The organism is Pseudomonas sp. GD03903 (assembly GCF_029840045.1).
Classification (GTDB): domain Bacteria; phylum Pseudomonadota; class Gammaproteobacteria; order Pseudomonadales; family Pseudomonadaceae; genus Pseudomonas; species Pseudomonas pseudonitroreducens.
In genome coordinates this window covers 56719-170147 of sequence record NZ_JAOCBT010000007.1, presented here as the reverse complement: position 1 = coordinate 170147, position 113429 = coordinate 56719, and the positions used below count along the sequence as shown (strand labels likewise).

The window sequence follows — 113429 nt, the reverse complement described above, 5'->3', positions numbered from 1 at the left end:
ACTGAATCGGTTGGCACCGCCTCTTTCGTGTTTCAGGCTGTGCTCGGCAAGCGGGGCGCATGTTATCGATGAGGCCATACCCCGTCAACAACTTTTTTAAAAAAAATTCAAAGAGATAAAGGAGTTACGGCAAATCGGGGGCGCCCGCCTTTGCCTTATGAAGGCAGCGTGCGAAAATGCGCGCCTTCTTTTCACCCGCCTTAATGGTTATCCCCCCGACATGACTGCAAAACTGATCGACGGCAAAGCGATCGCCGCCAGCCTCCGCCAGCAGATTGCCCAACGCGTCAACGAACGCCGCCAGCAAGGACTGCGCATCCCCGGCCTGGCTGTGATCCTGGTCGGCAGCGACCCCGCCTCTCAGGTCTATGTCGCGCACAAGCGCAAGGACTGTGAAGAGGTCGGTTTTATCTCCCAGGCCTACGACCTCCCCGCCAGCACCACCCAGGAAGAGCTGCTGGCATTGATCGACCGCCTGAATGCCGATCCGGCCATCGACGGCATTCTGGTCCAGCTACCCCTCCCCGCCCATCTCGATGCTTCCCAACTGCTGGAGCGCATCAACCCGGACAAGGACGTGGACGGCTTCCACCCCTTCAACGTTGGCCGACTGGCCCAGCGCATCCCGCTGCTGCGCCCGTGCACGCCGAAGGGCATCATGGCCCTGCTGCAAAGCACCGGTGTCGACCTGTACGGCCTGGACGCCGTCGTCGTAGGCGCTTCCAACATCGTCGGCCGCCCCATGGCACTGGAACTGCTGCTGGCTGGCTGCACCGTGACCGTCACTCACCGCTTCACCCGCGACCTGGCCGATCACGTCGGCCGCGCCGATCTGGTGGTAGTTGCCGCCGGCAAACCCGGCCTGGTAAAGGGCGAGTGGATCAAGGAAGGCGCCATCGTCATCGACGTGGGCATCAACCGCCAGGAAGACGGCAAGCTGGTCGGCGACGTGGAATATGACGTGGCTGCCGAGCGCGCCAGCTGGATCACCCCGGTTCCAGGCGGCGTCGGCCCCATGACCCGCGCCTGCCTGCTGGAAAACACCCTGTACGCTGCCGAACACCTGCATCCCTGACAGGTTCGACACGCACAAGAAAAAGGCCGCTGATTCAGCGGCCTTTTTCATTTCCGGGCGGTGATTACTCGGCGAGACGCCAGGTGGTACCACCCTTGCCGTCTTCCAGCACCACGCCCAGAGCGGTCAGCTCGTCGCGAATGCGGTCGGATTCGGCCCAGTTCTTCGCCGCGCGGGCATCCAGGCGCGCCTGGATCAGCGCGTCCACCTGCGCCGCATCGACCTTGCCGGCCGCGCCGGCCTGGAGGAACTCGTCGGCATCCATCTGCAGCACGCCGAGCAGAGCTCCCAGCTCACGCACACGAGCCGCCAGCGTGGCAGCCGCCGCCAGATCACTGTCGCGCAGGCGGTTGACCTCGCGGACCATCTCGAACAGCACGGCAACCGCTTCCGGCGTACCGAAATCGTCGTCCATCGCTGCGCCGAAACGCTCGACGAACTCCTCACCACCCTGAGCAGCCACCTGCGGAAGGCCACGCAACGCGGTGTAGAAACGTTCCAGCGCGCCCTTGGCTTCCTTCAGGTTGTCCTCGGAATAGTTGATCGGGCTGCGGTAGTGGCTGGAGACCAGCAGGAAGCGCACGACTTCCGGGTGGTACTTCTCCAGCACTTCGCGGATGGTGAAGAAGTTGCCCAGAGACTTGGACATTTTCTCGCCGTCCACGCGCACTGCACCCGCGTGCATCCAACTGGCCGCGTAGAGCTTGCCAGTGGCAGCCTCGCTCTGGGCGATCTCGTTCTCGTGGTGCGGGAACACCAGGTCCGGGCCGCCGCCATGGATGTCGAAGGTCTCACCCAGGCAGCAGGTGGACATCACCGAGCACTCGATGTGCCAGCCCGGACGACCAGCGCCCCAGGGCGACTCCCAGCTCGGCTCGCCCGGCTTGGCGCCTTTCCAGAGCACGAAGTCCAGCGGGTCTTCCTTGGATTCGTCGACCTCGATGCGCGCACCGATGCGCAGGTCTTCGATCTTCTTGCGCGACAGCTTGCCGTAGCCGGCGAACTTGCCGACCCGGTAGTAGACGTCACCGTTGCCCGGCGCGTAGGCGTAGCCCTTGTCGATCAGGGTCTGGATCATCTCGTGCATGCCGGCGATGTGGCCGGTGGCGCGCGGCTCGATGTCCGGACGCAGCACCGACAGGCGCGCCTCGTCCTCGTGCATCGCGGCGATCATGCGGGCGGTCAGGTCCTCGAACGATTCGCCGTTCTCCTGGGCGCGACGGATGATCTTGTCGTCGATGTCGGTGATGTTGCGCACGTAAGTCAGGTCATAGCCGCGATGACGCAGCCAGCGGGCGATGACGTCGAACGCGACCATCACGCGGGCATGGCCGATGTGGCAGAAGTCGTAGACGGTCATGCCGCACACGTACATGCGTACCTGGTTGCCGACCAGCGGCTTGAAAGCGTCCTTGGTTTTGGACAGCGTGCTGTAGATCTGCAGTTCAGCCATCGCTCACTGCCCCCAGGAATCGCGCAGGGTCACAGTGCGGTTGAACACCAGAGCGCCAGCCTTGGAATCCTTGGCGTCGGCGCAGAAGTAGCCCTCGCGCTCGAACTGGAAGCGGTCGTCGGCGGTGGCGCTGGCCAGCGACGGCTCGGCACGGCAGCCCTTGAGCACCACCAGGGATTCCGGATTGATGTTGTCGAGGAAGCTGCCGCCCTCTTCCGACTTCTCCGGGTTGGCGGAGCGGAACAGGCGGTCGTACAGGCGCACTTCGCACTCGACGCTCTCGGCGGCCGGCACCCAGTGGATCACGCCCTTGACCTTGCGACCTTCGGGGTTCTTGCCCAGGGTGTTCTCGTCGTAGCTGCAGCGCAGTTCGACGATGTTGCCGATGGCATCCTTGATGGCTTCGTCGGCGCGAATCACGTAGCTGCCGCGCAGGCGCACTTCGCCGCCCGGGATCAGGCGCTTGTAGCCGGCCGGCGGGACTTCCTCGAAATCGCTGGCGTCGATGTAGATCTCGCGGCTGAACGGCAGCACGCGCGCACCCATGTCCTGCTTCGGATGGCGCGGCAGTTCGAGGTTCTCGACCTGGCCTTCCGGGTAGTTGGTGATGACCACCTTCAACGGCTTGAGCACGCACATGGCGCGGCCGGCATTGGCGTCGAGGTCGTCACGGATGGCGAACTCCAGCATGCCGATGTCCACCAGGCCGCCGGCGCGGTTCACGCCGATCATGTCGCAGAAGGCGCGGATCGACGCCGGGGTATAGCCGCGGCGGCGGTAGCCGGAGAGGGTCGACATGCGCGGGTCGTCCCAGCCATTCACGTGATTCTCATCCACCAACTGCTTGAGCTTGCGCTTGCTGGTGATGGTGTAGTTCAGGTTCAGGCGCGCGAATTCGTACTGGCGCGGCTGGGCCGGGACCGGCAGGTTGGCCAGGAACCACTCGTACAGCGGGCGGTGATCCTCGAACTCCAGGGTGCAGATGGAGTGGGTGATGCCCTCGATGGCGTCCGACTGACCATGGGTGAAGTCGTAGCTGGGGTAGATGCACCACTTGTCGCCCGTCTGGTGGTGATGGGCGTGGCGGATACGGTAGAGGATCGGGTCGCGCAGGTTGATGTTCGGCGAAGCCATGTCGATCTTCGCGCGCAGCGAACGGGCACCGTCCGGGAACTCGCCGGCCTTCATGCGAGCGAACAGGTCCAGGTTCTCTTCCACCGAGCGCTCACGGAACGGGCTGTTCTTGCCCGGCTCGGTCAGCGAGCCACGGTAGGCGCGCATTTCCTCGGCGTTGAGGTCACAGACGAAGGCCTTGCCGGCCTTGATCAGGTCGACTGCCCAGTCGTGCAGCTGGTCGAAATAGTTGGACGCGTAGCGCACCTGGCCGGCCCACTCGAAGCCCAGCCACTTCACGTCAGCCTCGATGGCGTCGATGTATTCCTGGTCTTCCTTCGCCGGGTTGGTGTCGTCGAAGCGCAGGTGGCAGTCACCGCCGAACTCCTTGGCCAGGCCGAAGTTCAGACAGATGGACTTGGCATGACCGATATGCAGGTAGCCGTTGGGCTCCGGCGGGAAGCGGGTGACGATCTTCTGGTGCTTGCCACTGTCCAGGTCGGCCTGGACGATGGGGCGCAGGAAGTTGGCGGCAACGGTGGCTTCTTTCGTATCGGCGGTAGGCTTGCTCATGGTGTCCTTGATCATTCTGTCGTTCAGCCAGGGTAGGCCGGCCAAACCAAAGCGCTTATCATAGCCGAAGCTGTCAACCCCCTGACAGGCCTTCGATTTTTCCAAAGAGCGGATTTCCCTGATGACTACCACCGTCAAACTGCAGACCAACTTCGGCGATATCACCCTTGAACTGTTCGACGACAAGGCGCCGGAAACCGTGGCCAACTTCAAGGAGTACGTTAAGGCCGGCCACTACGACAACACCGTGTTCCACCGCGTGATCAACAACTTCATGATCCAGGGCGGCGGCTTCGAACCGGGCATGAAGCAGAAGAGCACCCGCAAGTCGATCAAGAACGAAGCCAACAATGGCGTCGGCAACAAGATCGGCACCGTTGCCATGGCCCGCACCATGGAGCCGCACTCGGCCAGCGCGCAGTTCTTCATCAACGTCGCCGACAACGATTTCCTCAACCACAGCGCACCGACCGTGCAGGGCTGGGGCTACTGCGTGTTCGGTGAAGTGAAGGACGGCATGGACGTGGTCAACAAGATCAAGACCGTCGCCACCACCATGCGCTCCGGCCACCAGGACGTCCCGGCCGACGACGTGATCATCGAGAAAGCCGAAATCATCGGCGAGTGAGTCGATGAGCGTCCTGTTCATCTCGGACCTGCATCTTGAAGCGGAACGCCCGGACATTACCCGGGCGTTCTTGCATTTCCTTTCCACTCGCGCCCGCACGGCGCAGGCGCTGTATATCCTCGGCGACTTCTTCGAAGCCTGGATCGGCGACGATGGTATGGACGAGTTCCAGCACTCCATCGCCCGTGCCCTGCGCGAACTGTCCGACCATGGCACGCGTATCTACCTGATGCATGGCAATCGCGACTTCCTGATCGGCCAGGCGTTCTGCCGGGAGGCCGGATGCACCCTGCTGCGCGACCCGAGCCTGATCGATCTGGGCGGCGAGAAAATCCTGCTGATGCACGGCGACAGCCTGTGCACCCTCGACGCGGCCTATATGAAGCTGCGCCGCTGGCTGCGCAACCCGCTGACGCTGTTCATCCTGCGCAACCTGCCGCTGGCAAGCCGCCACAAGCTGGCGCGCAAGCTGCGCAAGGAAAGCCGCGCGCAGACGCGCATGAAGGCCAGCGAGATCGTCGACGTTACCCCGGCGGAAGTGGAGAAGATCATGCGCGGCAAGGGCGTGCGCATCCTGATCCACGGCCATACCCATCGCCCCGCCGTCCACGAACTGGAGATCGACGGCCGCCCTGCGCGGCGCATCGTCCTCGGCGACTGGGACCGCCAGGGCTGGGCGCTGGAGGCCGACGAACACGGCATGCAGCAGGCGCCTTTCCCGCTCTGATCGGCAAGGCCACGCCAATGGTGGCCTTTCGATGCCGACCCCGCCGCACTATCAGACGTTTCCACTTGACCGACACCCGCGATCTTACGCAGCATCGCCGGCTCGCTCACTCAAGGAAGAAACATGCTGATCTCCAAGGGAAATCTCATCAAATTCGGCGCCGCCCCGGTGGCGCTGGTCGCTGCGGGCTTCATCCTGTTCAACGGGGTCTTCTTCTATAACGAAGCCGGCTTCATGACCCACGTACGGACCATCTTCGGCGACGAGAAGATCGTTGACGACGTGGGCTACGCCACCAAGTGGTTCGGCCGCGCCACCACCTGGAAGAAAGCCATCAGCGTGCAGTCCGTGCTGGTCATGGACGACAACGACAACAACCCCGAGAACGACGGGCTTGGCGCCACCATCGAAGCCTTCCCGATCGTCTTCCTCGGCAATGTCGACGCCAAGGTCGAGTCCTCTGCACGCTTCCGCCTGCCTGGCGGCGAACAGTTCCTGAAGATGGCCCAGGAATACCGCAACCCGGACAACTTCATCCGCACTGCACTGGTCCCAGCGATCAAGGAAACCCTGCAGGCCACGGCCTCGCTGATGACCGCCGACGATTACTACGCTGGCGCGCGCAGCGAATTCGCCGCGGAGTTCGAGAACCAGCTCAACGACGGCCTCTACCTGATCAAGCGCAAGGAAGTCCGCGGGCCGCGCGGCGCCGTACCGCACCAGACCGCGATCCTGCAGGCTGGCACCGAACAGGGCAGCTTCGGCGACAACAACGCCAGCCAGTTCGTCACCGAGAAGGTCACCGACGGCAAGGGCATCCCGGTACGCAAGCAGCAGCAGTTCCGCAAGTTCGGCGTTGAAGTGGTGGAGGCGCGCATCACCAACGTTGATCCGAACCCGCAATACAAGCAGCGCATGGTCAAGGTGCAGCAAGCACTGGCCGAGCTGGCCGTGGCTCGTCAGAACCGCCTGAAGGAAGAAGAAGAGAAACTGCTGGTCACTGCCCGCGGCGAGAAGGAAGTGGAAGCCAAACGCCAGGAAACCCTGCGCGACCAGATCGAGCGCACCACCCAGGCTGAAACCGAGAAGCAACTGGCGGTGATCAACGCCGAGCGCGAGAAACAGCGCGCCGAGATCGAAAAGCAGACCGCCGAACTGCTGCGCGACAAGGCCACCGTCACCGCGCAGGCCACCAAGGTCACCGCCGATGCCGAGGCCTACGCCCGTGAAGCGGTGATCAAGGCGGACGGCGCACTGCAGCCCAAGCTCGATGCGCTGATCGCCATCAACAAGGTCTGGGCCGAAGCCGCCGCCCAGGCGCCGGTGCCCAGTGTGATGATGGCCGGCGGGCAGACCAGCGCCAGCAGCCGCCAGGACGAGATCGGTCAGTTGATGGGCGTTCTGGCGACCAAGGCCGCGCGCGACCTGGCGCTGGACCTGAAGGTAAAAGACTGACGCCGCATCTGTAGGAGCGAGCTTGCTCGCGAACCAGCCCAGCGCCGGAGCTGCCGGAAAATTTGTTCGCGAGCAAGAACTAGGCGTCCCCCTCGCTCCTACGAAGAACCAAGAAAAAAGCGCCCGGCTGGGCGCTTTGTTCATTCCGGCGAATGGCTCAGGCCGCCAGCTCCGCCGGCACGCCGCTGTGAAAACGGAATTCGCTGTCCGGCGACTGAATCAGGCTGGCCTCCACCTCACGAATCTCCGCCACCCGACGCTCGATATCGGCGTCATCGCCGTAACGCCGCGCCAGGCTCAGGTAGCCCTGGAAATGCCGCGCCTCGGATTTCAGCAGTGAGCCGTAGAACTTCGCCAGGTCGGCATCCAGGTGGTCCACCAGCGCAGCGAAGCGTTCACAGCTGCGGCATTCGATGAAGGCGCCGACGATCAGCGTATCCACCAGCTTCTGCGGCTCGTGGTTGCGCACCACCGCGCGCAGGCCGGAAGCATAGCGCCCGGCGGAAATCGGCCGCAGCGGGATGCCGCGCTTCTTCAGGATCGCCAGCACCTGCTCATGGTGGCGCAGCTCCTCGCGAGCCAGGCGCGACATGAAGTTCACCAGTTCCTCGTGGGCGCTGTACTTGGCGATCAGGGCCAGGGCCGTGCTGGCGGCCTTGAACTCGTTGTTCTTGTGGTCGATCAGCATCACTGCCTGATCCCGCAGCGCGGCTTCCACCCACGCATCCGGCGTGGCACAACCGAGGAATTCCCTGATTTCGGACAGCATCTTCTTGCTCCAGACGACTCAGCGCACCGGCGCCTGGCTGGCCGGTGCAATAAAGGCGGAGCATTATACGGGGGCCGCCGCGCGGAACCAGCTTCCGGCGTTGATATGCCTCAACGTCATGACGGCAATATCCCGACTACAGTGGTTCCACATAAACAACGCGCACGAAGGGAGACGATCATGCAAGCCATCCGTAGCATCCTCGTAGTCGTGGACCCGGACCAGCCGGAAGGTCTCGCGCTGAAACGGGCCCGCCTGATCGCCAGCGTGACCCAGTCGCACCTGCACCTGCTGGCCTGCGAGCGGCGCGCCGATTACAGCGCCAAGCTCGAGGAAGTTGCCGAGGTGCTGCGCCAGGAAGGCTTCAGCGCTTCCAGCCGCCAGGCCTGGAAGGACAACCTGCACCAGACCATCATCGCCGAGCAGCAGGCCGAGGGCTGTGGGCTGGTGATCAAGCAGCACAGCCCGGACAACCCGCTGAAAAAGGCCCTGCTTACCCCGGACGACTGGAAGCTGCTGCGCTTCTGCCCTGCCCCGGTGCTGCTGGTGAAAACCAGCCTGCCCTGGGCCGGACGCAACATCCTCGCCGCCGTGGACGTGGGCAACAACGACATCGAGCACCGCACCCTGCATGCCGGGATTGTCAGCCACGCCTACGATATCGCCGGGCTTGCCCACGGCCAGTTGCACGTGATCAGCGCCCACCCGTCGCCGATGCTCTCGGCCGCCGACCCGACCTTCCAGCTCAGCGAGACCATCGAGGCCAAGTACCGCGAGGCGTGCAAGGCGTTCCAGGCCGAATACGGCGTGGACGACCAGCACCTGCACATCGAGGAGGGCCCGGCGGACGTGCTGATCCCTCGCGCGGCGCACAACCTCGACGCAGCAGTGACGGTGATCGGCAGCGTGGCGCGCACCGGGCTGTCCGGCGCGCTCATCGGCAACACCGCCGAAGTGGTGCTCGACTCCCTGGAAAGCGACATCCTGGTGCTCAAGCCGGACGACATCATCGCCCACCTGGAAGAAATCGCCGCCAAGCCCTGACGGATGTGAGGAACAGGGTCCTACAGAAAGCAAAAGCGCCCATCCGGGCGCTTTTTTATTAGCCAGAAGAGATCAGACCCGCGACTCCAGCCCCTCAGCCAGGAAGCTCGGCGCGATATAGCGCTCGTAATGCGCCTCGGAGAGGATGAAGAATTCCTTGTCGATGGCGTCGCGCAAGTCCGGCAGTGCCCAGCCGCGGAACTCCGGCAGCAGTGCCAGGCCATAGGCTTCCACCTGGTTGATCATCCGCGAGCCGCGGGCGATCAGCTGGTAGGCCCAGCAATAGGGCGACTGCTCGGGCACGAAGCGTATCTGCCGCTGCTCCAGCTGGCTGCGCAGCAGCGACGCATCGAAGACTTCCAGCTTGGCCATCATCACCTGCGCCAGCAGGACTTCCAGACGGCTCAGGACCGCCCGCTTCTCCTCGTCGCCGTAGCGGTTCCAGTTCACCACTTCGTGGTGGAAACGCTTGCAGCCACGGCAGACCAGGTCGCCATAGACCGTCGAGCAGAGCCCGACGCAGGGAGTTTTGATGCGTTGCGAAGACATGGTTGAACAGGTTGCCGGCAAAGCGGGCATGTTAGCCCTTTGTCTAGGCAAGTTCACCCTCGGGCGCCACGCAAATCGGCTTACCAAGGCCCATTAATTCCATTAGAATGGCTGCGCCTTTTTGGCGTCATTGTCCGAAAGAAGCTGTTTTCAAAGCGTCACGAAGCACAGATTCCGGCAGCCGCGCGGTCTGGGCGCCTCCCTCAAGCGCCCAGTCCCTCACGTCCCAGGCCCCACCGGCGTAAAACTTTGAAAACAGCTTCTGCCCGGAGATCGCCGGTGCCGTCGTAGGTCAGTGGATTACCGTCCACCATGCCTGACGAATGGATCGGAGGGGTCTCCTGGATACGCGTCCTCCGGGACCACTGATGAGGGAAATACTGTGCTTGAAGCCTATCGCAAACACGTAGAAGAGCGTGCCGCCCAGGGCGTCGTGCCCCAGCCGCTGAACGCCGAACAGACCGCTGGTCTGGTCGAACTCCTGAAGAACCCGCCGGCCGGCGAAGAAGAATTTCTCCTCGACCTGATCACCAACCGCGTACCGCCGGGCGTGGACGAAGCCGCCTACGTCAAGGCCGGTTTCCTGTCCGCCGTAGCCAAGGGTGAAGCCACTTCCCCGCTGCTGTCCAAGACCCGCGCCCTCGAGCTGCTGGGCACCATGCAGGGCGGCTACAACATCGCCACCATGGTCGAACTGCTGGACAACGCCGAGCTGGCCGAAGTCGCCGCCGCGCAACTGAAGCACACCCTGCTGATGTTCGACGCCTTCCATGACGTCGCCGAGCGCGCCAAGAAAGGCAACGCCGCCGCCAAGGCCGTGCTGCAGTCCTGGGCCGATGGCGAGTGGTTCAAGGCCCGTCCGGCCGTCGCCGAGAAGCTGACCCTGACCGTGTTCAAGGTCCCCGGCGAAACCAACACCGACGACCTGTCCCCCGCTCCGGACGCCTGGTCGCGCCCTGACATTCCGCTGCACGCCCTGGCCATGCTGAAAATGGCCCGCGACGGCATCGAGCCGGTCCAGCCGGGCTCCGTCGGTCCGCTGAAGCAGATCGAAGCCGTCAAGGCCAAGGGCTTCCCGGTTGCCTACGTCGGCGACGTGGTCGGCACCGGTTCGTCCCGCAAGTCCGCCACCAACTCGGTGCTGTGGTTCTTCGGCGACGACATCCCCTACGTTCCGAACAAGCGTGCTGGCGGCTTCTGCTTCGGCACCAAGATCGCCCCGATCTTCTACAACACCATGGAAGACGCCGGCGCCCTGCCGATCGAATTCGACTGCACCAACCTGGCCATGGGCGACGTCATCGACGTGTACCCGTATGAAGGCAAGGTCGTGCGTCATGACAGCGGCGAAGTGGTCACCACCTTCGAGCTGAAGACCCCGGTTCTGTTGGACGAAGTCCGCGCCGGCGGCCGTATCCCGCTGATCGTTGGCCGTGGCCTGACCGAGAAGGCCCGCGCCGAGCTGGGCCTGGGTGCCTCCGACCTGTTCAAGAAGCCGGAAGCGCCGGCCGACAGCGGCAAGGGCTTCACCCTCGCGCAGAAGATGGTTGGCCGCGCCTGCGGTCTGGCCGAAGGCCAGGGCGTACGTCCGGGCACCTACTGCGAACCGAAGATGACCACCGTCGGTTCCCAGGACACCACCGGCCCGATGACCCGCGACGAGCTGAAAGACCTGGCTTGCCTGGGCTTCTCCGCCGACCTGGTAATGCAGTCCTTCTGCCACACCGCCGCTTATCCGAAGCCGATCGACGTCAAGACCCACCACACCCTGCCGGACTTCATCATGACCCGCGGCGGTGTCTCCCTGCGTCCGGGCGACGGCATCATCCACAGCTGGCTGAACCGCATGCTGCTGCCTGACACCGTCGGCACCGGCGGCGACTCGCACACCCGCTTCCCGATCGGCATCAGCTTCCCGGCCGGTTCCGGCCTGGTGGCCTTCGCCGCTGCCACCGGCGTCATGCCGCTGGACATGCCGGAATCGGTTCTGGTGCGTTTCAAGGGCAAGCTGCAACCGGGCATCACCCTGCGTGACCTGGTCCATGCAATCCCCTACTACGCGATCCAGGCTGGCCTGCTGACCGTCGAGAAGAAAGGCAAGAAGAACATCTTCTCCGGCCGCATCCTCGAGATCGAAGGTCTGAACGACCTGACCGTCGAGCAAGCCTTCGAGCTGTCCGACGCCTCCGCCGAGCGTTCGGCTGCCGGTTGCACCATCAAGCTGCCGGAAGAGGCCATCGCCGAGTACCTGAAGTCCAACATCACCCTGCTGCGCTGGATGATCGGCGAAGGCTACGGCGACGCCCGTACCCTGGAGCGTCGCGCGCAAGCGATGGAAGCCTGGCTGGCCAACCCGCAACTGCTGGAAGCCGACAAGGACGCCGAGTACGCCGCGGTCATCGAGATCGACCTGGCCGACGTCAAGGAGCCGGTACTCTGCGCTCCGAACGACCCGGACGACGCTCGCCTGCTGTCCAGCGTACAAGGCCGCAAGATCGATGAAGTCTTCATCGGTTCCTGCATGACCAACATCGGTCACTTCCGCGCTGCCGGCAAACTGCTGGACAAGGTCAAGGGTGGCATTCCGACCCGTCTGTGGCTGGCTCCGCCGACCAAGATGGACGCCCACCAGCTGACCGAGGAAGGCTACTACGGCATCTACGGCAAGGCTGGCGCGCGCATGGAAATGCCAGGCTGCTCGCTGTGCATGGGTAACCAGGCTCGCGTACAGACCGGTTCGACCGTGGTCTCCACTTCGACCCGTAACTTCCCGAACCGTCTGGGCGACGCCACCGACGTGTTCCTGGCATCCGCCGAGCTGGCCGCCGTTTCCTCGATCATCGGCAAGCTGCCGACCGTCGAGGAGTACATGGCCTATGCGAAGGACATCGACAGCATGTCTGCCGATATCTACCGCTACCTGAGCTTCGACCAGATCGCCGAGTTCCGCGAAGCTGCAGCCAACGCGAAGATCCCGGCCGTCCAGGTCTGAGACTCCTAGCGTGATGAAAGCCCCGCCCAGTGCGGGGCTTTTCTTTTGCGCAGGCCCGAAATAGAAGCTTCCAGCCCCACCCTAACAATGGGCCTAATACTTATTGAACGGTTGCGCCCTCGCCTCCCGGGTCTAAGGTGGACTTCAGGCTCCTGCCGATATCCATGCCCAGGTGCCCTTGTGGAACCCTCCAGAGGTGCGCTCCCTTCCTCTGCGCCCCGCCCTCCATGGCGGGGCTTCTTTTTTCCTGTCGCCCTGGCACAACCCTTGCTCCGCTCCTGATACCTGCGATCCAACGGCGGATCGCACCCGACAATGGCGTCGCGGCTACTTTCCTTCGATGGCAGGTGGCGCGGCGCTTTTTTGTATTGAGAGGGTGTTCAGAGGTGGAGATGATCGACAGCACCAGCGCAGCTCCGGATAGCCTGGCCTGGGTTGCCGGGTCCGATGCCCCGGAGAAGACCGCGCTCAACCTGGGCTTCATGGCCCTCACCGACTCCGCGTCGCTGGTGGTGGCCGCCACCCAGGGCTTCGGGCAGCCCTACGGCCTGACCCTCAACCTGCAGCGCCAAAGCTCCTGGGCCGGGCTACGCGAGCGCCTGCTCAGCGGTGAACTGGACGCGGCCCAGGGTCTGTACGGGCTGATCTACGACGTGCAACTGGGCCTGGGCGGCGCCCCGGCGACCGACATGGCCGTGCTCATGGGCCTGTGCCAGAACGGCCAGTCGATCAACCTTTCCGCTCCGCTGATGCGCGACGGCGTGACCTCTGCCGAAGCACTGCAAAGCCATGTGCGCCAGAACGGTGCACAGCTGACGCTGGCCCATACCTTCCCCACCGGCACCCACGCCATGTGGCTGTTCTATTGGCTCGCCGCGCACGGTATCCACCCCCTGCAGGACGTCCGCAGCCTGGTGGTGCCGCCAGCGCAGATGGTCGAGCACCTCAGGGCCGGGCGCATCGACGGTTTCTGCGCTGGCGGCCCCTGGGGCGCGCTGGCGGTGGACCAAGGCATGGGCTTCACCCTCGCCACCAGCCAGCAGATCTGGCCGGACCACCCGGAAAAAGTGCTCGCCACTACTCGCGCGTTCGTCGAGCAATACCCCAACACCGCTCGCGCGCTGGTCATGAGCCTCCTCGATGCCAGCCGCTTCATCGAAGCCAGCACAGACAATCTGCGCAGTGCAGCGCAACTGATCAGCAACGAGGACTATGTCGACGCCCCGCTGGCCAGCATCGAGCCGCGCCTGCTCGGCCGCTATCAGGACGGCCTCGGCCACGCCTGGCAGGACGCGCACCCGCTGCGCTTCTTCAATGACGGCCAGGCCACCTATCCCTGGCTCTCCGACGGCATCTGGTTCATGACCCAGTTCCGCCGCTGGGGCCTGTTGCGCGAAGACCTCGACTACCTCGCTATCGCCCGCCAGGTCCAGCAGCTGGATCTCTACCGCGAAGCCGCCGGCGCGGTGGGTGTCAGCGTGCCGCAGGTCGAGATGCGCGCCTCGACCTTGATCGACGGCCGCCTCTGGGACGGTAGCGACCCAGCCAGTTATGCCCGCAGCTTCGAGCTGAATGCCCTGGCGGAGCGAGGTTGAGCATGCTGCGCGTCCTGCTGATCAACGACACCCCGAAGAAGGTCGGCCGTCTCAAGGCGGCCCTGGTGGAATGTGGCTTCGAGGTCATCGACGAGTCCGGCCTCACGGTCGACCTGGCGCAACGGGTGGAGGCCCTGCACCCCGATGTGATCCTCATCGACACCGAATCCCCCGGCCGCGACGTGCTGGAGCAAGTGGTGCTGGTCAGCCGCGACCAGCCGCGTCCGATCGTCATGTTCACCGACGAGCACGACCCGCAGGTGATGCGCCAGGCCATCCGCTCCGGAGTCAGCGCCTACATAGTCGAGGGCATCCAGGCACAACGCCTGCAGCCTATCCTCGATGTCGCGATGGCTCGTTTCGAGAGCGACCAGGCCCTGCGTGCGCAACTGCAGGCGCGCGAGCAGCAACTGGCCGAGCGCAAGCGCATCGAACTGGCCAAGGGGCTGCTGATGAAGATGAAAGGCTGCGCCGAGGAAGACGCCTACACCCTGATGCGGCGCCAGGCCATGGGGCGCCAGCAGAAGCTGGTGCAGGTCGCCGAACAGATCATTGCGATGCACGAGATGCTGGGGCACTGAGCGCCGACGGCCATCTGCCAGCGGCGGCCACTCGCGATCAGAACGCCAGCCTCAAGGCTGGCCCCCGCCAGGCAGATCCTTCCCTATGCTGCGCACGCCCGGCAGATGCCGGGCCACTCGTGCCCTCCGGGGCATCGCAGTGGACACTTGCGGCTAGGCGCCCCGGTGTCCACCCGACCACGCCGCGCATGCGGCCCAGCCAGGGCATCCCCATGATCGACCTCACCACCTGGAATCTCAGCGTTCCCACCGATCCGAGACCCACCGAAGTCACTACCCAGCAAATCGCCAAAGGCTATGAAAGCCGCTTTTTCCGGCGTGACGGCGGCCAGGTGGTGTTCTGGGTCCCGGTCACCGGCTCGCACACCTCCGACAGCGTATTCCCACGCAGCGAACTGCGCGAGACGACGACAGACGGAGAGGTTTCCAACTGGTACTACAACCAGGGCGACAACGAACTGCGCGTAACCATGAGCGTCCAGCAGGTGCCGTCGAAGAACAAGATCATCATCGGCCAGATCCACAGCCGCTCGCCCTATACCGGCGACGGCGAGCCCCTGGTCAAGCTGCAGTACCACTATCTGCCAACACTGCAGAGCGGGCGCCTGGAAGCCCTGGTACGCAATCACCCGGACGACAGCGCCAGTATCAATGTCCCCTTGATCGACAACATTGCCCTGGACCAGCGCTTCAACTACAGCCTGCGCGTCACCTCGGTGGGCAACCTGGCCATCCGCGTGGAGACCTCCGATGGCCGCGCCAACTACTACCGCAAGATTCTCAGCACCACCTGGTCCAAGCAGTTGCTGTACTTCAAGGCCGGCGCCTATATCAACGACAACTACGGCGACAGCAGCGAAGGCGCGCGCGTGACCGTGTACCACCTGAACATGGCGCATCGCTGAAACGCCATTCGCCGGCCCGATCAGGCGCGAGGCGGGCGCAGTGCGCGTAGAATGCACGACACGCCCGCATCACCCGCCGCATTGTCATCGAGAGCGCCCATGGCCCGCCTGAAACTGGAATTCCCCGAAGAACTCTTCATCTACACCACCAAGCTCACCGTTCGCGTCACCGATATCAACGGCGCCAACCACCTGGGCAACGACTCGATGATCTCGATGATCTCCGAGGCCCGCGCACGCTTCCTGTTCGACTACGGCATTCGCGAGACCGGCATCATCGTCACCGACCTCGCCACCACCTACCGCGCCGAAGCCCACGCCCGCGACCAGTTGCTGTTCGAGGTAGGCGTCATGGACTTCAACCAGTACGGCGGCGACATCATCTTCCGCATCACCCGCCCGGCCGACGCCACCCTGGTAGCGATGGCCAAGTCGGGCTTCGTATTCTTCGACTACCAGGTCGGCAAGGTCATGCCGATCCCCGAGGCCTTCCGCGACACCTTCCCCAACGTCAACTGGGTCGCCTGACGCTCCAGTTCGGCGCGCGCCCTCCACGGGTGCGCCCCAGGATGGCCCATCACTGATCGCAGCTCATCCGGCAACACCTTGATCTGCTGAGGTTTTACCACCTTGGCCCGCACCTTGCTCAGCAACGGGCAGTGGTAGTCAACGGCGATTACCCAACCTACGACAAAGGCGTCGCATCCAACCCCGCAACTTGCGGTGGGTGGAGCGACGCCTTTTTCGTTTGCCCCGGCGCAGGGGCCCAGCAGGACCTTTCCCGAGCCCGGCGGCTGCCAATTGAGCGCCTGACCGGAGCCCTCAACCGTTGCTGATGAGGTGTTCGATGAACACGAGTTTCTGGAAAGCCGGCCATGCGCCGACCCTCTTCGCCGCCTTCCTGTATTTCGACCTGAGCTTCATGGTCTGGTATGTCCTCGGCCCGCTGGCCGTGCAGATCGCCACCGACCTGCAACTGAGCACCCAGCAGCGCGCGCTGATGGTCGCCACGCCGATTCTCTCCGGCGCCATCCTGCGCTTCATGATGGGCCTGCTGGCCGATCGCTGGTCACCCAAGGCCGCGGGCATCCTCGGCCAGGTGATAGTCATCTGTGCGCTGTTCGGCGCCTGGCAGCTGGGTATCCACAGCCTGGAGCAGGCGCTGATCCTCGGCGTACTGCTGGGCATGGCCGGCGCCTCGTTCGCCGTGGCACTGCCGCTGGCCTCGCAATGGTATCCGCCGCAGCACCAGGGCAAGGCCATGGGCATCGCCGGCGCGGGCAACTCCGGCACGGTGCTGACCGCCCTGTTCGCTCCCGCGATTGCCGCCGCCTTTGGCTGGCAGAATGTCTTCGGCTTCGCCCTGATCCCGCTGCTGGCGACTCTTGCGGTGTTCGCCCTGCTCGCCCGCAACGCCCCACAGCGCCCACCGGCCAAGTCCCTGGCTGACTATCTGAAAGCCCTGGGCGACCGCGACAGCTGGTGGTTCATGTTCTTCTACAGCGTGACCTTCGGCGGCTTCCTCGGCCTGGCGAGCACCCTGCCCGGCTACTTCCACGATCAGTACGGGCTGGACCCGGTGCAAGCCGGCTACTACACCGCCGCCTGCGTCTTCGCCGGCAGCCTGATGCGCCCGCTGGGCGGTGCCCTGGCCGACCGCATCGGTGGCATCCGCAGCTTGCTGGTGATGTACACCGTCGCCGCGATCTGCATCGCCGCGGTGGGCTTCCACCTGCCCAGTGCAATGGCCGCGCTCAGCCTCTTCGTGGTGGCCATGCTCAGCCTGGGCGCAGGTAACGGCGCGGTGTTCCAGCTGGTGCCACAGCGCTTCCGCCAGACCATCGGCGTGATGACCGGCCTGATCGGCATGGCCGGCGGCATCGGCGGTTTCTGCCTGACGGCGGGCCTGGGCGCGATCAAGCAGGCCACCGGCGACTACCAGATTGGCCTTTGGCTGTTCGCCAGCCTCGGCGTGCTGGCCTGGTTCGGCCTGCACGCGGTGAAAGCGCGCTGGCGCACCACCTGGGGCAGCGCCGCCGTTACCGCGGCACGGGTCTGAACCATGCGCCCTTGTAGGAGCGAGCTTGCTCGCGAACCGCTTAACGCCGGAGTCGCCGGGAAATCCGTTCGCGAGGCCGATTTTGTTCCCGACAACATTCGGCATTCCCCACATCCCTGTGGGTCACAAGCTCGCTCCTACCGGTGTCGGCGATGACTTTGCGGATTTCCTTCGCCCAGGCCAGCGCCACCGGCCCGCGCGCCGAGAACCAGGACGCTCTGCGGGTCGTCACCCCGCCCGCCGGGCTGGCCGCCAGCAAGGGGCACCTGTTCGCCATCGCCGACGGCGTCAGCCACTGCGCCGACGGCGGCCTGGCCGCGCGCCTGAGCCTGCAGGCGCTGGCCGCCGACTACTACGCCACACCCGAGACCTGGGCCGTCGCCCAGGCTCTCGACCGCCTGCTGATCTCGCAGAATCGCTGGCTGCAGGCCAACGGTGGCGGCCAGCCGCTGCTCACCACCCTTACCGCACTGGTCCTGCGCGGCCGGCGCTTCACCCTCGCGCATGTCGGTGATTGCCGCCTGTACCGCTGGCATACGGGCGTTCTGGAATGCCTCACCCGGGATCATGTCTGGGAACAGCCCGGCATGCAGCACGTGCTCAAGCGCGCCCTGGGCCTGGACCAGCATCTGGTGGTGGATTATTGCGATGGCGAACTGGCAGCCGGACAGAGCTTCCTGCTGGTCAGCGACGGCATCTGGGCCGCCCTGGGTGACAGTGCCATCCGGCGCCTGCTGGAGGATGCGCAGTCCCTGCAGAGTTGTGCCGACGCCCTGGTCAGCGCCGCCCACCTGGCCGGCAGCCAGGACAACGCCAGCGCCCTGTTGCTGCGGGTGGACGAGCTACCACCGGCGAGCCTCGGCGACGCCCTCGCCCAGCTCGACCACTGGCCCGTACCATCGGCGCTACGGGACGAACAGGAGTTCGAGGGCTGGCGGGTCGCAGGCAAACTGGCCCAATCCCGCCAGTCGCTGGTCTACCGCGTGCACGACCGGCAGAATCGCCCCTGGCTGCTGAAGACCCTGCCCCCGGCGCTGCGCGATTCTCCGGAAGCCGCCCAGGCGCTGCTGCTGGAAGAATGGTTCCTGCGCCGCGTGCAGGGCCGTTACTTCCCTGAACTACACAGCCTGCCGCAGCGCCAGCACCTCTATTACGTGATGCGCGAATACCAAGGGCTGGCACTGGACGAGCAGCTGAAGCACAACGGCCCGCTGAACCTGCCCGACTGGCAGGACGTCGCCCAACGCCTGCTGCGCGGCCTGGGCCAGTTGCACCGGCGCAACATCCTGCACCGCGACATCAAGCCGGAAAACCTGCACTGGGCCGACGACGGCGAACTGCGCCTGCTGGACTTCGGCCTGGCCTACTGCCCCGGACTGTCACAGGAAGACCCGCACGACCTGCCCGGCACCCCGAGCTACCTGGCGCCGGAATCCTTCCAGGGCGCAGCGCCGGACGCCCGCCAGGACCTCTACGCGGCCGGCGTCACGCTGTACCGCCTGCTCTGCGGGCACTACCCCTACGGCGAAATCGAAGCCTTCCAGCATCCGCGCTTTGGTACAGCCGCACCGGCCAGCCGCTACCGTCCGGAGGTGCCAGCCTGGCTCGACGACTGGCTGGCAAAACTGACGGCGGCCCAGCCGCAACAACGCTTCGAGACTGCGGAGGAATGCCTGCTCGCCCTGGAACAAGGCGAGCGGCAGGCCCCGGCGCGCCCACGTCCCCTGCTGGAGCGTGAGCCGCTGCGGGTCTGGCGTGGCGTTGCCCTGGCATCCCTGACCATCAACCTCGGCCTGCTGTTCTGGCTCCTGCACCACGGCTGAGGCCGCACCAGATCGGTTCGAGGCGCCTCACCACAGTGCACGCGCCCGCGCGGAAAGCTCCGCCGGTTAGGCCGCAAGCCCGGTAAATCCGAGCTACCGACAAGTTGGCACAGCCCCTGCAACAACCCGTTCAACAATCTACAAAAGCGCGTCCCTCAACGAAGAGGTTCGCACTTCCCGATCGATCGGGACTTGGACAAAGGCGTCCTCGCTGGGTAACCGGCGGGACGCCTTTTTTGTTTTCCGTGTTTCAGCTTTGCGTGACGGAGCCCTGACATGAAAAAGCTCAAGCTCGTACTGATCGGCAACGGCATGGCCGGCGTGCGCACCCTCGAAGAACTGCTGAAGATCGCGCCCGACCTCTACGACATCACCGTATTCGGCGCCGAGCCCCATCCCAACTACAACCGCATCCTGCTCTCTCCCGTGCTGGCCGGCGAACAGGCCTTCGAAGACATCATCCTCAACGACCTCAACTGGTACAGCGAGAACGGCATCCGCCTGCTGCTCAATCGCAAGGTCACCCGCATCGACCGTCACCGCCGCAAGGTCTACGCCGAAGATGGCAGCGAAGCCGAATACGACCGCCTGCTGATCGCCACCGGCTCCAACCCCTTCATCCTGCCGGTGCCGGGCAGCCGCCTGCAGGGCGTGATCGGCTATCGCGACATCGCCGACACCCAGACCATGATCGACACCGCCGGCAACCACAGCCACGCCGTGGTCATCGGCGGCGGCCTGCTCGGCCTGGAAGCGGCGAACGGCCTCAAGCAGCGCGGCATGGACGTTACCGTGGTGCACCTCTCCGACTGGCTGCTGGAGCGCCAACTGGACCGCACCGCCGGCAAATTGCTGCAGGAAGCGCTGGAGTCGCGCGGCATCCACTTCCGCCTGAACACCCACACCGAAGAGCTGATCGACGACGGCAGCGGCCGCGTCTGCGCCATCCGCTTCAAGGACGGCGAAGTGATCGCCGCCGACCTGGTGGTGATGGCCGCTGGCATCCGCCCCAACACCGAACTGGCGGAGAAGACCGGCCTGCCCTGCAACCGCGGCATCCTGGTCAACGACACCCTGCAGACCTATGACCCGCGCATCTATGCCCTGGGCGAATGCGCCAGCCACCGCGGCATCGCCTACGGCCTGGTGGCGCCGCTGTTCGAGCAGGCCAAGGTCTGCGCCAATCACCTGGCCATGCTCGGCTTCGCCCGCTACCAGGGCTCGGTGACCTCCACCAAGCTCAAGGTCACCGGCATCGACCTGTTCTCCGCCGGCCAGTTCATGGGCGGCGAAGGCACCGAGACCATCACCCTCTCCGACCCCATCGGCGGCGTGTACAAGAAGCTGGTGATCAAGGACGACGTGCTGGTCGGCGCCTGTCTTTACGGCGATACCGCCGACGGTGGCTGGTACTTCCGGCAGATCCGCGAGAACCACAACGTCTCCGAAATCCGCGATCACCTGATGTTCGGCGAGAGCAGCATTGGCGACGTCGGCCACCAGGGCCAGAGCAGCGCGGCAAACATGCCCGACAGCGCCGAAGTCTGCGGCTGCAACGGCGTGTGCAAGGGCACCATCGTCAAGGCGATCCAGGAGAACGGCCTGTTCAGCGTCGACGAGGTGAAGAAGCACACCAAGGCCGCCAGTTCCTGCGGCTCCTGCGCCGGCCTGGTGGAGCAGATCCTGATCAGCACCGTGGGCGGCGCAGCGGACGTGAAGCCCAAGAGCGAGAAAGCCATCTGCGGCTGCAGCGATCTCAACCACGGCCAGGTGCGCCAGGCGATTCGCGACCATCACCTGGTCACCCTGGGCAGTGCCATGCGCTTCATGGACTGGCGCACCGCGGACGGCTGCGCCACCTGCCGCCCGGCGCTGAACTACTACCTGATCTCCACCTGGCCGGGCGAAGCCAAGGACGACCCACAGTCGCGCCTGATCAACGAACGCGCCCACGCCAACATCCAGAAGGACGGCACTTACTCGGTAGTCCCGCGCATGTGGGGCGGCGTCACCAACGCCGCCGAACTGCGGCGTATCGCCGACGTTGCCGACAAGTACCAGGTGCCCATGGTCAAGGTCACCGGCGGCCAGCGCATCGACCTGCTGGGCGTGAAAAAGGACGATCTTCCGGCCATCTGGAAGGAGCTGGACATGCCCTCCGGCCACGCCTACGGCAAGTCCATCCGCACCGTGAAAACCTGCGTCGGCAGCGAGTTCTGCCGCTTCGGCACGCAGAACTCGACGCAGTTGGGTATCGACCTCGAGCACGACCTGTTCAACATGTGGTCGCCACACAAGGTCAAGCTGGCCGTCTCCGGCTGCCCGCGCAACTGCGCCGAGGCCGGCATCAAGGACATCGGCATCATCGGCGTGGATTCGGGCTGGGAGCTGTACATCGGCGGCAACGGCGGGATCAAGACCGAAGTGGCGGAGTTCTTCGTCAAGCTCAAGACCTCCGATGAAGTCCGCGAGTACAGCGGAGCCTTCCTCCAGCTCTACCGCGAGGAAGCCTTCTACCTCGAACGCACCGTGCACTACCTGCAACGGGTCGGCATGGAGCGCATCAGGAAAGCCGTGCTGGAAGATGCGGAGAACCGCCAGGCACTCAACGCGCGACTGCAGTTCTCCCTGTCGCTGGAACAGGACCCATGGCAGGAGCGCATCGCCCAGCAGCCGCTGAAGAAGGAATTCGAACGGATTCCCCTCAAGCAGCTGGAACCCGCCTGAGCGCCCGCCGGGCCCCGCCATCGGGGCCCTTACTACCCGATTGCCGGAGACACCCCATGAACTGGTTCGACATCTGCGCCCTGGACGACATCAACCCGCTGGGCTCGCGAATCATCGCCGGCCCCAAGGGCGACATCGCGATCTTCCGCACCTCAGAGGACGAGGTCTTTGCCCTCGACGACCGCTGTCCACACAAGGGCGGCCCGCTGTCCCAGGGGCTGATCTACGGCAAGCGCGTGGCCTGCCCGCTGCATAACTGGCAGATCGAACTGGCCAGCGGCGAAGCCGTGGCCCCCGACCAGGGCTGCGCCCATCGCCACGAGGTGAAGGTTGCGGATGGCCGGGTGCTGCTGGCCCTGCGCGACAACCTCGCCCGCTGCGTTTGATTCCCCCTGCTTCCGATTCAGAGCGAGGCTGCGCCATGCCCCACAACCGTCGCACCACCGCCTCCACCTGCTGCTACTGCGGCGTCGGCTGCGGTGTACTGATCGAGCACGACGACGAGCGCATCCTGGGTGTGCAGGGCGACCCGCAGCATCCGGCCAACTTCGGTCGCCTGTGCAGCAAGGGTTCGACCCTGCACCTCACGGGCGATGAAGATGCCCGCGCGCAGTTCCCGGAGCTGCGCCTGGGTAAGGGTCTGGCGCGTAGCCGTACAGACTGGGATACCGCACTGGAGCATGCCGCCAGCGTCTTCGCCGAGACCATTCGCGAGCACGGCCCGGACAGCGTGGTCTTCTATGTCTCCGGTCAGTTGCTGACCGAGGACTACTACGCCTTCAACAAGCTGGCCCGCGCCCTGGTCGGCACCAACAACATCGACAGCAATTCGCGCCTGTGCATGTCCTCGGCGGTGGTCGGCTACAAGCGCAGCCTCGGCGCCGACGCCCCGCCCTGCAGCTATGAAGACATCGAGCTGGCCGACTGCGTGATGATCGCCGGCAGCAACATGGCCTACGCCCATCCGGTGCTCTTCCGCCGGCTGGAAGAGGCCCGCGCGCGGTGCCCGGAGAAGAAGTTGATCGTCATCGACCCGCGCGTAACCGACACCGCGGAACAAGCCGACCTGCACCTGGCGATCCTGCCTGGAACCGACGTCGCGCTGTTCCACGGCATCCTGCACATCCTGCTCTGGGAAGGCTGGATCGACCGCGCCTTCATCGATGCCCACACCGAAGGGCTGGACGAGCTCAAGGCGATGGTGCGCGACTACGGCCCGCTGGCCGTGGCGGAAGTCTGCGGTATCAGCGTCGATGACCTGCAACGCGCCGCTCAATGGATCGGCCAGGCGCCATCCTTCCTGTCGCTCTGGTGCATGGGCCTCAACCAGTCCACTGCCGGCAGCGCGAAGAACAGCGCGCTGATCAACCTGCACCTGGCCACCGGGCAGATCGGCCGGCCTGGCGCCGGCCCCTTCTCCCTCACTGGCCAGCCCAACGCCATGGGCGGCCGTGAGACCGGCAGCCTGTCCAACCTGCTGCCCGGCCACCGCGACGCCTCGAACGCCGAGCACCGCGCCCAGGTCGCTGAATACTGGGGTGTCGAGCAACTGCCGGAGAGCACCGGCCTGAGCGCCATCGAACTCTTCGACGCGGTCCGTGATGGGCACATCAAGGCCCTGTGGATCGCCTGCACCAACCCGGCACAATCGCTGCCGGACCAGACCCGCGTGCGCGAAGCGCTGGCCGCCTGCCCCTTCGTCATCGTCCAGGAAGCCTTCACCACCAGCGAGACCTGCCAGTACGCCGACCTGCTGCTGCCGGCCGCCAGTTGGGGCGAAAAGGAAGGCACGGTGACCAACTCCGAGCGCCGCATCAGCCACGTGCGCCAAGCCATTCCTGCCATCGGCGAAGCACGGTCGGACTGGAGCATCGTCTGCGACTTCGCCCGCCGCCTGGAGCAACGCCTGCGCCCCGGCCAACCCAGCCTGTTCGACTTTGATTCGCCGGCCGAGCTGTTCGATGAATACAAGCTGCTGACCCGTGGGCGCGACCTCGACCTCTCCGGTATCGGCTACGCACTGCTGGACACCCGCGGTCCGCAGCAATGGCCATTTCGCTGCGGCGCGGTAGAGGGCACCGAGCGCCTGTATGGCGACGGACAATTCCCCACCGCCAATGGCCGCGCCCGACTGATCGCCGAGCCCTACCGCGCAGCGAAGGAAAAGCGCGATGCACGCTATCCGCTGATCCTCAACACTGGCCGCCTGCGCGATCAGTGGCACGGCATGACTCGTACCGGTACCGCGCCGCAACTGTTCGGCCATGTCGAAGAAGCTGTTCTCAGCCTGCATCCGAATGAACTGCGCCGTCGGCGCATCAGCGACGGCCAACTGGTACGCCTGCACAGCCGCCGTGGCGAATTGGTGCTGCCGGTACAAGCCGACGACCGACTGCGTCCCGGCCAGGCCTTCCTGCCGATGCACTGGGGCGACCGGTTCCTCAAGGGGCTGGGGATCAACGTGCTGACGCTGCCTGCCGTAGACCCACTGTCACGCCAACCCGAACTGAAGCACGCCACCGTGGAAGTCAGCCGCATCGAATTGCCCTGGCAGTTCTTCGCCCTGGTGGAAGGCGACGTGCAGAAGCGCTTCGACACACTGCGCCCGTTGTTCGAGGAGCTGCGTTACGCCAGCTTCAGTCCGACCGGTCGCGACCGCCCCGCATTGGTGATCAGGGCAGCCCACAGCGAGGCACCGAGTGCTGAGTGGTTGAATCGCATCGATTCCCTGCTCGATCTCGGCGAAGGGCCGGTCATGGCCTACGACGACCCGCGTCGTACCGTCGGCAAGCGCGTGCGTATCGAACAATCGCGAATCGTCTCGCTGCGCCTGGCCGGCGAAACCTCCGCCCGCGCCTGGCTCCGCGAGCTATGGAAGGAAGGCCGCGCTGACCAGGAGCTGCGCCGCTGGCTGCTCGCCCCGCTCAGCGCCGCCCCTGGCAAGGCCGGCGCGGCGGCGGACAAGACCCTCTGCAACTGCCTGAACGTCAGCCAGAGCCGCGTACAAGCCGGCATCGACCAGGGTCTGGACCTGGAAGGACTCAAATGCGAACTCAAGTGCGGGACTGCCTGCGGTTCCTGCGTACCGGAAATCAAGCGCCTGCTGGCCTGCAAGCCGCTCGCGGCGAGCGCCTGAACCAAGCCGCGAAGACGGCAGCCTGAGGAGAACAACATGAGTGGAAAAGTCTGGCTGATCGGCGCCGGTCCGGGCGACCCGGAAATGCTGACCCTGAAGGCCGTGCGCGCCATGGCACAGGCCGATGTGGTGCTGATAGACGACCTGGTGAATCCCGCCGTGCTGGAGCACTGCCCAACTGCACGGGTGATTTCCGTCGGCAAGCGCGGCGGCTGCCGCTCCACGCCACAGGACTTCATCCATCGCCTGATGCTGCGCTACGCAAGCCAGGGGCGCCGCGTGGCACGCCTGAAAGGCGGCGACCCGTGCATCTTCGGTCGCGGCGGCGAAGAGGCCGACTGGCTCGCCGCGCAGGGCATCGAATGCGAGCTGGTCAACGGCATCACCGCCGGGCTGGCAGCCGCCACCCAGTGCGGTATCTCCGTAACCCTGCGTGGCGTCAGCCGAGGCGTGACCCTGGTAACCGCGCACACTCAGGACGACAGCCCGCTGAACTGGCGCGGCCTGGTGGAAGGCGGAACGACCCTGGTGGTGTACATGGGGGTGGCAAAACTGGCGGATGTCCACAAGGGCCTGCTTGACGGCGGCATGGCGGCTTGTACGCCAGTGGCGATGATCGAGAACGCCTCCCTGCCCGCCCAGCGCGAGTACCGAAGCCGGTTGGCCGACATGCTTGACGATGCCCGGCGCATCGCCCTGAAGAGCCCGGCAATCCTGGTGATCGGCGAAGTCGTAGGCGCTGCACAGCAAGCGATGCTGGCCCGCACTGCCTGAATCTGACTTTTCTGCAGGCAAAGAAAAACCCGGCCTAGGCCGGGTTTTTCTCGTCAGCTCAGACCAATTACTTGGCTTGGGCTTCCACTTCGGCTTCTACGCGGCGGTTAACAGCGCGGCCTTCGGCGGTTGCGTTGTCAGCAACCGGACGGGACTCACCGTAACCAACAGCGTTTACGCGACCGCCTTCAACACCGTACTCGTTGACCAGTACGTCACGAACGGCGTTGGCACGACGCTCGGACAGCTTCTGGTTGTAGGCGTCGGTGCCGACGGAGTCGGTGTGGCCTTCAACGGTGGTGGAGGTGGACGGGTACTGCTTCATGAAGTCAGCCAGGTTTTTGATGTCAGCGTAGCTGTTCTCTTTAACCTTGGACTTGTCGAAGTCGAACTTCACGTCCAGCTGTACGCGAACGACTTCGGCAACAGCCGGGCAGCCGTTGGCATCAACGGTGACGTTGGCCGGGGTGTTCGGGCACTTGTCGACGTTGTCGCAGACGCCGTCGTTGTCGGAGTCGGAGCAGACTTCAGCAACCGGCTCGGGAGCCGGGGCCGGCTTGGCGCCGCCGCCGAAGTTCATGCCGACGCCCAGGCCAGCCATCCACTCGCCCTGGTGACCGTTGTCACGCTTCTCCAGGCCGTACTGGCCATCGAGGCTGGCTTTGGCGTAGAAGTTCTCGGTGAAGTAGTACTTCAGACCGGTACCGACCATGGCCATGGTCAGGTTCTGACGACCACCGTTGTCGGAGTTGATGTTGGTCAGGCTCTGGTGGCCGATACCTGCGGAAACGTACGGACGCAGGTTGCCAGCACCCGGAGTGCCGAAGTGGTAGATGGCGTCCAGAGTGCTCAGGTTGCCATGGACCTTCTTGTTGCCGGTCTCGTAGGTGCCACGTACGTCGTGGTACTCACCGTAGGACAGAGCCAGCTCGACGTCGTCGGTCAGGAAGTAACCAACCGAGCCGCCGTACAGGTCCGCGTTCTTCATGTTGCGGGTGCTGTCGGTGAAGTAGCGCTTGCCGAATGCTTCGACTTCGACGGCGCCCTGGCCTTGAGCGAACGCATTGACAGCGGCAGTGGCGATCAGCGAGCCAACTACAACGCCTAAGGTGTTCTTCAGTTTCATCCGTTAAATCCCCATCTTGGTGGTCAATAAGTTGTCCTAACCATAGGCCGTACAACTTGGGTGGCAAGTTTATCAGAACTTGCCAAACAGAGAGACAATATTTCCCGGACTAAGATTCCGTCACATTCGAAAACTTTTCTCTCATTCGATCGAGTGCACGTTTGTAGCGCATCTTCGTGGCGCTAAGCCCCATGTGCATGATGTCGGCGATTTCCTGGAACTCCAGTTCCGCAACAAATCGAAGCACGAGGATTTCCCGATCAATGGGATTGACATGAACTAGCCAGCGGTCTAGTCCACCTCGCTCTTCGACTTTCGGGGCCTTCTCTTCAGAAGCTTCCTCGACTGGATCCAGACTCAGCGCATCGAGCAATCTGCGTTTGCGCCGCTCCTTCCGATACTGGGTAATGCACTCGTTGTAAGTGATGCTGTACAGCCAGGTCTTGAACTTCGACTTCCCCTCGAAGTTCTTCAGACCATACAGCACCTTGAGCATGACCTCTTGACACACATCATCGGCGTCCCGGTCGTTGCCCAGGTAGCGCGCACAGACGTTGAACAGCGTGCGCTGGTAACGGCGCATCAGCTCTTCGTAGGCCCGTGTCACGTGGTAAAGCTCCTCGTGAGAACGCTCCACCAGCTCCTCGTCGGTGAGTTGGCGCGGGTCATAGCGCAAGGACAGTGATTGCGGCGTGTTCAAGTCGGGTCGGGCCAGGTCAAGTCAGCGTCCGGCACGGCTTTCGGGAAGCCGTACCGGCAATCGGTCATCATCTTCAGCGACTGGTTACACGCTGATCGAGCAGGATGCGGTTGGCGATCGACACCAGCTCACCCTCGTCTGTCAGCAGGATAGTCTTGATGGTACCAATTTCCTCGATGATGCCTTCGACATCCGCGACTTTCACCTGTTGTCCGACCTGATACAGCTCTCGCACGTAAATGCCTGCAATGATCTGCCCCGCCACTTCGCGGCTACCCAGGCCCAGGGCAAGCGCCGCGGCCAGGCCGATCGTGATCAGCACGATGGCAATGATGTAGTTCAGCAGGTCGGTCTTGATTTCGAGCTGGCCGATGGCCACGGAAATGCTGACGATGATCACCAGCCACTGGGCAACACGCCCCAGGCCGCTGGCATAGTCGAGACCGAAACCGTCGGCGGCGCCGCGCACCAGGCTGTTGGCCAACTGGGCCAGCAGTACGCCGACAATCAGCACCAGGGCCGCGCCAAAGACCTTCGGCAGGTAGAGCGCCAACGCATCGAGGGAGGTCGAGACCCGCGGCAGGCCCAGGGTATCCACGGCGGACACGAGGAATACCAGGAGCACGAACCAGTACATGATCTTGCCGATCAGGGTCGAAACCGGAACCTGGATGCCTGCCCGCGACAGCAGCTTGGTCAGCCCGGTGCCACCCATCAGGCGGTCGAGGCCGAGCTTGGCAAGCAGCTTGGACAGCAGCGCATCCAGCAGCTTGGCGACGACAAAGCCGAGCAGCACGATCACCAGGGCGGCAAGCAGGTTCGGAATGAACGCGGCCAGCTTGCCCCACAGGGTGTTCATGGCGGTCAGCAGGCTCTGCGTCCAGATGTCGATTTGCATGTTCAGTCGGCCTTGTCAGCGGAAGGGGCGGAATTCTGCGCGCGGCGCGAAACCGGTGCAAGATGCAGGGCTCCACGGCTCACGCCAATGGTCAGCGCTTCGAACCAGTGCCCGACCAGGCTGAACAGATCGCCCGCACCCACCTGCCGGTTGGCGGTTTTCAGGACGCGATCCAGACGCGAGTCATCACCCGGCTGTTCCGGGGGCATGCGCAGCAGGTCGCGCAGGGATTCTTCAAATGGATCGTGCATACGCACCTCGCCTGTGTGAGGTGCTTGACGCCCCCACCACCTCAAAAGTCACACCTAGAGCCAACGCAGGCGGCGGAAGACCCACCACTGGAAAGCCACTATTGCGAGGATCACCACGCATGCCACGGCGAAGCCGTAAGGTGCGCTGGAGCCCGGAATACCGCCGACATTGATGCCCAGAAGACCAGTCACGAAGCTCATGGGCAGGAAAAAGCCGGTGATGATACCAAGCAGGTACATGGTGCGGTTCATCCGCTCGGTAATTCGACGATGTTCGGCTTCCTGGATCAGGCTGATGCGCTCGCGCACCAGTTCCAGCTCTTCCAGGTTGCGAGTCAGGCGGTTGTACAACTCGTTCCAGTAATCGGCATCGTCGGCAACCGTCCAGGCGGCCTTGAACCTGACCATCTGCGAGTAGATTTCCCGCTGCGGTGCCAGATAGCGGCGCAGGCCTGCGGCACGTCGCCGCAAGGTCCGCAACTGGTGCTGGTCGGGAATGCTGCGCTCGTCCTCCTCGATAGCCTCCTCCATGGCGTCAAGCTGGTCGGCGAGCCCACCAATCAGGGTATCGACGCGGTCGGTGAGGTAATGGGCAAGGTACAGCACGACTTCCGAGGCGGTCTTCGGACCACGTCCGGCGTCGAGGTCGGCCCGCAGGTCCGCCACAGCCTTGAGCGGGCGCAGGCGCAGCGAGATGACCCGCTGCGATTCGGCATAGACGCGCAGGGAAACCATGTCCTCGGGCACCGCCCCGGGGTTCAGGTTGACCCCGCGCAGGAACAGCAGCAGGCGCTCGCCACCCAGATCCACCAGGCGCGGGCGGGTCGCCTCCTCCAGCAACAGGTCACAGGCAAATTCGTTCAAGCCGCTCAATTCGCGCAACCAGGCCTGGGCTTCGGGCACACCACGATCCCAGTGCACCCAGAGGCTCTCCTCGGGCTTGAGATCCAGCAACGGCAGTTCGCTACGGGTGATCCGCCGGCCACCGCCGTGACCATCCAGTACGAAACCGTCGATCAGTCCGCGTTCCGTGCCGCTTTCGTACTGCTGCATGCCCTTTTTTCCTTCGCTCCAGATCGCTATCGCGAGGCCTCATGAAAAATGCCGGAAGCTTTCGCTTCCGGCATTGACTCGAACTCTTGCTGAAAGGTTCGAATTATTCCGGCATTTTCAACGCTTTAGGAGAAACGATGATGCCGTTGTTATCGGCATAGACGAACTCGCCCGGGCGGAAGGTGATACCGCCGAAGGTCACGGCCACGTTGAGATCGCCGATGCCGCGCTTGTCGGTCTTCATCGGATGGCTGGCCAGCGCCTGCACGCCCAGATCGGTCTGCGCGATCACATCGACGTCACGGATGCAGCCGTACACCACGATGCCTTCCCAGCCGCTCCTGGCAGCCTTCTCGGCCAGCATGTCGCCCAGCAGCGCGCGGCGCAGCGAGCCGCCGCCATCCACCACCAGCACCTTGCCCTTGCCGTCCTTCTCGACCTGCTCCTTGACCAGCGAGTTGTCCTCGAAGCACTTGATGGTGACGATCTCGCCACCGAAGGAGTCCCGTCCGCCGAAGTTGCTGAACATCGGCTCGACGACCTGGACCAGCTCCGGGTAGGCATCGCACAGATCGGGGGTGACGTAATGCATGGAAAACGCTCCTCTTGATGAAATCCGGCCGGCTTCAGGCCTGGATGTGACCGAAAGCCGCAATGGCGTCACAGTCTACTCCCTGCCACGCCAAGCTCAAGCCTGGGCCAGAGCGCCCTGCTCCGCTGGCAACCCACCGTGCTCCAGCCAGTGTTGCAGGCTTGGCCAGACTTCGCGCTGGGCGCCCTTGCTGATGAGCATCTCGACGTGGCCGAAATCCTCGGAGAAGCCCTGCCGCCGCCCCAGGTGCAGGTACTCGCGGACCTCGGAACCGAACTGCTCCAGCAGCATGCGACAGGCCCAGGCCGGATCCTGGATATCGCCATCGGACGCCACCGCCAGCACCGGTACGCGGACATTCTGCAGACCACCCCACCAGTCATTGCCCTTTTCGCCGAAGCGGCCGAACAGGCTGTACCAGCGCAGGGTTTCCAGGGCGAGCCCCAGCGGCTCATCCTCAGGCCCACGCTTGAGCCGCGAACCCGACAGGCCGCCCATGCGCTTGAGCAGGAAGCGCCCGCCCCAGGCAACCGGCGGCAACTTCAGCGGCCAGTAGGTGCGACTGATCTGACTGCCACATAGGGCAACGCTGGCCACCTCGGCTTCTTCGAGATAGCCGCCGCCAAGTGCCGCCGCAAGGGTGATGCCACCCAGGGAATGACCGATCCAGTGTGGTGCCTGACCACTCTGCTCGACCACGAAGCGTGCGAGGGCCGGCAGGTCGAAGCGAGCGTAGTCGGCGACACGATTGCGGTCGTAGTCCTGGTTGCGCAACGACAGTCCGTGGCCGCGCATTTCTGGAATCCACACGTCGAAACCGGCGCGCGCCAGATAGGCGCCCAGGCCGATGCCCTTCGGCGAATACCAGAAGCGACGATTGGAGAAACTGCCGTGCAACAGGATCACCGGCACGCCACGCCGGCCTTCGGAGCGGCCAAGGCGGGTCACTGCCAGCTCGACGCTGGTGTCCGGGCTGTTGTTCGGCTTGAGGCGGTAAACATCCTCGGTGAGGTCACCGCGCAATTCGGCGCTCACGAGCGCGACAGGAAAGAGTTGACTGCTGCTTTGCATGGAATCGCTTGCACAAAAAAGGGCGGGTGAAATCACCCGCCCTTCTCAGGATGGTAAAGGAAACGTCAGGACTGACCTTCAGCGAGGAAGAACCAGGTATCGAGGACCGAGTCGGGGTTCAGCGATACGCTCTCGATGCCCTGTTCCATCAGCCACTTGGCGAGGTCCGGATGATCCGACGGGCCCTGGCCGCAGATGCCGATGTACTTGCCGGCACGGTTGCACGCCTGGATGGCGTTGGACAGCAGCTTCTTCACGGCCGGGTTACGCTCGTCGAACAGGTGCGCAACGATGCCCGAGTCACGGTCCAGCCCCAGGGTCAGCTGGGTCAGGTCGTTGGAGCCGATGGAGAAGCCGTCGAAGAACTCGAGGAACTCATCCGCCAACAAGGCGTTGGACGGCAACTCGCACATCATGATGACGCGCAGGCCGTTCTCGCCACGCTTGAGACCGTTGGTGGCCAGCAGGTCGACGACCTGGGAGGCTTCGCCCAGGGTACGGACGAACGGCACCATCAGCTCGACGTTGGTCAGGCCCATTTCGTTGCGGACCTTCTTCATCGCGCGGCATTCGAGCTCGAAGCAGTCACGGAAGGATTCGCTGATGTAGCGCGAGGCGCCACGGAAGCCGAGCATCGGGTTCTCTTCTTCCGGCTCGTAGAGCTTGCCGCCGATCAGGTTGGCGTATTCGTTGGACTTGAAGTCCGACAGGCGCACGATGACCTTCTTCGGCCAGAAGGCAGCGGCCAGGGTGCTGACGCCCTCGACCAGCTTCTCGACGTAGAAGCCGACCGGATCGTCGTAACCGGCGATACGCTTCTCGACGCTTTCCTTGATGTCCGCCGGCAGGCTGGCGAAGTTCAGCAGGGCCTTGGGATGCACGCCGATCATGCGGTTGATGATGAATTCGAGGCGGGCCAGGCCCACGCCTTCGTTCGGCAGCTGCGCGAAGTCGAAGGCACGGTCGGGGTTGCCGACGTTCATCATGATCTTGAACGGCAGCTCGGGCATGGCGTCGACCGAGTTCTGGCGGACGTCGAAGCCCAGTTCGCCTTCGTAGATCAGACCGGTGTCGCCTTCGGCGCAGGACACGGTCACACGCTGGCCATCTTTCAGCGCCTGGGTGGCGTTGCCACAGCCGACGACAGCCGGGATACCCAGTTCACGGGCGATGATCGCAGCGTGGCAGGTACGGCCGCCACGGTTGGTGACGATGGCGCTGGCGCGCTTCATCACTGGTTCCCAGTCCGGATCGGTCATGTCGGAGACCAGTACGTCGCCCGGCTGGACCTTGTCCATCTCGGAAACGTCGTGGATCACCTTCACCGGACCTGCGCCAATGCGCTGGCCGATGGCTCGGCCCTCGACCAGGACCTTGCCTTTTTCCTTGAGCAGGTAGCGCTCCATCACGTTGGCGCTGGAACGGCTCTTCACGGTTTCCGGGCGGGCCTGCACGATGTACAGCTTGCCGTCGTCACCGTCCTTGGCCCATTCGATGTCCATCGGACGCTGGTAGTGTTTCTCGATGATCAGAGCCTGCTTGGCCAGTTCGATCACCTCGGCGTCGGACAGGGCGAAGCGAGCGCGATCGGCCTTCTCCACATCGACCACCTTGACCGATTTGCCGGCCTTGGCTTCGTCGCCGTAGATCATCTTGATGGCCTTGCTGCCCAGGTTGCGACGCAGGATGGCCGGACGGCCGGCTTCCAGGGTCGGCTTGTGGACGTAGAACTCGTCGGGGTTCACCGCGCCCTGCACCACGGTCTCGCCGAGGCCGTAGGCACCGGTGATGAACACCACGTCACGGAAACCGGATTCGGTATCCAGGGTGAACATTACCCCGGCAGTACCGGTTTCCGAGCGAACCATGCGCTGCACACCGGCGGACAGGGCGACCAGTTTGTGGTCGAAGCCCTGGTGCACGCGGTAGGCAATGGCACGGTCGTTGAAGAGGGAGGCGAAGACTTCCTTGGCCGCGCGGATCACGTTGTCCACGCCGCGGATGTTCAGGAAGGTCTCCTGCTGGCCGGCGAAGGAAGCATCCGGCAGGTCTTCGGCGGTGGCGGAGGAACGCACGGCCACGGCCATGTTGTCGTTGCTGCCGGCCATCTCGGCAAAGGCCTTGCGAATCTCGGCGTCGAGACGCTCGGGGAACTCGGCGTCCATCACCCACTGGCGGATCTGTGCGCCGGTCTTGGCCAGGGCATTGACGTCGTCCACGTCGAGGGCATCGAGGGCCGCGTGGATGCGATCGTTCAGGCCGCTCTGCTCGAGGAAGTCACGGTAGGCCTGGGCGGTAGTGGCGAAGCCACCCGGTACGGAAACGCCGGCACCGGCGAGGTTGCTGATCATTTCGCCCAGGGATGCGTTCTTGCCCCCCACATGTTCGACATCGTGGACGCCGAGCTTATCGAGGGAAACTACGTACTCTACCAAGGTGATCTCTCCACTAAGTGTTGGAAAAGGTCATACAAGTCGGTGCGGCCCCACCCTGTCTGGCCGGAGCCGGAAAAATGGGTGAGAATGCCCCGGCAAAGGGCCTTGCAAACGCGGGGCCTATCATAACCAGGATTCGATCCTACCTATAAGGCCCGCAGCGCACATGAAACGAACTGCATTCTTCATTTCCGACGGCACCGGCATCACTGCCGAAACCCTCGGCCAGAGCCTTCTGGCGCAGTTCGAGAACATCAATTTCACCAAACTGACACGACCTTACATCGATACCGAAGAAAAGGCGCGCGTCATGGTACAGCAAATCAACCGGGCTGCGGAGGCGGACGGGGCAAGGCCAATCATCTTCGATACCATCGTCAATCGTGAGATCCGTTCGGTCCTTGCGCAATCCAACGGTTTCATGATTGACATCTTCTCGACCTTTTTGTCCCCGCTCGAGCAAGAATTATCCTCAGACTCGTCGTATTCCGTCGGAAAATCCCACAGCATCGGCCATAACCCGCACTACATGGAGCGGATCGATGCGGTGAACTTCGCCCTCGACAACGACGACGGCGCCCGCACCCACTACTACGACAAGGCCGACCTGATCCTGGTCGGCGTCTCGCGCTGCGGCAAGACGCCCACCTGCCTCTATATGGCCCTGCAATACGGCATTCGCGCGGCCAACTACCCGCTGACCGAAGAGGACATGGAGCGCCTGCAGCTGCCCAATGCGCTCAAGCCCTACAAGCACAAGCTGTTCGGCCTGACCATCGACCCGGACCGGCTCACCGCGATCCGCCACGAACGCAAGCCCAACAGCCGCTACGCCAGCTTCGCCCAGTGCGAGTTCGAAGTTCGCGAGGTGGAAAACCTGTTCCGCCGCGAGAACATCGCCTACATCAATTCCACGCATTTCTCGGTGGAGGAGATCTCCGCGAAGATCCTCGTGGAAAAAGGCGTCGAGCGCCGCCTGAAGTAACTGTCCGGGCTTTCCCCTACCTTCCTGCAGCGGCCGGTCCTCCCGGCCGTTGATCTTTCGGCAGCTTCTCGCCGCTGCGCCTATCATTCTCCAGACCCACGATTTGCCCATGACCCAGGTCATGGGGCGGGCATTCCACTGCAACGGCACAGGAGAGCGCCATGCGAGGATGTCAGTATCTGGTTCTGGCCTTATTGCTGGCGCTGTCGGGTTGTGATTCGGACGAACCGCCCAACGCCCAAAAGGCCACCCCAAGCCCACCAGCCGCCCCCCAGCCCGCCGCTGTGCCAGCGCCGCCACCGGCCCCGGCCCCGACGGCCGCGCCCGCACAACCGGCGACGCCAGCACCGGCTGCGCCCGAGCAACAGTCCCAGGCGGTGTTCAGCAACGAGCAACTGGACCAGATGCTCGCGCCTCTGGCTCTGTATCCCGATTCCCTGCTGGCGCAGGTGCTGATGGCGACCACCTATCCCGGCAATGTCGCCGACGCGGCAGCATGGTCGAAGGCGCACCCTAAAGTCAGTGGCGATGACGCCGTCACGCAGGTGGCAGATCAGCCATGGGACCCGAGCGTGCAATCGCTGGTCGCCTTCCCGTTGGTACTGGCCACGCTGGGCCAGGATCCCGCTTGGGTCCAGCGGGTCGGCGATGCTTTCCTGGCCCAGCCGGACGCCGTGATGGATTCCATCCAGCGCCTGCGCCGCCAGGCCCAGGCCGCCGGCAACCTGAGCTCCAACGAACAGCAGACCGTTACGCTGAAGCCGGCCGCAGCGGCGCCCGCACAGCCTTCCTCAGGCAGCACCGTGGTCACTCAGCAACCTGCACCGGCGCAGACGATCGTCATCGAGCCGGCCAATCCGCAGGTGGTCTACGTGCCCAGCTACAACCCCACGCAGGTTTATGGCACCTGGGCCTACCCGTCCAGTCCGCCGGTCTACTACCCGCCGCCGCCGGAATACCCCGTCGCTACCGCACTGGCCAGCGGCCTGGCATTCGGCGCGGGCGTCGCCATCGTCGGCTCGCTCTGGGGCGACTGCGACTGGGACGACCACGAGATCGACGTGGACGTGGAGCACTACAACAACTTCAACAGCAACCGGAACGTCAACCGCAACGTGAATCGCGAGTTCAGCCAGAACATCAATGGCAACCGTGCGGCCTGGCGCCATGACCCGACCTACCGCAACGGCGTGCCCTACCGCGACGCTCGCAGCCGTGAGCAGTACAACCGACGGCTGGCGGGCGGCGAACAACGCGAAGCGATGCGCGGCTTCGACTCGGCCAAGGCGCAGGAGCGCTCCCGCGCCCGGGAAAGCCTGGCACAGCGCGGCATCGCCCCGGCAGCGAACAACCAGCAGGCGCGCGAGCGCGCCCAGGCGGCGACCCGCGACCTGCGCGACAACCCGCAAGCGCTCCAGCGCGCACAACAGGCCAACCGCGAACCACGCGACGCCAATCAGGCCCGCGAGCGCGCGCAGAACGCCACTCGTGAGCTGAAGAGCAATCCTGAAAACCGGCAGCGGGCGCAGAACGCCATGCAGAACCGCAGCAACCCGGCACAGCAACGACCCCGGGCGCAGAACAACCAGCAGATCCGCGAACAGGCCCGTCAACAGCACGCCAGGAGCCAGGCGCCACGCAACAATGCCTTTGCCGGCGCCAGCAACCCGAGGCAAACCCGCGAGATCGCCAACCGCGGGCAAGCCAGTCGCGCCGCTGCCAGCCGCCCGCAGGCCGCCCGCGCCGGCCATACCGTACAACGCCCTGCCCGCGCGCCTCGTGGCGGCGGACGCCGATAGGAGACGAGCCATGCCCATCGCCTCGCGCCTGCTGGCGCTCGCCCTCCTCGCCGCCCTGCCCGCCAGCCTGCTGGCCCAGGAAAGCTTCCCCACCCCCGACGCAGCCGCCGACGCCTTCATCGCCGCGCTTGGCAGCGAAAAGGCCGACCCCGAACGCCTCGCTGCGCTGCTGGGCAAGGACTGGCAGAGTTACATTCCGACTGCTGGCATCGATCGGGACGAAGTGGATGCCTTCCTCGCCCACTACAAGGACAAACACCAGATCGAGAAGGACAACCCCCACCTCGCCCATCTGGTCGTCGGCAACGACCCGTGGACCCTGCCCCTGCCGATCGTCCACGAGAAGAACGGCTGGGCCTTCAATGCCAAGGCCGGCGGCGAGGAAATCCGCATTCGCCGCATCGGCCGCAACGAAGAGTCGACCCTGGAAGCCGTGCAGGCGTACCACGATGCGCAGATGGATTACGCCGAAGTGGATCGCAACGGCGACGGCGTCCTGGAATACGCGCAGAAGTTCGTCAGCAGCGACGGGCAGCATGACGGGCTGTACTGGCCGGAGGAGGAAGGCGGAGAGGAAAGTCCGCTCGGTCCGCTGTTCGGCGACGAACTGCCCGGCGACGGCTGGCACGGCTACCACTACCGCATCCTTACCGCCCAGGGCCCCTCGGCGCCCGGCGGCGCCTACGACTACCGGATCGGCGGCAGGATGACCCGTGGTTTCGCGCTGGTCGCCTGGCCGGTGAAGTACGGCGACAGCGGCGTCATGAGCTTCATGATCAGCCACGATGGCGAGATCTTCTCCAAGAACCTCGGCCCGGAGAGCGACAGGATCGCCAAGAAGATGACCCGCTTCGACCCGGACAGCAGCTGGACCGAGGTCTCCGCGGAGCAGGAAAAACCCTGAGTGACTGAACCCGTCCGACCGCCCCGCGGTCGGACGGGTTCAGGAACAGCCGCCGCTCGCACCGGGTCCGGCGGGTGCGCCCAGGCCTGTCATGCGCCTGAAACAAATAGCCTGCCAACGCGCCAACCGACTGTCGCCAGCGAAAAACCACATGATAGAATTCGGCGCGCTATTGCCTGGCGTCACCAGGCCTCGCCGGTCGGCATGCCGGCCACAGCCATCTGGGGTGACGACCGCGGCGTTTCTTTTCAAGGCTTTGCGGCCACTCACTCATCAAGGCCCATGAGACTCAAGCCCACTGCCCTGCTCCTCTTCCTGAGCATCCTCCTGCTTCCTGGCATCAGCGCCGCTGCCGGCAAGACCGTCTATGGCCTGAACGAATACGCCCGGATCAACGACCCGGACATCGAACTGGCCGCCAAGCTCGACACCGGCGCCAAGACCGCCTCTCTAAGCGCCCGCGACATCAAGCGTTTCAAGCGCGATGGCGAGACCTGGGTGCGCTTCTATCTGGCCACCGACACCGCCGACAGCCAGCCGATCGAAAAACCCCTGGCGCGCATCAGCAAGATCAAGCGCCGCCACGGCGACTACGACCCCGACGAAGGCAAGGCCTATACCGCGCGCCCGGTGATCGAACTGGAGCTGTGCATGGGCAAGGCCCTGCGCACCATCGAAGTGAACCTTACCGACCGCAGCGCCTTCCAATACCCGCTTCTGATCGGCTCCGACGCGCTCAAGCGTTTCGGCGCCCTGGTCGACCCGAGCCTGAAATACGCTGCCGGCAAGCCCGGCTGCCAACCCGTAGCGAAACCTGCCGAGTAATCCCATGCGCTCTCTTACCCTGCATCTGAAGGTCCTGATCGCCATCCTGCTGACGCTGGGCGTCGCGATCACTGCCTACCAGATCTTCGTCCTCGGCATTCCCATGACCGAGGCCGAGACCGACGACCTGTGGAACATCGACGCCAAGGTCGAGTTCGTGGCCACGCCGAAGACCCCGGTGAAGGTGCAGATGTTCGTGCCACCGCTGACCCAGGACTACGTCAGCCTCAACGAGAGTTTCGTCTCCAACAACTACGGCGTGGGTATCAACCGCTCCGACGGCAACCGCAAGGTCACCTGGTCCTCGCGTCGCGCCACCGGCCAGCAGACGCTCTACTACCGCCTGGTGCTGACCAAGCGCTACGCCGGCGCCAGTGAAAAGGCCAAGGAAAAGGGCCCGATCTTCCGCGACAGCCTGCCCCTGGAAGGCCCGGACAAGATCGCCGCCGAAGCCCTGATCGCGCCCATCCGCCAGCACTCGGCGGACGTCGAGACCTTCGTCAGCGAAGCCATCAAGCGCGCCAACAACCTCAATGACGACAACGTGAAGCTGCTACTGGCCGGCGATACCAGCCTGGACAAGCGCTCCCACGTGGTCGAGACCCTGCTCGCGGTGGCCCATGTGCCGCTGGAGCGCGTGCACACCATCCGCCTGGTGGCCAACCAGCCGCAGCAGCCCGAACTCTGGCTGCGTAGTTACAACGGCAAGGAGTGGCTGTACTTCAACCCGGAAACCGGCGAACGCGGCCTGCCCAACGACCGCCTGATCTGGTGGCTGGGTGACGAGAGCCTGCTGTCCATCGAGGGCGGCAAGAAAGCCACGGTCAACTTCAGCCTCAACAGCAGCGAGATGAACGCCATCCGCCTGGCCAAGCTGTCGGACGAGAACACCGACGCGGCCTTCCTCGAGTACTCGCTGTACGGCCTGCCGCTGTCCACCCAGCAGACCTTCCAGATCATGATCATGATCCCGTTTGGCGTGCTGGTGATCCTGATCCTGCGCAACCTGATCGGCCTGCAGACCCTGGGTACCTTCACCCCGGTGCTGATCGCCCTGGCCTTCCGCGAGACCGGCCTGCAGTGGGGTATCGGCCTGTTCACGGTGATCACCGCGCTGGGCCTGTCGCTACGCTCCTACCTGGAACACCTGAAGTTGCAGATGCTGCCGCGCCTGTCGGTGGTACTGACCTTCGTGGTGGTGATGATCGCCGCCATCAGCCTGCTCAGCCACAAGCTCGGTTTCGAGAGTGGCCTGTCGGTCGCCCTGTTCCCGATGGTGATCCTGACCATGAGCATCGAACGCCTGTCGATCACCTGGGAAGAGCGCGGCGCCGCCCACGCCATGAAGGCCGCCATCGGCACCCTGTTCGCTGCCGCCCTGGCGCACATCCTGATGCGCGTCCCGGAACTGGTGTATTTCGTGTTCACCTTCCCGGCCGTGCTGCTGATTCTGGTGTCGTTCATGCTGGCGATGGGTCGCTACCGCGGGTACCGCCTGACCGAACTGTTCCGCTTCAAAGCCTTCCTCAAGGACTAAGCCATGTTCGGCCTGATCAAGCGATGGAAAGCCCTGGAAGCCAAAGGCATCATGGGCATCAACCGACGCAACGCGGACTACGTGCTCAAGTACAACCAGCGGCACCTGTACCCGATCGTCGATGACAAGATCATCACCAAGCAGCGCGCCATCGAAGCGGGCATCCACGTACCGGAAATGTACGGGATCATCTCCACCGAGAAGGAGATCGAACGCCTGCCGGAAATCATCGGCGAGCGCAGCGACTTCGTCATCAAGCCGGCGCAGGGCGCCGGCGGCGACGGCATCCTGGTGATCGCCGACCGCTTCGAGGAACGCTACAAGACGGTCTCCGGGCGGATCATCAGCCATGAGGAAATCGAGCACCAGCTGTCGAGCATCCTTACCGGCCTGTACTCCCTGGGCGGCCACCGCGACCGCGCACTGATCGAGTACCGGGTGACCCCGGACCAGATCTTCAAGAGCATCAGCTACGAAGGCGTGCCGGACATCCGCATCATCGTGCTGATGGGCTACCCGGTGATGGCGATGCTGCGCCTGCCGACTCGGCAGTCCAACGGCAAGGCCAACCTGCACCAGGGCGCCATCGGCGTGGGTGTGGACCTGGCCACCGGCCTCACGCTGCGCGGCACCTGGCTGAACAACAAGATCAGCAAGCACCCGGACACCACCAATGCGGTGGATGGCGTGCAACTGCCCAACTGGGACGGCTTCATGAAGCTCGCCGCCGGCTGCTATGAACTCTGCGGCCTGGGCTACATCGGCGTGGACATGGTGCTGGACCAGGACAAGGGCCCGCTGATCCTCGAACTCAACGCCCGCCCCGGCCTGAACATCCAGATCGCCAACGACTGCGGCCTGACCCTGCGCACCCATGCCGTCGAGGCGCACCTCGCCGAGCTGGAGGCCAAGGGCGTGAAGGAGACGGTGGAAGAGCGCGTGCGCTTCTCCCAGCAGCTCTTCGGCCACGTGCATCCGAAGGAAGTCTGAGGCGCCCTGACCCATGAAAAAGCCCGGCGAATGCCGGGCTTTTTCATGGGCAGCCGCTGCGCTGCAATCCCGTAGGGCGCATAACCTGGAACAGGTTATCCGCCGGATACTCTATGGCGGATAACGCTGACGCGTTATGCGCCCTACGCAACTGGGCGGTTCGCGAGCAAGAACTAGGCGTCCCCCTCGGTCCTACGAAAAGCGGGCAGAGCAGGCGAAACTCAGCGCACCACGGCCAGCTCGAAGCCGCCCTGGTCGCCGTGCTCGCGCACCTTCATCCCCGCCTCGTTCACCGCCAGGTCTTCCAGCGGGCGCTTGTAGGGCTTGTTGTCGAGGGTCTGCAGGCTGCGGTCCTCGTCGGTGGTGAGCAGCAACACGTAGCGCTCACCCTGGTTGGCGCGCACCGGTACCGTGCCCTCGATGAAGGCGTAGCGGTACCAGGTTTCCGGATTGAGCTTGTACACCGCGTCGCTCACCAGCCGGGTCGGGCGCTTCTGTTCATCCAGGAACAGCAGCGATGGGTAGACCACCTGGTGATTAGCGAAGCTGCGCACGCGCAAGCCGTAGACGCGCTGGGAGCTGGGCAGCTTCATCGCGACGAAATAGCTCTTGCCCATGGGGAAGTCGAAGCTCGGCGAGAACTTGTTCAGCTCTTCATAGCGCGGCTCCTCCGCCGACAGCTCGGTAAAATCGCCATCCCCCATCTGGTCGCAGCAACGCCGCTGCAGATCGACGTAGAGGTCATCCAGGGTCTTGCCGCTGCCCTTGAGCAACGCCTTCATGGCGTCGGTCTGTTCGCCCGCGCCATCGAGCCCCGGCAGGTTGTTCGGACGCGCCTTCAGGTCGATCTGGCGGCCTTCGGTGAAGGCGATATTGCTGCCGCCCTGCTCGCCCCGACGGAAGGTTTCGCCGCGCTGCTCCGCGGTGATCGGCGAGTTGCGCACCTGTCCCTTGTCATCGACCCAGGTGAAGTACGGGCTGCCGTTCTCGCTGCGCACGAAGCCGCGGTCCTCGTAGGATTCCGCATCGATGTACTCGGAGGAATGGTCGCCATTGGGCAGCACATAGTCGGCGCGACCGGGCGCTACCTGGCCGGCGGCGTAGAAGCTGTTCTGCAGGTTGCCCTGGGCGTCGACCCAGGTGAAGTAGCGCCGCTTGCTTTCCCCCGCCGGCCGGCTGCCCGGCCATTGCGTGGCGCTGAGGTCGATCAGCCGCGCACGATCGCTCTGGTCGATGCGCTTGTCCGCCTGGCGCTGCTGCTGGGCGTAATTGGCGTCGACGAAGGTGTTGTGCACCTGGCCGCTGTCGTCGATCCACGACAGGTAACGGCCGCTGGCAGCCTGCGCCGAGGCACTCAGGCCGATGGCGGCGCAGCAGGAAATCAGGAGGGTCAGCCTGCTCATGTTCTCGCCCTCAGAAGGTGGTGCGGTAAGTCATGGCGAAGACGTATGCCTTCACCGTGGTGCTGACGTCTAGGCCGGCATAAGGGTTGTAGACCAGGTTGTCGATGCCGGTGCAGTTGATGTTGCAGCTGCTGCCCGCCTTGATGCTCTGCTTGGAGACGAAATAGTTGAAGCCCAGGTCGATCACCGTGTCCTTGTCCCACTGATAGCCCAGGCCCAGACCATAGAGGTCGGCGTCGCCAATCGGCACCAGGGCGTCGGCCTTGTCCTTGGGAATCGCCGAGGGACGGTACTCGTAGCCCGCACGCAGTTGCAGGCGGTCGTTGACGTCGTACTGCACGCCCATGGCGTAGCTCCAGGTGTCCTGGTAACCGCGGTCGAGGATGATGCTGTGGTCGGTGGCGCCGTTGGGCGCGAAGTTCTTGGCGATGCGCAGCAGGTCGAGCTCCTTGTCGAACTCGATTTCCAGTTTGTTCCAGTCGCTGTAGTCGGTCCACTTCAGGTCGAAGTTGAACTGCCACTTGTCGAACGGGCGCACCTTGATGCCAGTGGAGAAGCTGTCCGGGTTGACCATGTTCAGCGTCGCCACGCCGTGTTCTTCCTCGGCGTTGCCATAGGGGAACAGCGGGCTGAGGAAGGCGCCGAACACCGAACTCTGCATGCCCGACCAGAAGCCCTGCCAGTCCTTGGTGTAGTCGACGCGGTACTTGCCCTTGAGGTGCATGCGCGACTCGCTCTGGTAGGTCGCGCCCCAGGCGAGCCAGTCATAGGGTTCCCAGAGCACGCCCAGGTTGAAACTCGGCGAGAGGGTCTGCTGCATGTCCAGCTTGAGGTTGGCCAGCGAATCATAGGGGCCGATGCGCCCGCCGCAGACGTTGAACACCAGCTCGACGATTTCCTGGGCGCCGGGCACGCAGGTGGTGTCGTGCAGGGTCTGCAGCAGCCCCGTGAGCAGGCCCGGGTTGCGGAAGTCGGTATCCAGCGCCATGGCCTGGTGCGAGAAGCCGACGCTCAGCCCCACCGACAGGTCGTCGTTGACCTCGTAGCCCACCGATGGCGAGAAGTAGGTGATGCGTTGCAGCGAGACGCGGCGGCCTTCATAGCGCGCCGGGTCACTGTCGGAATCACGCGAATAGCCCAGCGCCTGGGGTGCGTAGACGTTGGTGGCGAAGGTGAATTTGGAGCCCGGCGGGTTGATCGACAGGCCCGCCAGCGGCGCCACCAGCAGCGGCATGTCGGTCATGCCGCCGAGGCCCGGCAGGTACATGGTCGGCGTCAGGGTACGGCTGTTCTCGCCGGCCACCGGATCGTCGTCCAGGCCGAATGCCGAGGAGCCGTAGTCCGGCGGCGCCTTGAAGCCCGCGCGGATATCCATGACCCCGGTGATCAGCTTGATCTGGGTCTGGCGGCCCTTGAGCTTGGTCAGGGCAGCGGGGTTGTAGTGCACCGCATCGATACCGGTGGAGTCGGCCGTGACCGCGTTGGCCATGGCCATGGCCTTGGGGTTGCCGATGGTCAGGTCGTTGGCCAACTGGGCCTGGGCGAGCGTCGCCCAGCCAAACCCTACCCCTGCCATCGCCACCGCGAGGGGCGAAATGCGCATAGTCATGTGGTGATCGCTCGTCGGTTACTGGGCTTTGAGGCCTTGGATATCCAGGGGCAGGGAAACCCCCAGCAGTACATCCGGCGAGTCTTCGGTCAGACCGAAACCGGCGTTCACGTTGACGATGTAGTCCGGCGATGTTCGCAGGCCGAGCGAGAAGTTCATGATCGCGCTGGTCTGCTCGGGCGCCTCGACCGTGCGGTCATTGAAGTAGTACTTGTTCTTGAACGAGTAGGCCATCTGGTACGAGGTGGCCAAGGAAACGTCGTAGGACAGCGCGTACGCCATGCCCATGGCGAAGTTGAGGGTATCGCCCGGCACCACCTTCTCCAGCTCTTCGCCGAACTGGTTCTGGTGGATGTCGTCGACCTTCATGTTGTAGGTGTAACCGAGCGAGCCGTAGAGCACGACCGGGTCGATCACGTAGGACATGTTGGCCCCGGCGCCGAGACTGTAGTAACCAGCGCCGGTGGAGACATCGTCCTGCACGTTGCCCTTGTACGGGCTGTCGCCGGTGGGCAGGCCGAGCGTCGCATAGAGCGTGGTGACCGGCCGGCCACGACTCGCGGCCCAGGGCTGCCAGCGCAGCGTCGCGGAAATGTCACCGAGGCTGTAGGCATGGATGTCGCGCTCGGTGTCGTACTTGGCCACGAACGGCAGACGCATGCTGAAGGTCAGGTTGTCCCAGATGCCGTAGTCGAAGGTGAAGGAGTTGGTGAAGGTGTGCTGCGCCTCGCTCTGGGCCAGTACGCTGTAGACGTTCTCGCCACTGCGCACGGCCTGCAGGCGCGTGTCGCGCATCAGGGTGTAGTCAAAGCCGTAGGTCAGCTGGCGCTCACCCTTCTTGAGCAGGGTGTAGCTCTTCTCGGCGGCCTGGAATACCTGCTCCAGCGCCTTGGCGCTGTCGGCGTCGGTGTCCTTCTTGGCCAGCGCATCACGCGCGTCTTCGGTTGTCGCTTCTTCGGCGATGGCGCTGGTACTTGCCAGCAGGGCCAGAGCGGCAACGCACGCAAACCCCTTGAAATCCATGTTGCTATCCCCTGGTCTTGTTCTTATTCGTATGGGCCGATCGGGCGGTCACTTGCGCCGGATGTACTGGACATCTCCATTGGTGGCGGCTTCGCCAATCTGGTTCTGGGTGATCTTGCTCATCTCCGGAAACTCACGGAACGCCAGCAGGCTGACGGTGCGGTCATCCACCAGGCGCAGGTCGGCCTCGCGCAGCTCCAGGGCGTTCTTGGGCTCCTGGCCGCTGGGGTAGATGACGAAGAGCACGTTCTGGTCCCAGATCTCTTCGAAACGGGCGCGGGTGAAACTGATGTTGCCCAAGGCAGGATCGGCAACGAAAACGTGGTCGTTGTAGACGTCGCGGACCACGACGAAATGCTTGAAACCGGCATAGTGGATCGGCACCAGCGCCGGGTGTTCGAGCGAGTCCAGGTCGGAGAACTCGGCACGGAAGCCGCCACTCTTGTAGCCGAGTGCGGCGGCGTAGCGCTTCATGTCCAGAAGCGAGAAGCCACGGCGCTGGACGATCTTGTCGGCCTCGCCGTACTTGATCAGGCCTTCCATGACCTGACGCTCCTCCAGGTTGCGGCCCAGGTAGTAGTCCAGCAGCGTGGTCAACGCCGCCGAGCCACAGCTGTAGTCGTAGGCCTGGCGGATGACGTTGCGGAACTGCACCTGGCTCATCGGTTCGAGCTGGACCGATTCGCGGAAGGGACCGTTGGGCGTGAGCGGCTGCGAGATGTTCACTGTGCCTTGCTGTTGCGGCTTGGTATCCACGGCCTGGGTAAAACCGAACAGGCCCAGCAGGCTTCCCAGCAGAATCTCGAACATCCAGCCCCCTCTCTTCAATCCTGGAAGAACCTTGCCGGCAGGTGCCGGCAAGGGTTACCGCGCGTACAACCTCGGGATCAGTGACCCCAGACCTTCACGGTCGAACCGGCCAGGTTCAGGTTGGAAACGGTCAGCGAGCCAATGCTGGCTCCAGTGGTGCCAACCTTGACGGCGTCGATGGTGACGTCGCCGGTCACGGTGGGCAGGCCGATGGCCAGCTGCTGGGTTGCAACAGCGGTGCCGCCACCGGACGGGGTGATGCTGGTGGTGACCACGTCAACGGTCATCGGGGCGTTGTCGGCGATGGTTACGCTCGGCAGGTGGATACCCTGCAGGACCAGGGAGCCGCCGCCGGTGTCGGCGTCCTTGTAGGTGACAGCGCCGATGGAGGCGTTGAAGGTACCGGAAATGCTGATGCCATCCTGGCCGGTGATACCGGACAGTGCAGCGTCATCCATGGATTTCATGTCGGCATGTGCCAGGAACGGAGCGGCCAGAACTGCGCTTGCAAGAACCAGTTGCTTGATTTTCATTGTTATAACTCTCCAGTGTTCAGGTGGGGTTGCCCCAGGCACTGCAAGGGGCGTCCTACCCCGCTGCAGGTTGACCGGCTGCTGCCGATCTTCCAGACCCACGACTTCTTCCTTAGGCGCCGCGGGTATGGATTCGTGAAGCACGAAGCTTCGCGTCCTGATCTCCAAGCTACTGACCCGCCGTGAACCTGCCAGCCCATCCAAGGGATGGCGCAAAACCAACCGTCTGACTCAAGCTTCGCTGAGCAGTCCCAGACTCTTCCCCTTGAGTACCGCCTGGGTCCGGCTACGCACCCCCAGCTTGGCGAACAGGTTGTGCAGATGCCACTTGATGGTGGCCTCCGACAGATGCACCGCCTGGGCGATGTCGCGGTTCGACAAACCCGCCGCCACGAGCCGCAGAATCTCTCGTTCCCGGTGGCTAACATCCTGATTTTCATCGAAACTTTCCGGATCGACGGAAAGCCTGCGGCACTGTTCGCGGAGCATTTCCGCCACCCCCTGCCAGGCCGAGGCGCGCTTGGGTTCGGCGGCCTTCCAGGCCTCCCACAGCGGCAGCAGCCACAAGGCGTCATCCTGGAACAGTCGGCGGTAGCCCAGATTCCAGGCTTCTTCCAGGGTGGGAGCGAACAAAGCGAAGGCTTTTTCGCTGTTACCTTTCTGCCAATACGCCACAGAAAGTAACAGCGAAAGACGCAGCCGCCGGTCGCGCTGATAGGGCGAGGTAAAGCCCGCCAGGCAGGCTTCCAGACGCTGCTGCGCGCGCTCGGCGCGCCGCTCCGAAAGCGCCAGGCGCGCCTCGGCCAGAACCAGCGCGGTATGCGCGTCGGCGTAACGCTCGGCATTGAGCCCGGAGAGGTGCCGCTCCAGTTGCAGGCAGACCCGCTCGGCCTCGTTGGGGCGGCGCATCCACAGCAGCAATTGCACCTTGCAGCTCATCGCCAGCGCATGCACCCGCTCATAGCCCGGCGACTGCAGGCCAACCAGCCATTCGTCGAGCTGGGCCAACCCTTGCTCGGCCTCACCGGCGAAGAATCGCGCCTTGGCCATCACCAGCTTGCCGCGGCTGATCAGCTCCACAGGCGTTGCGACATCACGCCAGGTGGTAGCCAGCGGCAGTTCGGCGAGGATCGCCGCGTGGCGATCCTGCTCGTACAGCAGATCGGCATAGGCCAGCGACAGCGGCCCGCCGACCCGGCTGCGCCGGCCGAAGACCCGCTCCACGCGGCTGCGCGCGCTCTCGGCGATGGTCCGGCCGCGCTCCAGTTCGCCGCGCTCCTTGCAGATCAGCGCCTCGATCATACTGACCACCACCTGCAGGTATTCGCTATCGGCCATGCGCAGGCAATCGCGCGCGACCCCGATGGCGGTTGCCGCCTCGGCGTAGTCGCCCAGCAGCGCATAGGCCGCCGCCTGGATGCACGAGAGGCTGGCACGGAACACCGGCTGGTTGCCCGGCACCAGCGCCAGCCACTGGCGAGCGACCTTCAGGCACGCCTCCAGCTTGTCCTGGTAGAGCAGCACCAACGCCTTCAGCACCTGGGCCACGGCGAGCAACTCGGCCATGCCGAAGTGGCGCACCTTGCCCTGGCCTTGCAGCAACCGGGCGCTGAGCTCTTCGATCAGCGCCTCGGCCTCGGCGAACTTCTGCTCGAAGGCCAGTTGCCAGGCGTAGAAGATCTGGAACACCGGATGCTCGCGGATCACCTCGGCGGGAATACTGCCGAGCATCCCGAGGATGCCGTAGACGCGGTTGCCGGCGATCAGCTTGGCGCCCTGGCGCTCCAGCAGATCGGCGGCAAAGGCATAGTCACGCGCACGCAGCGCGTACTTGATCGCGCGGTCGGCCATATCGCGCCCCTCGCACCAGCGTGCAGCGGCGTGCAGCAGCGGCGTCGGGTCAGAGTTGCGCGCCAGTCGGCCCTGGAGGAATTCGGCGAACAGGTGGTGATAGCGGAACCACTCGCGCTGGTCATCCAGCGGAATGATGAACAGTTGCTCGTTCTGCAGCCGCATCAGCATGTCCAGGCCATCGCGGCGGCCGGTCAGGGCGTTGCACAGTTCAGCGCAGAACTCATCGAGCACCGAGGTCTGGTCGAGGAACTGCTGCAGCGGTTCGGGCAGGCTGCGCAGCACGTCCTCGGCCAGGTAATCGGCAAGATCGCGTTCGGTGCCGGTGAGGCCCTTGAGCAGCGCGGCCCGATCCGGGTTGCGCGCCAGTGCCAGCGCCGCCAGATGCAGCGCGGTGATCCAGCCCTCGGTGCGTTTGTGCAGCAACTTGAGCTCGCTGTCGCTCAGGGTCAGGCCCTTGAGTTCGGTGAGGAAGGTGTCGGTTTCCTCGCGGGTCAGGCGCAGGTCGTCGCCGCTGAGGCAGAAGGCCAGTGGCGCCAGCCCCGGCTCATCCACCAGGAACCGCGGGCGGTAGCGGGTGCTGGTCACCAGGCGAATGTTGTCCGGCAGGTGCTCGATCAGGTACCGCGCGCCATGGGCCAGCGCCGGGTGGCGGATCTGGTGGAAATCGTCGAGCAACAGGTAGAGCGGCCCGTCCAGACGCCGCAGGTCGGAAAGGAAGGCATCGATGATGCCCTCCAGCGGCAGGGTCATGTCCGACTGCAGCAGGTTCGAGGTGTTGGTGCCGAAGTCTGCCTCGACGCTGCGAATGCTTGCCACCAGGTACTGCACCAGGCGCTGCGGTTCGCTGTCGCCCTCGTCGCAGGACATCCAGGCGACCCGTGCACCGCCCTCCAGCAAGCGCTGGCGGAACAGGCTGAGGATGGTGCTTTTGCCGAAGCCGGCCGGCGCGCTGAGGATCAGCACGCGCTGCAGGCGGTTGGCATACAAGCGATCAATCAGCGCGCGGCGCGGCAGCAGCGAATCGCTGTCGGTGCGCGGCGGGAACAGTTTGGTGCGCAGCAGCGGCATGGGCTGCTGCGGCAGTGTGGTCAGGGTCGTCATGTCAGAGCAGACTCAGCTCGCGGGCACGGCGTATCGCTTGGGTCCGATTGCGCACCTTGAGCTTCTCGTAGATGTTGTGCAGGTGCCATTTGACGGTGCCCAGGGCCAGCGACAACTGCTGGCCGATCTCCTCGTTGGAGAGTCCCTGGGCCGCCAGGCATACCACCTCGCGCTCGCGGTCGGTCAGACCTTCTTCGAGCACCTCGGGCGACCTGCGTGCTTCCTGCCCCGGCCAGACAGTCAACATTCCGCGAATGAAGACCTGCAGCGCCGGTTGTCGCTCGGTGGACTCCAGTTGCTGCAGCAACTGGCGAATCCCCTCGCCTTCCTCGATGAAAATGCTCCGCACCCCTTCCCGCTCGGCACCGACCAGGCATTGGCCGAGCAGGCTGTGGGAACGCTCCTGGTATCCCAGGCGCTGGTAGCTCAGGGCCGCCAGCAGGTCCAGGCGCAGCCGTTGCAGGCCGTGCCAGCCCGGCTGGAGCATGCCGCGCAGCTGGGTGATTTCGTGCAACGCCTCGCTGAAATGCCCACGCGCCTGGAGCAGGCGCACGCGGCTGATGCCCTGTACCCAGAGCACCGGGTTGAACGGCATCTGCTTGTAGTGGCTGGCGAGCTTGGCCCAGTCGATTGCCTTGAGTCGCTGTTCGGCGCGCTTGCAGCGATCGGTGGCGGTTTCCTGGAGGATCAGGTTGATCTCCTCGCCCACCGCCATGGCGAAGAAGCGCCAGGACTGGTTGCGCGAGGCCAGGGTCTGCATCAGCCCGAGGGTGGCCAACGCCTCCTTGCCGCGCCCCTGCAAGCGCTGGATGCGTGCCAGGCATTGCATGCCCTGGGCGTACAGGTCGATGGGGTTGACCACATCGACACGCCCCAGCGCCCAGCGCAGGCGTTCTTCCAGGCCGTCCAGCTCGGTACGGTAGTAGGCGGTCAGCGCTTCGGCGATGGCCGGCAGCGCCAGGGCCTGGGAGCGCTTGTCGAACAGCGGCATGGCCTGTTCGCGCACCCGTTCGATGAGCATCTGCGCCTGCTTGACCTGGCCCTGCTCCAGCGCCAGCACGACCTCGATCGTGCACTGCTGCATGTGCAGGTAGCGGCCATCGAGAAAGTGGTTGCGCTGTTGCGCCAGCCCCATCAATCGACGCGCCTGCTCCGCCTGGCCGCGCACGACCTGGGCGAAGGCCCCGATCAGCAGGATCGCACCTTCGAGAAACGCCGAGTTCTGCCCCAGTTGGCTCTCCACCTTGCGTGCCAGGGTGATGCACTGCTCGAGGTCATCCTTCTGCAAGGCCAGCACGGCTTTCACCGCCAGCGCCGACAGGTACTGGTTGCCCATCGGGCCGTTGCCGCGCGAGTCGCCCCAGCGCGCCAGCAACTCATCGATCATGCGGTTGGCTTCAGGCAGGCTGAGCTCGGTGGCACGGGTCCAGACGTCGCTGAGCACCAGGATCGGGTAGCGTTCGGCGATCTCGTTAGGCACGTGCTTGCGCCAGCGCGAGATCAGGTAGAGCTGGCCGCGGTTGATCAGTTCCAGGCCGCAGCCATCGACCAGCGCGGCGAGCATCTCCGGGTCCTCGGCGAGGCAGGCGTGCTCGATGGCCAGGGTCGGCATGTGGTGGTTGGTGAACCACAGGCTGGCGTTGAAATGCAGTTGCTTGAAGCGCTCCGGGTCGCGCTCGCGCAGGCGGGCGCGGAGGAAGTCGGCGAACAGCTGGTGGAAGCGGTACCACTGGCGGTCACGATCCAGCGGCAGGAGGAACAGCTGCATGCTGTCCAGGTGCTCCAGCAGCGCCTGGCCGTCCTGGCGACCGGTCAGGGTATTGGCCAGGTCGCCATTCAGCCGATTGGCAATCCCCAGGGACAGCAATGCGTCCTGCACGTCTGCCGGCAGGCGCTCGAACACCGCACGCAGCAGGTAGTCACCCACCGCCGCCTTGTCGCTGCTGAGCAGCTTGAGGTCTTCGGGCGCGCCGGGCTGCTGGCGCAACCACAGGCTGACCAGGTGGACCCCTGCCATCCAACCTTCGGTCTGGTTGTGCAGCGACTGCAGGCAGCTATCTTCGAGTTGCAGGCCATCACGGGCCAGGTATTCGCGGGTTTCGTCGCGGGACAGGCGCAGCTCGTCCTGGCCGATTTCCAGCAGCAGCCCCTTGGCGCGCCAGGTGGCGAGGTTCAGCGGTGGCTGGGAACGGCTGCCGATGGCCAGGGTGAGGCCGGGCGGCGCGTACTGCACCAGGCGATTGAGGCCGGCGAAGACGTCGGAATGGGTGATCTCATGCAGGTCGTCGAGTACCAGCAGGACCTTGCGCTCGTCGCGGGAGAGGTCCATCAGCAGGCTTTCCATGACCGCGACCACAGGCACGCGCATGGTGTTGCGCACGTAGCCCAGCGCATCCTCGCCGGTGCCGGGCACGGCAGTGGCCAGGGCCTGGATGAGCTTCAGGCAGAAACGGCCGGGGTCGTCGTCGTCGCTCTCCAGGGAGAGCCAGGCGACCTGGTGGCCTTCGCTCGCACGCTTGCCGGCCAGCGCCGCCAGTGCAGTGGTCTTGCCGAAACCGGCGGGCGCCGAGAACGACAGTATCGAGGCATAGGGATGACGGTCCAGGGCATTCTGGACCTCAGGACGAATCAAATAATCAGCAGGCACCCGAGGGGGTGTTAATCTGGAGCGCAGAAGGCTGCCGGCTGCGGGTTCGAGCACTACATCCACGGCCTGTATCCCTGTGTCATTATCGTTGTTGGTACGGAGCACTGTCCGCGTGGGATTCGTCACTTCTTATCAGAATGCTTTTCCGACGTAAACTGAAGAAATAGCTCTAGGATCGATACTTCAGCCGACCTGATCACCTCATTTGCCTGCACGCTGTTACCCATGCCTGACTGTTTCCTGCACCCGCTTCCCTACCGGGAAGACCCGGGTGAACGCTTCGCCCTGATCCATCGGGCGCCCGGCGCCGTACTCCTCGACGCCGGTCGACCCATTGCCACACGTGGACGCTATGACCTTCTGAGCGCCTGGCCATTGGCAGAACTGGCACCAACCGCCGACGAATCGGCCAAGAGCTTTTTTGCCCGCGCAAGAACCGCCTTGCAGAGCCTGGGCGAGGCGAATGTCCCCGACGATTGCAAACTGCCATTCGTCGGCGGAATGATCGGTTATCTCGGTTATGACTTTGGCCGGCGCGTCGAGCACCTGCCCGAGCCGAACCTCGATGACCTTGCCTTGCCCGACGCACGCCTGGGGCTGTACGCCTGGGCGCTTGTCAGCGATCACGAGGAGCGCAGCAGCCAGCTGGTGTTCCATCCCGCGCTGGCGGCGAATGAGCGCAAGCGCCTGATCGCGCTGTTCGAAGGCCCCCGCGACGACCAGGCCCTGGCGCCTTTCCGCCTCGGCGCGCCATTCCGTCCGGACCAGAGTCGCGAGCAGTACCGCGAGGCGCTGGAGCGCGTGCACGGCTACATCCTCGCGGGCGACTGCTACCAGGTGAACTACACCCAGCGCTTCCGCGCGCCCTGCAGTGGCTCACCCTGGCTGGCCTACCGTGCGCTGCGCGAGGCCTGTCCTACGCCGTTTGCCGGTTACCTGGCATTGCCTGAAGGCGCCGTCCTCAGCCTGTCGCCGGAGCGTTTCATCCAGCTCCACGGCAAGCAGGTGGAAACCCGCCCGATCAAGGGCACCCGTCCGCGCGGTGAGACGCCCGAAGCCGACCGGCAGAACGCCGAAGCCCTGCTCGCCAGCGAGAAGGACCGCGCCGAGAACCTGATGATCGTCGACCTGCTGCGCAACGATCTGGGCCGCAGCTGCCGCCCCGGCAGCGTGCGCGTACCCGAGCTGTTCGCCGTGGAGACCTATCCCAACGTTCATCACCTGGTGAGCAGCGTGCGCGGCGAACTGGCAGACGACAAGGACGCGCTGGACCTGCTCGAAGGCAGCTTCCCCGGCGGCTCCATCACCGGCGCGCCGAAGGTCCGCGCCATGCAGATCATCGACGAACTGGAGCCGACCCGGCGCAGCATCTACTGCGGCAGCCTGCTCTACCTCGACGTGCGCGGCGAGATGGACAGCTCCATCGCCATCCGCACCGTACTGGTGAAGGACGGCCAGGCCAGTTGCTGGGCGGGCGGCGGTATCGTGGCCGACTCCAGCTGGGAGGAAGAATACGAGGAGTCGCTGACCAAGGTGGGCGTGCTGCTGCGCACCCTGGAAAGCCTGTGAGGCTCGCTCGGATCGCCAGTTACCTGTAGGAGCGAGCTTGCTCGCGAACAGGAGGTATTGCCTACAGCACCGGCATCAAGTGGTTCGCGAGCAAGCTCGCTCCTACGAAGATCAAGAGCTCCTCACCCTGGCCCTGGCTGCGCGCCCCGCTCCGCAGCGGGAAACGGGACCGTCCGGTGCCGGAGAAAGCTGTGGCGTCAGCCAGCACGGTCTGCCCCCCTCTCCCTGCGGCAGAGGGCTGGAGTGAGGGGGAAACACGGGCACGGACTTTTCCAGGAAAAGACAGTTGCTCCTACCAAAAGCCGGAAAGAAAAAGCCCCGCATCAGCGGGGCTTTTTCGTCACAGCCAGCGTTACAGGCTGAGCGGGCGATTCGACGCCTTGAGGAATTCCTTCTTCAGGTCCTCATAGGTGTGCACCGCCGGGAACTGCGGGAACTCGCGAATCACGTTGTCCGGCGCGTGGAACAGGATACCGGCGTGGGCTTCGGCAAGCATGGTGGTGTCGTTGTAGGAATCGCCAGCGGCGATCACACGGTAGTACAGGCTCTTGAAGGCGATGACCGACTGGCGTTTCGGGTCCTTCTGGCGCAGCTGGTAGCTGACGACACGATCGGTCTCGTCAGTGATCAGCTTGTGGCACAGCAGGGTCGGGAAACCGAGCTGGCGCATCAGCGGCTGGGAGAACTCGTAGAAGGTGTCGGAGAGGATCACCACCTGGAAGCGCTCGCGCAGCCAGTCGACGAACTCCACCGCGCCTTCCAGCGGCTTCAGGGTAGCGATCACTTCCTGGATGTCGGACAGCTTCAGGCCGTGCTCGTCGAGGATGCGCAGACGCTGCTTCATCAGCACGTCGTAATCCGGGATATCGCGAGTCGTCGCCTTGAGCGCTTCGATACCGGTTTTTTCAGCGAAGGCGATCCAGATTTCCGGAACCAGGACCCCTTCCAGGTCGAGACAGGCGATTTCCACGAACGATTTCCCCGCAGGATTGACTTGAGAGGCGGCACTCTAGCCGCTCGCTCCAAGCGGCGCAACGCGGCACTTATACCCAAACACCACAGTCGACCTTCCTGATGGTTATTTAGGGGCATATCCGCCTCTTTGCTACCATCGCGCCCACAGAGCGCCTTGCGCCATTAAAACTAGGAATACCGCCTGATGAGCCTCCCGTTCGATATCGCGGAAATCGCCGCGAGCTATGCCAGCAAAGCCCCACAGGACATCCTGAAGCTTGCCTTCGAGCACTTCGGCGATGAGCTGTGGATTTCCTTCAGCGGTGCCGAGGATGTGGTGCTGGTGGACATGGCCTGGAAGCTCAACAAGAACGTCAAGGTGTTCAGCCTGGACACCGGTCGCCTGCACCCGGAAACCTACCGCTTCATCGAGCAGGTCCGCGAGCACTACGGCATCGCCATCGAAGTGATGACCCCGGATCCGCGCCTGCTGGAGCCGTTCGTCAAGGAAAAGGGCCTGTACAGTTTCTTCAAGGACGGCCACGGCGAATGCTGCGGCATCCGCAAGATCGAGCCGCTCAAGCGCAAGCTGTCCACCGTCACCGCCTGGGCCACCGGCCAGCGCAAGGACCAGAGCCCCGGCACCCGCAGCCAGGTCGCCGTGGTCGAACTGGACGGTGCCTTCTCCACCCCGGAGAGACCGCTGGTCAAGTTCAACCCGCTGGCCAACATGAGCAGCGAAGAGGTCTGGGCCTACATCCGCATGCTGGAAATCCCCTACAACAGCCTGCATGAGCGCGGCTTCATCAGCATCGGCTGCGAACCCTGCACCCGCCCCGTGCTGCCGAACCAGCATGAGCGCGAAGGCCGCTGGTGGTGGGAAGAAGCCACGCAGAAAGAATGTGGCCTGCACGCCGGCAATTTGATCAGCAAGGCCTGAGGCCTTACGCTCGTCTGACGGAAATTTCCCCTGTCAGCCCGCAGCCCAGGATTGGATGCCTGTATGCCTGCGATGGAGCCGATCCCATGCGCATCACCCTGGTGAAGAAGGTCCTGGCCGACGGCCAGGACTGCCGCAAATGCCGCGAAGTCCACGAACGCCTGGTCAAGGGCGGCTACCTGAGCCGCATCGACCGCACCCTGGTCGCCGACGAGCGCAACCCCGCCAGCACCGGCTGGCTGGTCGCCGCGCAGTACGGCGTGGACACCGCGCCCTTCTTCGTCGTGCGCCATGATGACGGCCGTGAGGTCGTCTACACGGTGTTCATGAGCTTCCTCCACGAGGTGCTCGAAGGCCGTGGCGAACTTCCGCTGGACTCCCGCGAAGCACTGGCCGAACTGGCCCAGCGCGACGACCTGGATCGTCTGTAGGCGTCGCCCTTGACGCATTCTGGATGAGTGCTCGGCAAGGCTGTTCTGCCCTCCCCTGACGCACCCGGAAGCTTCGGCTGGGATCGCCCGCGCCCGCGCATTTGCGGTACTGCGCCAGCGCATCCGCCGACATGAAAAAGCCCGGCATCTGCCGGGCTTTTTCATGTTGCGTGGCGCCATCAGTAGACCGGCAACTCGATACCGTCGAACAGCTCGTCCAGCTCGGTCTTGTTGTGGCACTGCACGGCCTTGGCCAGCAGGTCACGGGTCAGGTGCGGAGCGAACTTCTCGATGAAGTCGCACATGAAGCCACGCAGGAAGGTGCCGCGGCGGAAACCGATCTTGGTCACGCTGGACTCGAACAGATGGCTGGCATCGAGCATCACCAGGTCGCTGTCGAGCTTCGGATCGACCGCCATGTGGGCGACGATGCCGACGCCCAGGCCCAGGCGCACATAGGTCTTGATCACGTCGGCGTCGGCGGCGGTGAACACTACCTTCGGTACCAGGCCGCGCTGGTTGAAGGCCTCGTCGAGCTTGGAGCGACCGGTGAAGCCGAACACATAGGTGACGATGGGCTGCTCGGCGAGCAGTTCCAGGGTCAGCTTCGGCACCTTGGTCAGCGGGTGGCCCTGCGGCACGATCACGCAGCGGTTCCAGCGGTAGCACGGCATCATGATCAGGTCACCGAACAGCTCCAGCGCCTCGGTGGCGATGGCGAAGTCGACAGTGCCGTCGGCGGCCATCTCGGCGATCTGCATCGGCGTGCCCTGGTGCATGTGCAGGGATACGTCCGGGTACTGCTTGATGAAGCCGCTGATCACGCCGGGCAGCGCGTAGCGCGCCTGGGTGTGGGTGGTGGCGATGGACAGGGTGCCCTTCTTCTCGTTGGAGAACTCCTGGGCGATCTGCTTGATGCTTTCGACCTTGCGCAGGATCTCGCCAGCAGTGGTGATGATGCGCTCGCCGGCCGGGGTGACGCGGGTCAGGTGCTTGCCGCTGCGGGCGAAGACTTCAACGCCCAGCTCGTCTTCCAGCAGGCGGATCTGCTTGCTGATGCCGGGTTGGGAGGTGTACAGGCTTTGGGCGGTAGCCGAGACGTTCAGATCGTGGTGCGCGACTTCCCAGATATAGCGCAGTTGCTGAAGCTTCATGGACTTTCCTCGAAATGAATGTCGCTACCCGCGATCAGGGGCTTGTCGTTTTATAACCATATTAATGGTTTAAGGAATAAAACTAGACGTTTTTTTTCGCCCTGCATGCCATTCGTCTAAAGCCCCGCGCAAATGCCGGGCCTGTCCGACGTATCGTCACAAAGCTTTCAGCGGTGCAGCAGCATCGGCACCAGGTAGACCGGCACCTCGGCCAGTTGCACCAGGCGCCCGGCGGTGCGCCCCAGCGGCGTGTTCAGCCCTTCCCCATGGCTGTGGCTGCCGGCAACGATGATGTCGACGCCCAGGCGCTTGGCCTCGTCGAGGATCACGGTCGGCGCGTCGCCCTGCACCACCCGCACCGTGCGGATCAGCTCGGCATCCTGGCGCGCCTCCCCCAACTCATCGCGGAAGCCTTCCATCACCCGCTGCTCGATGCTGCCCATGACGTTGGTCAGGCCATTGGTGCGCATCTCGTTCAACGTACCTTCATCCAGGTAGGTCTGCAGGACGGACTCGGCGAACAGCCCCAGCGGCTCCACCGCGTGCACGACGTACACCTCGGCGCCATAGGCTCGGGCGAGCGAGAGCGCATGCTGGAGGACGTAGGGGGCGTAGAGACCGAGGTCGGTGGCGTAAAGAATCGTTCGGATCATGCGGCCTCCTCGACTGCCTGCGCGGCGGGGCCTATCCAGCAGCGTAGCAGGAGAACGCGAATCGCTCCGAGACGGCCGGATGTCGCGGCCGGGCGGCTATCCGGCGACCTTCTTCTCGTTGCTCACTCCATGCGGGACATGGCCGGTCGCCACTACATCCCGCGCCCTCTCGCAGTGCATCGGCTGGTCATCGAAGAACACATCCGCGGCGAAGGCTTCGAGGAAGGCGGCCTTATCCAGGCCACCGAGGAACAGCGACTCGTCCAGGCGGATATCCCACTCACGCAGCGTGCGGATCACCCGCTCGTGGGCCGGGGCGGAGCGTGCGGTGACCAGCGCCGTGCGGATCGGGCAGGACTCCTGGGGGAAGGCCTGCTGTACGCGGTTCAGCGCCGCCAGGAAAGGTTTGAACGGTCCGCCGCCCAGCGGCTCGCGGGCGGATTCGCGCTCGTGGGTCTGGAAGGCTTCCAGTCCGCCCTGCTGGTAGACGCGTTCGGAATCGTCGGAGAACAGCACTGCATCGCCGTCGAAGGCGAAGCGCAGCTCGCCATTGGCCTCGCGGCGGGTGCCCCCGGACAGAATGGTTGCGGCAGCGAAGCCGGCATCCAGGGCGTTACGCACGTCCTCTATGTGAGTGGAGAGGAAGAGGTGGCAGTTGAACGCCTTGAGGTAGGGATAAGGGCTGCGGCCGCCGACGAAGGCGGCGCGCGAGATGCCCAGGCCGTAGTGCTGGATGGAGTTGAACACGCGCAGACCGGTGTCGGCGCTGTTGCGCGAGACCAGGATCACCTCCACCGGCGCGCTGTCGGTCCCGCCGTTGAGGGCGAGCAGCTTCTGCACCAGGGCAAAGGCGTCACCCGGCGGCAGGACCTGGTCCTCGCGCGCGATCTGGTACTGGCGGTAGGCTTCGACGCCTTCGCTTTCATAGACCTGATGGCTTTCCCGCAGATCGAACAGCGCCCGCGAGGAAATCGCCACCACCAGCTTGTCGCCCAGCCCTTTTGCCATGCTTCCCCCGGTTTCCGTCAGCGAGCCTGTTTGCGCGCGTCGATGAAGCGCAGCGCGCGATACAGCGCCTCGATCTTCGGCAGTGCGCACCCGGCCCGGCGTGCAGCTTCCAGCGGCGCCGCGTAGATAGCACCCAGCTCCAGCGGGCGGCGCTGGGCAAAGTCATGGTACATGCTGGGCAGATAATCCGGCATGGCGTCGGTGGAGCTGAGCATCGCGCCGACAATGCCCGGCGGCAGCGAGTGCCCGCAGGCAGCGGCGCCGGCGATGACTTCCTCCATCAGTTCAGCCACCAGGGCGCGGCTGTCGGGGTTGTCCATGATCGCTCGCGTGCCGCTGTCGAGCAGCACGGAGAGGCCGTTGTAGGGAATGTTCCAGACCAGCTTCTGCCAGCGCGCCTGCTCCAGGTTGGGCATGGCGTTGGAGTCCAGGCCGGCGCTGCGGAACAGCGCGGCGCCCTCCTCGACGATAGCCTGACGCGCTTCGGCTTCCTGCGCGGAGCCGGAGTGATAACCGATGTTCACCCCACCGAAGGCCTGGTGCTCGATCACGCCCGGTTCGGCACGGTGTACGCAGATGAAGCAGAGGCCACCCAGCAGGTGGATGTGCTCGGGCAACAGCGCCCGCAGTTCGTCTTCCACGGCGAGGCCGTTCTGCAGCAGCAGGACCTTCGCCCCCTGCGCCGCGGCCTGGATGATCAGCGGCGCCAGATCGGCGTTGCTGGTGGTCTTGGCGCCCACCAACAGCCAGTCGCAGGGCGGCATCCGCGCCACGTCGGCGTAGGCATTCACCGGCGACAGGCTCAGCGCGCCATGCACCTGGCTGTTCAGGCGCAGGCCGTTCTGCGCGACCGCGGGGTATTCGCTACGCAGCAGGAAATGTACGTCGTGGCCGGCGCGGGCCAGCATCAGGCCGTAGAAACCGCCAATGGCGCCGGTTCCAATGATGCCGATTCGCAGATTCATCAAGGCAACTCCTCAGCAGGGCGCGACAGGGCAGCGCGCAGGGCTTGGATCAGGGGTTCAGGGCGCAGCGCTGCGTGGACGGGGCCGAGGAACTGGCCATCGCGCACCAGGAACAGGGAAGGCAGGTGGAAGACTTCATAGCGCTCGACCAGGCCGCCACTGTGGCCGGCGTCGATCCAGCACAGACGATCTACCGGCAGGCTGAACGCCGGCAGTACCTGCCGCGCCCAGCGGCAGGTAGAGCAGCCGGCGCCGGTGAACACCAGCAGCGAAACGCCCGGCAGCTCCAGCAGCCGGCGGTCGGCATCCAGGTCGGTCAGCTCCAGGGCCGGCACTATACTCACAGAGCCAACACTATAAAGATTGCAGTCGGAGCGTTCCGTCATGCGTCAGTTCCTGCGTCACCCTTGCGACTTTCCGGTCGAGCTGGTCATCCGCAAACAGACGTTCCTGCCGCGCCAGCGGTTGCACAATATCAGCCTCGGCGGCGTCGCGTGCAATTCGCCACGGGGCTTTCGCCGTGGCACCTCCATCGAGCTGCGCATTCCCCTGCTGGGTGACTCCGCCCGCTATCCGGGCATCATCGCCTGGAGCCGCAAGCAGGCCAGCGATTATCGCGTGGGTATCGCCTTCATTGACGAGGACACGCTGTTCCGCGCGCGCATGGTGGAACAGGTCTGCCAGATCGAGCAGTACCGACGGCAGCGGGAGCAGGCCAGCGGCGGCAGCCTGCCGTTCGAAGAGCTGGCGCTGGAGTGGATCGCGCAGAACGCCGCGGACTTCCCGATGTTTTGCGCGGTCTGATCGACACCCCGCAGAAAGTCGCGCAAATGCCCGTGTTGCGGGCATTTTCCTGCATCGAGCCATTGTCGAGGCGAGGCCTGAACGGTTAAGGTTCGGGTTCCCCTTAGCGACACCATTGCCTGCGCCCCATCGCACGGGGATTTCTGGCGGCCGGCACCCGTGACCTGATTGAGTACCACGATGGCTGATTTACAGATCGACGACCTTAACGTTGCCTCCAACGAGACACTGATCACGCCGGAGCAGCTCAAGCGCGAAATCCCCCTGACCGATGCCGCCCTGCGCACCGTCGCCAACGGCCGCCAGGTCGTCCGCGATATCCTCGACGGCAAGGACCACCGCCTGTTCGTGGTGATCGGCCCCTGCTCGATCCACGACATCAAGGCCGCCCACGAATACGCCGAGCGCCTGAAGGTGCTGGCCGCGGAAGTTGCCGACAGCCTGTTCCTGGTGATGCGCGTCTACTTCGAGAAGCCGCGCACCACGGTCGGCTGGAAAGGCCTGATCAACGACCCGTACCTGGACGACTCCTTCAAGATCCAGGACGGCCTGCACATCGGCCGCCAATTGCTGCGCGACCTCGCCGAGATGGGCCTGCCCACCGCCACCGAAGCGCTCGACCCGATCTCCCCGCAATACCTGCAGGACCTGATCAGCTGGTCGGCCATCGGCGCACGCACCACCGAATCCCAGACCCACCGCGAAATGGCTTCCGGCCTGTCCTCGGCGGTCGGCTTCAAGAACGGCACCGATGGCAGCCTGACCGTGGCGATCAACGCCCTGCAGTCGGTTTCCAGCCCGCACCGTTTCCTCGGCATCAATCAGGAAGGCGGCGTCTCCATCGTCACCACCAAGGGCAACGCCTACGGTCACGTCGTGCTGCGCGGCGGCAACGGCAAGCCGAACTATGACTCGGTCAGCGTTGCCCTGTGCGAACAGGAACTGACCAAGGCGAAGATCCCGCTGAACGTGATGGTCGACTGCAGCCACGCCAACTCCAACAAGGACCCGGCCCTGCAGCCGCTGGTGATGGACAACGTCGCCAACCAGATCGCCGAAGGCAACAACTCCATCGTCGGCCTGATGGTGGAAAGCCACCTGGGCTGGGGCGCTCAACCCATTCCCAAGGACCTCTGCCAACTGCAGTACGGCGTGTCGATCACCGATGCCTGCATCGACTGGGAGACCACCGAGAAGGCCGTGCGCAGCATGCACGCCAAGCTCAAGGACGTCCTGCCCAAGCGCCAGCGCGGCTGACGCTTCGAGCGGATAGGAAAGAAGCCGGGCAGATGCCCGGCTTTTTTCTTTGGCAAATTCCGCACCGGTGCTTTTTGTAGGAGCGAGCTTGCTCGCGAATCGCTTGACGCTGGAGAGAAACACCGTTCGCGAGCAAGCTCGCTCCTACAGAACTGCCGACGCTGCCAGAAATGGAATTCCAGCGGGCACAAAAAAGCCCGGCATTCGCCGGGCTTCCTGTTTCCATACCCTGAAGATCAGAGCGCGGTATCAGTGTGACGCTGGCGGCGTTCCAGGTAGCGCTCGACGTAGGAGCACGACGGGATGACGCTGTAGCCCTTGCGCTCGGCGAACTGCAGCGCGTGTTCGGTGAGAGCGGCGGCGATGCCGCGGCCGCGCAGGCTGTCCGGAACGAAAGTGCGATAGATGTCGAGCGTCTGCTTGCCCAGATCCATGTAGGCCAGATAGGCGCGATGACCATCAACAGTCGTTACGAACTGGTGGCTGGTTTCATCATGCTGGATGGACAACGACTCACTCACTTGCTCTCTCCTTCGCAGGGCCTCACAACATGACCCGCACCTGATTGATCTTGTTCAGGCGGAGGAACATCTCTGCCGAGCCGGTCCCCATCAGGACCGTGATATAGGCTCGACCGTTCTCCACCTTGTGCAGCACACCTTGATAGTAGGCACCATCGAACGTGATGAACTGCAGGCGCTTGCCGGTGTACTGGGCAAGGCTTTCAACGCTAACGAACTCATATTGCTGCGTTCTGGCCTGCGACTCAACCGTTTCTTGGGCCGAAACCATTTGATATTGGCTTTCCGGCGTGATTTTTTTCTTCAGCGGATCGACCCAGGCGAACCCCAGTGGTGCAACCGTTTGCTGATTTATTAGGACGACCGGATGCAGCATCTGGATCACATCCCTGGGCTCGAAAAATTGCAGACCATCCCAGGCCATCCCCTCGGTAGGGGTCAGTTCGACGCGCAGCGAACGCGGGTCAGCCAGGTAGCGGCCGTAAGCCTCGAGCACCGGCTGGTCGAGGGCGATGCGCTGCTGGCGCAGGGCCTTGTCGAACTGCTCCAGCGACAGGGCGGTATAGGCCTTCGGGTCCAGGCCGAGCTTGCCCCGGCAGAACTCGCTGACTCGACGCTGGTACTGGTTGTCGTTCATCTCGACGACGACCTGTGACACCCGCGGCGGGTTCACGCGCATGTCCCCCGGGCGCTCGGAGACATTCATCAGCGTCATGCTGGTGTGCATATCGAGCATGTCACGGGTATCGCTGCGCAGATCGAAAGTCAGCGTCTGCGCGCCCGGCTGCATGCGGTAGGAGAACTCGATGTCCGATTCGAGGGTGCGGTAACCCATCTGCAGCAGCTCATCGACACCGATGTTGCGTACGTTGCCGCAGGCCACTTCGCTCATGGCGGTGAAGGCGCTCTTCTCCGCAGGCTGGGCATACAGCGACTGCATGAAGGGGCCGTGAATCTGCAGCTCGACGCCCTTCAGGTCTACCGACATCTGTTCCGGCAGCTTGCCCTCGGCCAGGCGCTCCTTGAAGCTGAGCAGTTCGCGCAGCCCGTTGAACTTCAACTGGGCGTGGGAAACCTTCAGGCTGTCGCCGGCCATCGGCACCCTGATCACCAGGTTCTGCAAGCCGACCTTGCCGTCGAAGGACGACGATATACCGCCGTAGGTGATCTCCATGATCGGCGAGAGACGGGCGATGGCGTCGTTCACCACGCTGCGCACGGAAAGCCAGAGCGACGCCTTGATGATCAGGGCAATCGCAACGACGGCAAACAGGGACCACTTGAAGATCTTCGACATGACAGGCACATCCTGGGTTGTGCGAGGGCGGTACGCAGAGATGGTGGCAGCTTAACAGCACGCTGGATGCCCCTCCACGAGCGCTGTCGGAATTTGCATACGCAGCGCACAGAAATCGTCCGGAATTTGTGACACGCAGCTGACTCACCAGTCAGTCAAAACGCTTTACGCCCCAGGCCGGCGTCAGTATGTTCTGGCCACTTCCAACCCAAGGACTGCAATCCAGGACCCTCTGCCATGAGTGAGCTGATCAGCTACCAATTCGAAGACGGCATCGCCACCCTGACCCTGAACAACGGCAAGGTGAACGCCATCTCCCCAGCGGTCATCGAAGCCTTCAACCAGGCCCTGGACCAGGCGGAGAAGGACCGAGCCATCGTCATCGTCACTGGCCAGCCGGGCATTCTGTCCGGCGGCTACGACCTCAAGGTGATGACCTCCGGCCCGGAGAACGCCGTGAACCTGGTGGCCGCCGGCTCGACTCTGGCCCGCCGCATGCTCTCGCACCCGTTCCCGGTGATCGTCGCCTGCACTGGCCATGCGGTCGCCAAGGGCGCCTTCATCCTGCTCTCGGCGGACTACCGCATCGGCGTCGATGGCCCGTTCCAGATCGGCCTGAACGAAGTGGCCATCGGCATGACCATGCACCACGTCGGCATCGAACTGGCTCGTGATCGGCTGCGCCGCTCGGCCTTCACCCGCTCCGTGGTGAACGCGGAAATGTTCAACCCACGCGATGCCGTGGATGCCGGTTTCCTCGACAAGGTGGTCCCGGCCGAGCAGCTCCAGGCCGCCGCCCTGGAAGCCGCCCAGCACCTGAAGAAGCTGAACATGACCGCACACCGCAACACCAAGCTGAAAGTGCGCAAGCAACTGCTGGAAACCCTCGACAGGTCCATCGAACTGGACAAGAACCACCTGTCCTGATCGCCCGCCAACAAGAAAGCCCGGCCTGATGCCGGGCTTTTTCATGTCATGACTATTACCTAAAGAGCAATACTGATTAATCCTGTTTGCTATTTTTAAAAAATTATTACGCATTAACCTATAGATGAACCCAGAGAAAACCAACCGGAGGTGTTCATCATGAAACTCAACATCATCGCCGCCAGCGTACTGGCCGCCGCTACCGCTTTTGCCGCCCAGGCCAGCTTCGCCGAAGAGTCCCCGCTGATGCAGGACCGCATGGTTCACATGACCCAGGCTGCCATCCAGCAACAGCAGTCCGAGCAATCGGCCAGCCAGGTGAACGTCGAAGCCGCTGCCAAGCAGGGCTGAAACCTTCACACCTCCAAGCCGCCTGCAGCAGGTGACGTCATGCAGTCGAGCCCGAAGCGAAAAGCCCGGCGTGATGCCGGGCTTTTCCGGGACGATGACGCAGCCTCGGCAAGGGTCAGATAGCCATGAAGCCCGCCAGAATCCAGGAACCCACCGACAGCGCCCCGCCACCGACCACCGTGCGTCTGGTCGCCATACTGCCATCTATCAATTCGCCTGATACCCGGAAGCAACCGGCATCGTTATTCAAGCGAACTGACCAAAGCGACACTGGGCCATCACTTCGCCGAGCCCGAATCGCCCCAATGAATCGTCAAGCCCACCGCTACGCCCGCAACGGCGCCCTCGCCGCCCTGGGGCTCTATACCATCGTGATTCTGGTGGTCACCGCCCTCACCGCCGGTTTTGATGGTGCACGCCGGGCCCCGGTGGACAACGTCGACCGCAGCGGGCTCTTCGAGCGCTTCAACCAGGCGGTTCCCGTCGCCCTACAGGGCCTTCAGGACGTTCTCACGCCGCACTCCTGAGCCCCATTCACTGGCGCAGCACGCCAGGCTGGCCAACACTAAAGCCCTGCACAACGACTCCAGATTCCGCACCAGATGCACTGCAGGGTGGGTTTCAGCATGGGCCGAGTCATCGCTTCCGCCGTCTACAGCAAGGGCCGCAAGGTCTCCGACATCCCGCTCGAGGATGGTTACCGCTGGGCCTGCCAGCCTGACCACTTCGTCTGGACCGGCCTGCAGGAGCCGACACCGGAGGAGATGTTTAACCTGCAGCGGCAGTTCAACCTCCACGAACTGGCTGTCTCCGACGCCCTGGAAAAGCACAGCCGGCCGAAGCTGGAAACCTTCGGCGATGCGCTGTTCATCGTCATCTATTCGCCGATCCGCGCCGATAGTCGACTGATGTTCGTCGAAACTCATCTGTTCGCCGGCATCGGCTACATCATCAGCGCGCGCCATGGTTTCTCCCAGTCCTACGCCCAGGTCCGACAGCGCTGCGAGGCGCGGCCGTTACTGCTGGCCCATGGCACCGACTTCGTGCTCTACGCCCTGCTGGATTTCGTGATGAGCAACTACGAACCGGTGGTGGAGGCGATCCGCGAGGAGATCGAGGAAGTGGAGCAGCAAGTGCTGCGCAAGTCACTGACCCAGGAGCAGATCGAGAAGATCTACGGCCTGCGCCGCGAGGTGCTCAAACTCAAGCACTACGCCGCGCCCATGGTGGAAATCTGCCAGGAACTGCAGCGCCTGGACTTTCCCTTCATCGACAAGCAGATGCGGCCCTACTTCCGCGACGTGGCCATCCACGTGAACCGCCTGCTGGAAGACCTCACTACTTTGCGCGATGTCGCCAGCCAGACCATCGAAGTCGGGCTGGCACTGGAGTCCTCACGACAGAGCGTGGTGCAACGCAAGTTCGCCGCCTGGGCGGCCATTCTCGCCTTCCCCACCGCCGTGGCCGGTATCTACGGGATGAACTTCGAGTACATCCCGGAACTGCATTGGCACTACGGCTACTTCCTGATCATGGGGTTGCTGGCGCTGGGCTGCGTCGGGTTGTACATCAGCTTCAAGCAGGCGGATTGGCTATAGAGAGCATTGGGAGCCATTCGGCGACGCGGAACGTAGGATGGCATGGAGCGCAGCGATACCCATCGAATGGTGTGCTCCGGCTGATTCGTGCCGGCTGAGGCCAATCGCGGACAGAGTCCGCTCCTACGTAAATGTCTGCTTCAGGTGCCGAACACTTCGCCAGCGCTCCCTGTAGGAGCGAGCTTGCTCGCGAACCGCCCGACGCTGGAGCAGCGGGGAAGACATCGCGGACGCAGTCCGCTCCTGCGAGATACCTTTGCGCTTGGGCCATCCCTCACCCTGGCCCTCTCCCAAGGGGAGAGGGGACCGTTCGGTGCAGGATGAAACGTCGGCAACAGCAGGCACGGACGGCTCCCTCTCCCCCTGGGAGAGGGTTGGGGTGAGGGGGGAAGACGCAGCGACGGGCTATCCAGAGAAGTCAGTTGCTCCTACACCAACCGGCGGCTGTAGGAGCGGACTTCGTCCGCGATCGGGTCGGCTCTAAACCTATCCAACCCGGACCGATGTCCCACGGCACCAACGAAAACGCCGCTCGATTGAGCGGCGTTTTCAGTCAGCACGGCAGAATCAGGCCGCGCTTTTCTTCTCGGCTTTCTTCTTCGCGTCGCTGCCCTGCTGGACGAAGCGCATCATCCACTCACCCACCGCGGTGCCCTGGTGTGGGCGCGCAAGGCTGTCGATGCCGGACTGGAACACCGGCTCGCTGAAGATGTGCTTGCGCAACTCGAGGATCGCCTGGGAATAGTCGCTCTGGAATTCCGGGTGGCCCTGGAAGCACAGCACCTGGTCACCAATGGCGTAGGCCGCGTTCGGGCAGAAATCGCTGGAAGCGATGCGGCGCGCACCGTGAGGCAGCTCGGTGACCTGGTCCTGGTGGCTGACCAGCAGGGTCAGGCCATCGCCCAGCGACGGGCTCATCCACTCAGGCTGCTCCTCGATGCGGTAGTCGTGGATGCCCACGCCCCAACCCTGCCCGGCACGCTCGGCCTTGCCGCCCAGCACCAGCGCCAGCAATTGATGGCCGAAGCATACGCCCAGCAGCTTGTCGCCGCGCTCGTAGAGCTTGAGCACGTAGTCCTTGAGGGTCTGGATCCAGGGATCAGTGCCGAACGAGTCCGCCTTGCTGCCAGTCACCAGGTACGCGTCGAACTTCTCATCATCGGGCGGGTAATGCCCTTCCACCACGTTATAGACCTTGAACTCGGCCGGAACGGGTTGCTTGGCGAACAGTTGCTGGAACATCCAGCCGTAGCCCTTGTACTGGTCGATGAGTTCGGGGCGGAGAATGTCGGTTTCCAGAATGCAGATGTGCAACGACATGCAGTGGTGATTCCTGGGGGGTTAGCGGCTGATAAGGATGGTTTTCCTGACACTGATGAAACGCGCGTGAAAATTACGCCCTATTTTTTCACCGCACAAGATGCCGAAGCCGATTCTTGCGCAGGAATTTCAGGGGAAATACCGGAAAAATCGACTTCCTTCAATTGCACCGGCGCACAGGGGTGACGGCCGGTTGGCAAGGATTCAGATCAGGGACAGCGTTCCCAGTAGCGAGTTCGCGTTCAGCACCTAGGCGTATTCACCTTGCAGGTTGGCCAGGGACATGGCGTGAACCTCCTCCGCACTGCGCCAATTGCCGTTGAAATCGCGCTTGTCGAAGGCGAAACAGGCGTCCGCCACCACCCGAGTGGCAAAGCCCAGGTTGCCCGCCGTGCGCGCCGAGGCCTCCACCGAGTTGTTGGTACTCACTCCGCAGATCACCAGCGATTCGACGCCGCGCACGCGCAGCCAGCGCTCCAGGCCGCTGTTGATGAAGGCGTCAGGGATGTTCTTCTCCACCACGTGCTCGTGCTCCAGCGGCGCCAGCGCAGGCTGGAACTCCGCGCCGGGCTGCCCCGGCCAGAACGGCGAACCCGGCGTGCGCGAGATATGCCGCACGTGCACCAGCGGCCAGCCGACCTGGCGCCAGGCTGCCAGCAGCTTACCGATACGTTGCTCGGCCTGGGGGTTGTTGCGCGGCTCGGGGCTGATGCGCATGCCGTTCTGCATGTCGATGATCAACAGGGCGGGAGCGGTCATCGGTGCGGTCCTGATGGGTGGGAAGGTGTCATCCTAAGGTTTGCGCAGGCAAGAAAAAACCGGCCATGGGCCGGTTCTTCCGAGTGAGGACTTGTAGGAGCGAGCTTGCTCGCGAACGGCCCTGCTGCGGACTCGGTTCGCGAGCAAGCTCGCTCCTACACGTACGCTCAGAACTGCTCGTTGCGCGCGGCCTTCTCCAGCAGCAGCGCCGGCGGCAGGAAGCGCTCGCCATACTGCTCGGCCAGGTACTGGGCGCGGGCGACGAAGTCCTTCAGGCCGTATTGGTTGATGAACTGCAGCGCGCCGCCGCTCCAGGCCGCGAAGCCGATACCGAAGATCGAGCCGATGTTGGCGTCGGCGGTGGAGGTCAGCACACCCTCCTCCACGCAGCGCACCGTCTCGATGGACTGGATGAAGAGGATGCGGTCACGCACGTCTTCCGGTGAAATCTGCGCGTCAGCCTTCTCGAAGCGCTGCTTGAGCTCAGGCCACAGATGCTTCCTGCCATTGGCCGGATAGTCGTAGAAACCCGCGCCAGCGGCTTTGCCTGGGCGCTTGTACTCGTTGACCATCAGGTCCACCACGGCAAAGGCCGGGTGCTGCGGCAACTGCTTGCCCTCGGCTTCCAGGTCCTTGCGGGTCTGCTCGCGGATGTGGGTCATCAGGCTCATCGACACTTCGTCACTGATCGCCAGCGGGCCTACCGGCATGCCGGCCTGGCGCGCCTGGTTCTCGATCATCGCCGCCGACACGCCTTCGCCGAGCATCGCCAGGCCTTCGTTGGTGAAGGTGCCGAACACGCGGGAAGTGAAGAAGCCGCGACTATCGTGGACCACGATCGGAGTTTTCTTGATCTGCAGGACGTAGTCGAAGGCGCGGGCCAGGGTGGCGTCGTCGGTCTTCTCGCCACGGATGATCTCCACCAGCGGCATCTTGTCCACCGGGCTGAAGAAGTGCAGGCCGATGAACTTCTGCGGCTGCGCCACGGCCTCGGCCAGGCCGGTGATCGGCAGCGTCGAGGTATTGGAGGCGATCACCGCGTCCGCCAACGCGGCGGACTCGGCAGCGGCGCTGACCTTGGCTTTCAGGCCACGGTCCTCGAATACCGCTTCGATGATCAGGTCGCAGCCTTCGAAGTCGGCGTCGCTGGCGGTCGGCTTGATCCGTGCGAGGAAGGCGTCACGCTTCTCGGCAGTCATCTGGCCCTTGCCGACTTTCTTGTCCAGCAGGCCGGCGGAATAGGCCTTGCCCTTCTCGGCCGACTCGATGGAAACGTCCTTGAGCACCACCTCGATGCCGGCGGCGGCCGAGACGTAGGCGATGCCGGCACCCATCATGCCGGCGCCGACTACGCCGACCTTCTTCGTCTGCTGCGGCGGGATGCCCTGCGGGCGGGATTTGCCGGCGTTGATCTCGTTGAGCTGGAACCAGAAGGTGCCGATCATGTTCTTCGCCACCTGGCCGGTGGTCAGCTCGGTGAAGTAGCGCGCCTCGATCAGCTGAGCCGTGTCGAAGTCCACCTGGGCGCCTTCGACGGCGGCGCACATGATCTTCTCCGGTGCCGGGAAGCAGCCCTTGGTCTTGTCACGCAGCACCGACGGGGCGATGGCCAGCATCTGCGCCACCGCCGGGCTGGACGGCGTACCGCCGGGAATCTTGTAGCCGGCGCTGTCCCACGGCTGCTTGGCGGCCGGGTTGGCGGCGATCCATTCGCGGGCCTTGGCCAGCATGTCTTCCCGGCTGGAGGCGAGCTGGTGAATCAGGCCGGCCTTGAGCGCCTGGTCCGGGCGCACTTTCTTGCCTTCGGCCAGGTACGGCAGGGCCTTCTCCAGACCGAGCAGGCGCACCATGCGCACCACACCGCCGCCGCCGGGCAGCAGGCCCAGGGTGACTTCCGGCAGGCCGAGCTGCACGTGGCTTTCGTCCAGGGCGATGCGGTGATGGCAGGCCAGGCAGATTTCCCAGCCGCCGCCCAGGGCCGCGCCGTTGATGGCGGCGACCACCGGCTTGCCAAGGGTTTCCAGGCGACGCAGCTGGCCCTTGAGCACCAGGATGCCTTCGTAGAAGGCCTTGGCGTCGGCCTTGGTGACCTTGATCAGTTCATTCAGATCGCCGCCGGCGAAGAAGGTCTTCTTTGCGGAGGTGATCACCACGCCGGCAATCGACTCCTTCTCGGCTTCCAGGCGCGCGACAGTGGCGGCCATGGCCTCGCGGTAGGCACCGTTCATGGTGTTGGCGCTCTGGCCGGGCATGTCCATGGTCAGGACGACGATGTTGTCCTGGCCTTTTTCGTAACGGATGGCATCAGTCATTTTTGTTTTCTTCCCAAGGGTGGGAGACCCGCAGGAGCGAGCCTGCTCGTGAATACTCCGCAGCGCGGACAGGTTCGCGAGCAAGCTCGCTCCTACGACAGTCAGATACGTTCGATGATGGTGGCGATGCCCATGCCGCCGCCCACGCAGAGGGTGGCCAGGCCGTAGCGCAGGTTGCGCCGCTCCAGTTCGTCCAGCAGGGTGCCGAGGATCATGCAGCCGGTGGCGCCCAGCGGGTGGCCCATGGCGATGGAGCCGCCGTTGACGTTGACCTTGCTCTCGGGCACGCCCATGTCCTTCATGAACTTCATCACCACCGAGGCGAAGGCTTCGTTCACTTCATAGAGGTCGATGTCCTCGGCCTTCAGGCCGGCCTTGGCCAGCGCCTTGCGGGTGGCCGGCGCGGGGCCGGTGAGCATGATGGTCGGGTCGGTGCTGGTCACCGCAGTGGCGACGATGCGCCCACGGGCCTTCAGGCCCAGCTCGCGGCCCTTGGCCTCGGAGCCGATGAGCATGGCAGTCGCGCCGTCGACGATGCCGGAGCTATTGCCCGGCGTATGCACATGCTCGATGCGCTCGACGAAGCTGTACTTGCGCAGCGCGCTGGCGTCGAAGCCCATCTGGCCCATCATCTCGAAGCTGGGTTTGAGCGCACCGAGGCCTTCGAGGGTGGAGTCGGCGCGGATGAATTCGTCATGGTCGAGCAGGACGATGCCGTTCTGGTCCGTGACCGGCACCAGGGATTTGGCGAACAGCCCTTCGGCGCGGGCCTTGGCGGCCTTCTGCTGGGAGCGCAGGGCGAAGGCGTCGACATCGGCACGGCTGAAGCCTTCCAGGGTGGCGATCAGGTCGGCGCCGATGCCTTGCGGGACGAAGCTGGTGTGCAGGTTGGTTTCCGGGTCCAGCGCCCAGGCGCCGCCGTCGGACCCCATCGGCACGCGGGACATGGATTCCACGCCGCCGACCACCACCAGGTCCTCGAAGCCCGAGCGCACCTTCATGGCGCCCAGGTTGACCGCTTCCAGACCCGAGGCGCAGAAGCGGTTGATCTGCACGCCGGCGACCTGCTCGTCCCAGTCGGCCACCAGCGCGGCGGTCTTGGCGATGTCCGAGCCCTGGTCGCCCACCGGGGTCACGCAGCCCAGGACGATATCGTCGACCTGCGCGGTATCCAGCTGGTTGCGCTGCTGCAGCGCACGCAGCACGCCGGCCATCAGGTTGACCGGCTTGACGCTGTGCAGCGCGCCGTCCTTCTTGCCCTTGCCGCGGGGAGTACGCACCGCGTCGTAAATGAATGCTTCGGTCATGGCGTTCTCTCTTAGAGTTGTCGTCACGCAGGCGTGGCGTGTCGGCCTACCTTAGCGGCGTAACGGCCAGGGGCAATGACCGCAACGCTCAGCACAATTGACCGCCACGCTCAGCGACCGACCGGAGGCGCTCGGGCCGAAGGCTCTGGAAAGGGGTTGTCGGCGGCAGCGGACGAGCGGTCGAAAAGCTGAACGGCGTTGTCACGCCCCAGTCATATAGAGGGAATATGCCTGAAGCTGCGTCACTTGCTGCAAGATGGTCTAAGCCCGCGCGGCACTAGGCTTAGACTCCGTTATGCAGTGAATGAAAAGCGTGCAGATGATGCGAAGAGTGCCGTTGCCGGGTTTTGCCGGTTCGGCTGGAGACACCAGAAGCCAAGGTACGCGCCTCACTATCAACAGGCCGTGAGTGAGCCGTGCCAAGAACAAGAAAGGCGGAAGGACATCATGGACAAACAATCGAGAAAATGGCGGCAGGCCAGCCTGATCGTCTTCGCAACCACCGTTGTTTTGATCATTCCCAATCTGAGTCGTCTGGTCGGCTAGGGCCAACACCCGGCTATCCCGTCGCTGCGCACCGCGCGCCGCCATCCGCGAGCCACGGTCAACGCAGCACGGGAGGAGCCACCTCCCCTGCCTCATCCCGTCAGCCTCTGCTATGGTTCCGCGGCCCGATTCTTCGCCCCGGATGCGACCATGCGCCCACTGCTGTTGTTGCTGTTCCTGCTCTGCCCCAGCGTTTTCGCTGCGACCCTCACCCTGGAATTGCCCAACGGCCAGCACACCCTCAGCACTGAACAGCTGCTGGCCAACGCCAGGGCGCAGGACATCGAGATTCCCGCCGACGTCTCCTACAAGCGCACCATGCACTATCGCGCAGTGCCACTGGCTGCCTTGCTGGACGGTGTGAAGCCCGGCGATCACCTGCAGGCGGTTGCGCTCGATGGATTCGCCGCCGAGCTGCCGGCCGCGCCGTTGCTGGAGGAAAAGGGTTCGCGCGCCTGGCTGGCCATCGAGGAAGCCGGCAAACCCTGGCCAAAGCTGGGCGACGGCAAGCCTTCCGCCGGGCCTTTCTACCTGGTGTGGACCGATCCCAGGGCGGCCGGCATCGGCCCGGAGCAGTGGCCGTTCCAGGTTGCCAGCATCCGTTACCTGAAGCCGCTGGCCGAACGCTTCCCGGCGCTGCTGCCGGCGAAGAATGCGCCGAAGCAGGTGCAGCACGGTTTCGCCCAGTTCCAGAAGAACTGCCTGGCCTGCCATCGCCTGAATGGTGCCGGGGATTCGCAGTTCGGTCCCGATCTGAACATCCCGCACAACCCGACCGAATACTTCGCCGCGGATTATCTCAAGCAGTACATCCGCGACCCGCAGAGCCTGCGGCACTGGCCGGAGGCGCGGATGAAGGGGTTTGCGGCGGATGTGATCAGCGACAGGGAGCTGGATGAGATCGTCGCGTATCTGCAGCACATGGCGGGGCGCAAGGTGAAGGCCGGCGAATAGCCTTCTTATGGGCGCCCCCGGCTTTCGTAGGGCGCATAACGCGCCAGCGTTATCCGCCATGCCGAAATCGGCGCAAGGGATTGCCCTCACCCTAACCCTCTCCCCAAGGGAGAGGGGACCGTTCGGAGCAGGAGGAAACCACCGCGTCAGCCGGCACGGACGGCTCCCTCTCCCTTTGGGAGAGGGCTGGGGCGAGGGGTTTCAGCTCAAGCGCAAATGCCTGGCGGAACTCAGTGCCAGTAATCCCCCGGCGGCGCCGGCAGCTCGCCGAGCAACTGGCGCAACCCCGCGCCCCATTGCCCGCGAATGCCCTCGAAATACGCATCGCCTTCCTGGATACGGTAGCCGGCCGGCACCTCCAGGCTGCCTTCGCGGTACACCAGCAGGTCCAGCGGCATGCCCACCGAGAGGTTGCTGCGGATGGTCGAGTCGAAGCTGATCAGCGCACAGCGCAGCGCCTGTTCCAGCGGCGTGGCATAGCTCATGGCGCGGTCGATGATCGGCTTGCCGTACTTGCTCTCGCCGATCTGGAAGTAAGGCGTATCGCGGCAGGATTCGATGAAGTTGCCCTGCGGGTAGACATTGAACAGGCGCGGCACCTCAGTGCCGATCTGCCCACCGACGAGGAACGAGCTGCCCAGGTCGACGCCCTGGTTCTGCCCGATGTTCTCGTCGTGGTCGACCACTTCGCGCAGCGTCGAACCCACCAGCCGGGCCGCTTCGAACAGGTTCTCGACGTTGCCCAGGTTTGGCTCGTCGCTGCCCATGCGCTGACGCAACACACTGATCACCGACTGCGAGGTGGCCAGGTTGCCGGCGCTTTGCACCACGACCAGACGTTCGCCGGGGGTGCCGAAGATGTGCAGCTTGCGGAACACGGCGATGTTGTCGACGCCGGCATTGGTGCGCGAATCGGATACGAAGACCAGGCCCTGGGCGAGGTTCATGGCGACGCAATAGGTCATGACGTTCTCATGGCATGTTCTGGGGGCAAAAGGCTGGCAACGATCTTAAGCCGCTGCCCGGCCTTTCGCCACGCCCACTCACTGCTGCATCTGCTGGGCCTGCTGCAGGTGCCCCGGCGCCACCGTGACGCGGGCGTGCATCTGCTCGCCGCCGCCGCCCCGACGCATGCCGCGCACCGGGCAGGCATCGAGGTAATCCAGGCCCACTGCCAGCTTCAGATGACGCTCCGGGCGGTCCAGCACATTGGTCACGTCGAAGCTGTACCAGGCGCCGTCCAGCCAGGCCTCGGCCCAGGCATGGCTGGCGAGATGATCCTCGGAGTCGGCGTAGAGATAGCCGGAAACGTAGCGCGCCGGCACGCCCAGGTAGCGCAGGCAGGCAAGGAAAGCGTGGGCGTGGTCCTGGCAGACCCCCTGCCCGGCCGCGAAGGCTTCGGCCGCGGTGCTGTCGACCTGGGTCGAACCCGGCACGTAGGCAATGCGCTCATTCATCGCCTGCATCAGGCGGATCATCGCCTTGCGGTCGCGGCGCTCGGCGCACTGGGCGCGGGCGAACTCCTGCAGCGCGCCATCGGCCTGGGTCAGGCGGGTGCTGCGGAGGAACGGCAGCGGCGACAGGTGATCGTGTTCGCAGTCGTTCTCCACGTCGATTTCGACGTTGCCGTGGGCGGCGATGACGATGGCCTCGTGGGGTTCATCCAGGGTCAGCACGTGAAGAATGTTGCCGTAGGCGTCGCGCTGCGGATGCGCCGGACGCGGCAGGTGCAGTTGCCAGTCGAGCACATGCTGGCGTTCGCTCTCCTGCGGAGTCAGGCGCAGGTACTGAATGCTCGCGCGCACCTGGTCTTCGTAACGGTAGGTGGTGTCGTGGCGGATGGAGAGTTTCATGCGGCCTCCAGGTACGAGCTGTGAATGGCGTTGGCGAGCTGGCGCACCAGCCCGATGTGGTCGGTTATCCAGGGATGCAGACCGGCGCCCAGCACCTCGTCGATGCCGCTGTAGCGCACCCGCGCCTCCAGTTCGGCGGCCAGGCGCTGGGCCGGGCGGCCGTTGGCGCCGGGCAGGCTGGCGAGGATCTGGCGCAGCTCCTCGGCGCAGGCCAGCAGCGAGCGCGGGACGTCCTCGCGCAGCAGCAGGAGTTCGGCGATGTTTCGTGCGTTCAGCGCATCGCGATAAAGCTCTGTGTAGCCCTCGAAGGCCGAGAGCGCGCGTAGCAATGCCGTCCACTGGTAGTAACCGCGGGCGGAACCTTCGGCAGGCCCGGCGCTGTGCTCGCCCAGTACCTGATGCCGCGCATCGAGCAGGCGCAAGGTGTTGTCGGCGCGTTCGATGTAGGTGCCCAGGCGGATGAAGTGGAAGGCGTCGTTGCGCATGCTGGTGCCGAAGGTGGCGCCGCGGAACAGGTGCGAGCGGTCCTTCACCCATTCGCAGAAGTGGCTGATGCCATAACGCAGCAGGCCCTGGTGAGCGATGTCGCGCATCTCCAGCCAGGTCGCGTTGATGTTTTCCCACATGTCGGTGGTGATGCGCCCGCGCACCGCGTGCGCTCCGGCACGGGCGGCGCCGAAGCAGGAATAGATGCTGGTGGGGTTCTGCGCATCCAGGGCGAAGAAGTTCAGCAGGCGCTCGGCGTGCAGTTCGCCATGGCGCGCGAGATAGGCGTCGAGATTGCCGGTGATCAGCAGCGGCATGGCCAGTTCTTCCAGGCCATCGCCGCGGCCATCCTGGGGCATCAACGACAACGAGTAGGACACGTCGAGCATCCGCGCGAGGTTCTCGGCACGCTCCAGGTAGCGCGACATCCAGTAGAGATCGGAAGCGGTACGGCTCAGCATGATCAGTCCTCCACCACCCAGGTGTCCTTGGTACCGCCACCTTGTGACGAGTTGACGACCAGCGAACCTTCGCGCAGCGCCACCCGGGTCAGCCCGCCGGGCACCAGGCGCACGTTGTCCGGCGCGGACAGCACGAAGGGCCGCAGGTCGATATGGCGCGGGGCGATGCCGTTGTCGACGAAGGTCGGGCAGGTCGACAGGCTCAGCGTGGGTTGCGCGATGTAGGCCTCGGGGCGCGCCATCAGCCGCGCGCGGAAGGCCTCGATTTCCGCGCTGGTCGCGGCCGGGCCGACCAGCATGCCGTAGCCGCCGGAGCCCTGCGCCTCCTTCACCACCAGCTCGGGCAGGTGCGCCAGCACGTGGGACAGGTCCTGCGGCCGGCGGCACTGCCAGGTCGGCACGTTGTGCAGGATGGGTTCCTGGTCGAGGTAGAAGCGGATCATCTCCGGCACATACGGATAGACCGACTTGTCGTCGGCCACGCCGGTGCCGATGGCATTGGCCAGTACCACGTTGCCGGCCCGGTAGGCGGCCAGCAGGCCGGGTACGCCGAGCATGGAGTCAGGATTGAAGGCCAGCGGGTCGAGGAAATCATCGTCGACGCGCCGATAGATCACGTCCACCGGCTGCGGCCCGGCCGTGGTGCGCATGTAGACGCGCTCGTCACGGACGAACAGGTCGGCGCCCTCCACCAGCTCCACGCCCATTTCGCGGGCAAGGAAAGCGTGCTCGAAGTAGGCGCTGTTGAAGCGTCCCGGCGTCAGCACCACCACGCTGGGATTATCCAGCGGGCTGGAACTGCGCAGGGTATCCAGCAACAGGTTCGGGTAATGGTCGATGGGCGCGATGCGTTGCGCACCGAACAGTTCCGGGAACAGGCGCATCATCATCTTGCGGTTCTCCAGCATGTAGGAGACGCCGCTGGGGGTGCGCAGGTTGTCCTCGAGCACGTAATAGGCGCCGTTGCCGTCGCGTACCAGGTCGATGCCGGCAATGTGCGCATAGACATTGCCCGGCACGTCCAGGCCCTGCATGGCCAGTTGGTACTGGTCGTTGGCCAGGACCTGCTCGGGCGGGATCAGGCCTTCCTTGAGGATGCGCTGGTCGTGGTAGAGGTCGGCGAGGAACAGGTTGAGCGCCTGCACCCGCTGGATGCAGCCGGCTTCGATGATCTTCCACTCGCTGGCGGGGATGCTGCGCGGGATGGTGTCGAAGGGAATCAGGCGCTCGGTGCCCTGATCGTCGCCATAGAGAGTGAAGGTGATGCCCGCGCGATAGAACAGCAGGTCGGCTTCGCGGCGGCGCTGCTGCAGCTGTTCGCCAGGCATGTCCGCCAGCCAGCGGGCGAACTCCGTGTAGTGCGGTCGGCAGGCGCCAGCGGCGTCATGCATTTCGTCATAGAACACCCGAGCCATCTTTCACTCCTTGTTGCCGCTCGTCTCGGCTGCAAAGGCCATCGCAAGGGCCGTGCCAGAGGTCGATTTCCTGTTGTTTCAATGACTTGCAAAGTCCGCCAGAGAGCCTCGCACCCGCTTGGTGCGCTTTTCCCGCCCGGCCGCCCCGGCCCGCCCCGTTTGGGGCCGCAAGCGCCATCCGGCGGGCCTTTGCGGGGAGCCGGGGGCTTTCTTGTCAGCCTCTGGGGGCGGAACTACGCTGCAAGAGCACGTCCGTTCGCTATGGACCTGCCGCGATCAACAGAGGTGCCAAATTTCTGCGCGCTGGTATCGCAGTGGCTCCCACAACGTAGAACAACAGGAGTCCGATCATGACCTCAGGGCAATTGTCTCTCGTGAAAGTCGCGGCGCTGGCCTTCGCCGGCGCCAGCCTGCTGTCCAGCGCCTCGCTGCAGGCGGCTGAAGCGCTCAAGCAACTCGGCAACCCTGAAGGGGCGCTGGATATCATTGCCTGGCCCGGCTACATCGAACGCGGCGAGAGCGACAAGAACTACGACTGGGTCAGCCAGTTCGAGAAGGACACTGGCTGCAAGGTCAACGTGAAAACCGCCGCCACCTCCGACGAGATGGTCAGCCTGATGGCCAAGGGCGGCTACGACCTGGTGACCGCTTCCGGTGACGCGTCGCTGCGCCTGGTCTACGGCAAGCGCGTGCAGCCGATCAACATCGCCCTGGTGCCCAACTGGAAGAACGTCGACAAGCGCCTGCAGGACGCGCCCTGGCACACGGTGGACGGCAAGCACTACGGCACGCCCTACCAGTGGGGGCCGAACGTGCTGATGTACAACACCAAGGTCTTCCCCAAGGCGCCGGACAGCTGGAGCGTGGTGTTCAGCGAGCAGAAGCTGCCCGACGGCAAGAGCAACAAGGGCCGCGTGCAGGCCTATGACGGGCCGATCTACATCGCCGACGCGGCGCTCTACCTGAAGACCACCCAGCCCGCGCTGGGCATCCAGGACCCGTACGAACTCAACGAGGAACAGTACGCCGCCGCCCTCAAGCTGCTGCGCGAGCAGCAGAAGCTGATCCACCGCTACTGGCACGACGCGACGGTGCAGATGAGCGACTTCAAGAACGAAGGCGTGGCCGCTTCCGGTTCCTGGCCCTACCAGGTGAACGCGCTGCAGGGCGAGAAGCAGCCGATCGCCTCGACCATCCCCACCGAGGGCGTCACCGGCTGGGCCGACACCACCATGATGCACGTCGACGCCAAGCATCCGGTGTGCGCCTACAAGTGGCTGAACTGGTCGCTCGAACCCAAGGTGCAGGGTGACGTTGCCGCCTGGTTCGGCTCAGTGCCCGCCTCCCCCGACGGCTGCACCGGCAGCCAGTTGCTGGGCGCCCAGGGTTGCGCCACCAACGGTTACGACCAGTTCGACCGCATCGCCTTCTGGAAGACCCCGCAGGCCAAGTGCGCCCAGGGGCAGTGCGTGCCGTACAGCCGCTGGACGCAGGATTACATTGCGATCATGGGTGGGAGGTGATCCCCCTGCTGGATCAAAAGCCCCTCACCCTAACCCTCTCCCGCAAGCGGGAGAGGGAACCGTTCGGTGCAGGATGAAACCTTGCCATCAGCCGGCACGGACGGCTCCCTCTCCCTAAGGGAGAGGGCTGGGGTGAGGGGATGCGTTGGCACAAACCTCTCCAGAAAACAGTCGCTGCTACAAATGCCCCACCTCACCCACAAGTCGGCAAGCACCCCCGCCCCCATGCGCTACCTTTTCTGATGCAGCCCCCGCCAATCAGGTAGCCAGCAGCATGACCACAGCCGTCCAGTTCACTGACGTGAGCCGTCACTACGGCGAGGTGCGCGCCGTCGACCGCGTGTCCATCGAAATCCGCGACGGCGAGTTCTTCTCCATGCTCGGCCCTTCCGGCTCGGGCAAGACCACCTGCCTGCGGCTGATCGCCGGGTTCGAGCAGCCCACTTCCGGCTCCATCCGCATCCACGGCAACGAAGCCTCCGGCCTGCCGCCCTACGAGCGTGACGTCAACACGGTGTTCCAGGACTACGCGCTGTTCCCGCACATGAACGTACTGGATAACGTCGCCTACGGCCTGAAGGTGAAAGGCGTGGCCAAGGCCGAGCGCTACCACCGCGCCGAGGAAGCCCTGGGGATGGTCGCCCTCGCCGGCTACGGCAAGCGCAAGCCGGCGCAGCTGTCCGGCGGCCAGCGCCAGCGCGTGGCCCTGGCCCGGGCGCTGGTGAACCGCCCGCGTGTGCTGCTGCTGGACGAACCGCTCGGGGCGCTGGACCTGAAGCTGCGCGAACAGATGCAGGTGGAACTGAAGAAATTGCAGCGCCAGCTCGGCATCACCTTCATCTTCGTCACCCACGACCAGAGTGAAGCGCTGTCCATGTCCGACCGCGTGGCCGTGTTCAACAAGGGCCGCATCGAGCAGGTCGACACTCCAGGCAACCTCTACCGTCGCCCCGCCACGCGCTTCGTCGCCGAGTTCGTCGGCACCGCCAACGTGCTGCGCGGCGACCTCGCCCAACGCCTGCTCGGCGAATCCCGCCCGCACTCGCTGCGCCCGGAACACGTGCGCTTCGGCCGCGCTGGCGAAGGCGAGCTGGAAGTCAGCGGTACCCTGTTCGACGTGCAGTACATGGGCGCCAGCAGCCGCTACGAGATCGAACTGGAAAACGGCGTGCGCCTGGTCGCAGCGCTGCCCAACGGCGAGCGCGAAGAGCCACGGCCGAAACCGGGTGACGCGGTAACTGCCGCCTGGGCACGTAGCGCGCTGGTGCCGCTGCTCGAAGAGCCCGCGCCGTGAGGGCGATCTCCAGCTTCCTCTACCGGCGCAGCACGCTCTACCTGCTGATGCTGCTGATCCCGCCGCTGCTGTGGTTCGGCGTGATCTACATCGGCTCGCTGTTCGCCCTGCTCTGGCAGAGCTTCTACACCTTCGACGACTTCACCATGGCGGTGACGCCGGATCTGACCCTGGCCAACTACCAGGCGCTGTTCAACCCGGCCAACTACGACATCGTCCTGCGCACCTTCAGCATGGCCATCGCCGTGTCGGTGGCCAGCGCCATCCTCGCCTTCCCCATCGCCTACTACATGGCGCGCTACGCCGGGCCCAAGGAGAAAGCCTTCTTCTACATCGCCGTGATGCTGCCGATGTGGGCCAGCTATATCGTCAAGGCCTACGCCTGGACGGTGATCCTGGCCAAGGGCGGCATCCTCTACTGGGTGATCGAACACCTGCACCTGCTCGGCCTGCTGAACCTGCTGCTGGAGGTTCCCGGCGTGGGCGGCAACACCCTGTCCACTTCGCACCTGGGGCGTTTCTGGGTGTTCACCTACGTCTGGCTGCCGTTCATGATCCTGCCGATCCAGGCCGCCCTCGAGCGCCTGCCGCCGACGCTGCTGCAAGCCTCGGCCGACCTCGGCGCGCATCCGCGGCAGACCTTCTTCCAGGTCATCCTGCCGCTGGCCTTCCCCGGCGTGGTGGCCGGCTCGATCTTCACCTTCAGCCTGACCCTGGGCGACTTCATCATCCCGCAGCTGGTGGGCCCCAGCGGGCTGTTCATCGGCACCATGGTCTACGTGCAACAGGGCGCGGTGGGCAACATGCCGCTGGCGGCGGCCTTCACCCTGGTGCCCATCGTGCTGATTGCCGTCTACCTGTCCATCGCCAAGCGACTGGGGGCCTTCGATGCGCTCTGAGGCACACTCCACCGACCGTCCTTCGTGGTTCCTGCGCCTGGCGGCCTGGGGCGGGCTGGTGTTCCTGCATTTCCCGATCCTGGTGATCCTGCTTTACGCGTTCAACACCGAAGAGTCGGCCTACAGCTTCCCGCTGCAGGGCTTCACCCTGAAGTGGTTCAGCATCGCCTTTCAGCGCGGCGACGTGCTCGATGCCATCTGGCTGTCAGTGAAGATCGCCTGTGTGGCCACGCTGATCGCCATGATCCTCGGCACGCTGGCGGCCGGCGCGCTGTACCGCCGTGACTTCTTCGGCAAGGAAAGCATCTCGCTGATGCTGATCCTGCCCATCGCCCTGCCCGGCATCATCACCGGTATCGCCCTGCTCTCGGCGTTCAAGACGCTGGGGATCGAGCCGGGCTTCCTGACCATCGTCATCGGCCACGCGACCTTCTGCGTGGTGATCGTCTACAACAACGTGATCGCGCGCTTCCGCCGCACCTCCTTCAGCCTGATCGAGGCGAGCATGGACCTGGGCGCCGACGGCTGGCAGACCTTCCGCTACATCATCCTGCCGAACATCGCCACGGCGCTGTTGGCCGGCGGCATGCTGGCCTTCGCGCTGTCGTTCGACGAGATCATCGTCACCACCTTCACCGCCGGCCACGAACGCACCCTGCCGCTGTGGCTGCTCAACCAGCTCAGCCGCCCGCGCGACGTGCCGATCACCAATGTGGTGGCCATGCTGGTGATGCTCGCCACCATGCTGCCGATCCTCGGCGCGTACTACCTGACGCGAGGCACCAGCGACGTGGCAGGGAGTGGCAAGTGACCCTGTACTTAGCGCCCCCTGCCTAACCGTCTCCTGAAGGGAGAGGAGGCTGGAACGGCGCAGGAAGAAACCACTGTTTCACCCGGCACGGACAGCTCCCTCTCTCTCCGGGAGAAGATTGGGGTGAGGGCAAACCCACTGATGAAAGGAGCCCCCCATGCAAACCAAACTCCTGATCAACGGCCAGTTCGTCGCCGGCGAAGGCGCCAAGCTGGACATCCTCAACCCCTCCACCGGCGAGGTGATCGGCCAGGTCGCCGAAGCCAGCGAAGCCCAGGTGGACACCGCCGTGCGCGCCGCTGACGCGGCCTTCGATGGCTGGTCGCAGACCGCACCGAAGGATCGCGCCCTGCTCCTGCTGCGCCTGGCCGACCGCATCGAGGAACACGCCGAGGAGCTTGCCCGGCTGGAATCGGACAACTGCGGCAAGCCCTACGCCGCCGCGCTGAACGACGAGATCCCGGCCATCGCCGACGTGTTCCGTTTCTTCGCCGGCGCCTGCCGGGTGCTGCCCGGCTCCGCCGCCGGCGAGTACCTGCCCGGTTTCACCTCGATGATCCGCCGCGACCCGGTGGGCGTGGTTGCCTCCATCGCGCCCTGGAACTACCCACTGATGATGGCCGCCTGGAAGCTCGGCCCGGCGCTGGCCGCGGGCAACTGCGTAGTGCTCAAACCCTCGGAACAGACGCCACTGACCGCCCTGCGGGTGGCCGAGTTCATCGCCGAGCTGTTCCCCGCCGGCGTGGTCAACCTGGTCTTCGGCCGTGGCCCGAGCGTGGGCGCGCCGCTGGTCAGCCACGACCTGGTGCGCATGGTCTCGCTGACCGGCTCGGTGGGCACCGGCAAGGCCATCATCAAGAGCGCCGCCGACAGCGTGAAGCGCCTGCACATGGAGCTGGGCGGCAAGGCCCCGGTGATCGTCTTCGACGATGCCGACCTGGACGACGTGATCGCCGGCATCCGCACCTTCGGCTTCTACAACGCCGGGCAGGATTGCACCGCCGCCTGCCGCATCTATGCCGGCAAGAAGGTCTACGACAACTTCGTCGCCGATCTGGCCAGCGCAGTATCGAGCTTGAAGACCGGTCTGCAGAACGACCCGAATACCGAGCTCGGTCCGCTGATCACTGCAGCCCAGCGCGACCGCGTCTCCGGCTTCGTCGAACGCGCCAAGGCCAGCCCGCACATCCAGATCGCCACCGGCGGCAAGATGGTCAGCGGCAAGGGCTTCTTCTACGAGCCCACGGTGGTGGCCAACGCCCAGCAGGATGACGAGATCGTCCGCCGCGAAGTGTTCGGCCCGGTGGTCTCGGTGACGCCGTTCAGCGATGCGGACGAGGCGGTGCGCTGGGCGAACGACTCCGACTACGGCCTCGCCTCGTCGGTGTGGACGAAGGATGTAGGCCGCGCCTCACGGGTCGCGGCGCGCCTGCAGTACGGCTGCACCTGGGTCAACACCCACTTCATGCTGTGCAGCGAAATGCCCCACGGCGGCTTCAAGCAGTCCGGCTACGGCAAGGATTTGTCGATGTACGGACTGGAGGACTACACCGTGGCGCGGCACATCATGTTCAAGCACTGAGCCGCGCCCCGGCGTGAGCCTGACCTGTAGGAGCGAGCTTGCTCGCGAACCCCGGCCCCGCAGCGGGGGCTGTTCGCGAGCAGGCTCGCTCCTACGAAAAGCCGCCCCCTGCGTAGGAGCGGACTCCGTCCGCGATCGTCCATAGCCGCATCAGAATTGCGGACAGAAACGTAGGATGGGTGGAGCGCAGCGATACCCATGCTGTCGGTGGGCGGAGTCGATGGGTATCGCTGCGCTCCACGCCATCCTGCAAAGTGCGCCATGCACCACCAGCGTGGTGCGAGACACCGATCAGACCAACCCGGCCAGCTTCAGCCAATGGCGGTAGAAGCCTTCCGCCACCTGGTTCATCGCCGCGACCCGCTGCGGCAGGCCCTCGAGCATCACCTCGGCGCTTTCCTGGCTCGGCTGGCTCGGGTCGAGGTATTCCGGGAAACCGTTGACCCAATCGCTGACCAGCTCCTCGGTCATCTCCGGGTGGCCCTGCAGGCCGAGAATGCGCTCACCGAAGCTGAACGCCTGGTTCTCGCACCAGGGACTGGACAGCAAGCGGGTGGCGCCTTCGGGGATATCGAAGGTATCGCCGTGCCACTGGTAGATCGGGAATTCGTCAGGCAGGTGCGCCAGCCAGGGGCTCTGCCCTTCCACGCGGCGCATCGGCTGCCAGCCCAGTTCGGTGTACGGCAGGCGATGGATCTGCGCACCCAGCGCCTTGGCCAGCAACTGGCCGCCCAGGCAGTGGCCGATCATCGGCACGTCACGCTCGAGGAAACGGCGGATCGCCGCGATTTCGTCGCGCAGCCATGGCAGGTCGTCGTTCACGCTCATCGGCCCACCCATGATGGCGACGGCCTTGGGCCGTTCCAGGTCGTAGCCTTGCAGCTCGTCGAGGTCGGCGCGGCGCACGTCGAACGGCAGTTGCAGACGGTCGAGCAGCGCGCCCAGATGGCCAGGCGGGCAGAAATCGACGTGGGTCAGGATCAGAATATCGGTCATGGTCACCTCCGCCCGGCAGTCTGCCGGATCGGCGGCGCTGAAGAAACCTGGCGTGTCCGCAAGCGGGTCCTTGCACGGCCGCCAAGCGGGCGGCGAAGAAAGCGCGCCGTCACTGCTGGTGGCGGCGCACTTTCCGCTTTGCGGCCAGACAATCGGCCATCGGGTGATGGCTCGACGACGTGTTGCGGTCAGCGCAGGGAGGTGACCTCCTGGGTCACGCCCCATCCATCGAGAATACCGCCCAGTGGCACCACGACTTCCTCCAGGTCGTGCTCGAAATCGCCGATGGCGGCGTGGGTAGCGAACATCACCTTGCTGATCTGCAGGCTCCAGCCGCCATCATCGCGGGCTTCGACCTGGGTTCTCAGCGACTCTCCGCGAAACTGCCGGGCAGCTTTGCGGGCGTTCTGTTCATCGGAAAAGATGGCGAAAAAATCGATGGGATGAATGCGAGCGAAGTCGAAGCCACCTTCCTTCATCCGGCGCAACACGTTGACGCTGATATCCTCCGAGAGGGGCTTTTCCATGGTACGCACCTCCTGTCGAGACGTTCAGAGTGTATTCCCGCCGACGAACGCACCCGCCACGGGTGCATTCCGGGCACTTCAGTGTGCCGCCAGGAAACGTCAATTGACGCAACGTCCCCCGAAATAGTGGCCAACTCCGTCGAACGCGCCGAACGGCGCAACGGACTATCCCGGCCACATTTCTCAGAGTAGCGCCTGAGCACGCGGCCTGCCGCTCCTTTGACGCTTCGCGCCGTTGGGCGGCGACGGGCGGCAGAAAGGCGCCATCCCGCGTCGCTAGCCGCCCAGTGCGATGCACAGGCCGGTCATGGCCACACCCAGTGCGGTAAAGCCCAGCGCCCCGGGCCAGGGCGAACCACCGGACCAGCGGCTGAGCAGCCAGCCCAGGCCGAACAGCATGCTCACGCCGATGCCCTGGGCCAGGCGCAGTGCCAACAGGTCATCGAGTACCAGCCACAGTGGCAGGATCAGCGGCAGGGTAATGCCGGTGACCAGCACCACGATCAGCAGCGCCGCCAGCCAGACCTCGGCGCCGCCGCCGTGCGGCTCACCGGTTCCCAGCTCGGATGCGACCAGGCGCTGGCGCAGGCTCCACAGCTCATCCGGCTGCAGGACCGCCACCAGCCGCGGCGGCAGGAATTCGTCGAGGCCTTCGCGAAAGTCGACGTCAGTGGAGGTGCCGCGCAGCGCCCGCAGGCGGCCATGCTGGTGCAGCCGCTCCACCCGCAGGCGCACCAGCAGCATCAGGGCATCCACCACGCCCCAGGCGATGTTGCAGCCCAGCGCGGCGACGATCAGGTCCTGTCGGCTCGCCCCACCGCTGGCGGCAGAGATCACCGAGATGATGGTCAGCGTCATGATGACCCCGTAGGTCATCTCGCTGATCCGGTCGAAGGGCGTAGTGATGTCCTGCAGCACGCGCTGCCAGGCGGATGACTGAGTTTGCGGGGTTTGCTGCATGGGCCGGCCTCCTTTGCCGCCCCTGCAGTCTACTCAGGCGCGGCTGAGCCAGGCCATCACCCAGCGATTGATCGCCGGCGGCGACAGCTGGCCGGACCAGTACATGGCGCGGAACATCGCGCCGATCGGCCGGTGCACGCCGCTGCTCTGCGCCTGGCGCCAGGCGGCCTGGGCGATATCCTCGGCCACCAGGGTGACGCCCAGGCGACGCAGCACCGGCGGCTCGAAGGTCTGGCTGGCGACCATCGGCGTGCGTACGAAAGGCGGCATCAGGTCGGCGACGCGGATGCCCAGTTCGCGCCACTCCAGCTCCAGCGCTTCGGTCAGGCCGCGCACGGCAAACTTCGACGCCGAATAGCTGGCCATCTGCGGCACGCCGTAGAGCCCGGAAGCCGAGCCCATGTTCAGCACCTGCGCGCCGGGCGTGCGCTTGAGGTAAGGCAGCGCCGCATAACAGCAATTCAGCACACCCTGAACGTTGATCGCGATGATGCGGTTGTGCTCGGCGAGGCTGATGTCCTCGAAGCGGCCGAAACGCAGGATGCCCGCGCAGTTGAACAGCAGGCGCAATTGACCGCCGTTGGCTTCGGCGAACTCGCACACTGCCGCCGAGACGGCGTCGGCGTCGGTAACGTCCAGCGCCCGATGCCAGGCCCCGTCCAGCTCGGCAGCCAGCGCCGCCAATGGTTCGGGATTGAGGTCGAGCAGCCCGACGCGCCAGCCGCGCTGGTGGAACAGTTTCGCGGTGGCGGCGCCTATGCCCGACGCCGCCCCGCTGATCAGTATGGTGTTCATCGTGGCGATCCTTGCTTGAGACCGGGTTGCAGATGGCCGGTGAGAAAGACGGCAACGTCCTGTAACGCACGATCGGCCACGTCGAGCAAACCGGCGTGGGCCTGGAATACATGCCAGCAACCGGGGAAGCGTTGCAGTTCGACGGTTGCGCCATAGCGCCGTGCCGCTGCGACGAAGCGCAGGCTGTCGTTACGCAGCACCTCGTCCTCGCCGACCTGGATCAGCAGCGGCGGCAAGCCGCTGAGATCGGCATGCAACGGCGACAGCTGGGCGTCTGCGCGCGGTACACCGGGCGGGCAGAACATCTCCATGGCACTCTCGATCCAGGCGCGGGTGATCAGCGGGTCGCCCGCCGCCGGGGCGTGCAGATGTTCAGCGGAAAGATCGGTCACCGGCGAGAAGGTCACCAGTGCGCCCGGCGCTGGCAGCCCCTGGGCCTTCGCCTCAAGCGCCAGTTGCAGGGTCAGGTGGCCACCGGCGGAATCTCCGACCACGGCGATGGACTGCGCGGGAATACCCTTGTCCAGCAGCGCGCGGTAAGCCGCCACGGCGTCTTCGCGCTGCGCCGGGAAGCGGTGCTCGGGCGCGAGACGGTAATCGATCACCCAGACCTCCGCCTTGCAGCGCCGCGCCAGGTTGGCGGTGATCGCCCGGTGCGTGGCCGGCGAGCCGATCAGGTAGGCGCCGCCATGCAGGTAGAGGATCACCCGGCCCTCACCCACCTGTACCGGCCGCCAGACTTCGGCGGGAACTCCACCCAGCGTTGCCTGCTCGCGGTGCACGCCACGGGGAGTGAGCGTCGCCGCCGTCAGCCCGCGCAACAGGGCGCGCTGTGCCTTCACCGGCAGTTGCGGGCCCATCAGCCCGCGGAACAGCAGATTGAGCACGCCGCGCAAGGTGGCCGTCAGCAGTTTCTGGCGGGTCGACAGCGACGCCACGGGTTCAACGGATGCAGTCATAGTCGGCGAACTCCGGCTGACGGGTCTGTTGGCGATAGCGGAAGGTGAAGCCCGGCCAGTTCACGGTATTGCGCCCGCTGGCGGTCTTGTACCAGCTGCTGCAACCACGCTCCCAGATGGTGTGCTGCAGGTCGTGCTGCAACTGGCGGTTGAAGCCCTGCTGCACCTGCGGCTTGAGGTCCAGGTACTTCAGGCCCTCGCGCTGGATCCGTTGCAGGCAGCCGAGCACGTAGGGGAACTGGCTCTCCAGCATGTAGATGATCGAGTTGTGCCCCAGGTTGGTGTTCGGCCCATAGAGGATGAAGAAGTTGGGGAAACCGCTGACGCTGATGCCCTTGTACGCCTCGGCGCCGTCGCTCCAGGCCTGGTTCAGCTCGCGCCCGGCCAGGCCGGTGATGCGCATCGGCGCGAGGAACTCGGTGGCGGCGAAGCCGGTGCCGTAGATGATCGTATCCACCGGATGACGCTGGCCGTCGCGAGTGACGATGGCGTCTTCAGTAACCTCGCGGATACCGGTATCGACCAGCTTCACGTTGCTGCGCGCCAGCGCCGGGTAGTAGTCATTGCTGATCAGGATGCGCTTGCAGCCCATGGGGTAATCCGGCTGCAGGCGCGCACGCAGCTGCGGGTCGGCGATGCTCTTGCGCATGTGCAGGTGGAAGCTGATGCGCATGAATTTCATCATCGGCGGGAACACCGTGAAGGCCAGCGCCCGTGCCTCGTGCTGCACGTACTTCAGCCCACGATCCAGGCGCTGCAGCCAGGGCAGGCGCGACTTGATGCGGCGTTCCCAGGCGGAATAGGGGCGATCCGGCTTGGGGATCACGTAGGCGGCGCTGCGCTGGAACAGCAGCAACTCGGCGACTTTCGGGGCGATCTGCGGGACGAACTGGATGGCGCTGGCGCCGGTGCCGACCACGGCGACGCGCTTGCCGTCCAATGGAGTGCCATGGTCCCACTGTGCGGAATGAAAGGCCTTGCCCTGGAAGCGCTCGATGCCCGGCAGCTTCGGGATCAACGGGCGGCTCAGTTGGCCAAGGGCGCAGACCAGCGATTGGGCGCGCAGCTCCTCTCCGTCGGCGCAGGTCACCCGCCACTCGCCAGCCGCTTCATCGAAACTGGCCTCGCGCACCTCGCAGTTGAAGCGGATGCGCTCGCGCAGGCGGTATTTGTCGGCGCAGTGCCGCGCGTAATCGAGGATTTCCGCCTGGGGCGCGAACTTGCGCGACCAGTCGGCCTTGGGTTCGAAGGAGAAGGAATACAGGTGCGAAGGCACGTCGCAGGCAGCGCCCGGATAGACGTTCTCGCGCCAGCAGCCACCGACATCGGCGGCCTTTTCGAGGATCAGGAAGTCGCTGATGCCGGCCTTCTGCAGGCGGATCGCCAGGCCCAGGCCGGCAAAGCCGGCACCGATGATCAGCACGCGCGGGGCGGCCGATCGACGGGATGGTGTTGTCATTGTTGTGCTCCCGGTTTGATCTCCGCACAGCGGCGGATGACAACATCCTAGTGCGACTTCCGTCAGCGGGTTATGGCATAGTCGGACAGAAAATTGTGACTTTCGGTCAGCCATTTTTCCCTTCCCTGCCTGAAACTTCGCCCCGCGAGGACATGATGCCCGCCACCCCATCCTGGTCGCCCCGGCGCAGCGCCATCAGCGTGCAACTCATGACCCAGTTCGGTCTGGACCACGGCATGACCCTGGAGCAATGCCTGGACGGCACCGGGCTGGACATCGGCGTGCTCGCCGACCCCGGCGCAGAGGTTGAAGCGACCCAGGAACTGCAGTTGCTGCGCAACATCAACCGGTGTATCGGCCAGCGCCCCGGCATCGGGCTCAAGGCCGGCCTGCGCTATCACCTCAACACCTACGGCATCTGGGGCTTCGCGATGCTCAGCAGCTCGACCTTCCTCAGTGCCGCCCACCTGGGCCTGCGCTACCTCGACCTGACCTATGCCTTCCACCGCATGACGCTGGAGGAACACGCCGGCGAGGCGCACCTGGTGCTGGACGACACGTCCGTGCCGGAGGACCTGCGCGACTTCCTCATCGACCGCGACGGCGGTGGCGTGCTGCGCATCCAGCGCGACCTCACCAACCAGCCGCCGCCGATCCGCCAGGCGCTGTTCCGCCGCGAGGCGCCGGCCGACCTGCAGCCCTACATCGAGGAACTGGGCGTCACGCCGCTGTTCGGCCAGGCGGAAAACCGCATCGTCTTCGACAGCCGCATCCTCGAAATGCCGCTGCCCGGCGCCAACCCGGAAGTAGCGCGGCGCTGTGAGGAACAATGCCGCGCCCTGCTCGCCCGGCGCCAGGTGCGCACCGGGCTTTCCGGGCAGATCCGCGATCGCCTGCTGGGCACGCCGGGGCGGCTGCCGGACATGGAGCAACTGGCGGATGAGCTGCACATGACCTCGCGTACGTTGCGGCGCCGGCTGGAGACCGAGGGCAGCAGCTATCGTGCGCTGCTCGACGAGGTGCGCCAGGCGCTGGCCGAGGAGTTGCTGGCCACCGGGGTGATCCGTCTGGAGGAGATTGCCGAGCGGCTCGGCTATGGCGAGGTGTCGAACTTCATCCACGCCTTCCGCCGCTGGAAAGGCGTGACGCCGGGGCGCTTCCGCCGCCGTTAGAAAACCTGTTGACGATCTTGCGAGCTAGTGCCGTAGCAGGCGGAAAACGCCCGAAGAGCGGAGTTTACCTTCTTTAAATGAGCATCTGAGGGCGCTTTCCAACGCCCAACGGCCGACGCGCAGCAGATCGTAGACCGGTGTTAGAAGACCAGCTTGTAGCCGATCATCGCCAGCATCAGTGCCAGGCAAGGGCGCAGTACGCCGTCCGGGATGCGCCCGGCCAGGTGGCTGCCGACGTAGATGCCCGGCAGCGAGCCGATCAGCAGGTAGCCCAGCAACCCCCAGTCCATGTTGCCCATGCTGGCATGGCCGAGGCCGGCGACCAGGGTCAGCGGCACCGCGTGGGCAATCTCGGTGCCCACCAAGCGGCGGGTAGCGAGGAACGGATAGAGGATGAACAGCGCCACGGTACCCAGGGCCCCCGCGCCGATGGACGTCAGGGCGACCATCGCACCGAGGATGGCGCCGGTGATGACCGTCAGGGTATTCAACCGTGGGCCACTGAAGTGGAAGCTGTCGCCGGCATGGCGCTGGGCAAAGGCCAGCACCTGTTTCTTGAACAGCACCGCCAGGGCGGTGAGCAGCAGCACGACGCCCAGGGCGTTCTTGATCACGGCGTTCATCGCCGCGGTATCGGTATGCAGGCTGTGCAGGAACAGCAAGGTCAGCGCCGCCGCCGGGACGCTGCCCAGGGCCAGCCAACCGGTGATGCGCCAGTCGATGTTGTCGTTCTTGCGGTGAACCAGGACGCCGCCGGACTTGGTGATGGCGGCATAGAGCAGGTCGGTGCCCACGGCAGCGGCAGGGTTGATACCGAACCAGAGGAGAATCGGAGTCATCAGCGAACCACCGCCGACACCGGTCATCCCAACGATAAAGCCAACGACAAGACCCGCGACTACAAACCCGATATTGCCGAAATCCATCTACGCGTCCTGACTGGCGAAACTGATCACCTCGTGGTGTGGGCGGCAGGATAACGACTTTTCTTATAATCCATTAGATCGATGTGGTCTTAATTTATAACCTGTTCTTTCAAATGGTCAGGCCGCTGATTTGCCCCTTCGCAGCGTCTGCTTCGCGCTTTTCAGGCGTGCCCCGGTATCGGTCTGAGCAATGAAAAAGGGGCCCGAAGGCCCCTTTTCAGCTAGCGCTCTGTCACTTCACGTCAGGCTTGCCGTCGACCACACCGGTCTTGTTGCCCAGCAGGGCCTGGGTGGCGGTCTGGATGAAGGACTCCAGACGGGTCTTCATCTCCGACTGCTCCGGCGTGTTCTCGATGCGGGTCGCACCGAAATCCTTGCCCAGCTTGTAGTCATAGACGCGGATATCGCCATCCTTGGGCTTGATCAGGATGCGGTTGCCATACACCAGCGCGACATCCTGGCCGCTGCCAGACGGCTTGATCATGCCGAAGCCCTTGTCGCCTTCGGGCAGGTTCAGCAGGTCGCGGCCCCAGCACTGGTGACGCGCTTCGCCGCCCAGGCGACCCATGATGGTCGGCACGATGTCGATCTGGGTGCCGACGGTGTCGCGCGTGGCGCCGAACTTCTCCTGGATGCCGGGAGCGATGACCAGCAGCGGCACGTTGAAGCGGAACAGGTCCATCTCGGTCAGCTGCTCGGGGGTACCGAAGCCGTGGTCGCCGACGATCACGAAGATGGTGTCCTTGTAGTACGGCGACTTCTTGGCCTTCTCGAAGAACTGGCCGAGCGACCAGTCGGAGTAGCGCATCGCAGTCAGGTGCTCGTCCAGGCTGCCATAACCGCTCACCGGCTGTACCGGCAGGTCCTTGGGCAGCGCGTAGGGTACGTGGTTGGACAGGGTCTGCAGCAGGGCATAGAACGGCTTGCCGGTGGCATGCAGCTTGTCCAGTTCCTCGTTGCCGCGGGCGAACATGTCCTGGTCGGAAACGCCCCAGGTCGGGTCGGAGAACACCGGGTTGACGAAGTCATTGCGGCCGATGAACGAGGTCATGCCCTGGTTGGCGAAGAAGCCGGACTGGTTGTCCCAGGCGAAATCGCCGTTGTAGACGTAGACGTCCTCGAACTTGCGCGCCGACAGCAGCTGCGGCAGGCCGGAGAACTTGTGGCCACCCTCGGGCGTCTGCATCAGGTACTCGAAGCCCGGCAGGTTGGGGAAGCACGCCATGGTGGCGAACATGCCCTGGTGGGTGTGGGTACCGTTGGAGAAGTACTGGGTGAACAGCAGCCCGTCCTTCGCCAGCTTGTCGAAGTTCGGCGTGATGTTGCCCGGAGCGCCCAGCGCGCCGACGTAGTGACCGGCGAAGCTTTCCATCAGGATCACCACGACGTTCTTCACCGGCAGGGTGCCATCGGCCGGCGGCGTGTAGTCGCGACGGATCGGAGCGTCATCGGCGTCGACCAGCTTGTCGTCCGGCATCACCAGCATCTTGCGCACGGTGGCCAGCGCCTTGTCCTGCGGCAGGGTCGACTTCCAGATGTTGTCGCGGTCTTCGGAGAAGCGGCTCTCGGCGGCCTTGATCAGGCTCAGGGTGCCGTTCAGGCCGAGCTGGTTGGCAAACTGCGAGTCGGTGGTAAAGGCATCACCCCAGCGCAGCGGCGGGCCCTGGCGCAGGGTGCCACGGGCGGCGACGACGCACAGCACGATCAGTACCAGCAACACCGCCACGCGGATGTACCAGGCAGCGGCCGATGGGCCACCAGCGGCCGGGCGGGTAGCGCGGTCGATGCCGCGGAACAGCATGTACAGCAACCAGGTGGCGATGGCCCAGGCCAGCAGGTAGCGGACTACCGGGTAGCCGTACCAGATCATGCTCATGACCGTTTTCGGGTCTTCGGACATGTACTGGAATACCAGGCTGTTCAGGCGCTGGTGGAATTCACGGTAGAAGTCCATCTCCAGCACGCCGAGGAACAGCGTGATGCTCGCGGCGATGGTCAGCCAGGTCTTCCACAGCCAACGCCAGCCCATGGCGCGCACACTGACCACGGCGAGCACCAGCGGAGCGACGATGTAGACCACGGCGCGGATGTCGAAACGCATGCCGGTGAGGAAGGCTTCGACAAAGGTGGAGGCGGGTGTGCTGCCGATCAGTTCGCGGTTGTAGATGAACAGCGCAAGGCGCAGCAGGGAGTACATCACCATCAGCGTGACGACGCTGAGCGCGGTGAACGCCAGGTGGCTGGACACGGTCGGCCGCGTGAGGCTCGCACCGGTCTGGCGGTTGGACAGGACTTCTGATTGGCCCATTTCTTGGTTCCGTTGTGAACGTTCGGGGTCGAAGGTGCATCGCCATTGCCGGACAGAACGGCTGCCCGCGCGAGCGCGAAAGGCTGCGGCATTACACCGCAAAAGCTGCGGCGGCGCATTCTAAAGTGCGCCGCTTAAGCGGACATTAAGCTTGGCACGCCAATCGTTTCGGGATGATGCAAGCGTGAAGCGGCGCAGGTGGGACCGCCCAAGGGCGGGCAGAGTGCCGTGCGGGATGTGAAGAAAATGTCGTGGCGCAGGGCTTGCCCGCGCCACGCGCAGAGCCGCTCAGTCGTTGGCCGGCTTGCCGATGGCCTGCAGCACGTACTGCGGCAGGGCAAACGCGCCCTGGTGGATCGCCGGGTTGTAATAGCGGGTCTGGATGCCGCTGGCGGCGAAGCGCTGCGCCAGCGTGGCGGCGTCGACCTTGCGCAGCGCCGGGTTGGTCGAACCCCAGGCGAAGGTCATCGAGCCACCGATGTAGGTCGGCACCGCCGCCTGGTAGAAGTGCCAGTCGGCGAACAGGCCGTTCATCCGCCCGGCGGTGTTGCGCACGGTGTCCAGCTGCATGAACGGCGTGCCGTTCTGGGTCACCAGCACGCCGCCCTCGTTCAGGCAGCGGTGGCAGGCCTGGTAGAAGTTCTCCGAGAACAGCACTTCGCCCGGGCCGATCGGGTCGGTGGAGTCGGAGATGATCACGTCGAACTTCTCCGTGGTGGTGGCGACGAAGCGCATGCCGTCATCGATCACCAGGTTCAGCCGCGCGTCGTCGAAGGCGCCCTGGGAATGGTTGGGCAGGAACTCCTTGCACATGTCGACCACGGTGCCATCGATCTCGACCATGGTGATGTGCTCGACGCTGGCGTGTTTGGACACCTCGCGCAGCATGCCGCCGTCGCCGCCGCCGATGATCAGCACGCGCTTGGCATTGCCATGGGCGAGGATCGGCACATGGGTGAGCATCTCGTGGTAGATGAACTCGTCGGCCTCGGTGGTCTGGATCACACCGTCCAGCGCCATCACCCGGCCCATGCGGGCATTCTCGAAGATCACCAGGTGCTGGTGCTCGGTGCGCACCTCGTGGAGCATCCTGTCGACGCTGAAACGCTGGCCATAGCCGTCGTAGAGGGTTTCCTGGTAATCGTGCATGCAGTGGGCTCCCGTCGGGACAAGACAATAGGAGGGGACGGCCGCGCCGCCCCGAAAGAGGCGCGCATTCTACGTGCCGAAGGATGACAGGTCGAACCCTGCCGTCGCTGCCTGCATAAAGAAGCCGGCCCGCACCGGTTTGAAAGTCAGGCGCGGGAGGACAGCTGCTCGCCCAGCAGGTAATGTCGCCCCATGAAAAACATTCCGCCCCTGCCCCAGCGCATCCGCCTGCCCTACCACGCCCCCTGGGACTGGCAGCAGTTCCACGAGCATTTCGCCCTGCGCAGCCTGGCCGGCGTCGAATGCCTGTCACCCCGGCGCTACGCCCGCAGCGTTCGGCTGGGCGCGGACAGCGGCTGGTTCAGCGTTGCCCCCCTGGACGGCTGCGCCGAACTGGAACTCGAACTGCACCTGCCGAGCCACCACGCCGAGGCGCTGACCGCGCGGGTTCGCAAGATGTTCGACCTGGACAGCAATCCCGCGCACATTGCCGCACACCTGGGCGATGACGCCATCCTCGGCCCGCTCCTGCTAGAGGCTCCCGGCCTGCGCCTGCCCACCGCGTTCGATCCGTTCGAGCAGGCCGTGCGCGCCATCGTCGGCCAGCAGGTCACGGTCAAGGCCGCCGTGACCATAGTCGGACGCCTGGTGCAGCGCCTGGGCGAGGAGTTGCCGGGAGCGATCGAAGGCCAGCCCACGCGTCTTTTCCCCACCGCCGAAGCCCTGGCCGAAGCCGATCTTGCCGGCATCGGCATGCCTGGCAAGCGCGTCGAGACGCTGCAGCGCTTCTCCGCCGCCTGCGCCAGTGGCGCGCTGCAGCTGCATGTGGAGGATGGCGCCGAGGATCTGGTGCAGCGCCTCTGCGCCCTCCCCGGCATCGGCCCCTGGACCGCCGAGTACGTCGCCCTGCGCGCCTTTGGCGATCCGGACGCCTTTCCCGCGGCCGACCTGGGCCTGCTCAAGTCACCGGTCTGGGGCGCGCAAGGCATCACCGCGCGCGAACTGCAACGCCGCGCCGAAGCCTGGCGGCCGTGGCGCGCCTACGCCGCCGTCTATCTGTGGCACGCCTACTCCCAGGCCGGCCGCACCGGAGGATGACCATGCACTATCGCTACCACGACAGCCCCACCGGACGCCTGCTGCTGGCCGGCGACGAAGGCGGCCTGCGTATGCTCTACATGGACCTGGAAACTCGCCACTACCCACAGCCGGACTGGCACCAGGGCAGCCCGCTGCTGGACGACGTAGCACGTCAGCTGGACGAGTATTTCGCCGGCAAGCGCCAGCGCTTCGAGGTGAAGCTGAACACCGGTGGCACCGAATTCCAGCGCCAGGTCTGGCAGGCGTTGCTGGAGATTCCCTACGGCTACACCACCGTCTACGCCGAACTGGCGCGGCGCATCGGTCGGCCCAAGGCGATCCGCGCGGTGGGCGCGGCCAACGGAGCCAACCCGATCAGCATCATCGTCCCCTGCCATCGGGTGATCGGCAGCGACGGTAGCCTCACCGGCTATGCCGGCGGCCTGCCGCGCAAGGAATTGCTGCTGCGCCTGGAGGGCGCGCTGGAAACGGCCTAGCCGTCCGCTCTAGGAGAAGTCGAAGGCGGTCTGCGCTGCCTGCGGATCGACGTAGCCTTCCAACGCCAGCATGCGCATCTTCGAGCCGCTGCCACCGGGCGCGGAGAAGCCGCCGGTCTTGCCGCCACTAGCGAGAACCCGGTGGCAAGGAATGATCAGCGGGATCGGATTGGACCCCATCGCCTGCCCTACCGCGCGGGACAACCCGACATCGCCCAGGCGCCGGGCGATCTCGCCATAGGTCGTGGTCTCCCCGCGGCCCAGTTGGAGAATGTCGGCGTAGACACGGCGGTGGAAATCGCTCTGCCCGGACAAGTCCAGTGGCAGCGTCTCGAACGACACCGCTTCGCCCCTTGCATAAGCGAGGATCAAGCGCCGGGCTTCATCGATGAATGCCGGCCATTGGGCAATCTCGCTGCCGAGCTTGTCGAAGCGCTCGCGCACGCTGTGCACGGAATCCCCCGGCAGATAGGCGCGGGTAATCCCCTGCGGGCTCCAGGCGAGCCCGAACCAGCCGAGGTCTGTTTCAATCAGGCAGTAATGCATCGGACGAGTCTCCATCGCGGTGCTTTATACCGCAACCCTTTCCGCCTTCAGCACGACATCGCACCAGCGCCTGAGCTCGCCACCGATGGCCGTGGCCGGATCGCCCTGGCGCTCGAACGCCCACCACAGCTGCGCCCCCTGCCATTGACTGGCCATCAGTCGACCAAGCACCGGCTGCCGTTGCGGATCGTCGCTCAGCCGCCGGCCCAGCGCAGCCGCCAGCGCAGCGCCCCAACACGCACCACGTTCGCGCAACAGCGGATCGCGCATGTCCTCGCGCAGGATCAGCAAGCCTTCCGCGTAATCGCTCTCGCCCTCGCCTACCGGGAACAGCGCCAACAACATCCTCACCGCGCCCTCGGGGCTCAACTCAGCGCTGTCGTCGAGACACGCGGTCTGCTCGTCCAATCGATCCCAGGCACGCAGCAGCACGGCGCGGAGGAACTCCGCCTTGCTCGCGTAGCGCTGCACCAGCGTCGCGGCGGACAACCCGACCTCGCGGCCTACCGCGGCGAAGGTCACGGCTTCGGGCCCTGCGCGCACCATCAACGCCATGGCGGCATCGAGTATCGCTTCGTTGCTGACCGTCTTGGTGCGAGCCATGTCATCCTCTTTTATAAATGAACATTCATTTATATATTGATGCACAGCTTACCCAGGGAGCCCCCACATGGCCAGAATTCTCGGCTACATCGCCAGCAGCCTCGACGGTTTCATCGCCACCCCGGAACACGGCCTGGACTGGCTGTTCAAGCATGATCAGCTGGAGCTGGGCGAACATGACTACCACCTGTTCCTGCAGCGCATTCGCACCGTGGTCATGGGCCGCGCGACCTACGACTTCCTCGCAGCCGACCCGGGCCCCTGGCCGTATGCCGAACAGCGGGTCGTGGTGGTGACTTCGCGCCCCATCGAGCACCCCAAGGGCCCGCTCGAAACCCGCAGCGATATCGATGCACTGGTCGCGGAACTGCGCGCGCTGGATGACGGCGACGTGTGGATGCTCGGCGGCGGCCAGCTGCAAATGGCCTTCCTGCAGCGTGGGGCGCTGGATGAGCTGGAGGTCTACGTGATGCCGGAGATCATCGGCGGCGGTTACCCGCTGTTCCCCGCGAGCGGACTGCGGGCCTCGCCGACGCTGTTGTCGGCCAAGGTGATCGAGCCGGGCTGCGTGCGGATGCATTACCGGTTCGATTGATAGACGAGTCTGGGCAAGGGGTTCGCGAGCAAGCTCGCTCCTACAAGAAAAGCTTGCCCTGCGGCCTGGCTCTGGCTTTTGCTCTCGAAGTCTTCCAGAGAAACATCCAAGCGCGCCGAACGCCCCTTTCAGGAGGCCTCAACGAGGGTATTTTTCGCCCCAAGCGAAAAACCGGATGGAGGGGCAAGCCCTTTGGTTACTTTCCGGGGAGCGGCCATCCGTCGTTTGAGAAAGTAACTCGCCAGAGGGGGCGAAACAAAATCTCCTACCCCATACCGAAGCGGCGCAGAAACACCCAGACCCGACGAAGACCAACTTATACCCGCACGTTGCCTCGCGGCCCGGCGATGGCCCAGATGATCAGCCCGAGCACCGGCAGGATGACGATCACCAGAATCCAGATGATCTTCATCGGCATCTCCGCGCCGCTCTTGACCACGTTGATGATCGCCCAGATATCCAGGGCGAAGATGATCAGGCTGATCAGCCCACTGAGGGTCGAGCCCATGATGAGATTCTCGCGGTTGGGGTTGGTCCCTTCAGCGTAGCCTGCCAACCCCTGGTGCACCTCAGACCCGTGCCGGATCGATCAGCGCAAAGCTCGCCAGCGTCTCGTGGCCTTCCAGCACCCCACCCTCGCGAGCCAGGCCGATGGTCTGCAGGCCGGCCTGCTGCGCGGCGTCCAGCTCCTGCACCACGTCGGACAGGAAGAGGATTTCCTCGCCCGGCAGGCCAATAGCGGCGGCGATACGCCGGTACGACTCGGCCTCGCGCTTGGGTCCGCTGGTGGTATCGAAGTAACCGGAGAACAGCGGCGACAGGTCGCCCGCCTCCGAGCAGCCGAAGATCATCTTCTGCGCCTGGATCGAGCCGGAGGAATAGACGTACAGCCGGTAGCCCTCGGCGTGCCAGTGGCGCAGCGCGTCGACGGCGTCCGGGTAGACATGGCCCTTGAGCTGGCCGGCGCGGTAGCCCTGCTCCCAGACCATGCCTTGCAGTGCCTTGAGCGGTGTGGCCTTGCGGTCTTCGGCGAGCCAGCCGAGAAGGATGTCGATGCAGCGTTCGGTGCCGGCGTTCACCTCACCGCTGTCGGCGCGCACGGCGGCCAGTTGCTCGGCCACGGCCGGCTCGTCGGCGTGCTCACGCACATAGTCCGGCAGATGCGCGGCGGCATAAGGGAAAAGCACGTCGAAGACGAAGCTGACAGCGCTGGTGGTACCTTCGATGTCGGTGAGGATGGCTTTGATCGGCATGGGAACTCCAGAGTCCCGCCTCTGGCGCAGGCGGACGGATATGGCGGTAGGAGCGAGCTTGCTCGCGAACAATCCCCTTGCGGACTCGGTTCGCGAGCAAGCCCGCTCCTACGAAAACAGACAGCGTCCCCACTCACTTGCAGCGACGGGAGACGCCGCAATCGATCAGTCTTCCAGCAACGGAAAACGCTTGGCGATCTCGTCACCGGTGAACTTCGCGACCCAGCCCTCGGCATTGTTGAACAGACGGATGGCGACGAAGTGCGGGCGCTCGCCCATGTCGAACCAGTGGCGGGTGCCGGCTGGCACCGAGATCAGGTCGTTCTTCTCGCACTGCACGGCGTAGACGTGGTCCTCGATGTGCAGGGTGAATAGCCCGCGGCCAGCAACGAAGAAGCGCACTTCGTCCTCGCCATGGCGATGTTCGTCGAGGAACTTGGCGCGCAGTTCGTCCTTCTGCGGGTGGTCGGCGGTGAGGCTGACCACGTCGACAGTGATGTAGCCTTCCTCTTCCTGCAGGCGGCGAATCTCGTGCTGGTAGGCGGCGATCACCTCTTCCTGGCTGGCGCCGGGAACGATGGGCGCATTCGCCGCCCAGCGCTGGAAGCGCACGCCCAGCTCGCCCAGGGTGGAGGCGATGTCCTCGGCGTGAGTCAGCAGCTTCAGTGGCTGCTCGGGATTGGATTCGTGGTAGACGGTCAGGCTGCTCATGGTCGTTATCCTTCTGGGCTATTTCCGCAAAAGCGGGCCGGATTCGCTCAGCGCGTGCCGCCGCGAAGGCTCAGTACTTTCAGTTCGCATTCGAAGAGGAATTCGAATGCTTCGATCTGGCGCAAGGCATCGGCCATGCGTGGCCCCCAAGTGTACAGGCCGTGGCCACGGATCAGGTAACCGGGGCAGTCCGGATGCGCATCCAGCCAGGGTTGCACCTTGCCGGCCAGGCGGGCGATGTCCTGGTCATTGTCAAAGATCGGCACCGTGACACGGCCTTCGTGGGTGGTGACACCGCTGAAGGCCTTCTGCAATTCGTAGTCTTGCAGCTCCAGGCGGTCGCCCACGGTCAGGCGCGACAGCACCGTGGCATTGACCGAATGGGTGTGCAGCACCGCACCGATCTCCGCGCGCCAGGCGTAGAGCTGGGTGTGCAGCAGGGTTTCCGCCGAGGGTTTCTTGCCCGGCTCCAGGCTGTTGCCGGCCAGATCGGTTGCCAGCACGTCGTCCTCGCCGAGCTGGCCCTTGTGCTTGCCCGAAACGGTGAGCAGCGCGCGGTCGGCCGCCAGGCGCGTGGAATAGTTGCTGCTGGTGGCCGGCGACCAGCCACGGCGATAGAGGAAACGGCCAGCCTCGATGATCTGTTGGGTCAGCTGTTCACGGGTGTCGTTCATGCGGGTCCTCGTTCAGACGGGTCCAGATGATGAAGGCGGCAGCCAGCGCGGCGACGCTGGCGATGGCGAAGGTCCAGGCGGGGCCCAGGCTACCCCAGCTGTAGCCGGAGTACAGCGCGCCCAGCGCACCGCCGGTACCGGCCAGCGCAGCGTAGAGCGCCTGGCCCTGCCCCTGCTGGCGCGCCTGGAAACTGCGCTGGACGAAATGAATCGCGGCGGCGTGGAAGCTGCCAAAAGTCGCGGCGTGCAGCAACTGCGCAAACAGCAGTACCGGCAGGTGCCCGGCCAATGTGCCCAGCAGCAACCAGCGCAAGGCCGCCAGCAGGAAGCTCGCCACTAGCACCTGGCGCAGCGAGAAGCGCTTGAGCAGGCGCGGCATCACCAGGAACAGCAGCACCTCGGCCACCACGCCCAGCGCCCAGAGCTGGCCGATCAGCCCGCGGGCGTAACCGAGGGCCTCCAGGTGCAGGGTCAGGAAGGTGTAGTACGGGCCATGGGACAGCTGCATCAGGCACACGCACAGATAGAAGGCCAGCACACCGGGCTTGAGCAGCTGCCGGAGGAAGCCGCCGGCACTGGCCTCATCCTGCCGCGCCGGCGGCTGGGCATTCGGTACCCACCAACTGGCGCCAATGATGCCGAGCATGATCGCCAGCAGCGCCAGCGGATAGGCGTCCAGGCTGGCGAACTCGAACAGCCAGCCCAGGCCGACCACCGTACAGATGAAGCCGATGGAGCCCCACAGGCGGATGCGACTGTAGCTTTCGGTGCGCCCGCTCAGGTGCGCCAGGGTAATGACTTCGAACTGCGGCAGGACGGCGTGCCAGAAGAACGCGTGCCCGGCCATGATCAGCGCCAGCCACGCATAACTGTGGCCGAGGAAGATGCCGGCGAAGCACAGCGCCGTGCACACCGCGCCAAAGCGCACGATGGCCAGCCGCTGGCCGCTGCGATCGCCCAGCCAGCCCCACAGGTTCGGCGCGACGCAGCGCATCAGCATGGGAATGGCGACCAGCTCGCCGATCCGTGCACTGGAGAAACCCAGGTGATGGAAATACAGCGCGAGGAACGGCGCCGTCCCGCCCAGCAGGCAGAAATAGAAGAAGTAGAAACTGGACAGACGACAGTAAGGAAGAGCGGCCACAGGCGCTAGGCTACAGGCGGCAGGAAAGAGCAGCTGTTACCTGCAGCCTGTAGCTTGCAGCTTGTCGCCTGCGGCTCAAAGCTGGCCCAGCACCGGGGTACCGACCTTCACGTCGGCATTCTGCGCACGATGGCGCAGCAGGTGGTCGAGCAGCACGATGGCCATCATCGCCTCGGCGATGGGCGTGGCGCGGATGCCCACGCATGGGTCGTGGCGGCCCTTGGTGATCACGTCCACCGGGTTGCCGTTCACGTCGATGGAGCGGCCGGGGGTGGTGATGCTGGAAGTCGGCTTCAGCGCCAGGTGGGCGACGATCGGCTGGCCGGAGGAGATGCCGCCGAGGATGCCGCCAGCGTTGTTCGACAGGAAGCCTTCCGGCGTCAGCTCGTCGCGGTGCTCGGTGCCGCGCTGGGCGACGCTGGCGAAGCCGGCGCCGATTTCCACGCCCTTCACCGCGTTGATGCTCATCAGTGCGTGGGCCAGTTCGGCGTCCAGGCGGTCGAAGATCGGCTCGCCCAGGCCCGGCGGCACGCCTTCGGCGACCACGGTGATCTTCGCGCCAACCGAATCCTGGTCACGGCGCAGCTGGTCCATGTAGGCCTCCAGCTCCGGCACCTTGTCCGGGTCGGGGCTGAAGAAGGCGTTGTCTTCGACGCTATCCCAGGTCTTGAAGGGGATTTCGATCGGGCCGAGCTGGCTCATGTAGCCGCGCACGCTGATGCCCATGCCTGCCAGCGCTTTCTTGGCGATGGCGCCGGCGGCCACGCGCATGGCGGTCTCGCGCGCCGAGGAACGGCCGCCGCCACGGTAGTCACGCACACCGTACTTGTGGTGGTAGGTGTAATCGGCGTGGGCCGGGCGGAACAGGTCCTTGATCGCCGAGTAGTCCTTGGACTTCTGGTCGGTATTGCGGATCAGCAGGCCGATCGGGGTGCCGGTGGTCTTGCCCTCGAACACGCCGGAGAGGATTTCCACCTCGTCGGCTTCCTGGCGCTGGGTAGTGTGGCGGCTGGTGCCGGGCTTGCGCCGGTCGAGGTCGCGCTGCAGGTCTTCCAGGGAAATCTCCAGGCCGGGCGGGCAGCCGTCGACGATGGCGACCAGCGCCGGGCCGTGGCTTTCGCCAGCGGTGGTGACGGTGAACAGCTTGCCGTAGGTGTTGCCGGACATGCGAGGCTCCGCGAAAAGACTTGGATTCGAAAAGGCCGAGCAGTATACCTGCGTCAATCCGCCCTGCGAACCTTCGCCGCCCGCGAGGATCAAAGCGCCATCAGCCCCGTCGCGAAGTCTTCGATGCGCCGTATCGCCCTGTTCTGCTCTCTGCTCCTTGCCTGCCTCGTCACGAGCCAGGCCCAGGCCGCCCCCACCAGCATCCTGCAACGCCCCTATGACCTGGACAGCGGGCACGGCGTGCTGCGCGGCACCCTGCTGCTCCCACAGACGCAGACTCCGCCGCCCGTGGCCCTGCTGATCGCCGGTTCCGGCCCCACCGACCGCGACGGCAACAACCCCGAGGGCGGACAGAACGCGTACCTGCGCAAACTGGCCGAGGCTTTGGCGGAAAACGGCATCGCCAGCGTGCGCTACGACAAGCGCGGCGTCGCCCGCAGCCTGCCGGCCGCGCCGCGCGAGGAAGAGCTCAGCGTCGAGGCTTACGTCAGCGACGTGGTGGCCTGGAGCGACAAGCTGGCCCACGACCCGCGCTTCGGCCGCCAGGTCCTGATCGGCCACAGCGAAGGCGCGCTGATCGCCAGCCTCGCCGCGCCGCAAACCCACGCCGAGGCACTGGTATCCCTGGCCGGCAGCGCCCGCCCGATCGGCGACGTGCTGCGCGAGCAGTTGCAGGGACGCTTGCCCCCGCCCCTGCTCGCCCAGGCTGACCAACTGATCGACCGCCTGCAGGCCGGGCAACTGCAACCCAAGGTGCCAGAACCGCTGAAGGTGCTGTTCCGCCCCAGCGTTCAGCCCTACCTGGTCTCGCTGTTCCGCCAGGACCCGGCCCGCGCCTTTGCCGCGCTGAAACTGCCAACGCAGATCCTGCAGGGCACCAACGATATCCAGGTTGGCGTCGAGGATGCGCAGGCGCTCAAGCGCGCCAAGCCCGACAGCGATTTCCACCTGATCTCGGGGATGAACCACATCCTGCGTATCGTTCCGACCAGCGGTCCGCAGCAACTCGCCTCCTACAACAACCCCAACCTGCCGCTGGCCCGCGAGCTGGTGGAGCGCGTCACCACGTTCATCCGGCACGCGCAGACCCTGCCCGATGCCACGCTGGCAACTTCTGGAGCGAACGTCTCAAGAAATCCGCCGGTGCGTCGATAAACCACGGGAGAGCCCTGGTCACGCCAGCCAGGCCCCGAGGTAGATCCCCATGACCGAAGCCGAACAGACCGCCGTCGCCGCCGACGAGAGCGCCGCCGCTCGCCCGCACCCGTGGGCCGAGCTGGCGCCGGAACACCATCGCCTGCTGCGCCTGGCGCCGCTGCCCACCGACCGCACCACCGGCGCGCGGCCGCTGCGTTTCGTCCAGCTGGGCCGAGTCGAGCGCCACAACGGCGAGCAGAGCCTGTTGCGCCTGACCGTGCAGGTACCCGGGCAGGTGCTGCGCAAGGAAGTGAATCTGCTGGAAGTCTGGGCGGACCACCGCAACAAGGAGGTGCGCTTCGGCGCCGACTCAGGCTTCGCCACCGAACCGCTGAACCGCGGCCTGGGGCGATTCCTGCTGGCCCAGGGGGTGGCCTGGGCGAAAAAGAAGTGGTCGCACTACCGCGTCGAGGGTGGCGCGCTGGCCGTGAAGGACGGTCTCAGCGAGGAAGCCCGACAGCGCCGCGACCACTTCCTGCGCGCCCAGGGCTTCGACGTGATCTACGAGGATTCGCGGCTGTTGAAGGCGCGCTACAGCGTCGGCCGGGTCAGCGAGCTGTATGACGACTGGCACAAGGACAAGGTGCAGATAGTCCCGCTGCTGGAAGCCGGCTCGATGCTGGAACAGGCCGACCAGAACCTCGCCACCCAGTCCAACGAGATCCGCCGGCTGGAGCAACGCATCGAAACCTTCCGCCGCGACGACACCAGCCTGCGCTTCACCATCGCCTGCCTGACGGTCTTCGCCGTGTTCCAGGCCGGCCTGCTGATCTGGATTGCCACGCACTAGCGCGCACGCGCCTCCGACCGCTCGGCGCGGCCGGAGGGCAATCGCGGACGAAGTCCGCTCCTACCCAATGCCAACCTCCGCGTAGGAGCGAACTCCGTCCGCGATCGACTGAGCCTCACATCGAAACCAAGCCAGAGCGATTCTTTTGTAGGAGCGGACTCCGTCCGCGATCAGCCGAGCCCCACATCGAACCCAAGCCAGAGCGATTCTTTTGTAGGAGCGAGCTCGCTCGCGAACCGCCCCAGCGCCGGGGTAACCGGCAAATCCATTCGCGAGCAAGCTCGCCCCTACAGATTCAGCCCACCCTTGGCGTGGATCAGGCCATCACACGGACAGAGTCTGCTCCTACCCAAAGCCGACCTCCGCGCAGGAGCGGACTCCGTCCGCGATCGAATGAGCCTCACATCGAAACCAAGCCAGAGCGATTCTTTTGTAGGAGCGAGCTCGCTCGCGAACCGCCCCGGCGCCGGAGTAACCGGCAAATCCGTTCGCGAGCAAGCTCGCTCCTACAGATTCAGCCCACTCCTGGAGTGGATCAGGCCTTTACCCGCGCCCTGAACAGCTCCTGGTGCTCCCGGCACTGCTGCGCCGAGAGCAGGAACACGCCGTGGCCGCCGTATTCGAAGTCGAGCCAGGTGAAGTCCACTTCCGGGTAGAGCGCCGTCACGTGGACCTGGCTGTTGCCCACTTCCACGACCAGCGTGCCGCGTTCGCTCAGGTGGTCCGCCGCCTCGGCCAGCATGCGCCGCACCAGGTCCAGGCCATCGTTGCCGCAGGCCAGGCCGAGTTCCGGTTCGTGGTGGTATTCGGCGGGCATGTCGGCGAAGTCTTCGGCATCGACGTAGGGCGGGTTCGACACGATCAGATCGAAACGCTGGCCCGGCAGGCCCTCGAAGCCGTCACCCTGCACGGTGTAGACGCGCTCGCCCAGTTCGTGGCGCTCGATGTTGATGTTGGCCACTTCCAGGGCGTCGAAGGACAGGTCGCCCAGCACCACTTCGGACTCCGGGAAGGCACTTGCACAGGCGATACCGATGCAGCCCGAGCCGGTGCACAGGTCCAGGATGCGCGCAGGATCGGCCGCCAGCCAGGGCTCGAAGCGACGTTCGATCAGCTCGGCGATCGGCGAACGCGGCACCAGCACACGCTCATCGACCACGAAAGGCATGCCGCAGAACCAGGCCTCGCCCAGCAGGTAGGCGGTGGGCACGCGCTCCTCGATACGCCGGCGCAGCAGGTGCATCAGGTACTCGCGCTCCTCGTCCTCGAGGCGGCAGTCGAGGTAGGCATCGGCCATTTCCCAGGGCAGGTGCAACGCGCCCAGCACCAGTTGGCGGGCTTCGTCCCAGGCATTGTCGGTACCGTGGCCAAAGAACAGCTCCTCGGCGTGGAAGCGGCTGACGGCCCAGCGGATATGGTCACGCAGGGTCAGCAAACGGGATTCGGTCACGGCGGTGTGTCCTCGCAGCTCGCAAAAAGGGGCGCATTCTAGCGGAACGCGGGCGCTCTGGGGGCCGATGGGCAGTTCCAGCGAAGAATGCCAATACCACTTTGGCGCGAGTTCGCAAAGATTCACAGCGGACGCGTTACGGCCCACAATGAGTGAACATGCATTTACAGGAGTCGTGACATGTCCCTTCCGCTCAGCATGCTGCAGATCAGTGGCCGTGGATATCCGCCGGCCACCCTGCGCCAGAGCACTCTGTTGATCATCGACGCGCAGGAGGAGTACCGCAGTGGCGTGCTGGCGCTGCCTGACCTGGACGCCGCGGTGGCGCAGATTCGCCTGCTGCTGGAGGCGGCGCGGAACATGGGCACTCCGATTGTCCACGTGCACCACCTGGGCGTGGTCGGTGGCCTGCTCGACCCGCAAGGCCCGCGCGGCCGCTTCCTGCCGGAGCTGACGCCGCTGCCGGGCGAAGTCGTGGTGGACAAGCGCCTGCCCAATGCCTTCGCCGGCACCGACCTGCATGACCGCCTGCAGGCCAGTGGCCGCCTGGACCTGATCGTCTGCGGGTTCATGACCCACTCCAGCATCAGCACCACGGTCCGTGCCGCCAAGGACTACGGCTACCGCTGCACCCTGGTGGATGCCGCCTGCGCCACCCGCGACATTCCCACGCCCGAAGGCGGTGTGCTTGCCGCCCGCGACCTGCACCGCGCGGAAATCGCCGCCCTCGGCGACAACTTCGCCGCCGTGGTCGCGCAGGCCCAGGCACTGGTCTGAAGCCACTCGTCCCGACAGGCGGCAACGACAAGCGCCCGGGGTTAGGCTCAGCTTAGGCGCGCAAGCCAGCGAACCCGCTCACCCAGCGGGCTCGCCGCGCTTCCCGGCCCTGGGGGTGGAACCCCACCCGTCCCCACCGGTCATAGCCTCGTTCAATAGATGAGGAAGTCGGGATGAAGATGACCGAAAAGTTCGATCCACCCAGCCTGCGCCCGAAACGTCCGGGCCGCTGGCGCTGGCGTTTCGCCGCCGCGATCGCGGCGATAATCGCCACCTTCGGCATCCTCTCCGCCATGGCCGGCGTCGCCGCCCTGCTCCGCCGCCAGCCCGCGGTGGGAGTGCTGCACATCGAACCGGGCGCCGGTGCCGTATTGCTGGTGATCGGCCTGCTCGGCCTCTGGCTCGGCGTCACCTTCTGGCGCGCCGCCCGCCGCCGTGCCCGTGGCCGCGAAGGCCTGAGCCTGTCGCCACGATTGATGAAACGCCGCAACTGATCCCCGTACGGTGCATTTCCGCAGGACAGGCGCGATCCGTTAGACTGCGCGGCTGTTTGAGGAGGTGCGCATGCAAGACGACGATTTTTCCCAATTCGCCAGCGAAATGCGCGGCGTCAGGCGCATCACCGTGGACCAGGCCGACACCGGTAAACCCAAGGCCGATCGCAAGCAGCTCAAGGAGCTACGGCAGAACGCGACCGTACGCACCGAGAACATCCGGGTCGACGGTCTCTCCGACCAGTTCGTCATCGACGTCGGCCCCGAGGACGAACTCTACTGGGCCCGCGACGGCGTCCAGGAAGGCCAGATGCGCAAGCTCAAGGCCGGTCAGATCGGCTTCGACGGCAGCCTCGACCTGCACGGCATGAAGATCGAAAAGGCCCGTGAAACCCTCTGGGACTTCATCGCCGAAGCCACCCGCTTCGAGGTCCGCTGCGTGCGCGTCACCCACGGCAAGGCCGCGCGCGTCGATGGCCGCAGCCCGATGGTAAAGAGCCACGTGAACACCTGGCTGCGCCAGCACCCGCAGGTACTCGGCTTCGCCTCCTGCCTGCCGCGCCATGGCGGCACCGGCGCCATCTACGTGATGCTGCGCCGCAACATGCTCGAAGGCCGCGACGAGTAAAACCACTGCGCCGGGCGCGCGCCCACGCCCGGCGACAAACTGCCTGCCATAACGCGCCAACCGGCGCTCGGGCCTTGCCAGCCAAGGCTGAGCGCCCTACCCTGCGCCACGGTTTTTATTTTTGTCATTGCCACAGGTAGATCATGTCCCTGGAACAAAACTACTCCGCGATCCTCAGCCAGCTCGGTGAGGACGTCACCCGCGAAGGCCTGGTGGACACGCCCAAGCGCGCCGCCAAAGCCATGCAGTACCTTTGCCGCGGCTACCAGCAGACGCTGGAGGAGATCGTCAACGGCGCCCTGTTCAGCTCCGACAACAGCGAGATGGTGCTGGTCAAGGACATCGAGCTCTACTCGCTGTGCGAACACCACCTGCTGCCCTTCATCGGCAAGGCCCACGTCGCCTACATCCCCAACGGCAAGGTGCTGGGGCTGTCCAAGGTGGCGCGCATCGTCGACATGTACGCCCGTCGCCTGCAGATCCAGGAAAACATGTCGCGGCAGATCGCCGAGGCGGTCCAGCAGGTCACCGGCGCGCTGGGCGTGGCCGTGGTGATCGAGGCCAAGCACATGTGCATGATGATGCGCGGCGTGGAGAAGCAGAATTCGTCCATGGTCACCTCGGTGATGCTCGGCGAGTTCCGCGAGAACGCCGCCACTCGCAGCGAGTTCCTCAGCCTGATTCGCTGAAAGCCGCTGCCATGAAAAACCGGCCCTCGGGCCGGTTTTTTTTGTACCTGTGAATCGCTGCGATCAGCGCGTGTAGTAACCCACCGCAACCAGGTAGTGGCCAGACTTGCGCAGGAAGGCGTGCTTGTTCTCCACCTTGCTGGTCACCGGGTTGCGCCACTGGTATTCGAATTCCGCCTCGCCCTTGGACTTGGCCAGCTCGAGCATGGCGTGACCGATCGGGTTGCCGCCGGGGTCCTTCAGCGACTCGAAATCGGTGCCGACCATGCGCGTATTGAAGCCATGGGCGACGAACTTCGAGGTATCCAGGTCGACCACGAAGACATACAGGTCATCCTCGATGAAGGTCTTGTCCAGTGCATTGATCTTCCTGAAGGTACCCTGCGGGTCGGCTTCCACAGCCTTTACCGCCTTGGCCAGCATGGCCGCCGCCTGCTGCGCCGAGGCGCGCGGGATGTAGTAGCCCACCGCGAGGAAGCGCTCACCGACGCGCTGGTAATAGACGTGCTTGCGCTCCACCTTGCCGTCCGCCCAGTTCTTCCAGCGGTAGTCGGCCTGCTGCACCTTGCCGGTTTCCGGCGACTTCAATGCCTTGGCGAACTGCTCCTGGAGCGAAGGGTCGAGCATGGACGACACGTCGCGGTCGATCAGCACCACCGACGGCCCGCCGCTGGCGAGCATGGTGCCCTTGCTGTCCACCACGAACACGTAGAGGTCGCCATCGACGAACTCACCCTGGCGGCTGAATGCGGCGAAGGCCTTGTCGCCCTCCTGCTTGTATGCGGCCACTGCCTTGGACAGCAGCGCCTTGGCGCGCTGGTCGTCGGTCGGCGCGGTGGTGGCCGACTGCGCGGCGAACAATGGGAAGGACGACAGGAAAGAAAGCAGCAGCAGTGACTTCAACAGCGTCTTCATGCGCGAATACCCCCGTGGCATTGCTTGTAGTTGTGCACAGAGCATAGTCAGCCGGAGGGGATTCGCGTCGGCATTCACCGCCGAAACAAAGGGCGATTCAGCCGAAGAATCGCTTCATCGAGCGCGACAGCCAGCCACCGTGGCTCTGGTCGCGGGTCAGCTCGTGCATGCTGGCCATCACCGACTCCACGTAGTTGGCGTCGTCATTGCGGATGTGATTGAACAGCCAGCGCCCCAGCAGGCCCTTGAGTTCCTCGGCGACGTCCTCGCCAGCCTCGAAACGCGCACGGTAGTCGGAAACGCGCTTGATGAAGAGCTCGTGGACCTTCTTGTGCGCACGGGTGAACTGGTAGCCGGAATCCTCCAGCAGGGTCTCCTCGAAGGCAAAGTGCGAGATGGTGTAGTCGACCAGTTCCTCGATCACGCCGCCGAGCATGGCTCGGTCGTGATGGGCCTGGGCCTCGTGCAGCTGATTGATCATTTCGACGATGCGTTTGTGCTGCGCGTCGATCACTCCGATCCCGGTATCGAGATCTGCCTGCCAGACCAGATAGGCCATCTTTCCCCTCCCCACGCCGGACGACGACACTGCCTGCTTCTCGCGCCCGGCCACATCGGTACGTCCTACATGGCAGTGCGTCCAGATTAGGGAGGGCGACAAAACGCCGCCATGATGCCGGTCAACCCCAATGCGGCGAAATCCGCGGTTTAGAGCGGTCTTTTCGGAATTATCTGATGGCAAATTGCCTGTTTTCGCTGCGCACAAGGCAAACCCATGCGTAGGAGCGGACTCCGTCCGCGATCGCTTTTCGGCTGCTCCGAGCTGGCCGGTGGCACATCGCGGACGGAGTCCGCTCCTACGCTCCCCTGTGTCATTGGGTATGCACAACGAAAAACGCCGCTTCCAGGGAAGCGGCGTTTTCAATGGCCGGGCGCGATGGTCAGTCCTGCATCGCCACGTGCCGCGGATGATCCGCCACCCGTGCCAGCCAGGCATTGATCGCCGGGAAGTTCGCCAGGTCGAAACCGCCCTGGTGCGCCACATGGGTGTAGGCGTACAGGGTGATATCGGCGATGGAGTAATCCTCCCCCACCAGGTAAGGCGTCTGCTCCAATTGCTTCTCCATCACCTTCAGCGCCTTGTAGCCGCCCTTCTGGCAGCGCGCGTACTCCTCGCGGCGCTCCTCGGGCAGGCCGAGGTAGAACTCGATGAAGCGTGCCACCGCCACATAGGGCTCATGGCTGTACTGCTCGAAGAACTGCCACTGCAGCACCTGGGTGCGCAGGCGCGGCTCGCTGGGCAGCAGGTCGCTGCCATCGGCGAGGAAGTTGAGAATGGCGTTGGATTCCCACAGGCAGGTGCCATCCTCGAGTTGCAGGACCGGCACCTTGCCGTTGGGGTTCATCGCCAGGAACTCGGCGGTCTGCGTCTCGCCCTTGAGGATATCGATCTCGCGCCACTGGTAAGGCAGGCCGAGCAGGTGCAGGGCCAGCTTGACCTTGTAGCAGTTGCCGGACAGTCGATCGCCGTAGACGGTGTACATGCTCATCTCCTCATTGGGCCTGGGCTTCGCGGATGACCGTCGCCAGGCGGCGCAAACCTTCGCCGGCACGTTCCGGCGCCACGTGGCTGAAGTTAAGCCGCAAATAGCCGGGATTGGCATCCGGTTGTGTGAAGAAAGGCTCGCCCGGCATGAAGGCCACGTTCTGCGCCAGCGCCGCGTCGAGCAGCGTGCGGGTATCCAGCGGCTGCCTGAGCTTGAGCCAGAAGAACAAGCCGCCCTGGGGCACATTCCACTCCGCCAGCTCGGCAAAATGCTCCTCCAGTTGCGCCTGCATGGCGTCGCGGCGGATGCGGTAGAAATCGCGCAGCTCGGCCAGATGGCCACGGTAGGCCTCGGTGCCAAACCACTGCAGTGCCTGCCATTGGCCGACGCGATTAGTGTGCAGGTCGGCGGACTGTTTCAGGCGCAGCAGGTGCGGGAACAGGTCCGGCGTGGCGATCAGGAAGCCCACGCGCAGGCCCGGCAGCAGCGTCTTCGACACGGTACCGGTGTAGATCCAGCTGGCCTTCTTCAGGCGGCTGACCAGCGGAGTGGCGGCGCCCGCATCGAACACCAGCTCGCGGTAAGGCTCGTCCTCGATCAGGGTCACGCCGAACTCGTCGAGCACGGCAGCCACCTCATCGCGGCGCTGTTCGCTGTAACGCACGCCGGACGGGTTCTGGAAAGTCGGGATCAGGTAGGCAAAGGCCGGTTTGCTGCTCTCCAGGCGCTGGCGCAGCGCGGCGACGTCCGGCCCTTCGGCGCCCAGCGGCACGGTCAGGCAATTGGCGCCGAACAGCTGGAAGGCCTGCAGCGCGGCAAGGTAGGTCGGCGCTTCGAGCAGCACCTCGGTGCCCGGGTCGATGAACAGCTTGCTGGCCAGGTCCAGGGTCTGCTGCGAGCCGCTGACAATCAATACCTGGCTAGCCTCGCAGGGCACGCCGAGCGCGCGCGCCTCGGCGGCGATGGCCTCACGCAGCGCCGGCTCCCCTTCGCTCATTCCGTACTGGCCCATGCTCGCCGGCATGGCGTCCCAGTTCACCTTCGGCAGCATCGGCTCGGCGGGAAGGCCGCCGGCGAAGGACATCACCTCCGGGCGCTGCGCCGCGGCGAGGATTTCACGGATCAGAGAGCTTTTCAGTCGAGCGATGCGTTCGGAGAAGGCCATGGGGGTCACCGGTAGCGGGAGCACGGAAGAATGAGTCAAACTGCTTGACCGAAGCTACGACGCCCGAGACGGATACGTCAATATGCCTGACCTAATAAAAAGCGACCTGCAGCTCGAAGCGATCCAAGCCTTTTTCTACAGCTACCGGGCCTTCACCGCGAAGCCTGACGAGATGCTGGCA

The 113429-nt window shown here is 64.7% G+C and carries 106 protein-coding genes (1 of these 106 running past the window's edge); 49 read left to right on the top strand and 57 right to left on the bottom strand.

What is annotated here, in order from left to right; genetic code table 11:
* Nucleotides 1-220 precede the first annotated feature (220 nt).
* On the top strand, nt 221-1075 hold the full coding sequence (gene folD, locus N5C91_RS13560; RefSeq protein WP_236175169.1) for a bifunctional methylenetetrahydrofolate dehydrogenase/methenyltetrahydrofolate cyclohydrolase FolD: 855 nt from the start codon (nt 221-223) through the stop codon (nt 1073-1075).
* Between the two features lie 64 nt (nt 1076-1139).
* Here folD and cysS read toward each other — a convergent pair whose 3' ends face one another.
* Nucleotides 1140-2528: a cysteine--tRNA ligase gene (cysS, locus tag N5C91_RS13555; RefSeq protein ID WP_279830107.1), complete on the bottom strand. Its 1389-nt coding sequence runs from the start codon at nt 2526-2528 to the stop codon at nt 1140-1142.
* Nucleotides 2529-2531: 3 nt separating this feature from the next.
* Nucleotides 2532-4214 carry a glutamine--tRNA ligase/YqeY domain fusion protein gene (locus tag N5C91_RS13550; protein ID WP_279830106.1) on the bottom strand — a complete coding sequence of 561 codons (1683 nt, stop codon included), beginning with the start codon at nt 4212-4214 and terminating at the stop codon, nt 2532-2534.
* A gap of 121 nt (nt 4215-4335) precedes the next feature.
* Here N5C91_RS13550 and N5C91_RS13545 point away from each other — a divergent pair, with 121 nt between their 5' ends.
* The 3 genes from N5C91_RS13545 to N5C91_RS13535 all read left to right on the top strand — a co-directional run bounded on the left by N5C91_RS13545 (nt 4336) and on the right by N5C91_RS13535 (nt 7024).
* Nucleotides 4336-4842, top strand: coding sequence for a peptidylprolyl isomerase (locus N5C91_RS13545; RefSeq protein ID WP_024765728.1), 507 nt, complete (start codon nt 4336-4338; stop codon nt 4840-4842).
* Between the two features lie 4 nt (nt 4843-4846).
* Entirely contained in the window at nt 4847-5569 is a 723-nt protein-coding gene (gene lpxH, locus N5C91_RS13540; RefSeq protein WP_279830105.1) for a UDP-2,3-diacylglucosamine diphosphatase, read from the top strand.
* A gap of 123 nt (nt 5570-5692) precedes the next feature.
* On the top strand, nt 5693-7024 hold the full coding sequence (locus N5C91_RS13535; RefSeq protein WP_236175173.1) for an SPFH domain-containing protein: 1332 nt from the start codon (nt 5693-5695) through the stop codon (nt 7022-7024).
* Nucleotides 7025-7181: 157 nt separating this feature from the next.
* Here N5C91_RS13535 and miaE read toward each other — a convergent pair whose 3' ends face one another.
* Nucleotides 7182-7793: a tRNA isopentenyl-2-thiomethyl-A-37 hydroxylase MiaE gene (gene miaE / locus N5C91_RS13530; RefSeq protein WP_279830104.1), complete on the bottom strand. Its 612-nt coding sequence runs from the start codon at nt 7791-7793 to the stop codon at nt 7182-7184.
* Nucleotides 7794-7973: 180 nt separating this feature from the next.
* Here miaE and N5C91_RS13525 point away from each other — a divergent pair, with 180 nt between their 5' ends.
* Nucleotides 7974-8837 carry a universal stress protein gene (locus N5C91_RS13525; protein ID WP_236199744.1) on the top strand — a complete coding sequence of 288 codons (864 nt, stop codon included), beginning with the start codon at nt 7974-7976 and terminating at the stop codon, nt 8835-8837.
* Between the two features lie 72 nt (nt 8838-8909).
* Here N5C91_RS13525 and N5C91_RS13520 read toward each other — a convergent pair whose 3' ends face one another.
* A complete protein-coding gene (locus N5C91_RS13520; protein WP_279830103.1) occupies nt 8910-9386 on the bottom strand; it encodes a DUF1289 domain-containing protein in 477 nt (158 codons plus the stop codon).
* Nucleotides 9387-9768: 382 nt separating this feature from the next.
* On the opposite strand from N5C91_RS13520, the gene acnB reads away from it, so the two are divergent.
* From acnB to cobA, 11 genes are all read left to right on the top strand, one after another.
* Nucleotides 9769-12378 (top strand): bifunctional aconitate hydratase 2/2-methylisocitrate dehydratase, encoded by a 2610-nt coding sequence (gene acnB / locus N5C91_RS13515; protein ID WP_236199743.1) that lies wholly within the window; start codon nt 9769-9771, stop codon nt 12376-12378.
* A gap of 392 nt (nt 12379-12770) precedes the next feature.
* Nucleotides 12771-13973, top strand: coding sequence for a CmpA/NrtA family ABC transporter substrate-binding protein (locus N5C91_RS13510; protein ID WP_279830102.1), 1203 nt, complete (start codon nt 12771-12773; stop codon nt 13971-13973).
* Nucleotides 13974-13975: 2 nt separating this feature from the next.
* The gene (locus tag N5C91_RS13505; RefSeq protein ID WP_236175179.1) at nt 13976-14554 is read left to right on the top strand and encodes an ANTAR domain-containing protein; all 579 of its coding nucleotides are present in this window, start codon (nt 13976-13978) and stop codon (nt 14552-14554) included.
* A 212-nt stretch (nt 14555-14766) separates the two neighbouring features.
* Nucleotides 14767-15459 carry a polysaccharide lyase family 7 protein gene (locus N5C91_RS13500; RefSeq protein WP_236199741.1) on the top strand — a complete coding sequence of 231 codons (693 nt, stop codon included), beginning with the start codon at nt 14767-14769 and terminating at the stop codon, nt 15457-15459.
* A gap of 99 nt (nt 15460-15558) precedes the next feature.
* Nucleotides 15559-15987 carry a thioesterase family protein gene (locus N5C91_RS13495; protein WP_236175181.1) on the top strand — a complete coding sequence of 143 codons (429 nt, stop codon included), beginning with the start codon at nt 15559-15561 and terminating at the stop codon, nt 15985-15987.
* Between the two features lie 319 nt (nt 15988-16306).
* The gene (locus N5C91_RS13490; protein ID WP_279830101.1) at nt 16307-17518 is read left to right on the top strand and encodes a NarK/NasA family nitrate transporter; all 1212 of its coding nucleotides are present in this window, start codon (nt 16307-16309) and stop codon (nt 17516-17518) included.
* Nucleotides 17519-17670: 152 nt separating this feature from the next.
* Entirely contained in the window at nt 17671-19341 is a 1671-nt protein-coding gene (locus tag N5C91_RS13485; protein ID WP_279830100.1) for a bifunctional protein-serine/threonine kinase/phosphatase, read from the top strand.
* A gap of 276 nt (nt 19342-19617) precedes the next feature.
* On the top strand, nt 19618-22068 hold the full coding sequence (gene nirB / locus N5C91_RS13480; RefSeq protein ID WP_236175184.1) for a nitrite reductase large subunit NirB: 2451 nt from the start codon (nt 19618-19620) through the stop codon (nt 22066-22068).
* 56 nt (nt 22069-22124) lie between these two features.
* Nucleotides 22125-22454, top strand: coding sequence for a nitrite reductase small subunit NirD (gene nirD, locus N5C91_RS13475; protein WP_279830099.1), 330 nt, complete (start codon nt 22125-22127; stop codon nt 22452-22454).
* A gap of 35 nt (nt 22455-22489) precedes the next feature.
* Nucleotides 22490-25204 (top strand): nitrate reductase, encoded by a 2715-nt coding sequence (locus N5C91_RS13470; RefSeq protein ID WP_279830098.1) that lies wholly within the window; start codon nt 22490-22492, stop codon nt 25202-25204.
* A gap of 36 nt (nt 25205-25240) precedes the next feature.
* Nucleotides 25241-25978 carry a uroporphyrinogen-III C-methyltransferase gene (cobA, locus tag N5C91_RS13465; RefSeq protein ID WP_279830097.1) on the top strand — a complete coding sequence of 246 codons (738 nt, stop codon included), beginning with the start codon at nt 25241-25243 and terminating at the stop codon, nt 25976-25978.
* A gap of 67 nt (nt 25979-26045) precedes the next feature.
* Here the strand turns inward: cobA and N5C91_RS13460 are convergent, their stop codons facing one another.
* From N5C91_RS13460 to ppsA, 8 genes are all read right to left on the bottom strand, one after another.
* Entirely contained in the window at nt 26046-27104 is a 1059-nt protein-coding gene (locus N5C91_RS13460) for an OmpA family protein (RefSeq protein ID WP_236175188.1), read from the bottom strand.
* A gap of 109 nt (nt 27105-27213) precedes the next feature.
* Nucleotides 27214-27804, bottom strand: a complete 591-nt coding sequence (gene sigX / locus N5C91_RS13455; protein WP_236175189.1) for an RNA polymerase sigma factor SigX — start codon at nt 27802-27804, stop codon at nt 27214-27216.
* 73 nt (nt 27805-27877) lie between these two features.
* Complete coding sequence (locus tag N5C91_RS13450; protein WP_236175190.1) at nt 27878-28702, bottom strand: mechanosensitive ion channel domain-containing protein; 825 nt, start codon at nt 28700-28702, stop codon at nt 27878-27880.
* A 2-nt stretch (nt 28703-28704) separates the two neighbouring features.
* Nucleotides 28705-28953 carry a CrfX protein gene (locus N5C91_RS13445; protein WP_236175191.1) on the bottom strand — a complete coding sequence of 83 codons (249 nt, stop codon included), beginning with the start codon at nt 28951-28953 and terminating at the stop codon, nt 28705-28707.
* A 54-nt stretch (nt 28954-29007) separates the two neighbouring features.
* Nucleotides 29008-30006, bottom strand: coding sequence for a zinc transporter ZntB (locus tag N5C91_RS13440; protein ID WP_279830096.1), 999 nt, complete (start codon nt 30004-30006; stop codon nt 29008-29010).
* Between the two features lie 103 nt (nt 30007-30109).
* Entirely contained in the window at nt 30110-30598 is a 489-nt protein-coding gene (gene rraA, locus N5C91_RS13435) for a ribonuclease E activity regulator RraA (RefSeq protein ID WP_279830095.1), read from the bottom strand.
* Between the two features lie 96 nt (nt 30599-30694).
* On the bottom strand, nt 30695-31669 hold the full coding sequence (locus N5C91_RS13430; protein ID WP_236199732.1) for an alpha/beta fold hydrolase: 975 nt from the start codon (nt 31667-31669) through the stop codon (nt 30695-30697).
* 65 nt (nt 31670-31734) lie between these two features.
* Nucleotides 31735-34104 carry a phosphoenolpyruvate synthase gene (gene ppsA / locus N5C91_RS13425; protein ID WP_236175195.1) on the bottom strand — a complete coding sequence of 790 codons (2370 nt, stop codon included), beginning with the start codon at nt 34102-34104 and terminating at the stop codon, nt 31735-31737.
* Nucleotides 34105-34270: 166 nt separating this feature from the next.
* Here ppsA and N5C91_RS13420 point away from each other — a divergent pair, with 166 nt between their 5' ends.
* The 6 genes from N5C91_RS13420 to N5C91_RS13395 all read left to right on the top strand — a co-directional run bounded on the left by N5C91_RS13420 (nt 34271) and on the right by N5C91_RS13395 (nt 41144).
* The gene (locus N5C91_RS13420; RefSeq protein WP_017516884.1) at nt 34271-35089 is read left to right on the top strand and encodes a pyruvate, water dikinase regulatory protein; all 819 of its coding nucleotides are present in this window, start codon (nt 34271-34273) and stop codon (nt 35087-35089) included.
* Between the two features lie 161 nt (nt 35090-35250).
* A complete protein-coding gene (locus N5C91_RS13415; RefSeq protein ID WP_279830094.1) occupies nt 35251-36888 on the top strand; it encodes a DUF3300 domain-containing protein in 1638 nt (545 codons plus the stop codon).
* A 10-nt stretch (nt 36889-36898) separates the two neighbouring features.
* Complete coding sequence (locus N5C91_RS13410; protein WP_236174475.1) at nt 36899-37792, top strand: DUF2950 domain-containing protein; 894 nt, start codon at nt 36899-36901, stop codon at nt 37790-37792.
* Between the two features lie 282 nt (nt 37793-38074).
* Nucleotides 38075-38617, top strand: a complete 543-nt coding sequence (locus N5C91_RS13405; protein ID WP_236174476.1) for an ATP-dependent zinc protease — start codon at nt 38075-38077, stop codon at nt 38615-38617.
* Nucleotides 38618-38621: 4 nt separating this feature from the next.
* A complete protein-coding gene (locus N5C91_RS13400; RefSeq protein ID WP_236174477.1) occupies nt 38622-40154 on the top strand; it encodes an inactive transglutaminase family protein in 1533 nt (510 codons plus the stop codon).
* Nucleotides 40155-40157: 3 nt separating this feature from the next.
* Nucleotides 40158-41144 carry an alpha-L-glutamate ligase-like protein gene (locus N5C91_RS13395; protein ID WP_081520580.1) on the top strand — a complete coding sequence of 329 codons (987 nt, stop codon included), beginning with the start codon at nt 40158-40160 and terminating at the stop codon, nt 41142-41144.
* A gap of 221 nt (nt 41145-41365) precedes the next feature.
* Here the strand turns inward: N5C91_RS13395 and N5C91_RS13390 are convergent, their stop codons facing one another.
* From N5C91_RS13390 to N5C91_RS13360, 7 genes are all read right to left on the bottom strand, one after another.
* A complete protein-coding gene (locus N5C91_RS13390) occupies nt 41366-42547 on the bottom strand; it encodes a MalM family protein (protein WP_236174478.1) in 1182 nt (393 codons plus the stop codon).
* A 10-nt stretch (nt 42548-42557) separates the two neighbouring features.
* On the bottom strand, nt 42558-44156 hold the full coding sequence (locus N5C91_RS13385; RefSeq protein ID WP_236174479.1) for an outer membrane protein transport protein: 1599 nt from the start codon (nt 44154-44156) through the stop codon (nt 42558-42560).
* Between the two features lie 18 nt (nt 44157-44174).
* The gene (locus N5C91_RS13380) at nt 44175-45179 is read right to left on the bottom strand and encodes a transporter (RefSeq protein WP_236174480.1); all 1005 of its coding nucleotides are present in this window, start codon (nt 45177-45179) and stop codon (nt 44175-44177) included.
* A 48-nt stretch (nt 45180-45227) separates the two neighbouring features.
* The gene (locus N5C91_RS13375) at nt 45228-45989 is read right to left on the bottom strand and encodes a C39 family peptidase (protein ID WP_236174481.1); all 762 of its coding nucleotides are present in this window, start codon (nt 45987-45989) and stop codon (nt 45228-45230) included.
* 77 nt (nt 45990-46066) lie between these two features.
* A complete protein-coding gene (locus N5C91_RS13370) occupies nt 46067-46522 on the bottom strand; it encodes a DUF6160 family protein (protein ID WP_236174482.1) in 456 nt (151 codons plus the stop codon).
* Nucleotides 46523-46753: 231 nt separating this feature from the next.
* A complete protein-coding gene (locus N5C91_RS13365; RefSeq protein ID WP_236199728.1) occupies nt 46754-49477 on the bottom strand; it encodes a helix-turn-helix transcriptional regulator in 2724 nt (907 codons plus the stop codon).
* Between the two features lies 1 nt (nt 49478).
* Complete coding sequence (locus N5C91_RS13360; protein WP_236174484.1) at nt 49479-52187, bottom strand: helix-turn-helix transcriptional regulator; 2709 nt, start codon at nt 52185-52187, stop codon at nt 49479-49481.
* Nucleotides 52188-52349: 162 nt separating this feature from the next.
* On the opposite strand from N5C91_RS13360, the gene pabB reads away from it, so the two are divergent.
* Nucleotides 52350-53693, top strand: a complete 1344-nt coding sequence (gene pabB, locus N5C91_RS13355; RefSeq protein ID WP_279830093.1) for an aminodeoxychorismate synthase component I — start codon at nt 52350-52352, stop codon at nt 53691-53693.
* 352 nt (nt 53694-54045) lie between these two features.
* On the opposite strand, the gene thrH is transcribed toward pabB, so the two are convergent.
* A complete protein-coding gene (gene thrH, locus N5C91_RS13350) occupies nt 54046-54663 on the bottom strand; it encodes a bifunctional phosphoserine phosphatase/homoserine phosphotransferase ThrH (RefSeq protein WP_279830092.1) in 618 nt (205 codons plus the stop codon).
* 189 nt (nt 54664-54852) lie between these two features.
* On the opposite strand from thrH, the gene N5C91_RS13345 reads away from it, so the two are divergent.
* Both N5C91_RS13345 and N5C91_RS13340 read left to right on the top strand, forming a co-directional pair.
* Entirely contained in the window at nt 54853-55587 is a 735-nt protein-coding gene (locus tag N5C91_RS13345; RefSeq protein ID WP_279830091.1) for a phosphoadenylyl-sulfate reductase, read from the top strand.
* 86 nt (nt 55588-55673) lie between these two features.
* Complete coding sequence (locus N5C91_RS13340; RefSeq protein WP_081520589.1) at nt 55674-56018, top strand: hypothetical protein; 345 nt, start codon at nt 55674-55676, stop codon at nt 56016-56018.
* 179 nt (nt 56019-56197) lie between these two features.
* Here N5C91_RS13340 and cysB read toward each other — a convergent pair whose 3' ends face one another.
* The 5 genes from cysB to N5C91_RS13315 form a co-directional block, all read right to left on the bottom strand.
* On the bottom strand, nt 56198-57172 hold the full coding sequence (gene cysB, locus N5C91_RS13335; protein WP_024765699.1) for an HTH-type transcriptional regulator CysB: 975 nt from the start codon (nt 57170-57172) through the stop codon (nt 56198-56200).
* 167 nt (nt 57173-57339) lie between these two features.
* Nucleotides 57340-57825: a universal stress protein gene (locus N5C91_RS13330; protein WP_236199723.1), complete on the bottom strand. Its 486-nt coding sequence runs from the start codon at nt 57823-57825 to the stop codon at nt 57340-57342.
* 96 nt (nt 57826-57921) lie between these two features.
* Nucleotides 57922-58833 (bottom strand): 5'-nucleotidase, encoded by a 912-nt coding sequence (locus tag N5C91_RS13325; protein WP_236199722.1) that lies wholly within the window; start codon nt 58831-58833, stop codon nt 57922-57924.
* 17 nt (nt 58834-58850) lie between these two features.
* Entirely contained in the window at nt 58851-59798 is a 948-nt protein-coding gene (locus N5C91_RS13320; protein WP_279830090.1) for a putative 2-dehydropantoate 2-reductase, read from the bottom strand.
* Nucleotides 59798-60184 (bottom strand): thioredoxin family protein, encoded by a 387-nt coding sequence (locus N5C91_RS13315; protein ID WP_236199720.1) that lies wholly within the window; start codon nt 60182-60184, stop codon nt 59798-59800. Before N5C91_RS13315 ends, N5C91_RS13320 begins: the two co-directional genes overlap by 1 nt.
* On the opposite strand from N5C91_RS13315, the gene N5C91_RS13310 reads away from it, so the two are divergent.
* The gene (locus N5C91_RS13310) at nt 60183-60602 is read left to right on the top strand and encodes a PilZ domain-containing protein (RefSeq protein WP_236174492.1); all 420 of its coding nucleotides are present in this window, start codon (nt 60183-60185) and stop codon (nt 60600-60602) included. The genes N5C91_RS13315 and N5C91_RS13310 overlap by 2 nt on opposite strands.
* 180 nt (nt 60603-60782) lie before the next feature.
* Complete coding sequence (locus tag N5C91_RS13305; RefSeq protein ID WP_236174493.1) at nt 60783-61859, top strand: 3-deoxy-7-phosphoheptulonate synthase; 1077 nt, start codon at nt 60783-60785, stop codon at nt 61857-61859.
* A gap of 236 nt (nt 61860-62095) precedes the next feature.
* On the opposite strand, the gene N5C91_RS13300 is transcribed toward N5C91_RS13305, so the two are convergent.
* Both N5C91_RS13300 and N5C91_RS13295 read right to left on the bottom strand, forming a co-directional pair.
* Nucleotides 62096-62380 (bottom strand): GNAT family N-acetyltransferase, encoded by a 285-nt coding sequence (locus tag N5C91_RS13300; protein ID WP_024765462.1) that lies wholly within the window; start codon nt 62378-62380, stop codon nt 62096-62098.
* 22 nt (nt 62381-62402) lie between these two features.
* Nucleotides 62403-63677, bottom strand: coding sequence for a hypothetical protein (locus N5C91_RS13295; RefSeq protein ID WP_279830089.1), 1275 nt, complete (start codon nt 63675-63677; stop codon nt 62403-62405).
* A 237-nt stretch (nt 63678-63914) separates the two neighbouring features.
* On the opposite strand from N5C91_RS13295, the gene N5C91_RS13290 reads away from it, so the two are divergent.
* From N5C91_RS13290 to N5C91_RS13275, 4 genes are all read left to right on the top strand, one after another.
* Nucleotides 63915-64604 carry a crotonase/enoyl-CoA hydratase family protein gene (locus N5C91_RS13290; RefSeq protein WP_236174495.1) on the top strand — a complete coding sequence of 230 codons (690 nt, stop codon included), beginning with the start codon at nt 63915-63917 and terminating at the stop codon, nt 64602-64604.
* Between the two features lie 159 nt (nt 64605-64763).
* Nucleotides 64764-64955, top strand: coding sequence for a hypothetical protein (locus N5C91_RS13285; RefSeq protein ID WP_236174496.1), 192 nt, complete (start codon nt 64764-64766; stop codon nt 64953-64955).
* Nucleotides 64956-65260: 305 nt separating this feature from the next.
* Nucleotides 65261-65482: a hypothetical protein gene (locus N5C91_RS13280; protein ID WP_236199719.1), complete on the top strand. Its 222-nt coding sequence runs from the start codon at nt 65261-65263 to the stop codon at nt 65480-65482.
* A 99-nt stretch (nt 65483-65581) separates the two neighbouring features.
* Nucleotides 65582-66553 carry a magnesium and cobalt transport protein CorA gene (locus N5C91_RS13275; RefSeq protein WP_017516914.1) on the top strand — a complete coding sequence of 324 codons (972 nt, stop codon included), beginning with the start codon at nt 65582-65584 and terminating at the stop codon, nt 66551-66553.
* A 567-nt stretch (nt 66554-67120) separates the two neighbouring features.
* Here N5C91_RS13275 and N5C91_RS13270 read toward each other — a convergent pair.
* Complete coding sequence (locus N5C91_RS13270; RefSeq protein ID WP_279830088.1) at nt 67121-67873, bottom strand: amidotransferase; 753 nt, start codon at nt 67871-67873, stop codon at nt 67121-67123.
* Between N5C91_RS13270 and N5C91_RS13265 the strand changes: the two genes are divergently transcribed.
* The gene (locus N5C91_RS13265; protein ID WP_279830087.1) at nt 67862-68059 is read left to right on the top strand and encodes a hypothetical protein; all 198 of its coding nucleotides are present in this window, start codon (nt 67862-67864) and stop codon (nt 68057-68059) included. The genes N5C91_RS13270 and N5C91_RS13265 overlap by 12 nt on opposite strands.
* A 63-nt stretch (nt 68060-68122) precedes the next feature.
* On the opposite strand, the gene N5C91_RS13260 is transcribed toward N5C91_RS13265, so the two are convergent.
* The 3 genes from N5C91_RS13260 to N5C91_RS13250 all read right to left on the bottom strand — a co-directional run bounded on the left by N5C91_RS13260 (nt 68123) and on the right by N5C91_RS13250 (nt 72251).
* Nucleotides 68123-68632, bottom strand: a complete 510-nt coding sequence (locus tag N5C91_RS13260) for a cysteine hydrolase family protein (protein WP_279830086.1) — start codon at nt 68630-68632, stop codon at nt 68123-68125.
* Nucleotides 68633-68799: 167 nt separating this feature from the next.
* Nucleotides 68800-70944, bottom strand: a complete 2145-nt coding sequence (locus tag N5C91_RS13255) for a 3-hydroxyacyl-CoA dehydrogenase NAD-binding domain-containing protein (protein WP_279830085.1) — start codon at nt 70942-70944, stop codon at nt 68800-68802.
* 101 nt (nt 70945-71045) lie between these two features.
* Nucleotides 71046-72251, bottom strand: coding sequence for an acetyl-CoA C-acetyltransferase (locus N5C91_RS13250; protein ID WP_205335082.1), 1206 nt, complete (start codon nt 72249-72251; stop codon nt 71046-71048).
* Nucleotides 72252-72947: 696 nt separating this feature from the next.
* Here N5C91_RS13250 and N5C91_RS13245 point away from each other — a divergent pair.
* On the top strand, nt 72948-73751 hold the full coding sequence (locus N5C91_RS13245; RefSeq protein WP_279830084.1) for a cytochrome c: 804 nt from the start codon (nt 72948-72950) through the stop codon (nt 73749-73751).
* 230 nt (nt 73752-73981) lie between these two features.
* Here the strand turns inward: N5C91_RS13245 and N5C91_RS13240 are convergent, their stop codons facing one another.
* The 4 genes from N5C91_RS13240 to N5C91_RS13225 all read right to left on the bottom strand — a co-directional run bounded on the left by N5C91_RS13240 (nt 73982) and on the right by N5C91_RS13225 (nt 77966).
* A complete protein-coding gene (locus tag N5C91_RS13240) occupies nt 73982-74716 on the bottom strand; it encodes a proteasome-type protease (protein ID WP_236174503.1) in 735 nt (244 codons plus the stop codon).
* Nucleotides 74717-74794: 78 nt separating this feature from the next.
* Entirely contained in the window at nt 74795-75604 is an 810-nt protein-coding gene (locus tag N5C91_RS13235) for a transglutaminase family protein (protein WP_236174504.1), read from the bottom strand.
* Complete coding sequence (locus N5C91_RS13230; RefSeq protein ID WP_279830083.1) at nt 75601-76551, bottom strand: alpha-E domain-containing protein; 951 nt, start codon at nt 76549-76551, stop codon at nt 75601-75603. Before N5C91_RS13230 ends, N5C91_RS13235 begins: the two co-directional genes overlap by 4 nt.
* A gap of 2 nt (nt 76552-76553) precedes the next feature.
* Nucleotides 76554-77966, bottom strand: coding sequence for a circularly permuted type 2 ATP-grasp protein (locus N5C91_RS13225; RefSeq protein WP_236174506.1), 1413 nt, complete (start codon nt 77964-77966; stop codon nt 76554-76556).
* 350 nt (nt 77967-78316) lie between these two features.
* Here N5C91_RS13225 and ydcS point away from each other — a divergent pair, with 350 nt between their 5' ends.
* The 5 genes from ydcS (at nt 78317) to N5C91_RS13200 (ending at nt 84075) form a co-directional block, all read left to right on the top strand.
* Nucleotides 78317-79489, top strand: coding sequence for a putative ABC transporter substrate-binding protein YdcS (ydcS, locus tag N5C91_RS13220; RefSeq protein ID WP_236174507.1), 1173 nt, complete (start codon nt 78317-78319; stop codon nt 79487-79489).
* 274 nt (nt 79490-79763) lie between these two features.
* The gene (locus tag N5C91_RS13215; protein ID WP_236199712.1) at nt 79764-80783 is read left to right on the top strand and encodes an ABC transporter ATP-binding protein; all 1020 of its coding nucleotides are present in this window, start codon (nt 79764-79766) and stop codon (nt 80781-80783) included.
* A 47-nt stretch (nt 80784-80830) separates the two neighbouring features.
* Nucleotides 80831-81682, top strand: coding sequence for an ABC transporter permease (locus tag N5C91_RS13210; RefSeq protein WP_236174586.1), 852 nt, complete (start codon nt 80831-80833; stop codon nt 81680-81682).
* Complete coding sequence (locus N5C91_RS13205) at nt 81672-82493, top strand: ABC transporter permease (RefSeq protein ID WP_236174509.1); 822 nt, start codon at nt 81672-81674, stop codon at nt 82491-82493. The genes N5C91_RS13210 and N5C91_RS13205 overlap by 11 nt, the downstream gene beginning before the upstream one ends.
* 157 nt (nt 82494-82650) lie before the next feature.
* On the top strand, nt 82651-84075 hold the full coding sequence (locus N5C91_RS13200; protein WP_279830082.1) for a gamma-aminobutyraldehyde dehydrogenase: 1425 nt from the start codon (nt 82651-82653) through the stop codon (nt 84073-84075).
* 291 nt (nt 84076-84366) lie between these two features.
* Here N5C91_RS13200 and N5C91_RS13195 read toward each other — a convergent pair whose 3' ends face one another.
* The 6 genes from N5C91_RS13195 to N5C91_RS13170 all read right to left on the bottom strand — a co-directional run bounded on the left by N5C91_RS13195 (nt 84367) and on the right by N5C91_RS13170 (nt 89771).
* Nucleotides 84367-85071: a type 1 glutamine amidotransferase gene (locus N5C91_RS13195; RefSeq protein ID WP_236174511.1), complete on the bottom strand. Its 705-nt coding sequence runs from the start codon at nt 85069-85071 to the stop codon at nt 84367-84369.
* Between the two features lie 188 nt (nt 85072-85259).
* Nucleotides 85260-85598 carry a ribonuclease E inhibitor RraB gene (locus N5C91_RS13190; RefSeq protein ID WP_024765445.1) on the bottom strand — a complete coding sequence of 113 codons (339 nt, stop codon included), beginning with the start codon at nt 85596-85598 and terminating at the stop codon, nt 85260-85262.
* A 276-nt stretch (nt 85599-85874) separates the two neighbouring features.
* The gene (locus tag N5C91_RS13185; RefSeq protein ID WP_279830081.1) at nt 85875-86558 is read right to left on the bottom strand and encodes a hypothetical protein; all 684 of its coding nucleotides are present in this window, start codon (nt 86556-86558) and stop codon (nt 85875-85877) included.
* Between the two features lie 33 nt (nt 86559-86591).
* Nucleotides 86592-87353, bottom strand: coding sequence for an SDR family oxidoreductase (locus N5C91_RS13180; protein WP_279830080.1), 762 nt, complete (start codon nt 87351-87353; stop codon nt 86592-86594).
* The gene (locus tag N5C91_RS13175; RefSeq protein WP_279830079.1) at nt 87350-88312 is read right to left on the bottom strand and encodes an alpha/beta hydrolase; all 963 of its coding nucleotides are present in this window, start codon (nt 88310-88312) and stop codon (nt 87350-87352) included. Before N5C91_RS13175 ends, N5C91_RS13180 begins: the two co-directional genes overlap by 4 nt.
* Nucleotides 88296-89771 (bottom strand): NAD(P)/FAD-dependent oxidoreductase, encoded by a 1476-nt coding sequence (locus N5C91_RS13170; RefSeq protein WP_279830078.1) that lies wholly within the window; start codon nt 89769-89771, stop codon nt 88296-88298. The genes N5C91_RS13175 and N5C91_RS13170 overlap by 17 nt, the downstream gene beginning before the upstream one ends.
* 155 nt (nt 89772-89926) lie before the next feature.
* Between N5C91_RS13170 and N5C91_RS13165 the strand changes: the two genes are divergently transcribed.
* Complete coding sequence (locus N5C91_RS13165) at nt 89927-90943, top strand: AraC family transcriptional regulator (protein ID WP_279830077.1); 1017 nt, start codon at nt 89927-89929, stop codon at nt 90941-90943.
* A 140-nt stretch (nt 90944-91083) separates the two neighbouring features.
* Here the strand turns inward: N5C91_RS13165 and N5C91_RS13160 are convergent, their stop codons facing one another.
* From N5C91_RS13160 to speE, 3 genes are all read right to left on the bottom strand, one after another.
* Complete coding sequence (locus N5C91_RS13160) at nt 91084-91869, bottom strand: sulfite exporter TauE/SafE family protein (RefSeq protein ID WP_236174517.1); 786 nt, start codon at nt 91867-91869, stop codon at nt 91084-91086.
* A gap of 232 nt (nt 91870-92101) precedes the next feature.
* Nucleotides 92102-94177 carry an LTA synthase family protein gene (locus N5C91_RS13155; RefSeq protein ID WP_279830076.1) on the bottom strand — a complete coding sequence of 692 codons (2076 nt, stop codon included), beginning with the start codon at nt 94175-94177 and terminating at the stop codon, nt 92102-92104.
* 288 nt (nt 94178-94465) lie between these two features.
* Nucleotides 94466-95326: a polyamine aminopropyltransferase gene (gene speE / locus N5C91_RS13150; RefSeq protein WP_236174519.1), complete on the bottom strand. Its 861-nt coding sequence runs from the start codon at nt 95324-95326 to the stop codon at nt 94466-94468.
* A 192-nt stretch (nt 95327-95518) separates the two neighbouring features.
* Here speE and N5C91_RS13145 point away from each other — a divergent pair, with 192 nt between their 5' ends.
* Nucleotides 95519-96424, top strand: a complete 906-nt coding sequence (locus N5C91_RS13145) for a DNA-3-methyladenine glycosylase (protein WP_279830075.1) — start codon at nt 95519-95521, stop codon at nt 96422-96424.
* Between the two features lie 2 nt (nt 96425-96426).
* The gene (locus tag N5C91_RS13140; protein ID WP_236199703.1) at nt 96427-96903 is read left to right on the top strand and encodes a methylated-DNA--[protein]-cysteine S-methyltransferase; all 477 of its coding nucleotides are present in this window, start codon (nt 96427-96429) and stop codon (nt 96901-96903) included.
* A 9-nt stretch (nt 96904-96912) separates the two neighbouring features.
* On the opposite strand, the gene N5C91_RS13135 is transcribed toward N5C91_RS13140, so the two are convergent.
* Nucleotides 96913-97449, bottom strand: coding sequence for a methylated-DNA--[protein]-cysteine S-methyltransferase (locus tag N5C91_RS13135; RefSeq protein WP_279830074.1), 537 nt, complete (start codon nt 97447-97449; stop codon nt 96913-96915).
* A gap of 24 nt (nt 97450-97473) precedes the next feature.
* Nucleotides 97474-98052: a helix-turn-helix domain containing protein gene (locus N5C91_RS13130; RefSeq protein WP_279830073.1), complete on the bottom strand. Its 579-nt coding sequence runs from the start codon at nt 98050-98052 to the stop codon at nt 97474-97476.
* A 67-nt stretch (nt 98053-98119) separates the two neighbouring features.
* Here N5C91_RS13130 and N5C91_RS13125 point away from each other — a divergent pair, with 67 nt between their 5' ends.
* A complete protein-coding gene (locus tag N5C91_RS13125) occupies nt 98120-98647 on the top strand; it encodes a dihydrofolate reductase family protein (protein ID WP_236174524.1) in 528 nt (175 codons plus the stop codon).
* Between the two features lie 316 nt (nt 98648-98963).
* Here N5C91_RS13125 and N5C91_RS13120 read toward each other — a convergent pair whose 3' ends face one another.
* The 6 genes from N5C91_RS13120 to aroC all read right to left on the bottom strand — a co-directional run bounded on the left by N5C91_RS13120 (nt 98964) and on the right by aroC (nt 103596).
* A complete protein-coding gene (locus tag N5C91_RS13120) occupies nt 98964-99155 on the bottom strand; it encodes a PLDc N-terminal domain-containing protein (RefSeq protein WP_236174587.1) in 192 nt (63 codons plus the stop codon).
* 61 nt (nt 99156-99216) lie between these two features.
* A complete protein-coding gene (mtnC, locus tag N5C91_RS13115; RefSeq protein WP_279830072.1) occupies nt 99217-99900 on the bottom strand; it encodes an acireductone synthase in 684 nt (227 codons plus the stop codon).
* Between the two features lie 165 nt (nt 99901-100065).
* Nucleotides 100066-100611, bottom strand: coding sequence for an acireductone dioxygenase (locus N5C91_RS13110; protein WP_236174526.1), 546 nt, complete (start codon nt 100609-100611; stop codon nt 100066-100068).
* 47 nt (nt 100612-100658) lie between these two features.
* Nucleotides 100659-101285: a methylthioribulose 1-phosphate dehydratase gene (locus N5C91_RS13105; protein WP_236199699.1), complete on the bottom strand. Its 627-nt coding sequence runs from the start codon at nt 101283-101285 to the stop codon at nt 100659-100661.
* The gene (locus N5C91_RS13100) at nt 101269-102429 is read right to left on the bottom strand and encodes an MFS transporter (RefSeq protein WP_236174528.1); all 1161 of its coding nucleotides are present in this window, start codon (nt 102427-102429) and stop codon (nt 101269-101271) included. Before N5C91_RS13100 ends, N5C91_RS13105 begins: the two co-directional genes overlap by 17 nt.
* A 75-nt stretch (nt 102430-102504) precedes the next feature.
* Entirely contained in the window at nt 102505-103596 is a 1092-nt protein-coding gene (aroC, locus tag N5C91_RS13095; protein WP_236199698.1) for a chorismate synthase, read from the bottom strand.
* 123 nt (nt 103597-103719) lie between these two features.
* Between aroC and N5C91_RS13090 the strand changes: the two genes are divergently transcribed.
* The gene (locus N5C91_RS13090) at nt 103720-104751 is read left to right on the top strand and encodes an alpha/beta fold hydrolase (protein ID WP_279830071.1); all 1032 of its coding nucleotides are present in this window, start codon (nt 103720-103722) and stop codon (nt 104749-104751) included.
* Nucleotides 104752-104800: 49 nt separating this feature from the next.
* Entirely contained in the window at nt 104801-105583 is a 783-nt protein-coding gene (locus N5C91_RS13085) for a hypothetical protein (RefSeq protein ID WP_279830070.1), read from the top strand.
* A gap of 535 nt (nt 105584-106118) precedes the next feature.
* On the opposite strand, the gene prmB is transcribed toward N5C91_RS13085, so the two are convergent.
* Nucleotides 106119-107033, bottom strand: a complete 915-nt coding sequence (gene prmB, locus N5C91_RS13080) for a 50S ribosomal protein L3 N(5)-glutamine methyltransferase (protein ID WP_236174532.1) — start codon at nt 107031-107033, stop codon at nt 106119-106121.
* A 180-nt stretch (nt 107034-107213) separates the two neighbouring features.
* Here prmB and N5C91_RS13075 point away from each other — a divergent pair, with 180 nt between their 5' ends.
* The 4 genes from N5C91_RS13075 (at nt 107214) to folE (ending at nt 109621) form a co-directional block, all read left to right on the top strand.
* The gene (locus N5C91_RS13075) at nt 107214-107810 is read left to right on the top strand and encodes a cysteine hydrolase family protein (RefSeq protein WP_236174533.1); all 597 of its coding nucleotides are present in this window, start codon (nt 107214-107216) and stop codon (nt 107808-107810) included.
* A 173-nt stretch (nt 107811-107983) separates the two neighbouring features.
* On the top strand, nt 107984-108304 hold the full coding sequence (locus N5C91_RS13070) for a hypothetical protein (RefSeq protein ID WP_236199694.1): 321 nt from the start codon (nt 107984-107986) through the stop codon (nt 108302-108304).
* Nucleotides 108305-108374: 70 nt separating this feature from the next.
* Nucleotides 108375-108932 carry a Smr/MutS family protein gene (locus tag N5C91_RS13065; RefSeq protein ID WP_236199693.1) on the top strand — a complete coding sequence of 186 codons (558 nt, stop codon included), beginning with the start codon at nt 108375-108377 and terminating at the stop codon, nt 108930-108932.
* A 143-nt stretch (nt 108933-109075) separates the two neighbouring features.
* Entirely contained in the window at nt 109076-109621 is a 546-nt protein-coding gene (gene folE / locus N5C91_RS13060) for a GTP cyclohydrolase I FolE (protein WP_024765420.1), read from the top strand.
* Between the two features lie 63 nt (nt 109622-109684).
* Here folE and N5C91_RS13055 read toward each other — a convergent pair whose 3' ends face one another.
* The 4 genes from N5C91_RS13055 to N5C91_RS13040 form a co-directional block, all read right to left on the bottom strand.
* Nucleotides 109685-110536, bottom strand: coding sequence for a cache domain-containing protein (locus tag N5C91_RS13055; protein WP_279830069.1), 852 nt, complete (start codon nt 110534-110536; stop codon nt 109685-109687).
* A 97-nt stretch (nt 110537-110633) separates the two neighbouring features.
* Nucleotides 110634-111095, bottom strand: a complete 462-nt coding sequence (locus N5C91_RS13050) for a bacteriohemerythrin (protein WP_236174537.1) — start codon at nt 111093-111095, stop codon at nt 110634-110636.
* Between the two features lie 382 nt (nt 111096-111477).
* Entirely contained in the window at nt 111478-112080 is a 603-nt protein-coding gene (locus N5C91_RS13045; RefSeq protein ID WP_236174538.1) for a glutathione S-transferase family protein, read from the bottom strand.
* A 10-nt stretch (nt 112081-112090) separates the two neighbouring features.
* Nucleotides 112091-113248: a PLP-dependent aminotransferase family protein gene (locus N5C91_RS13040; protein ID WP_236174539.1), complete on the bottom strand. Its 1158-nt coding sequence runs from the start codon at nt 113246-113248 to the stop codon at nt 112091-112093.
* A gap of 82 nt (nt 113249-113330) precedes the next feature.
* On the opposite strand from N5C91_RS13040, the gene N5C91_RS13035 reads away from it, so the two are divergent.
* A protein-coding gene (locus N5C91_RS13035; protein ID WP_236199690.1) for a MarR family transcriptional regulator crosses the window boundary here: on the top strand, nt 113331-113429 show its 5' end (the start). It continues 345 nt past the right edge of the window; only the first 99 of its 444 coding nucleotides appear in the window; it begins with the start codon at nt 113331-113333; its stop codon lies off the right edge, out of view.

Coding starts and splice junctions, on each gene's coding strand:
- N5C91_RS13310 (WP_236174492.1), top strand. CDS start 60,183: ATGCGTCAGTTCCTGCGTCACCCTTGCGACTTTCCGGTCGAGCTGGTC.
- N5C91_RS13405 (WP_236174476.1), top strand. CDS start 38,075: ATGAGACTCAAGCCCACTGCCCTGCTCCTCTTCCTGAGCATCCTCCTG.
- N5C91_RS13085 (WP_279830070.1), top strand. CDS start 104,801: ATGACCGAAGCCGAACAGACCGCCGTCGCCGCCGACGAGAGCGCCGCC.
- N5C91_RS13315 (WP_236199720.1), bottom strand. CDS start 60,184: ATGACGGAACGCTCCGACTGCAATCTTTATAGTGTTGGCTCTGTGAGT.
- N5C91_RS13055 (WP_279830069.1), bottom strand. CDS start 110,536: ATGAAGACGCTGTTGAAGTCACTGCTGCTGCTTTCTTTCCTGTCGTCC.
- N5C91_RS13505 (WP_236175179.1), top strand. CDS start 13,976: ATGCTGCGCGTCCTGCTGATCAACGACACCCCGAAGAAGGTCGGCCGT.
- N5C91_RS13210 (WP_236174586.1), top strand. CDS start 80,831: ATGCTGCTGATCCCGCCGCTGCTGTGGTTCGGCGTGATCTACATCGGC.
- N5C91_RS13155 (WP_279830076.1), bottom strand. CDS start 94,177: ATGGGCCAATCAGAAGTCCTGTCCAACCGCCAGACCGGTGCGAGCCTC.
- N5C91_RS13175 (WP_279830079.1), bottom strand. CDS start 88,312: ATGACTGCATCCGTTGAACCCGTGGCGTCGCTGTCGACCCGCCAGAAA.
- rraA (WP_279830095.1), bottom strand. CDS start 30,598: ATGCATTACGTCACCCCCGATCTGTGCGATGCCTACCCGGAGCTGGTC.
- N5C91_RS13190 (WP_024765445.1), bottom strand. CDS start 85,598: ATGGAAAAGCCCCTCTCGGAGGATATCAGCGTCAACGTGTTGCGCCGG.
- aroC (WP_236199698.1), bottom strand. CDS start 103,596: ATGTCCGGCAACACCTACGGCAAGCTGTTCACCGTCACCACCGCTGGC.
- N5C91_RS13200 (WP_279830082.1), top strand. CDS start 82,651: ATGCAAACCAAACTCCTGATCAACGGCCAGTTCGTCGCCGGCGAAGGC.
- N5C91_RS13445 (WP_236175191.1), bottom strand. CDS start 28,953: ATGCACGATCCATTTGAAGAATCCCTGCGCGACCTGCTGCGCATGCCC.
- N5C91_RS13345 (WP_279830091.1), top strand. CDS start 54,853: ATGAGCCTCCCGTTCGATATCGCGGAAATCGCCGCGAGCTATGCCAGC.
- N5C91_RS13490 (WP_279830101.1), top strand. CDS start 16,307: ATGAACACGAGTTTCTGGAAAGCCGGCCATGCGCCGACCCTCTTCGCC.
- N5C91_RS13320 (WP_279830090.1), bottom strand. CDS start 59,798: ATGAATCTGCGAATCGGCATCATTGGAACCGGCGCCATTGGCGGTTTC.
- N5C91_RS13400 (WP_236174477.1), top strand. CDS start 38,622: ATGCGCTCTCTTACCCTGCATCTGAAGGTCCTGATCGCCATCCTGCTG.
- N5C91_RS13040 (WP_236174539.1), bottom strand. CDS start 113,248: ATGGCCTTCTCCGAACGCATCGCTCGACTGAAAAGCTCTCTGATCCGT.
- cysB (WP_024765699.1), bottom strand. CDS start 57,172: ATGAAGCTTCAGCAACTGCGCTATATCTGGGAAGTCGCGCACCACGAT.
- speE (WP_236174519.1), bottom strand. CDS start 95,326: ATGCACGATTACCAGGAAACCCTCTACGACGGCTATGGCCAGCGTTTC.
- N5C91_RS13230 (WP_279830083.1), bottom strand. CDS start 76,551: ATGCTGAGCCGTACCGCTTCCGATCTCTACTGGATGTCGCGCTACCTG.
- N5C91_RS13070 (WP_236199694.1), top strand. CDS start 107,984: ATGAAGATGACCGAAAAGTTCGATCCACCCAGCCTGCGCCCGAAACGT.
- N5C91_RS13330 (WP_236199723.1), bottom strand. CDS start 57,825: ATGATCCGAACGATTCTTTACGCCACCGACCTCGGTCTCTACGCCCCC.
- N5C91_RS13290 (WP_236174495.1), top strand. CDS start 63,915: ATGAGTGAGCTGATCAGCTACCAATTCGAAGACGGCATCGCCACCCTG.
- folD (WP_236175169.1), top strand. CDS start 221: ATGACTGCAAAACTGATCGACGGCAAAGCGATCGCCGCCAGCCTCCGC.
- cobA (WP_279830097.1), top strand. CDS start 25,241: ATGAGTGGAAAAGTCTGGCTGATCGGCGCCGGTCCGGGCGACCCGGAA.
- N5C91_RS13470 (WP_279830098.1), top strand. CDS start 22,490: ATGCCCCACAACCGTCGCACCACCGCCTCCACCTGCTGCTACTGCGGC.
- cysS (WP_279830107.1), bottom strand. CDS start 2,528: ATGGCTGAACTGCAGATCTACAGCACGCTGTCCAAAACCAAGGACGCT.
- nirB (WP_236175184.1), top strand. CDS start 19,618: ATGAAAAAGCTCAAGCTCGTACTGATCGGCAACGGCATGGCCGGCGTG.
- N5C91_RS13120 (WP_236174587.1), bottom strand. CDS start 99,155: ATGGGCTCGACCCTCAGTGGGCTGATCAGCCTGATCATCTTCGCCCTG.
- lpxH (WP_279830105.1), top strand. CDS start 4,847: ATGAGCGTCCTGTTCATCTCGGACCTGCATCTTGAAGCGGAACGCCCG.
- N5C91_RS13520 (WP_279830103.1), bottom strand. CDS start 9,386: ATGTCTTCGCAACGCATCAAAACTCCCTGCGTCGGGCTCTGCTCGACG.
- N5C91_RS13375 (WP_236174481.1), bottom strand. CDS start 45,989: ATGTTCGAGATTCTGCTGGGAAGCCTGCTGGGCCTGTTCGGTTTTACC.
- N5C91_RS13195 (WP_236174511.1), bottom strand. CDS start 85,071: ATGACCGATATTCTGATCCTGACCCACGTCGATTTCTGCCCGCCTGGC.
- N5C91_RS13125 (WP_236174524.1), top strand. CDS start 98,120: ATGGCCAGAATTCTCGGCTACATCGCCAGCAGCCTCGACGGTTTCATC.
- N5C91_RS13250 (WP_205335082.1), bottom strand. CDS start 72,251: ATGACCGAAGCATTCATTTACGACGCGGTGCGTACTCCCCGCGGCAAG.
- folE (WP_024765420.1), top strand. CDS start 109,076: ATGTCCCTGGAACAAAACTACTCCGCGATCCTCAGCCAGCTCGGTGAG.
- N5C91_RS13485 (WP_279830100.1), top strand. CDS start 17,671: ATGACTTTGCGGATTTCCTTCGCCCAGGCCAGCGCCACCGGCCCGCGC.
- N5C91_RS13535 (WP_236175173.1), top strand. CDS start 5,693: ATGCTGATCTCCAAGGGAAATCTCATCAAATTCGGCGCCGCCCCGGTG.
- N5C91_RS13420 (WP_017516884.1), top strand. CDS start 34,271: ATGAAACGAACTGCATTCTTCATTTCCGACGGCACCGGCATCACTGCC.
- mtnC (WP_279830072.1), bottom strand. CDS start 99,900: ATGCCGATCAAAGCCATCCTCACCGACATCGAAGGTACCACCAGCGCT.
- N5C91_RS13495 (WP_236175181.1), top strand. CDS start 15,559: ATGGCCCGCCTGAAACTGGAATTCCCCGAAGAACTCTTCATCTACACC.
- N5C91_RS13260 (WP_279830086.1), bottom strand. CDS start 68,632: ATGACCGCTCCCGCCCTGTTGATCATCGACATGCAGAACGGCATGCGC.
- N5C91_RS13385 (WP_236174479.1), bottom strand. CDS start 44,156: ATGACTATGCGCATTTCGCCCCTCGCGGTGGCGATGGCAGGGGTAGGG.
- N5C91_RS13280 (WP_236199719.1), top strand. CDS start 65,261: ATGAATCGTCAAGCCCACCGCTACGCCCGCAACGGCGCCCTCGCCGCC.
- N5C91_RS13245 (WP_279830084.1), top strand. CDS start 72,948: ATGCGCCCACTGCTGTTGTTGCTGTTCCTGCTCTGCCCCAGCGTTTTC.
- N5C91_RS13510 (WP_279830102.1), top strand. CDS start 12,771: ATGATCGACAGCACCAGCGCAGCTCCGGATAGCCTGGCCTGGGTTGCC.
- N5C91_RS13275 (WP_017516914.1), top strand. CDS start 65,582: ATGGGCCGAGTCATCGCTTCCGCCGTCTACAGCAAGGGCCGCAAGGTC.
- miaE (WP_279830104.1), bottom strand. CDS start 7,793: ATGCTGTCCGAAATCAGGGAATTCCTCGGTTGTGCCACGCCGGATGCG.
- N5C91_RS13135 (WP_279830074.1), bottom strand. CDS start 97,449: ATGCATTACTGCCTGATTGAAACAGACCTCGGCTGGTTCGGGCTCGCC.
- N5C91_RS13270 (WP_279830088.1), bottom strand. CDS start 67,873: ATGTCGTTGCACATCTGCATTCTGGAAACCGACATTCTCCGCCCCGAA.
- N5C91_RS13440 (WP_279830096.1), bottom strand. CDS start 30,006: ATGCAGCAGTACGAAAGCGGCACGGAACGCGGACTGATCGACGGTTTC.
- N5C91_RS13380 (WP_236174480.1), bottom strand. CDS start 45,179: ATGGATTTCAAGGGGTTTGCGTGCGTTGCCGCTCTGGCCCTGCTGGCA.
- N5C91_RS13225 (WP_236174506.1), bottom strand. CDS start 77,966: ATGGCTCGGGTGTTCTATGACGAAATGCATGACGCCGCTGGCGCCTGC.
- N5C91_RS13170 (WP_279830078.1), bottom strand. CDS start 89,771: ATGACAACACCATCCCGTCGATCGGCCGCCCCGCGCGTGCTGATCATC.
- N5C91_RS13395 (WP_081520580.1), top strand. CDS start 40,158: ATGTTCGGCCTGATCAAGCGATGGAAAGCCCTGGAAGCCAAAGGCATC.
- N5C91_RS13450 (WP_236175190.1), bottom strand. CDS start 28,702: ATGCAAATCGACATCTGGACGCAGAGCCTGCTGACCGCCATGAACACC.
- nirD (WP_279830099.1), top strand. CDS start 22,125: ATGAACTGGTTCGACATCTGCGCCCTGGACGACATCAACCCGCTGGGC.
- N5C91_RS13415 (WP_279830094.1), top strand. CDS start 35,251: ATGCGAGGATGTCAGTATCTGGTTCTGGCCTTATTGCTGGCGCTGTCG.
- N5C91_RS13205 (WP_236174509.1), top strand. CDS start 81,672: ATGCGCTCTGAGGCACACTCCACCGACCGTCCTTCGTGGTTCCTGCGC.
- N5C91_RS13075 (WP_236174533.1), top strand. CDS start 107,214: ATGTCCCTTCCGCTCAGCATGCTGCAGATCAGTGGCCGTGGATATCCG.
- N5C91_RS13545 (WP_024765728.1), top strand. CDS start 4,336: ATGACTACCACCGTCAAACTGCAGACCAACTTCGGCGATATCACCCTT.
- N5C91_RS13365 (WP_236199728.1), bottom strand. CDS start 49,477: ATGACGACCCTGACCACACTGCCGCAGCAGCCCATGCCGCTGCTGCGC.
- N5C91_RS13340 (WP_081520589.1), top strand. CDS start 55,674: ATGCGCATCACCCTGGTGAAGAAGGTCCTGGCCGACGGCCAGGACTGC.
- N5C91_RS13370 (WP_236174482.1), bottom strand. CDS start 46,522: ATGAAAATCAAGCAACTGGTTCTTGCAAGCGCAGTTCTGGCCGCTCCG.
- N5C91_RS13235 (WP_236174504.1), bottom strand. CDS start 75,604: ATGAAACTCTCCATCCGCCACGACACCACCTACCGTTACGAAGACCAG.
- N5C91_RS13390 (WP_236174478.1), bottom strand. CDS start 42,547: ATGAGCAGGCTGACCCTCCTGATTTCCTGCTGCGCCGCCATCGGCCTG.
- N5C91_RS13430 (WP_236199732.1), bottom strand. CDS start 31,669: ATGCAAAGCAGCAGTCAACTCTTTCCTGTCGCGCTCGTGAGCGCCGAA.
- pabB (WP_279830093.1), top strand. CDS start 52,350: ATGCCTGACTGTTTCCTGCACCCGCTTCCCTACCGGGAAGACCCGGGT.
- N5C91_RS13065 (WP_236199693.1), top strand. CDS start 108,375: ATGCAAGACGACGATTTTTCCCAATTCGCCAGCGAAATGCGCGGCGTC.
- N5C91_RS13130 (WP_279830073.1), bottom strand. CDS start 98,052: ATGGCTCGCACCAAGACGGTCAGCAACGAAGCGATACTCGATGCCGCC.
- N5C91_RS13140 (WP_236199703.1), top strand. CDS start 96,427: ATGCACTATCGCTACCACGACAGCCCCACCGGACGCCTGCTGCTGGCC.
- N5C91_RS13525 (WP_236199744.1), top strand. CDS start 7,974: ATGCAAGCCATCCGTAGCATCCTCGTAGTCGTGGACCCGGACCAGCCG.
- N5C91_RS13305 (WP_236174493.1), top strand. CDS start 60,783: ATGGCTGATTTACAGATCGACGACCTTAACGTTGCCTCCAACGAGACA.
- N5C91_RS13500 (WP_236199741.1), top strand. CDS start 14,767: ATGATCGACCTCACCACCTGGAATCTCAGCGTTCCCACCGATCCGAGA.
- N5C91_RS13110 (WP_236174526.1), bottom strand. CDS start 100,611: ATGAGCAGCCTGACCGTCTACCACGAATCCAATCCCGAGCAGCCACTG.
- N5C91_RS13185 (WP_279830081.1), bottom strand. CDS start 86,558: ATGCAGCAAACCCCGCAAACTCAGTCATCCGCCTGGCAGCGCGTGCTG.
- N5C91_RS13215 (WP_236199712.1), top strand. CDS start 79,764: ATGACCACAGCCGTCCAGTTCACTGACGTGAGCCGTCACTACGGCGAG.
- ydcS (WP_236174507.1), top strand. CDS start 78,317: ATGACCTCAGGGCAATTGTCTCTCGTGAAAGTCGCGGCGCTGGCCTTC.
- N5C91_RS13285 (WP_236174496.1), top strand. CDS start 64,764: ATGAAACTCAACATCATCGCCGCCAGCGTACTGGCCGCCGCTACCGCT.
- N5C91_RS13325 (WP_236199722.1), bottom strand. CDS start 58,833: ATGGCAAAAGGGCTGGGCGACAAGCTGGTGGTGGCGATTTCCTCGCGG.
- N5C91_RS13045 (WP_236174538.1), bottom strand. CDS start 112,080: ATGTACACCGTCTACGGCGATCGACTGTCCGGCAACTGCTACAAGGTC.
- N5C91_RS13050 (WP_236174537.1), bottom strand. CDS start 111,095: ATGGCCTATCTGGTCTGGCAGGCAGATCTCGATACCGGGATCGGAGTG.
- N5C91_RS13410 (WP_236174475.1), top strand. CDS start 36,899: ATGCCCATCGCCTCGCGCCTGCTGGCGCTCGCCCTCCTCGCCGCCCTG.
- N5C91_RS13160 (WP_236174517.1), bottom strand. CDS start 91,869: ATGGATTTCGGCAATATCGGGTTTGTAGTCGCGGGTCTTGTCGTTGGC.
- N5C91_RS13460 (WP_236175188.1), bottom strand. CDS start 27,104: ATGAAACTGAAGAACACCTTAGGCGTTGTAGTTGGCTCGCTGATCGCC.
- N5C91_RS13165 (WP_279830077.1), top strand. CDS start 89,927: ATGCCCGCCACCCCATCCTGGTCGCCCCGGCGCAGCGCCATCAGCGTG.
- N5C91_RS13145 (WP_279830075.1), top strand. CDS start 95,519: ATGAAAAACATTCCGCCCCTGCCCCAGCGCATCCGCCTGCCCTACCAC.
- N5C91_RS13240 (WP_236174503.1), bottom strand. CDS start 74,716: ATGACCTATTGCGTCGCCATGAACCTCGCCCAGGGCCTGGTCTTCGTA.
- N5C91_RS13090 (WP_279830071.1), top strand. CDS start 103,720: ATGCGCCGTATCGCCCTGTTCTGCTCTCTGCTCCTTGCCTGCCTCGTC.
- N5C91_RS13105 (WP_236199699.1), bottom strand. CDS start 101,285: ATGAACGACACCCGTGAACAGCTGACCCAACAGATCATCGAGGCTGGC.
- N5C91_RS13550 (WP_279830106.1), bottom strand. CDS start 4,214: ATGAGCAAGCCTACCGCCGATACGAAAGAAGCCACCGTTGCCGCCAAC.
- N5C91_RS13180 (WP_279830080.1), bottom strand. CDS start 87,353: ATGAACACCATACTGATCAGCGGGGCGGCGTCGGGCATAGGCGCCGCC.
- N5C91_RS13255 (WP_279830085.1), bottom strand. CDS start 70,944: ATGACTGATGCCATCCGTTACGAAAAAGGCCAGGACAACATCGTCGTC.
- N5C91_RS13295 (WP_279830089.1), bottom strand. CDS start 63,677: ATGTCGAAGATCTTCAAGTGGTCCCTGTTTGCCGTCGTTGCGATTGCC.